The following is a 115343-nucleotide window of genomic DNA, read 5'->3' as shown; positions in this document are numbered from 1 at the left end:
CGCCAGCGCGGCGAAGAGGAAGGGATCGGCGGCGATCTGGCCGCACGCGCACGGATCACCCGGCGGTACCTCCAACCGGCGATGACCACGCCCGGTGTCGAGGTCAGGCTGCACGACACGATCCTCTACAACTCGATCTACCGGTTCGATGACGACGTACTGGTGAACCCTCACGTGCTCGGAGCCCCAGCAGGACAGAACCCGGTGCTGCACTTCCGCTACATCCCCGGGGCCCGGACCTTCCGGCACTACATGCGGAGCTTCGACTACGCATGGGAGCGCGGCCGGCCGGAGTAGGAAGGCGCGCTGCGCCGCCCGCCGACGGAGCGTGTAAGGCTTGGCTCATGGCCCGAGTCGACTACTTCAACGATCCGAACGCCCCGAAGGCGAACAGCATCGTCCCCTCGGTCACCGCAGTGGCGCTCAACGATGCCGGGGAAGTGTTGCTCATCCACAAGACGGACAACGACCTGTGGGCACTGCCGGGCGGCGGGGTCGACGTCGGCGAGTCAGCCCCTGACGCCGCGGTACGGGAGACCAAGGAAGAGACCGGCTTCGACGTCGAGGTCACGGGACTGGTCGGCATCTACACCAATCCGGCCCACGTCATGGCCTACGACGACGGTGAGGTACGCCAGCAGTTCTCGATCTGCTTCCGGGCCCGCATCATCGGCGGCGAGCTGCGCACGAGCAGCGAGAGCAAGGAGGTGGCGTTCGTCCACCCCAGTCGGCTGGACGAGCTGAACATCCACCCGTCGATGCGGATGCGGATCGATCGAGGGCTCAGCGGCCGGCCCGATCCCTACATCGGCTAACCGCCGAGGCGAGAGCGTGTCCGTTCGACAGCGGCACCCAGATACGGGCGCGCCTTGCTGATCGCGTTGTGCACTTCGCTGCCCGGCTCGTACCGCTCCAAGATCTCATCAATACGACGGTCGAAGTCGAAGGACTGCCCGGCGGGGCCGGTCGTCATGTCCGCGTAGATCAACGCATCCAGCACGGGAGAGTCCTCCCGCTCGTACACATCCAGCTCAGCAGTCAATCCGCGCTGCTCTGCCTCGTACACGGCGCCGGAGTGGTGGGCGACGAGACACACGAGCCGGGCAGGTGCCCCGAGCGCCTCAAGGTGGCGGGCACCGTCGAGCGGGTGGAACCCGGTCTGCCGCAGCTCCGGGGCGTAGCCGATGTCATGCAGCCAGGCCGCGGCGACGAGAAGATCACGGTCCTGTTCGGACACGGCCGCGGAGGCTTCACGCGCGCGAGCAGCCACCGCCTGTGTGTGCAGCCAGCGGTTCCCGAGCGGAGGCAACAGCGACTCGGCCAGTTCGGCCGCGCCGTGGGGCGTGTCCAGTCCAGAGGGCATAGATCGCACCGTAGCCCAGAGAGGGGCGTAGCCGACACCCCGAGAGTGATCAGCCGGGAGCCAGAGCGCGGTAAGACTTTCCCTACTTCATCAAGCCCGCGCACGGCGCGGGTGCGCGCCGCCTCTGCGGCGCGGCCCGCCTCCTGTCTTCGCCCCGGCTGGCCGCGCCCGGCGGCGCGCGCGTGCATGCGGGCGAAGGAGGGAAGACCCGCTGTGGCTGGGGCGGCCGGCTCCACGGCTTTAGGCAGCCACTTTGGGGCGAGCCTCTAAGATCATGGCCCCAACGTCGTGCTTTAGCGGGCAGGTCCACAGACTGCCCGACGCGCCGGAAGCTTACGGGGCCATGATCACTCGCCCCAAAGCAGCTCCAGCCCAAAGCCGTTCCGCCGACCTAGGGAACCCAGGCAACGGCAACGAGGACACGCACTCAAGCCATCCGAGCAGCGAGTTCATCCAGGCTGAGAAAGTAGCGAGCATGGGTACGGAGCAGGTCAGCGCGGCTCTTCGCGCTTAGCACCACGACCTCAACGTTCCCATGATCGCGATATCGCCTCTCAGCCTCAAAGCGTGCCGTGAACGCTTCTCGCCTGTGCTCAAACTCCTGCTCATGCAGCAAGCGACCGGCCGAGCGGTCATACACAACGAGAACGTTAGTCATGGGCCCACGGTACCAAGATCACCCCGCTCTGACACAGGTGTCATACCGCTCATACGCTCACGAAACTCGGCAAGGTCTTCACGAACGTCATCCCATAGCCCCTGTACCTCATCCTTGCCCACTCCTGAGACCTCAGCTTCCTCAAGGGCGTCGATAAGGTCACTGAGTGCTACGGCACTCTTCGCAAGAGCCTCGTGCCAGCGGTACGAGGCGTCGTAGAGCTCACGGAGGGTGGCCGCCTGCTCCAACGTCTTGCCGTCGGCCACATGCGCAACAGCATCCCACCAGTGCGCAGGGGGCTCACCGTAGCGAATGCCCCGCCCGATCAAGTCTGCGAGCTTTTCGAACATGTCAGCCCACTCATGCTGCCACTGGGTCCTGACCTGGACCTCGACAGGGATACCGTCGGGATACACGATCACATGCACTGCCCGATAGCCCTGGCTGGGCTCGGACCGACGATCGATGATTTTTGGCTCGCGCTCAGCCGAGCCGAAGGCTAGAGCGATCGCTCGCACCGCCTCGTCTTGGCTCGCCCTGTCACCGTCCAGCACGATCCGCATCCCAGCAAGATCCTGGATGCTCTTGAGCCAGGAACCGCCATGCCGCGCCAGCTTCTCCAAGATCGTTCCAGTGTTCTTCACTCGGCTCGTGGGATCAAAACCCAGGCCCCGGACAACCTCCAAGGCCGAGGCCAAGGTGTCGTCGTAGGCAAGAAGCAACTGGCTCAGCGCTGTGAGATCTTCGTCACTCGGCTCACTCGACTTGACGAGGCGCTCGCCAAGGCGGGTGATCTGCGACTTGCTGAAGGGCAGTGCCATGCTGAAGTTCTAGCATCCAGCGGAGCTGACCGCGCGTGCGCTTCGATGGATCTAGCGGATGCTCGTGCCCCTCACGTGCCCGCAGAAGCGAGGAACACCGGGGAATCACGGGGAGCAACGGCGGCCGGCCTGAGAAGCGGCAGGTCACCGAACTGCCAGCTCAGGGCGCATCCGCATACGCGATCTTCCAAACTGGCTACGCGGGTTCGATTCCCGTCGCCCGCTCTGTTCGGCCGTGGGGCCCGGTTCCGCAAGGGAGCCGGGCCCCACGCGTGTGCGGGGCCCCGTGCGCGGGCGCGGGGCCGGGGGCGGGACCGCTAGAAGCTGATCGAGTTGATCGTGTCCGCTATGGAGTCCAGGAAGCGGTTGATCGACGGCGCCATGCCGGTCGAGGCGAGGAAGAAGCCGAACAGGACGGCGACGATCGCGGGGCCGGCCTTGAGGGAGCCTCCCCTCAGGAGCACCACCAGGATGATCGCCAACAGCAGCACCACTGACAGTGAAATGGCCACAACTGATCACACCCTCGGTCGGTCCGCTCTCCCGGCCCGGGGATGCAGCCCCGCACACCCCCGCCAGAACCATCGTGCCACCAACGCGCCCGCGCCATGCGGCAGGTGACGCAACGTTTGGCCGAGTCCGTACGGCGCCGGTTCCGCATCCCCGGGCGTCCCCCTGCTCCGGCAGGAGGAAGGGAATCCGACGAGCCCGCCCCGCACAGAAATTCGACGTGCCACACGGACGGGGAATTCGATCACTTCGTTTCCATGCCCACACAACACGTTCGCAGGCATTTCGAATTGTGGGGGCAGCTACACGGGACAGCCCGCCAACGGCCACGGAAACACCAGCGAATCAGACATTTCGCCAGAGTCGCTCGCCGGGCTTATGGGGTGGCCAGTCGTGAACTGTCATGACAAGGGGGGCGCCCCGACCAGCCGATGGCGTGGGGACCGTCACATCTGCCGGCGGGTCAAGTTCCCGTAAATAGCGGGTACTCGGGAGTGATATGCAAATCGGCGCCGGGTTCGGCGCCAGGCGTTTTACGGAATAGCACGCACAACGCTAGGGTGCCTCAGATGTTCAACGCTGCCACGTCCCCCGTAAGCGCAGCGAGGTTCCGGATCTGCTCACCGCTTCCCCGGCGGGAGGGTCCATGACGAACTCGCTGCGACCGCATGGCCACCGCAGTACGCCGCTCCCCGCCGCCGAGTCCTCGGTGTCCGGGGTGCCGAGCCCGCGGCCCACGCCGCAGGAGCGGAGACACAACCCGCCGAACGGCCGGGACGCGTTCTTCGACAACGCGAAGTTCCTGGCGATCGTGCTGGTCGGCGTGGGGCACACCTGGGGGCAGCTGCTGGCCGGCAACCACACGGTGGAAGCCCTGTACCGGGTCGTGTACACGTTCCACATGCCGGCGTTCATCATCATCTCCGGCTACTTCTCGCGCAGCTTCGACCTGAGCCCCAAGCGCGTCAAGCGGCTGCTGACCGGGGTCGTCCTGCCCTACGTCGTCTTCGAGACGGCGTACACCCTGCACCGCCGCTACGGCGACGGCGACCGCGACTACGACATCAGCCTGCTGGACCCCACGTACCTCATGTGGTTCCTGGCCGCGCTGTTCGTCTGGCGGCTGACCACCCCCGTCTGGAAGACGGTCCGCTGGCCGCTGCCGATCGCGCTGGGCATCGCGGCGCTGGCCTCCATGACGCCCACGATCGGCAACGACCTGAACATGCAGCGGGTGCTTCAGTTCCTGCCGTGCTTCGTGCTGGGTCTGCTGCTGCGGCCGGAGCACTTCGAGATGGTGCGGCGCCGCTCGGTGCGGATCCTGTCCGTGCCGGTGGTCCTGGCGGCGCTGGCCGTCGCCTGGTGGTCGGTGTCCCGCATGAACATGCCCTGGTTCTGGCGCAACGCCGCCGCGCAGGACAGCGGCGCCCCCTGGTGGACCGGCCCGGTCGTGACCCTGGCCCTCTTCGGCTGCTCCGTGGTGCTCAGCGCGTGCTTCTTCGCCTGGGTCCCCAGCCGGCGGACGTGGTTCACGGCACTCGGCGCGGGCACCGTCTACGGCTACCTGCTGCACGGCTTCCTGGTGAAGGAGGCCCTGTACCTCGGCTGGTTCGAGAACCCCGCGCTGGACCAGCCGCTCGGTGAGATCGCGGTGACCGTCCTCGCCGCCGTGATCATGACCCTGTTGTGCACCAAGCCCGTCCGGTGGGCCCTGAAGGGCGTGGTCGAGCCCCGGATGGAGTGGGCCTTCCGGCGCGATCCGGGCGGGACCGGCAAGACGCCCGGGGGGCGTGAGCAGCGGGAGCGCGACGGGACCGGCACGGCGGAGAGCAGGGAGCGCGAGTCCGGCGAGAAGGTGCCGGTCTAGCCGGAGAAGGTGCCCGGTCCGGCCGGAGAGGCCGCGGCCGGGGCGCCTCGTCAGCCCTCCAGACCGAGAAGTGCGCGCATCCGGGCGTACTTCTCGGTCAGTCGTGTGCGGGTGGCCGCGTCCAGGACCGCCAGCCGGTCCGGGTCGGCGTTGTGCGCGAGGTCGGCCTCCTTCACCAGCAGCGCGCCGGGGGTGGCGAGGATGCGGGCGGCGTACGCCTCGGGGGACTCGCCCGCCCGCTTGGTGACCGCCAGCACGATGTCCTTCGTACGGCGGCTCAGGGCGGCGTCGCGCAGCCACCGCTCGCTGAGGGCGTCGTCCTCGACGGCGTCGTGCAGCCAGGCCGCCGCGATCTGCTCGGCGTCCCCGCCACGCCGGCGGACGCCCTCGGCGACGGCCGCGAGGTGCTCGGCGTACGGGCGTCCGGCCTTGTCCGTCCGGCCCGCGTGGGCGGCGCGGGCGGTGGCCGCCACTTCGGTCAGGGTCAGCAGGGGTACGTCGGTCACGCCCTCAGTGTGCCAAGGGGGCGGCTGCCTCGACCGGCCGAGGGGCGGCTGCCTCAACGGGCCGAGGAGCGGCTCGGGGACCTCTCCTGCGCGCGGGCTTCCGCCCGGGCCTGCGCCTGTGCCTGGGCCTGGGCGGTGGGGCCCTCCCGGCAGATCAGCAGCAGCGCCCGGTCGTCGTTGACGTCCTTGGCGACCGCCTCGATCAGGTGCCAGGCGGCTCCGTGGAAGCCGCCGGCGACATAGCGGTCGGCCTCGCCGGTGAGCCGGTCGATGCCCTCGACGATGTCCCGGTCGGAGGTCTCCACCAGGCCGTCGGTGAAGAGCATCAGTACGTCTCCCGGGCGCAGCGAGCCCTTGACCGGGTCGAACTGGGCGCCGTCGTACACACCCAGCAGCGGCCCCTCGGCCGCCTTCTGCTCCCAGCGTCCGCTGCCCGCGCTGAGCTGGAGGCCCGGCGGGTGCCCGGCGGAGTACAGCTCGTAGTCGCCGGAGTCGAGGTCCAGGACCAGGTGGATGGAGGTGGCGAAGCCCTCGTCCCAGTCCTGGCGGAGCAGGTAGCCGTTGGCGGCCGGGAGGAAGGCGTGCGGCGGCAGGCTGCCCAGGAGGCCGCCGAAGGCGCCGGACAGCAGCAGGGCGCGTGAGCCCGCGTCCATGCCCTTGCCGGAGACGTCGGTGAGGACCACCTCCAGCGTCCGCCCGCCGTTGGTGCGGGCCGCGACCACGAAGTCGCCGGAGAACGACTGGCCGCCGGCCGGGCGCAGTGCCATCTCCCGGTGCCAGCCGGTCGGCAGCTTGGGCAGCTTGCTCTGGACGCGGATGCGTTCGCGCAGGTCGAAGAGCATGGTGCCGCCGCGCCGCCAGGGCACGCCGACCCGGCTGCGGAACTGGGCGAGCAGCAGGCCGAAGAAGCCGCAGGCCGCGACCACCAGGACGACGCCGGGGGTGACCCGGGAGGGTCCCTCGGTGTAGGGGCCGAGTTGTATGGACTCCACGATCAGGGCCGTGGCCGCCGCCGCGTAGAGGCCGAGCAGGCTGGCGGGGCGCAGCAGCAGGCCGCCGGCGACGATCGGCAGGACCAGGGCGGACGGGGCCACCCAGACCGAGTTGGCCAGCGTGGCGGCCGCGATCAGGGGGATCATCAGCAGCAGGCCGGCCAGGGCGATCCAGTCGGAGCCGTCGCCGCGGAAGTAGTCGACGGCGGCTCGGCGCACGCCGACGCGGGCCCGGTGCCACTGCTTCTTCAACCGGGCCGGGAACGTCTCGGCCGCCGCGCGCCGCTGTCGTCCTGCTGCCATCAGTTCGGGACCCTATCCATCGGAGCAGTCGCTTGGCACGGGAGGTCCCACTTGTCCCCCGTTGGAGGCCTGACTCCGCAGTCAACTTCACGGCGGGCCGCCGCGCGGAAATTCCCTCGCTCATGCGTCCGGGCCCCTGATAGGCATGGCCCATGCGCGAAGAAGGCACGGACAGCACGGACCGCACCGCCCCCGCGACGGACCTGCGGGTGTTGCGGAAGGACGAGTGGGAGACCTGGTACGGCACGCTGATCCGTGCCTTCGGCGGGATGCCGGAGGCCGCCGAGGAGAAGGCGCTGTGGAACTCCCTGACCGAGTGCGACCGTTCCCTCGGTGCCTGGGACGGCGAGGCGTGTGTCGGCACGGCGGGTGCGTTCACCTTCCGCCTGACGGTGCCCGGCGGGGCACAGGTGCCGGCGGCGGGCGTGACCATGGTCAGTGTCGCCGCGACCCACCGGCGGCGGGGCCTGCTGACGTCGATGATGCGGCGGCAGCTGGACGACGTGCGGTCCTGGGGTGAGCCGCTGGCGGTGCTGACGGCGTCCGAGCCGGGGATCTACGGCCGGTTCGGGTACGGCGCGGCGACCTTCCAGGTGAACGGCGAGATCGACACCGGCCGGGTACGGCTGTCGGTGCCGCCCGGCACCGACGACGTGCGGCTGCGGTACGCGGCGCCCGGTGACGTGCTCGACGAGTGCGAGGCGGTGTACGCGCGGCTGGTGCCGCGGCGGCCGGGGATGCTGGCCCGGCGGCCCGGCTGGGACCGGGTGGGGCTGCTGGACCCGGAGAGCGCGCGGGACGGGGCGTCGCCGTTGCAGTGCGTGGTCGCGTCGCGGGACGGGGCGGTCACGGGGTACGCGCGGTTCCGGGTGCGGCTCGGGTGGGGGCCTGGGGGGCACGACGGGACGGTGGTGCTCCAGGACCTGGCCGGGGTGGACCCGGCGAGCGAGGCCGCGCTGTGGCGCTTCCTGTTCGGCATCGACCTGACGACGAAACTCCAGGTGCAGGGGCGGCCGGTGGACGAGGCCTGGCAGCACCAGGTGTCCGACATCCGGCGCTGTCTGCCGCGGCTGCGGGACGCGCTGTACGTGCGGCTGGTGGACGTGGGGGGAGCCCTTCAGGCGCGGACGTACCAGGCGCCGGTGGACGTGGTGTTCGAGGTGGAGGACGACTTCTGCCCCTGGAACGCGGGGCGTTGGCGGCTGTCGGGGGACGTCAAGGGGGCGTCCTGCGAGCGGACGTCCGACGCGGCGGATCTGACCCTCGGGGTACGGGAGTTGGGGGCCGCCTACCTCGGTGGTGTGACCTTGGGTTCGCTGGCCGCGGCCGGGCGGGTGCGGGAGGTGCGGCCGGGGGCGCTGGCGGAGGCGTCGGTGGGGTTCGCCTCGGACGTGGCGCCGTGGCTGCCGCACGGCTTCTGAGCGGCTCCTGAACGGCTCCTGAGCGGCTTCTGGACGGCTCTTGGAGGCTTCTGACGACCGGTGTCGTTTCGGACGGCCGGTGTCGAGTCCGGGGCGGGGCGGGGCGCCGGGGTCAGGTGCGCTGGCAGGTGGGGCACCAGAAGAGGTTGCGGGCGGCGAGGTCGGCGGTGCGGATCTCGCCGCCACAGATGTGGCAGGGCAGGTCGGCCCTGCGGTAGACGTAGACCTCGCCGCCGTGGTCGTCGACGCGCGGCGGGCGGCCCATCGCCTCCGGGGTGTGTTCGGGGCGGACGGTGTCGATGCGGTTGTTGCGGACGCCTTCGCGCATGAGGTCGACGAGGTCGGTCCACAGGGCGTCCCATTCGGCCGGGGTGATGTCCCTGCCGGGGCGGTACGGGTCGATGCCGTGCCGGAAGAGGACCTCGGCGCGGTAGACGTTGCCGACGCCGGCGACGACCTTCTGGTCCATGAGCAGGGCGGCGATCGTGGTGCGGCTGCGGCGGACGCGGGCGTAGGCGGCCCCCGGGTCGGCGTCGGGGCGCAGGGGGTCGGGGCCGAGGCGGTCGTGTATCGCCTGCTTCTCGGGGTCGGTGATCAGGGCGCAGGTGGTGGGGCCGCGCAGATCGACGTAGGCGGTGCTGTTCGCGAGGCGGAGGCGGACGGTGTCCGTGGGCGGGGGCGCGGGGGCCGGACCGAAGGTGACCTTGCCGAAGAGGCCGAGGTGGATGTGGACCCAGTCGGCGGGGCCGCCGAGGCCGAGGAAGAGGTGTTTGCCGTGGGCGTCGGTGGTGCGGAGGGGGGTGCCGTCGAGGAGGGCCGCGGCGTCGCTGAACTTGCCCTGGGGGCTGGTGATGCGCAGCGGTTCGCCCGTGAGGGTGGCTGCGTGGTCCTGGGCCAGGCGGTGGATGGTGTGCCCTTCCGGCACGGGTTCTGTTCCTTTCGTGGTTTTTTGCCCGCCCACCCACCCGTCTCGGTCGGTCGAGGGGTGGGCCTCGGTCCGGGGCTCCGCCCCGGGCCCCGGCGGGGGCTCCGCCCCCTGCACCCCCGGGGTGTTTTCCCACCCACCCACCCGAATCGGTCGGACAAGAGCCCGGCCCCGTCCCCGGGGCTCCGCCCCGGACCCCGCCGGGACCTCGCAGACCCCGCAGGCACCTCGCGGGTGCCGCCGGGGCCTCCCGGGCGGCGACGCGAACTCCCGGATGCCGACGGGCTTCCCCTGGGTGCCGGAGAGCCCCGGGTGCCCACAGGACTTCCCCGAGTCCCCGCACGGCCCCGCAGGGCTTCCGTGGGCGCGGCGCCGCCGGGGGGCGGCTACTGCTGGGGGTGGTGGGGCGGGATGGGGGGCAGGGTGGACGTCGTTTCGTAGGCCGTGAGCATGTCGATGCGGCGGACGTGGCGCTCGTCGCCGGAGAACGGGGTGTTCAGGAAGGTCTCGACGAACTTCGTCGCCTCCTCCTGCGTGTGCATGCGCGCGCCGACCGCGACGACGTTGGCGTTGTTGTGCTGGCGGCCGAGCGCGGCCGTCTCCTCGCTCCAGGCGAGGGCCGCACGGACGCCGTCGACCTTGTTCGCGGCGATCTGCTCGCCGTTGCCGGAGCCGCCGATCACGATGCCGAGGGCGTCGGTGTCCGCGGCCGTCCGCTCGGCGGCGCGGAGGCAGAAGGGCGGGTAGTCGTCCTGGGCGTCGTAGATGTGCGGGCCGCAGTCGACGGGCTCGTGCCCGGCGGCCTTGAGCCACTCCACGAGGTGGTTCTTGAGTTCAAAACCGGCATGGTCGGAGCCGAGGTACACGCGCATGGTCAGAGTCTGACACGGCCGGTTTCGGGCCGCGGCGCGGGGTGGCGATCCGGAAATCACAAGGTTCGGTAAAGAAGCTCAGGAAAACCTCAGAAACCTGTTCGCTTTCGAAGGTGTCTGGAATGGTGTTCCTCCGTTTCACTGGACCCTTCCGTACATCGCTCGTGCAGCGCACGTACATCGCCCGTACGGAGACAGTTCGACCGGCGCAAAGGAAATCCACCGCATGACCTCGCAGCCGACCCTCAGCCAGGCCCAGGAGAGTCCCGAGCCCGCCGGAAACACCGGCTCCGGGCTCCAGGCGGGGCTCAAGAACCGCCATCTGTCCATGATCGCCATCGGCGGTGTCATCGGCGCCGGCCTCTTCGTCGGCTCCAGTTCCGGCATCGCCACCGCGGGTCCCGCCATCCTGCTGTCGTACGCCCTCGTCGGCACGCTCGTGGTGCTGGTGATGCGGATGCTCGGTGAGATGTCGGCGGCCAACCCGACGTCCGGGTCGTTCTCCGCCCATGCCGACCGGGCGCTGGGGCGCTGGGCCGGCTTCTCCATCGGCTGGCTGTACTGGTTCTTCTGGGTCGTGGTGCTGGCGGTCGAGGCGACCGCCGGTGCCGTGATCCTGGAGGGCTGGATACCCGCCGTGCCGCAGTGGGCCTGGGCGCTCGTCGTGATGGTGGTGCTGACCGCCACCAACCTGGTCTCCGTCGGCTCCTACGGCGAGTTCGAGTTCTGGTTCGCCGGGATCAAGGTCGTCGCCATCGCCGCCTTCATCGTCGTCGGCGGACTGGCCGTCTTCGGGCTGCTGCCGGGCGTGGACAGCGACCAGGCGGGGCTCGCCAACCTCACCGAGCACGGCGGATTCCTGCCGAACGGGCCCGGCGCCATCCTCACCGGCATCCTGCTCGTCGTCTTCTCCTTCATGGGGAGCGAGATCGCGACACTGGCGGCGGGCGAGTCGGAGGACCCGCAGCGGGCGGTCACCAAGGCGACCAACAGCATCATCTGGCGTATCGGCGTCTTCTACCTGGGCTCCATCTTCGTCGTCGTGACGCTGCTGCCCTGGGACTCGAAGTCGATCACCGAGGACGGCTCGTACGTCGCCGCCCTGAACTCCCTCGGCATCCCGCACGCCGGTCAGATCATGAACTTCATCGTGCTGACGTCCGTGCTGTCCTGCCTCAACTCGGGCCTGTACACGGCCTCCCGGATGGCCTTCTCGCTCGGTGAGCGCGGGGACGCGCCGAAGGCGTTCGCCCGGACCACACAGCGGGGCGTGCCGCGGGCGGCGATCCTGTCCTCGGTCGTCTTCGGCTTCGTCGCCGTCTTCTTCAACTACGAGTTCCCCGACTCCGTCTTCCTCTTCCTGGTCAACTCCTCCGGCGCCGTGGCCCTGTTCGTGTGGCTGGTGATCTGCTTCTCGCAGCTGCGCATGCGCCGGATCATCCAGCGCGAGGCCCCGGAGAAGCTGGTGGTACGGATGTGGCTGTACCCGTACCTGACCTGGGCGTCGGCCGCGCTGATCGTGTTCGTGCTGGGCTACATGCTGACCGACACCGAGCACGACGGGCGCCGGACGATGCTGCTGTCGCTGCTCGTCGCGGCGATCGTGCTCGCCATCGCCTTCGTCAAGGAGCGGGTCCGGAAGCGGCGCGGTGCGGCCGAGGCCGTCGCGGGCGGGGTCCGCGAGGGCTGAGCGGACCGGCGTACGCGAGAGGCCCGGCCGGCTGTGGCGTCCCACAGCCGGCCGGGCCTGTCGTGCCGAGCCGGGCCTCTCGTGCCGGCCGCGGCTCAGCGCTTGTCGAGCAGCTTCCAGACGGCCGGCAGCAGGCCCATCGCCAGGGCGGCCTTCAGCGCGTCGCCGACCAGGAACGGAGTGAGGCCGGCCGCGACGGCGGCGGTGGCGGACATGCCGGTGGCCAGGGCGAGGTAGGGGACGCCGACGGCGTAGATGACCGCCTCGCCGAGCAGCATCGCGCCGGCCATGCGCCAGGCGGAGCGGTCGGCGCCGCGGCGGGCCAGGGCGCCCACGGCCGCGGCGGCGAGCATCATGCCGAAGACGTAGCCGAGGGACGGGGCGGCGGTGCCGGACGCGCCGCCCGCGAACCACGGCACGCCCGCCATGCCCACCAGCGCGTACAGGGCGAGGGAGAGCAGGCCGCGGCCGGCGCCGAGGGCGGTGCCGACGAGCAGCGCGGCGAAGGTCTGGCCGGTCACCGGGACCGGGGAGCCCGGCACGGGCAGCGAGATCTGGGCCGCGAGGCCGGTGAGCGCGGCGCCGCCGACCACGAGCGCGGCGTCCCGTACTCGGGAGGCCGGCAGGAGGTCGGCGAGGACCGTTCCGGGACGGGCGGGGGCTGCGGCAGCGGTGCTCATGGGGACTCCGCGGTGGGTGGTGTGGACATGTCGGACACGGTGACGCTATCCCAGCGTGCCGCAGCCGATCACCAGCAGCGCTCGACAAAGCGTCGAGCGGCGGCTTGGTGGGCTCCCGACAAAGGGGGTGCGGGTAAACGGGCCGGGCGTGACACCGGTCACTGAGGTGGGGAGGTTCCGGTCACGGAGCCCTCGAAGTGAGGGAACTGTAGGGATCCCCCAAAACAGGGGGCAGGTAATCGGATGGTCACCCTCCGTACCGCCGGAGTCCACATCGTGGGCAGCCGGTGTTCCCGGGCGGCGGGAGCACGGAGACTGGCGGGGTTTTTGCCCTCCGCATGCCATCGCACGCATTGGACGAGCCGCTCATGTCCAGCACCACCACCGGGACGCCGCCGAAGTCGGACGACGCCTCCCTCTCCCACGGCCTCAAGCAGCGCCACCTCTCCATGATCGCCCTCGGCGGCGTGATCGGGGCCGGGCTGTTCGTCGGGTCCGGGGCGGGCATCGCCGCCGCCGGCCCCTCGATCGTCCTCGCCTACACCCTCTCCGGCCTCCTCGTGATGCTGGTGATGCGGATGCTGGGCGAGATGTCGGCCGCGTACCCGTCGTCGGGTTCCTTCTCCGCGCACGCCGAGCGGGCCATCGGCCCCTGGGCCGGGTTCACCGCGGGCTGGTCGTTCTGGGTACTGCTGTGCACCGCCGTCGGCCTGGAGGGCATCGGCGCCGCGAAGATCGTCAGCGGCTGGCTGCCGGGCACGCCCGAGTGGGCGTGGGTGGCGCTGTTCATGGTGGTCTTCTGCGCCACCAACCTGGCGGCCGTGAAGAACTTCGGCGAGTTCGAGTTCTGGTTCGCCGCCCTGAAGGTCGGCGCGATCAGCCTGTTCCTGGTGCTGGGCGTGCTGGCCATCGCCGGCGTGCTGCCGGGCACCGACTCGCCGGGCGCGAGCCATCTGACCGACTTCCTGCCCAACGGCGGCGAGGGACTGGTCATCGGCCTGCTCGCCTCCGTCTTCGCGTACGGCGGCCTGGAGACGGTCACCATCGCGGCGGCCGAGTCGGAGAACCCGGTCAAGGGCGTCGCGAGCGCCGTCCGTACGGCGATGTGGCGCATCGCGCTGTTCTACATCGGCTCCATGGCCGTCATCGTCACGCTCGTGCCATGGGACTCCCCCGAAGTCGTCGAGAACGGCCCGTACGTCGCCGCCCTGGACGTGCTCGGCATCCCGGGCGCCGGCCAGCTGATGAACGTGGTGGTGCTGGTCGCGCTGCTGAGCGCGATGAACGCCAACATCTACGGCGCCTCCCGCATCGCCTACTCGCTGGTCGACCGCGGCCAGGGCCCGAAGTCGCTGGGCCGGGTCTCGGGCGGGGTGCCGCGCATCGCCGTGCTCGCCTCCTCCGTCTTCGGCTTCGTCTGCGTGCTGCTCAGCTACTGGCGGCCCGACGACATCTTCTCCTGGCTGCTCAACATGATCGGCGCGGTGATCCTGGTCGTCTGGATCTTCATCGCCGTCTCGCAGCTGAGGCTGCGCCGCCGCCTGGAGCGCGAGACGCCCGAGAAGCTGGTGGTGCGGATGTGGGCGTTCCCCGTGCTGACCTGGGTGGCGCTGGCCGGCATGGCCGCGGTGTTCGTGCTGATGGCCCGGGAGCCCGACACGCGGGTGCAGCTGTACTCGACGGGCGGCATGACGCTGGCGCTCGCCGCCGTCGGCTACGCCTGGCAGCGCACACGCGGACGCGCCCGCGACTGACGCCCGCCCGCGCCCGAGGGCCCTCGTACGACGACCGGTCGTGCGGGGGCCCTTTCGCGTGCCCCGCCCGGCGGACGCGCCGTCTTGCTGCTAGCGTGCAGTTGCAAGCCTTTTGCAATAAGAGGTCGGAGGGGATACCGCCATGCCCGTCTACACGCTTCCTGAACTGCCGTACGACTACTCCGCGCTGGCGCCCGTGATCAGCCCCGAGATCATCGAGCTGCACCACGACAAGCACCACGCGGCCTATGTGAAGGGCGCCAACGACACGCTGGAGCAGCTCGCCGAAGCGCGGGACAAGGAGTCCTGGGCCTCGATCAACGGGCTGGAGAAGAACCTGGCCTTCCACCTGTCGGGCCACATCCTGCACTCCATCTACTGGCACAACATGACCGGTGACGGCGGCGGCGAGCCGCTGGAGAAGGACGGCGTGGGCGAGCTGGCCGACGCGATCGCCGAGTCGTTCGGCTCCTTCGCGCACTTCAAGGCGCAGCTGTCCAAGGCCGCCGCGACCACGCAGGGCTCCGGCTGGGGCGTGCTGGCCTACGAGCCGCTCAGCGGGCGGCTGATCGTCGAGCAGGTCTACGACCACCAGGGCAACGTCGGCCAGGGCTCCACCCCGATCCTGGTCTTCGACGCCTGGGAGCACGCCTTCTACCTCCAGTACCGGAACCAGAAGGTGGACTTCATCGAGGCCATGTGGCAGGTCGTCAACTGGCAGGACGTGGCGAAGCGCTACGAGGCCGCCAGGTCCCGCGCCAACACCCTGCTGCTGGCGCCCTGACCGACCGGTGAGACGTCCTGCCTCGTGATCGTCTTCTCACCCTTCACGGCGGCAGGCGGAAAAGAGGGAGGCCCCCGCGAGGACGTGACTCGCGGGGGCCTTCCGCATGCCGGCCGCTCGCCGGGTCAGGGCTTGCGGGCGAGCCCGCCGTGCTGGCCGATGGGTCCCGGCGCCGGGCCGCCGGCGGTGGTGTCCGGGCGCCACAGCGGCACCGACACCACGCCGGGCTCGATCAGCTCCAGGCCCTCGAAGTAGGCCTCGATCTGCTCCACGGGCCGCAGGAAGTACGGGACCGCACCGGTCTCGTTGTAGCCGTCCTGGGCCTCCTCGTAGGCCGGGTCGGTGCCGCGCGAGCCGTCGTTGACGCACAGGTGACTGCCGGAGGGCAGGCCCGCCATCAGCCGGCGGACCAGGTCGCGGGCGACGTCGTGGTCGGCGACGTGGCCCAGGATGCCGCTGAGGATCAGGGCGGTGGGGCGGTCGAGGTCGAGGGTGCGGGAGGCCGCCTGAAGGATCTTCTCCGGCTCGTACAGGCTCATGTCCTCATAGGCGGTCGCGCCCTCGGGGGTGGAGGTGAGCAGGGCGCGGGCGTGGGCGAGGACCAGGGGGTCGTTGTCGACGTAGACGATCCTCGACTCCGGGGCGTGGCGCTGGGCGACCTCGTGGGTGTTGTCCACGGTCGGCAGTCCCGTGCCGACGTCGAGGAACTGCCGTACGCCCGCCTCCTGCACCAGGTACCGGATGCAGCGGCCGAGGAACGCGCGGCTGCTGCGGGCGATGGTGACGATACCGGGGAAGACGGCGGTGTAGGCGTCGCCGGCCGCCTCGTCCACCGGGTAGTTGTCCTTGCCGCCCAGCCAGTAGTTCCAGATCCGGGCCGAGTGCGGAACAGAGGTGTCGATCTCCGTCATGGGGTGGGGTTCGCCTCCAGTGTGTCGGCCGTGACCGGCCGGTCGGGGTCTCCCCTCCATGGTGACGTGGATTTTCCGCCCCCGCGGGGGATTGACGCACCGGTTCCGCCGCGCTCAAGTGCCCTCAAGTCCCGTGACCCCGAGGAGCGGTGCGACAACGGAGCAGCGACGAGACGGGAGAAACCCTGCGATGACCGATCCGGTACGAGTCGTGGCCGCCGGCGATCCCTTCGTTCCGCCGTCCCTGATCGCGCGGGCGGTCGGGGACGAACTGGGTGATCACCCCCTCGACGTGCGGCAGTTGGCGCTGGACGCGACGCGGAAGGACGCCGAGGAGGAGCTGATCGGAGCGCTGGCGGGGGCGCGGGTGCTGGTGACGCGGTCGGGTCCGCTCACCGAGCGGGTCCTCGACGCCTGCCCCGGCCTCCGGCTCGTCGCCCTCTGCGGCAGCTCCCCGGCCGGCGTCGACCTGGACGCGGCCAAGATCCGGGACGTCCGGGTGTGTCACGCGCCCGGCTGCGACGCCGCGGCCACCGCCGAGCACACCCTCGGTCTGATGCTGACGGTCCTGCGCCGCGTCCCCTGGGCGGGCCCGGAGCCCCCGGCCTACGAGCGGGCCGGGCTGGAGCTGGAGGACCTGCCGGTCGGGCTGGTCGGCCACGGGGCGGTCGGCGACCGGGTGGCGCGGGTGCTGTGCGCGTTCGGCGCCCAGGTGATGGTGTACGACCCGTATGTGCGCGGCGAGATCCACGGGCTGCGGGTGTCCTCGCTGGAGGACCTGCTGTCCCGTTCGCGGGTGCTCACCCTGCACGCCGGGGACGGTCCGGGCACGCGTGGACTGATCGGCGCCCGTGAGCTGGCGCTGCTGCCGCACGGGGCGGTGGTGGTGAACACCGCGCGGGGCCGGCTCCTGGACGAGGACGCGCTCTGCGACGCGCTGGAGAGCGGCCGGGTGTCGGCGGCGGCGCTGGACGTCCGGCCGGGCGGGCCGGGGTCGGACCGGGACCGGCTGCTCGCCCTGGCGGACCGGGTGGTGCTCACCCCGCGGCTGGGCGGGGCGACCCGTGCGGCGGCCGAGAAGGCGGCGCGGGCCGCCGCCGTGGAGGTCGGGCGCTGGGTGCGCGGCAAGCCGCCGGCGCACGGTCTGACCTGACCGGCGGACGACGGGCCCGGGACGGTGCGGCCGGCCCCCGGCCCCGTCGTCCGCGGGTGCGTCACAGGTTGCTGAAGTCGGGGCCCTTGGTGCGGGTGCGCTTGATCTCGTAGAAGCCCGGGACGGAGGCGACCGCGAGGGTGCCGTCCCAGAGCTTGGCCGCCTCCTCGCCCTGCGGGGCGGGGGTGACGACCGGGCCGAAGAAGGCGATCTGTGTGCCGTCCGCGCCGGGGACGGCGATGACCGGGGTGCCGACCTCCTGGCCGACCTTGTCGATGCCCTCCTTGTGGGAGGCGCGCAGCTGCGGCTCGTACGGGGTGTCGTCCCAGTGGTCCATGAGGGACTCGGGCAGGCCCACGTCCTTCAGCGCGGCGGCGACCGTCTCCTTCTCCGGGCCCTCGCCGCGGTTGTGGATGCGCGTGCCGAGCGCGGTGTACAGGTCGCCGAGGATCTGGGCGCCGTGCTCCTCCTGGGCGGCGATGACGACGCGGACCGGGCCCCAGGCCTTGGTCTCAAGCAGCTCGCGGTACTCCGCGGGCAGCTCGTCCAGCTTGTCCTCGTTGAGGACGGCGAGGCTCATCAGGTGCCAGCGGACCTCGATGTCCCGCAGCTTCTCCACCTCCAGCACCCAGCGGGAGGTCATCCAGGCCCAGGGGCACAGCGGGTCGAACCAGAAGTCGACGGGCGTCTTGTCGGACATGTCTCTCCTCGTGGGGCGGGCATCACGGCAGGCGGTCACCGGCCGTCACGGCCGGCGATCACGAGGGAAACGCCGGCGCCGGCCCCGGCAATTCCCGGGTGCCCGCCGTCAGGGGCACATGGCAGGATCGGTGCTGTCCACATCGTGAACACGAACCGAGGGAGTGCCGCCCGTGCCCGGTGAGAATCTGTCCCGCGACGAGGCCCGGGAGCGGGCCGCCCTGCTCTCCGTCGACGGGTACGAGGTGTCCCTCGACGTGCGCTCCGCGGTCGGCGAGGCGCCCGGCGAGGGTCCGCGCACCTTCCGGTCGGTCACCACGATCCGCTTCCGCTGCAACGAGCCCGGTGCGACGAGCTTCGCCGACCTGATCGCGCCGAGCGTCACCGCCGTCTCCCTCAACGGCCGCGACCTCGATCCCAGCGAGGTCTTCGACGGCTCCCGGATCGTGCTGGAGGACCTGGCCGCCGACAACGAGCTGGTCGTCGACGCCCGGTGCGCCTACTCCCGCACCGGTGAGGGCCTGCACCGCTTCGTCGACCCCGAGGACGGCGAGGTCTACCTCTACACCCAGTACGAGCCGGCCGACTCCCGCCGGGTCTTCGCCAACTTCGAGCAGCCGGACCTGAAGGCACCCTTCCGCTTCGAGGTGCGGGCGCCCGAGGAGTGGACGGTGTGGAGCAACGGCGCGGGCGAACGCGCCGACGGCGTGTGGCGGTTCGCGGAGACCAAGCCCATCTCGACGTACATCACGTGCGTGGTGGCGGGGCCGTACCACTACGTCACCGACTCCTACGAGCGCGTGTTCGCGGACGGCACCCGGCTGGAGATCCCGCTCGGCGCGATGTGCCGCAAGGGCCTCGCCCCGCACTTCGACGCCGACGACGTCTTCACGGTCACCAAGCAGGGCCTGGACTTCTTCCACGACCACTTCGACTACCCGTACCCCTTCGGCAAGTACGACCAGGCGTTCGTGCCCGAGTACAACCTCGGCGCGATGGAGAACCCGGGGCTGGTGACCTTCCGTGAGGAGTTCATCTTCCGGGGCAAGGTCACGCAGGCCTCCTACGAGAGCCGCGCCAACGTGATCCTGCACGAGATGGCGCACATGTGGTTCGGCGACCTGGTCACCATGGAGTGGTGGGACGACCTGTGGCTGAAGGAGTCCTTCGCCGACTTCATGGGCGCCTTCTCGCTGGTCGGGGCGACCCGCTTCACCGACGGCTGGATCACCTTCGCCAACCGCCGCAAGGCGTGGGCGTACCGCGCGGACCAGCTTCCCTCCACCCACCCGATCACGGCCGACATCCGCGACCTGCAGGACGCCAAGCTCAACTTCGACGGCATCACCTACGCCAAGGGTGCCTCGGTGCTCAAGCAGCTGGTGGCCTACGTCGGCCAGGACGCCTTCCTGGAGGGCGCCCGGCGCTACTTCAAGCGGCACGCCTACGGCAACACCCGCCTCGGCGACCTGCTGTCGGTGCTGGAGGAGACCAGCGGCCGGGACATGGCCGCCTGGGCGCGGTCCTGGCTCCAGACGGCCGGGGTCAACTCCCTGACCCCGCAGGTGCTGTTGAGCACCGACGGCCGGATCGACGAGCTGGCCGTGGTGCAGGAGGCCCCGGAGTCCCACCCCGAACTGCGCCCGCACCGGGTCGCGGTGGGCCTGTACCGGCGGTCCCCCGAGGGCGCGCTGGAGCGGTACGCGCGTGCCGAGGCGGACGTCGACGGGCCGCGCACGGTCGTCACCGGGCTGGCCGGGGAGCAGGCGCCGGAGCTGGTGCTGGTCAACGACGACGACCTGACGTACTGCAAGATCCGCCTCGACGAGACCTCGCTGGCCACGCTGCGGGCCGGCCTCGGTGACGTGAGCGACCCGCTGGCCCGCGCGCTGTGCTGGGGGGCGCTGTGGAACATGACCCGGGACGCGCTGCTGCCGGCCCGGGACTTCGTGGACCTGGTGCTGCGGTTCGCGGGGCGCGAGTCCGACATCGGCGTGCTCCAGATGGTGCACGCCTGGGCGAACTCGGCGCTGGTGCACTACGCCTCCCCCGGCTGGCGGGAGACCGGCGGGCGGCTGCTCGCCGAGGGCGCGCTGCGTCAGCTGCGGGAGGCGGCGCCGGGCGGCGAGCCCCAGCTGGCGTGGGCCCGCTTCTTCGCGACCGTGGCGTCGCGGGAGGACGACCTGGCGCTGCTGCGCGGGCTGCTGGAGGGCACCGAGAAGGTCGACGGGCTGGACGTGGACCAGGAGCTGCGCTGGGCGTTCCTGGAGCCGCTGGCGGCGCACGGCGCGGCGGACGAGGCCGTGCTCGCCGCCGAGCTGGCCCGCGACGACACCGCCTCCGGCAAGCGCCACCAGGTGCGCTGCCTGGCCGCCCGGCCGTCGGCGGCGGTGAAGGCGCAGGCGTGGGCGCAGGTCGTGGAGTCGGACGCGCTGTCCAACGCCCTGGTGGAGGCGACCATCGCGGGCTTCACGCAGCCCTCCCAGCGGGAGCTGCTCGCGCCGTACGCGGAGAAGTACTTCGCGGCGATCGAGCGGGTGTGGAGCGAGCGGTCGATCCAGATCGGCATGGACGTCGTGCGGGGGCTGTTCCCGGAGCTCCAGGGCTCGCCGGGCACGCTGGAGGCGACGGACGCGTGGCTGGCGGCGCACGAGGGGGCGGCGCCCGCGCTGCGGCGGCTGGTGCTGGAGGCCCGGGACGACCTGGCGCGGGCGCTGCGGGGGCAGGAGTGCGATGCGGCGGCCGGGGGCCGATGAGACCTGAGGGAGGGCCGGCCGCCGCTTCCGGACCCCGGAGCTTTGGCCATTGATTGAGCCCTCCGTCATCGTTACACGATGATTGCCCGGTGGCCGTAACCCCTGGTCCGCCCCCGAGCGGACCAGGGGTTTTCGGCATCCGAACACCCGTCCTTTAGGGCGGTCTTGTCCGTATTCGTCGACGGGCGTGTAACAGCGGTTAAGGGGCGGATCGGACGCGGGAAATCCCGGGACATGACCCACAACACCCCGCTCTCCCCCCGCCCCCTGCACCACCTGGCCGCCGGACGGCCCGGCGTCATGACCCTCGCGCAGCTGCGCGCGCACGGCGTCGCCGCGGCCGAGGCCGAGGAGCAGTGCCGTCCCGGCGGCCCCTGGCAGCGGCTGCTCCCCGGTGTCGTCCTGCTCCACCCGGGCCCGCCCACCAGCGAGGAGCGGCTGCACGCGGTGCTGCTGTACGCGGCCCGGGACCGCGCCACCGCCGTGCCGCCCCAGCCCGGCGGGGACGCGACGGCCGCCGCGGCATGCGCGGAGGCGATGATCACGGGGCTGGCCGCGCTCACCCTGCACGGTTTCGCCTCCGCTCCCCCGCTGCCGTCCCTGGACGCCTTCGACGTCCTGGTGCCGCGGCTGCGGCGGCTGAGGTCGACGGGCTGTGCGCGGATCGTCCGTACGGCCGCGCTGCCCACCGCGGAGCAGGTCACCGGGGTGCCGGTGGCACCGGTCGCGCGGGCCCTGGCCGACGCGGTGGCGCAGCTGACGGACGCGGTGGCGGTGCGCCGGCTGCTGACCGAGGCGGTGCGCGGCGGGCACTGCGAACCGGCGGCCGTGGTGCGGGAGCTGAACCGGGCCCGGCTACTGGGCCGGCCGCACGTGGTGGACGCGGTGGACACCCTGCTGGCCGAGGGGCGGGCGCTGGCGGAGAACCGGCTGTACCGGATGGTGCGCGAGCACGGGCTGCCGGAGCCGGTGTGGAACGTCGATCTGCGGCTGCCCGGCGGCCCGCACCTCGGCGGCCTGGACGCCTACTGGCCCGAGCAGGCGGTCGCCGTCGAACTGGACACCCGCGCCCACCGGCAGGGCGGGACGCAGGACGAGGACGCGCTCTGGTCGGAATACACCCGCAAGCGAGAGCACTTGGAGAAGCTGGGGATCACGGTCGTCCATCTGACGCCCAGGAAGCTCCGTGAGTCCCTGGAGCAGCAGGCGGCGGTGGTGCGTACGGCGTTGATGGCGGCGGCGGACCGGGAACCCGCCGCGTATGTCGTGGTGCTGCCCCGGTAGTGACGGACCGGGCGGGACCAGGAGGGGAGAGGAGGGGCCGCGGGGCGACCGGCGGCCCCTCCTCCTGTGCGTGACCGTGCCGTTCGGCCGTCAGCCGGCGCAGTACTCCGCCTCGATCACCGCCCCGCTGTCCCCGGCCCAGTCCCCGTTGAAGTTGAACGCCAGCGAGTGCCGGCCGTCCCTGGTCGTGACCGCCTCGGACAGGGAGCCGTGGATGCCGCCGCCATGGCCCCAGACGGTCACACCGCAGCTCAGCTCCGTCTTCGTCAGGCCCAGGCCGTAGCCGACGCCCGGGCCGGCCGGGACGGTCGTCGTCATCTCGGCCAGTTGACCGGCGGGCAGCAGCTTGCCGCGCAGCAGGGCCGAATAGAAGCGGTTCAGGTCGGCCGAGTTCGAGACCATCTCCCCGGCCGCCCCGGCGAGGGACGGGTTGAGCTCGGTGACGTCGTAGCTCGGGCCGGCCGCCGTCTCGGCCAGCTTGGAGTAGGCGCGGCTGCTGGGCTCCGGGACGGTGACGCGGGCGCCCGGGACCGAGGTGGCGCGCAGGTGCAGCGGTTCGATGATGCGCCGGCGGATCTCCGTGGCGTGACTGCGGCCCGTGGCCTGCTCGACGACCATGCCGGCGAGGACGTAGTTGGTGTTGGAGTAGCCCCACGAGGTGCCCGGCGCGAAGTCCGGTTCGTGGCGCATGGCGACCGCGACGAGGTCCTTCGCCGGCACGGTGTCGTAGCGGTGTTCGAAGAAGCCCTCCTTCAGGAAGTGCCGGCGGGCGAAGTCCTCGTCCGCCGTGTAGTTGTGGACGCCGCTGGTGTGGTTGAGGAGCCGGCGCAGGGTGATGCGGCGGCCGTCGTGGCCGTTGCCCCGCACCACTCCCGGCAGCCACTCCTCGACCGTGTCGTCCAGCGACAGCCTGCCCTCGGCCTCCAGCTGGAGCAGGACGGTGGCGACGAAGGTCTTGGTGATGCTGCCGACGCGGTAGCGGTCCCGGGCCGAACGCGGCTCGCCGGTCCGCAGGTCGCCCACGCCCGCCGTGGCCGCCCACGGCCCCCGGGTGTCGCGGGCCGCCGCGGTGACCCCGGGGACGCCGTCCCGCACGGCGTCCCGCATCGCCTCGCGGGTCGCCTCGTGCCGCTTGCCCCTGTCCTCGCCCTGCGCCGGTGCCGCCGCCACCGCCGGGCCCGCCAGGGCCAGTGACAGCGCCACGGCGGTCGCCGCCACCCACGCCGTCCGTACGCCCGTCCTCGTCCTGCGCATGGTCCGTCTCCCCCTTGCCGTCGTGGTCGTCCGTGCCGTTCGGCACGCGGACGGGGGGAGAGACTCCGGCCTGTGGTGCGGGGGTTGCCGCCGGTTGTGCTGGTTGATCGGAATCCGGCCCTTCTCGGTGTGTCAGGTGGTGAACCGTCCCGTCGCCGGCCGCTCCCGCCACAGGCGCAGCGCGATGTCGACCATGGGGACGCGGACCAGCCCGGGAACGGCGTCCAGGGGCTGCCAGGCGGCGAGGTCGGTGGATCCGTTCACCTCGTTGCTCAGTTCGCCGCCGATGACGCGCCCCTCGTAGACGAGGCGTACGCCATGATGGTCGACGGCGCGGCGCAGGCGGCGGCCGGGGAGGGTGCGGCGGGTGGAGTCCACGCCGAGCAGCCGGGTGACCTCGATCCGGTAGCCGGTCTCCTCCTCGACCTCGCGCCGCACGGTGTCGCAGGGGTCCTCGCCGTGCTCCATGCCCCCGCCGGGCATCACCCACTCCGCGACGCCGCCCGGGCCCGGGGACCGGGCGAGCAGGAGCCGGCCGTCGCGCACCACCACGGCGTAGGCCGCCACCCTCAAGGTCTGTCGCACTCCGGGACGTTAACCGAACCGGTCCGGCGACTTGGTGCCTTCGCGCGGTCCTGTCCGGATAAGCGCATCGGGGGTTTTCCCCATGCATCCATTGCGATTCGGTCAACCCTCCCCAATCGCCTGTCGCTTGCGCAAAGCTCTGCGATCGTCCGGGATCATATTCCGGATCGTCACGGCCAGGGCCGATCGGCTCCGGTCGTTTCCCGAACGCTCCTTTACTACAAGGGATGCCGATGACCCACTCCCCCCAGCGTGAGCCGATATCGGGCGCGAGACGCGTCGCCCGTGTCGCCGTGGCCGCCGGTCTCGTCGCCGCGCTGTCCGCGGCCGGACCGGTCCCCCTCGCCCTCGCCGCCGACGACCCGGCCGGGTCCGCCGCGACCGTACCGGCCGACGAGGCGGCGAAGTCCGCGCACGACAAGCTCGGTTCCCACGACGCGGACCTGCTCGCCGAGGCCAAGGCCGAGGGCGAGAAGAACGTCACGATGATGATCGCCACCGCCCCCGGCGGCACCGAGCAGGTCGCGAAGGAACTGGACGCCGTCAAGGGCGGCACCGTGGGCCGGACCTACGACAAGCTCGGCTACGTCCGGGCCACCGTCCCCACCGACCGGGCCGACGCGGCCATCGCCGCCGCCGCGAAGCTCTCCTCCGTGCACGGCATCGACCTGCGCCAGGAGATCCCGCTGGACGACCCGACGCCGAGCGCGGACCGCGCCGAGGGCGCCCCCGGCGCCGCGAAGGGCCGCTACGCCGGGCCGGACCGCCGGACCCCCGCCGAGAACCCGTACAACCCGTCCCACGAGACGGGCGCCGTCGACTTCGTGCGCAAGAACCCGAAGGCGGACGGCCGCGGCGTCACCATCGGCATCCTCGACTCGGGCGTCGACCTCGCCCACCCGGCGCTTCAGAAGACCACCACCGGCGAGCGCAAGATCGTCGACTGGGTGACCGCGACCGACCCGGTCGTGGACGGCGACCGCACCTGGCGCCCGATGACCACCTCCGTCTCCGGGCCGGTGTTCACCTACGGCGGCACGACCTGGAAGGCGCCGGAGGGCTCCTACCAGATCGACGCCTTCCGTGAGGCGTACACCGTGGGCGGCGACGCGAACGGCGACGCCAACCGGGACGGCGACACCACCGACTCCTGGGGCATGCTCTACGACGCCGCGGCCGGCACGGTCCGCGTCGACCTGAACGGCAACCACGACTTCACCGACGACACGCCCATGAAGCCGTACAAGGACCGCTTCCAGATCGGGTACTTCGGCACCGACGACCCGTCGACCGACGTGGCCGAGCGGCAGCCGTTCGTCATCGAGATCCGCAAGGACGTCGTCCTGGGCTCCGGCGCGAAGGCCGACTTCGTCAACATCGGTGTCATCGAGGGCTCGCACGGCTCCCACGTCGCCGGCATCACCGCCGCCAACGGCCTGTTCGGCGGGCGGATGGACGGTGCCGCTCCCGGCGCCAAGATCGTCTCCTCCCGCGCCTGCACCTGGAGCGGCGGCTGCACCAACGTCGCGCTCACCGAGGGCATGATCGACCTCGTCGTCAACCGGGGCGTCGACATCGTCAACATGTCGATCGGCGGTCTCCCGGCGCTGAACGACGGCAACAACGCGCGCGCCGAGCTGTACACGCGGCTCATCGACACCTACGGCGTGCAGCTGGTGATCTCCGCGGGCAACTCCGGTCCCGGCGCCAACACCATCGGCGACCCGTCCCTGGCCGACAAGGTCATCTCCGTCGGCGCGTCCGTCTCCAAGGAGACCTGGGCCGCCAACTACGGCTCCGCCGTCGAGAAGAAGTACGCGATGATGCCGTTCTCCTCGCGCGGCCCGCGTGAGGACGGCGGGTTCACCCCGACCCTGGTCGCGCCCGGCGCGGCGGTCAACACCATCCAGACCTGGTCGCCCGGCCAGCCGGTCCCGGAGGCGGGCTACGACCTGCCGGCCGGCTACGGCATGCTCCAGGGCACCTCGATGGCCTCCCCGCAGGCCGCCGGCGCCGCCGCGCTGCTGCTGTCGGCCGCGAAGCAGAAGGGTGTCGACCTCACCCCCGCGACCCTGCGCACGGCGCTGACCTCGACCGCCGACCACATCAAGGGCGTCCAGGCGTACGAGGAGGGCGCGGGCCTGATCAACGTGGTGGACGCCTGGAAGGCGATCCGCAAGGGCGCCACCGCGCACGAGTACACGGTCAAGGCACCCGTCGACACGGCGATCGAGCAGTTCCTGGAGACCCCCGGCTACGGCACGGGCCTGTACGACCGCGAGGGCGGACTGAAGGCCGGTGCGAAGAAGCGCTACGAGATCACCCTCACCCGCACCTCCGGCGCGGACCGGGCGATCCGGCACGAGCTGCACTTCGAGAACAACGCCGGGCGCACCTTCCGCATCGTCGGCTCCGACGAGGTGCGGCTGCCGCTGAACGAGCCGGTGACCGTCACGGTCGAGGCCCGCCCGCGCTCCCAGGGCCTGAAGAGCGCGATCCTGGAGGTCGACGACCCGCGCACCGTGGGCGTCGACAAGCAGGTGATGACCACGGTGGTGGCCGCGGCCCCGCTGGAGCGCGGCTTCACCGCCTCCGGCTCCGTGCAGCGCAACAGCACCGAGTCCTACTTCGTGACCGTCCCCGAGGGCGCGAAGACGCTGGAGGTGGCGATCGGCGGTCTGAAGGACAAGAGCCAGACCCGGTTCATCGCCATCCACCCGTACGGCGTCCCGGCGGACACCACGTCCACGCCGTACTGCTACAACAACTACCTCGACGGCAACGGCTGCCGGCCCGACGTGCGCTCCTACACCGACCCGCAGCCGGGCGTCTGGGAGATCGAGGTCGAGTCGCGGCGCACCTCGCCGCTGCTGGACAACCCCTACCGGCTGGACGTCACGGTCCTCGGCGCGGACTTCGAGCCGCGGGTCGTGACCGTGCCCGAGGCGAAGGCGGGCACACCGGTCGACGCCTCCTGGAAGGTGACGAACCGGTACGCCCCGATCGACGGCAAGCTGACCGGCGGCCCGCTCGGGTCGGCGAAGTCGGCCCGTCCGGTGATCGAGCCGGGCGAGACCCACACCACCACCGTGGAGGTGCCCGAGGGCGCCGCGTCGCTGGACGTGGTCATCGGAGGCGTATCGGACGCCGCCGCCGACCTCGACCTGACCGTCCTCGACCAGGACGGCAACCTGGTCGGGCAGTCCGCCGACGGTGACTCGGAGGAGTCGGTCTCGGTGCCGAAGCCGGCCGCCGGTACGTACACCGTCGAGGTCTACGGCTACGCGATTCCCTCCGGCTCCACCGAGTACGACTACCGGGACGTGTACTTCGCCGACTCCCTCGGCACGGTCGCGGTGGACGGGTCGGCGCCGGTGAAGCTCGGCACGGGCGAGTCGGCCACGGTCTCGGCGAGCGTCACCGTGCGCGCCGCCGCGCCCGAGGGCCGGGCGTTCTTCGGCCAGGTCCAGCTGGTCAACGCGCGCGGCACGGTCGCGGGCGCGGGCAGCGTGGCGATCGAGAAGGTCGTGCCGTAGTCGTCCGGTACGGCACAGGGCCGACAGGCCCCGGGGCGGGCGTCCGGTGGACGCCCGCCCCTTTCCCGTTCCGCTCCCCGGTCCCCGGGTCCGCCGCGATCAGTCGCAGGTGAGGGTGCGGGACTCGGGCAGGGCGGCGGTGATCCGGGCGCGTTCGGCGGCGATGGCACCCGGGTCGGTGATGACGGCGTCCGCCGTGCCGCCGTACGCCGGGACGCCGACCAGCACCACGTCGCCCACGCGGAGCCGTGCGGTGGTGTCGTCCAGCAGGAAGGTGACCCTCCGCTGCCCCGGGTCCGGCTTGAGGGACCGGGTCACGTCGAGGGTGATCCGGTGCCGCCCGCCGCCGGCCAGCGGCTCCACGCCGGTCACCGTGCCCTCGGCGACCAGTCGGGCGCAGACGAGGTAGCGGGGGCTGCCGAAGGCGACGCCGCCGGCGTCCCGCGCCGCCGCCCTCTCGCTCGCCGCGTCGTCGCTCCCTCCCCCGCCCTGCACCGCCAGCCATCCAAGGCCGGTCACCAGGACGCCGGCACAGGCCACGGCGACACCGCCGAGCACCCCGACGAAGCGACGCCGCCGTGGCCCGGGGCGGGGTCGAGGGCGGGGCCGGGGTCGGTGTCGGGGGCGACGATCCCGCCCCCGCGCCCCCGCCCCCGCCGCCCCGGCCCGACCGGGCCCGGGCTCCCGCCCCGCGGCAGACGCGGGTCCCGCGCCTGGTCCCCCCTGCCCGGGACCCGGTCCCGCGCCAACGGGCCCAGGCCCGGAATCCCGCTCCCGCCCCCCGTCCGACGCCGGACCCACACCCGGGCCGCCCCACCCGGAACCCGGGCCCGCGCCGACAGGCCCAGGCGCGGGCTCGCGGTCCCGTCCTGGGACCGGGGCGGGGGCCAGGTCCGCGGCGGCCGGTGTGGGCTCGGGGCGCGGGTCGGTGGCCGGGGCCGGTGCGGTGTCCGCCAGGGCGTCGCCGATGATCTTCAGCTGCTCCCGGAGCAGCGCGACGTCGGCCGCCGCCGACCGCTGGTCCGCGCAGAGAGCGGGGTCGGCGTCGGAGGACGGGTCCTGGGGCAGGGGGTCGGCCAGGATCGCGGCCAGCAGGGCGTCCCTGGCGCGGTCCTCGTGGTCGGCGGCCATCTCACACCACCTCGTCCTCGTGCAGCCGGGCGCGCAGCGCCCGCACCGCCGTGTGCAGCCTGCTCTTGACGGTGCCCTCGGGAATGCCCAGCTCCTCGGCGATGCCGCGCACCGGCAGATCGGCGTAGAAGCGGAGCACGAGGACCTGGCGCTGGGCGTCGGGCAGCTCGTCCAGGCCCCGGGCGACGGCGAGCGAGAGCAGGCTGGTCTCCTCACCGGAGGGGTGCTCGGCCTGACGCAGAGCGGCCAGCCGCTCCCCGATCCGCTCCTGGCGGCGCTTGGCCCGGTGCCAGTCCATGGCCAGGTTGGAGGCCACCACCGCGGCCCAGGCGGACACGTCGCGCGGCGCCTCCCGGCCCGTGGCCGCCCGCTCCAGCAGCCGCAGCCGGACCTGCTGCACCCCGTCCGGCAGGTCCGCCTGCGGCACACCGCCGAGGGCGAGCACCGCCCGCACCCGGCGTTCCTGGGCCGCGTCCAGCGGATCGCCCGGCGCGGCCCCGTCCCGGCCGCGGCGGGCCCTCGCGCCGTCTCCGCCGCCGTTTCCGCGCAGCACAGCCACCCCTCCCTCGCCGCGTTTCCCCTAGGACGCGGCGCGGGGCCGAAACGTTCGCCGGGCGCCGGACCGGACGGAGCGAGGCGTACGTCACACCAGGTGTGGGACGGACCGAAAGGGGCAGGGGCGAGGCAGCACAGCTTGCGGCGCGGGGCCCGTCAGGAGTGAATTCCTCCAGCTCGGCGCGGTGGGGACCGCAGGACCGCAACCGCCGTCCGGGCCATCGTGTCCCACGCCTCGGGCTCACCGGGCAAAGAAGTGGACAGGTGGGCCGGGGATGGCCGCATCATGGAAAGGTCCCGGCCACACCAGGCGGGCACACGCATGTCACGAAAGGGAGTCGTCGTGAGGATCGGAATCGTCGGAGCCACCGGTCAGGTCGGCACGGTCATGCGCAGGATTCTCACGGAGCGCAACTTCCCGGTCGACGAGCTGCGCCTGTTCGCCTCCGCCCGCAGCGCGGGCCGGGAGCTGGACGGCGTGACGGTGGAGGACGCGGCGACCGCCGACTACTCCGGCCTCGACATCGTGCTGTTCTCCGCGGGCGGCGCCACCTCCAAGGCGCTGGCCGAGAAGGTCGCCTCGCAGGGCCCGGTCGTGATCGACAACTCCTCGGCGTGGCGCCGCCACCCCGAGGTGCCGCTGGTGGTCTCCGAGGTGAACCCGCACGCGATCGCCGACCGCCCCAAGGGCATCATCGCCAACCCGAACTGCACGACCATGGCCGCCATGCCGGTGCTGCGCCCGCTGCACGCCGAGGCGGGTCTTCAGGCCCTGGTCGTCGCCACCTACCAGGCGGTCTCCGGCTCCGGCCTCGCCGGCGTCGACGAGCTGTTCGAGCAGGTGAAGAAGGTCGGCGAGGACGCCCCCAAGCTCACCCACGACGGCACCGCGGCCACCTTCCCGCAGCCGGAGAAGTACGTGGCGCCGATCGCGTACAACGTGCTGCCGCTGGCCGGCTCGATCGTCGACGACGGTCTGCACGAGACCGACGAGGAGCAGAAGCTCCGCCACGAGTCCCGCAAGATCCTGGAGATCCCCGGCCTGAAGGTCTCCGGCACCTGCGTCCGCGTGCCCGTCTTCACCGGCCACTCCCTCCAGGTCAACGCCCGCTTCGAGCGCCCGATCAGCGTGGAGCGCGCCAAGGAGCTGCTGGCCGAGGCGCCGGGCGTGGTCGTCACCGACGTGCCGACTCCCCTCCAGGCCGCCGGCCAGGACCCGTCGTACGTCGGCCGCATCCGCCAGGACGAGACCGTGGACAACGGCCTCGCCCTGTTCGTCTCCAACGACAACCTCCGCAAGGGCGCGGCCCTGAACGCCGTGCAGATCGCGGAGCTGGTGGCCGCGGAGCTGAAGGGCTAGCCGCCCCGCCCGCGGGGCCCCGCCCCGCCCGCGAGGAGCCGGCGCGCCGGCTCCGCTCAGGGCCGTGGCACCTCGTAGAGGAAACAGCCGTACTCGACGGCCCGGACGTGCACGAACGCCACGTCCGGGCCGTCGAACGCTTCGGCGAAGGCCCGCTCGAAGGCCGCCGCCGAGGGCTCCGTCACCAGCCGCCCGCCGAGGATGCGGCCCTCGGCCGAGTAGCGGCGGACCACCCGGGGGGCGTTCGTGAACGGAAGGGTGTCGGTCCGCGGCCCGGCGCACTCCCCGGCGTGGACGAAGACGGGTCCCTGCTCGTCGTAGGCCCCGGGGTCGGTGCCGGTCTCCGCCGCCCGGCGGCGCAGCGGCGCGTACGAGACGAGCGCGATCCGCTCGCCCGGCGTGCTGCGCCTGAGGCAGCAGCGCAGCGGCGCTCCGCCCTCCTCGTCCGTGAAGGGAACGGGCACTCGGCCCGCGTCGTCGGTGACGGCCAGCTCCTTCAGCGCCCGCGCCGGAACGGGGCGCGCGGTGTACGTGTGTGTCATGCCCCCAGACTGGGGCGCGCCCGCGCCGCTGACCGGCGGGAAACGGACATCGCGTTCGGCACGGTGGCCGTGGAAGGATGACGCCACCGACACATCACGAGGAGATGACCGCGTGCCTGGCACAAACCTGACTCGCGAAGAAGCGCAGCAGCGGGCGAAGCTGCTCACCGTTGACTCGTACGAGATCGATCTCGACCTCTCCGGCGCGCAGGAGGGAGACACCTTCCGGTCCGTGACCACCGTGCGCTTCGACGTGGCGGAGGACGCGGAGGCGGTCGAGTCCTTCATCGACCTGGTGGCTCCCACGGTCCACGAGGTCACCCTCAACGGGGACTCCCTGGACCCCGACGAGGTGTTCGCGGACTCCCGCATCGCCCTGCCCGGGCTGCTGCCGGGCCGCAACGTCCTCCGTGTCGTCGCCGACTGCGCCTACACCAACACCGGCGAGGGCCTGCACAAGTTCGTCGACCCGGTCGACGACCAGGCCTACCTCTACACCCAGTTCGAGGTGCCGGACGCCCGCCGGGTCTTCGCGAGCTTCGAGCAGCCCGATCTGAAGGCGACCTTCCAGTTCACCGTGAAGGCGCCCGAGGGCTGGACGGTCATCTCCAACTCGCCCACGCCCGAACCCCGGGACAACGTCTGGGTGTTCGAGCCGACCCCACGCATCTCGACGTACATCACGGCGCTGATCGTCGGCCCGTACCACTCCGTGCACAGCGTGTACGAGAAGGACGGCCAGTCGGTGCCGCTGGGCATCTACTGCCGCCCCTCGCTCGCCGAGCACCTCGACTCGGACGCCATCTTCGAGGTGACCCGGCAGGGCTTCGCGTGGTTCCAGGAGAAGTTCGACTACGCGTACCCGTTCAAGAAGTACGACCAGCTGTTCGTGCCCGAGTTCAACGCGGGCGCGATGGAGAACGCGGGCGCGGTCACCATCCGCGACCAGTACGTCTTCCGGTCGAAGGTGACGGACGCGGCGTACGAGATGCGCGCCGAGACCATCCTGCACGAGCTGGCCCACATGTGGTTCGGCGACCTCGTGACCATGGAGTGGTGGAACGACCTGTGGCTGAACGAGTCGTTCGCCACCTACACCTCCATCGCCTGCCAGGCGGCGGCGCCCGGCTCCCGCTGGCCGCACTCGTGGACGACGTTCGCCAACTCCATGAAGACCTGGGCCTACCGCCAGGACCAGCTGCCGTCCACCCACCCGATCATGGCGGACATCGGCGACCTGGACGACGTGCTCGTCAACTTCGACGGCATCACGTACGCCAAGGGCGCCTCGGTGCTCAAGCAGCTGGTCGCCTACGTCGGCGAGGACGAGTTCTTCCGGGGCGTGCAGGCCTACTTCAAGCGCCACGCGTACGGCAACACGCGGCTGTCCGACCTGCTGGGCGCCCTGGAGGAGACCTCCGGGCGGGATCTGAAGACGTGGTCGAAGGCGTGGCTGGAGACCGCCGGCATCAACGTCCTGCGCCCGGTGATCGACACCGACGCCGAGGGGAACATCACCTCCTTCGCCATCCGGCAGGAGGCCCCGGCGCTCCCGGCCGGCGCCAAGGGCGAGCCGACGCTGCGTCCGCACCGCATCGCGATCGGCTGCTACGACCTCGACCCGAGTGGCAAGCTGGTGCGCGGCGAGCGCGTGGAGCTGGACGTCGACGGCGAGCTGACGGACGTGCCGCAGCTGGTCGGCACGCGCCGCCCGGCGGTCGTGCTGCTCAACGACGACGACCTGTCCTACGCCAAGGTACGGCTGGACGAGCAGTCGCTGGCGTTCGTCACCGAGCACCTCGGCGACTTCGCGGAGTCCCTGCCCCGCGCCCTGTGCTGGGCGTCGGCCTGGGACATGACCCGGGACGCGGAACTCGCCGCCCGCGACTACCTCTCCCTGGTGCTGTCCGGCATCGGCAAGGAGTCCGACATCGGCGTGGTGCAGTCGCTGCACCGCCAGGTGAAGCTGGCCGTCGACCTGTACGCCGACCCGGCCGCCCGTGACGCGCTGCTCGCCCGCTGGACCGAGGCGACGCTGGCGCACCTGCGTGCCGCCGCGCCGGGCAGCGACCACCAGCTGGCCTGGGCGCGCGCCTTCGCGGCGACCGCGCGGACGCCGGAGCAGCTGGACCTGCTGGAGGGGCTGCTGGACGGCTCGCAGGAGATCGAGGGCCTGGCCGTCGACACCGAGCTGCGCTGGGCGCTGGTCCACCGGCTCGCGGCCGTCGGCCGGTTCGACGAGGCGGAGATCGCCGGGGAGTACGAGCGGGACCGGACGGCGGCCGGTGAGCGCCACGCCGCCTCCGCGCGGGCGGCCCGTCCGACGCCGGAGGCCAAGGCGGAGGCGTGGGCGTCGGTCGTGGAGTCCGACAAGCTGCCCAACGCGGTGCAGGAGGCGGTGATCTCGGGCTTCGTCCAGGTGGACCAGCGGGACCTGCTGGCGCCGTACGCGGAGAAGTACTTCGAGGTGCTCAAGGACGTCTGGGGGTCCCGCTCGCACGAGATGGCCCAGCAGATCGCCGTCGGTCTGTATCCGTCGGTGCAGGTGTCGCGGGAGACGCTGGAGCGGACGGACGCCTGGCTGTCGTCGGCCGAGCCGAGCGCGGCGCTGCGCCGTCTGGTCTCCGAGTCCCGCGCGGGCGTGGAGCGCGCGCTGCGGGCCCAGGCGGCGGACGCGGCGGCGGAGTAGCCGCGTCGTCGTACCCGGTCGGTGGGTGGTGAGGGGCGCCCGGCCCGTGCCGGGCGCCCCTCGCGCGTGCGGGCGGGCGGGGCGCCGGTGGGTCAGGGGTGTGCCGCCGTCCGCAGCGCGTCGAGCACTCTGCCCACCGCCCCTTTCTCCCCGGCGCCGTTGCGCACCGCGGCCACCACGTGGCGCACCGGTCGGTCCTCGGCCGGTTCCCGCATGACCACCCCGTCCCGGGGGACCGCCGCCATGCGGGGGACCAGCGCCACGCCCATCCCCGCCTCGACCATCGCCAGGATCGCCGTCCAGCCGGCCGCCGCATGGCCCTGGTGCGGGCGGAAACCCGCCGCCTCGCACGCGGCCCGCGTGATGTCGGACCAGGGTCCGCTGCCGCCGAAGATCCACGGCTCGGCGGCCAGGTCGGCCAGCCGCAACCGCTCGGCGGAGGCCAGCGGATGGCCGCGGGGCAGGGCGACGTCCAGCGGGTCGGCGAGCAGCGGCACCCGGGTGAAGCGGGGGTCCGCCGCGGTCGGCGCCTGCGCCGCGAGCGACAGCGCGAGGTCCACCTCACCGGCCGCCAGCAGCTCGTAGGCCTCCTGCGCCTCCGCCTCCCGGACCCGGACCGTCACGCCCGGGTGCGCCGACCGCAGCGCCGTCACGGCGGGCACGACCAGTGCCGGTACGGCGGTGGAGAAGGCGCCCACCCGGACCTCGCCGGCCTCGCCGTGCACGTAGGCGGCCAACTCGGCGTCGGCGCGCTCCAGTTGCTCGAAAACCGCCTCGGCGTGCCGCAGCACCAGCCGGGCCGCGTCGGTCAGCCGGACCCGCCGCCCCTGTGCCTGGAGCAGTTCGACGCCGAGCTGCCGGGAGAGGTTGGTCAGCTGCTGGGAGACCGCCGACGGCGTCATGCGCAGCGCCTCGGCCGTCGCGGTCACCGTCCCCCGCTCCCGCAGCGTCCGCAGGATGTGCAGCTTCCGGATGTCCCACTCGGCCATGGCGGCAATCTAACCGGCGGCTCACCGGCGCCGACCGGCGGCTCACTCGCGCGACGCCGCGCCCAGCATGACACCGCCCAGGATCAGGGCCATGCAGCCGGCCTGCGCCCAGCCGGTCGGCTCGGCGAGCAGCAGCCAGGACAGCAGGGCCACGCAGACGGGCTGGAGGTAGTAGACGATGCCGGCGCGGGTCGGGCCGACCAGGAGGACGGCCTTGTTCCAGGCGAAGAAGGCCAGGGCGGAGGAGGCGACACCGACGTAGAGGAGCGGCAGGACGGTGCCGGGCGTCGGCGTGAAGCCGCCCTGGACGGTGAGGCTGACGGCCTGTGCGGGCACCAGCATGAGCGTGCCGAGGAGGAACGTCGCGAACAGGAACGCGGCACCGCCCAGTTCGGCGGGCCGGCGGCGCAGCAGGGCGCTGTAGGAGCCGAAGCAGCAGGCGGCGGCGATCATCCACAGGTCCCCGGCGGCGAGCCCGGCCCCGCCCGAACCGCCGACGAGCAGCAGGACGCCCGTGCAGGCGATGAGCAGCCCGGCGACCCGGCGGGCACCGAGGCGTTCGCCGCCGGCCCGCTCGAACACGGCCATCAGCACCGGTGAGGCGGCCATGATCATGCCCATGTTGGCGGCCGGTGTGGTGACCCCGGCCTGGTTGACGAGGGTGTTGTACGCGGCCACGCCGAGCAGGGAGGCGAGCAGCACGTAGCCGAGGTGGCGGCGGATCAGCGCCCGCTGCCGCCAGGCCTGCCGGGCGCCGAACGGGGCGACGGCGGCGAGCGCCAGCACCCACCGCCAGAACGCGTGCTGGACGGGCGGCACGCTGTCGCCGAGGGCACGGGAGGTGACGAAGCTGCCGGACCACACGAGGGTGGCGAGGGCGGCGAGCGCGATGCCGAGCGCGACGGGGGCGGCGGCCTTCGGCGCGGGGGCGGTGAGGGCGGTACGGGCGGCGGAAGCGGTGACGGGGCCTTTCGCAGGAGCTGCGGGCACGGGGGCGGGGTCCTTTCGGTGGCCGGTGATCGCCGGGGAACCACCGTCGCAGCGCGCGACCCGTCACGTCCATCGAAACTTTTCGACGGTTCCTTTCAGGGCAACTGAAAGATCAAGGAGCTGAAAGGCCGGCCTTCCGGCGGGACGTCCGGGGCGTCCTGCGCCGGTGCCATGGGCGACGACACGAGGGCGCCGACCCCGTCGCACGGACGACGCATACGCGTACGTGCGGCGCGGTCGGCGCCCTCGGTGGAGTGCGCGGCTTCCGAAGCCCGGGAGGCGGAACGCCCGGTCAGGCCTTGGCGTCGGCCTTCACGGTCTCCTTGGTCTTGATGTTGCGGGTGGTCACCCGGTGCTCCTCCTTGGAGCGGTCGAGGACCATGGTGAGGCCCGCGATCACCAGGAACAGCACGATCGGGGCGAACACGAACAGGCCCAGCGTCTCGATGACGCTCAGGCCCGTGCCGGGGTCGTCACCGTCGTCGCGGGTCAGCGCGAGCGCGGGGGACGACATGAGCAGCATCATCAGCGTCGTACCGGCCGCCAGGGTGCCGGCGCGCAGGGCGTTCTTCTTGTCCACGGTGCCAAAGTTAGTTCACGGCGGTTCGGTGTGCGCGGCCGGGGTGCCATATAGGGCTCGACGGGGCCGGGCGCCGGACGGGCCGGGGCGGCCCGCGGGCCCGGGCTCACCCGCCCGGCGCTCCCCCGCTGCGCACCGCCTCGATCAGCGCCCGGACCCGCGGGGAGGCGGCCAGGTCCTCCAGCGTCACCGGGCGGCCCTCCGCGTCCGCGACCGGCAGCCGCCAGTTCGGGTACTGGTCCCAGGTGCCGGGCAGGTTCTGCGGGCGTCGGTCGCCGATCGCGTCCGGGAGCCAGATGCCGACCATCCGGGCGGGGGTGGCCAGCAGACAGCGGTACACGGCCTGGATCTCGGCCTCCTCGCCGGAGGCGTCCGCGCCGCCGGCGGTGCCGCGCAGCAGGCCGAGCCGGGCCAGCAGGGCCAGCCACTCCGCGGTGTCGGCCGCCGCCTCCGCGCGCTCCTCCTCGACCGGGCGGGTGAGCAGCCCGAGGCCGGCGCGGAGTCCGACGTGCTCGCCGGTGAGGCGGGCGGCGGTGGGCGGCAGGTCGTGGGTGGTGGCGGTGGCCAGGCAGTCGGCGCGCCAGCGCTCGGGCGGCAGCGGGCGCCCGTCGCTCTCCCAGTCCCGCTCGAACCACAGCACCGACGTGCCGAGCACCCCGCGTTCGCGCAGCGTCTCGCGGACGCCGGGCTCGACGGTGCCGAGGTCCTCGCCGATGACCACGGCCCCGGCCCGGGAGGCCTCCAGGACCAGGATCGCGAGCATGGCCTCGGCGTCGTAGCGGACGTAGGTGCCCTCGGTGGGCGGGTGGCCCAGCGGGACCCACCACAGCCGGAACAGGCCCATCACATGGTCGATGCGCAGCGCGCCCGCGTAGCGGAACAGGGCGCGCAGCAGGCCGCGGAAGGGGGCGTAGCCGGACGCGGCCAGCCGGTCGGGGCGCCAGGGCGGCAGCCCCCAGTCCTGGCCCCGGGCGTTGAAGGCGTCCGGCGGGGCGCCCACCGACATCCCGGTGGCGAAGTGGTCGCGCTGGGCCCAGGCGTCGGCACCGCCGGGGTGGACGCCGACCGCGAGGTCGTGCACGACGCCGACCGGCATGCCGGACTCGCGGGCGGTGCGCTGGGCGGCGGTGAGCTGGGACTCGGTGAGCCAGGCGAGCCAGGTGTGGAAGTCGACGCGGTCCATCAGCGCCGCGCGGGCGCGGGCGGTCCCGGCGGAGCGCGGGTCGCGGAGCTCGGCGGGCCAGCGGTGCCAGTCGGAGCCGTGCACCTCGGCGAGCGCGCACCAGGTGGCGTGGTCCTCCAGGGCCTGTCCCTGGTCGGCGAGGTAGTCGCAGTAGGCGGCGCGGCGGCCGGGTCCGAGCGGGACCTCGCGGACCAGTTCGAGCGCCTGGCGCTTCAGCTCCCACACCGCGTCGCGGTCGATCAGGGCGCCCTTGTCCAGCACCGTCCCGCGCAGCCGCCCGGCCCGCTCCAGCAGGGCGTGCACGCGGTCGCGGTCCTCGACGTGGGCGAACTCGGGGACGTCCTCGACGCGCAGGTGGACGGGGTCGGGGAAGCGGCGCGAGGAGGGCCGGTACGGGGAGGGGTCGGTGGGGGCGCCGGGCACGGCCGCGTGGAGCGGGTTGACCTGGACGAAGCCGGCGCCGAGGGCGCGGCCGGCCCAGGCGGTCAGCTCCGCGAGGTCTCCGAGGTCGCCCATGCCCCAGGAGCGGCGGGAGAGCAGGGAGTACAGCTGGACGAGCAGGCCGTAGGAGCGTCCGGCCGGGGCGGGCAGCCGGGGCGGGGCGACGACCAGGTGGGAGCGGGCCGTGCGCCCGTCGGGTGCGGTGGCGGTGAGCCGGTGCACGCCGGGCGGCAGGCCGGCGAGGTCCGTGCGGGTCCCGCCCTGTTCGGTCTCGACGCTCAGCCGGGTGCCCGCGGGCAGCGCGTCCAGGGCGGCCGGCCCGCCGGCGTCCCTCCAGCGGACCACGGTCGGCGGCAGCAGGCGCGTGCGCAGCTCCGCCTCGCGGGCGGCGAGCGCGGCGCGCACGGCCTCGGGGCTGCCGGCGTCGACGCCGAGGGCTGCCAGAGCGAGGGTGACGGCGGTGGCCGAGGCCGCGACCGTACGGTCCGGGGACGGGCTGTAGGAGGTGGCGACTCCGTGCAGTGCGGCGAGCCGGGACAGGTCCTCGGCGGGGGGCTCGGCCGGCCGGGCAGCTGTCATCCAGTACCTCGCTGTCGTCCGGGCCCTAGCTGTCGTCTAGGGCCGCGTGGGTTCCGGTACGGCGAACGACGCGGTGCCCTGTTCGGGCACGACCGCCGTCAGCTCGGGCGAGGACTCGCTGGTCAGCGGCATCGCGTCGGCGAACGGCGACTCGCTGGTGAGGGGCTCGGCGTCGGGCAGCGGCGGCTCGCTGGTGAGCGGCGCCTCGGCGCAGGTGCCCTCGGCGCTGAAGGCGCAGATGTGCGGGGTGTCGGATGCGGCGGAGGACTCCACCAAGGGAGCGATGGACGGCTCCGCCACGGGTTTGGACTGGGCGGGCAGCGAGAGGTGTGCCGGTGCGGCCACGGGATCTCCTTGTCGAGCACGGTCGGGCACGGCGTCGCGGGTTCCGCTTCGCGCGTTCCGCTTCGTGGGTTCGGCTGGACGGGTTCGGCTGGGCGGGGTTCGGTTTGCGGTTTCTCCAGCCCTACCCAGCGGACGCGAGGACAGACGTATCGGATCGGTGAACGTGGCCCTGGTCACATTCCGCCCCGGGAGGCAACCCGGAGATCGGGGCAATTCCGTCACTGGAGTCACTGTCGTTGACACGTTCGGTGCACGAGTGGTGGGCTCGTGGTCTCTGTGATGCTTCCGTGACCTGACTGCGGAGGGCAGGGGATGTCGAGCGACCAGGAGGGGGCCGTGCCGTCACGGCGCAGGAGGGGGGCGGGCGCCCTCGCATTGGCCGTGCTCGCCGGCGCGCTCGGCACGGCGCCCGCCGCGGCGGCCCCGTCGCCCGCGTCCCCGTCCACGCCGTCGTCGCCGTCCACGCCGTCGTCGCGGGGGACGGCCGAGTCCGCCGAGGCCGAGGTGGCCGTCTGGCCCCGGCCGCAGTCCCTGCGGGTGACCGGCGGCGCGGTCCCGGTTCCGGACGAGGTCGTGCTGATCACCGGCGCGGACGCCGACCCGCACGCCGTGCGCGAGCTGCGCGCGCTGTTCGACGGGGCGGGGGTACGGGTCACCACGCCGGCCGCCGGCGAACGGACGCCCGCCGGGGCGCTGGTCGTCCGGGCGCGGACGGAACCGGGCCCCAGGGCCGATGCGCGCGGCCCCGGGGGCGATGCGCGGCACGCGCTCCCCTCCGGCGGCTACCTCCTGACCGTCGAGCGCGGCGCCGTCACCCTCACCGGCGCCGGCCCGGACGGGCTGTTCCACGCCGTGCAGACGCTGCGCCAGCTGCTGCGCGGCGACCGCACGATCCCGGCCGTCACCGTCCGGGACTGGCCCGGCACCGCCGTGCGCGGCATCGCCGAGGGCTTCTACGGCACCCCCTGGACGCACCGGGAGCGCCTGGAGCAGCTGGACTTCCTGGGCCGCACCAAGCAGAACCGCTATCTGTACGCCCCCGGCGACGACCTCTACCGGCAGGCCCGCTGGCGCGAGCCCTACCCGGCCGGGCAGCGGGCGCAGTTCCGTGAGCTGGCCGAGCGGGCCCGGCGCAACCACGTGGCGCTGGGCTGGGCGGTGGCCCCGGGGCAGGCGATGTGCTTCTCGTCGGACGAGGACGTACGGGCGCTGACGCGGAAACTGGACGCGATGCGGGCGCTGGGCTTCCGGTCGTTCCAGCTCCAGTTCCAGGACGTCAGCTACAGCGAGTGGCACTGCGAGGCGGACGCGGAGCGGTTCGGTTCGGGGCCCGGGGCGGCGGCGCGGGCGCAGGCCCGGGTGGCGAACGCGGTGGCCCGGCACCTGGACGAGCGGTACCCGGAGCCCGTCGACCTGACGGTGATGCCGACGGAGTACTACCAGGACGGCTCGACCGCCTACCGCCGGGCGCTGGCCGCGGCCCTGGACGACGCCGTGCAGGTGGCGTGGACCGGGGTGGGCGTGGTGCCGCGGACCATCACCGGACGGGAACTGGCCGAGGCACGGCGGGTGTTCGGGCACCGGCTGGTGACCGTGGACAACTACCCGGTCAACGACTACGCCCCCGGCCGCCTGTTCCTCGGCCCCTACCAGGGCCGCGAACCGGCCGTGGCCGCCGGGTCGGCCGCGCTGCTCGCCAACGCGATGGAGCAGCCGGAGGCCTCCCGCATTCCGCTGTTCACCGCGGCCGACTACGCCTGGAACCCGCGCGCCTACCGGCCCGAGGAGGCCTGGCGGGCCGCGATCGACGCCCTGGCCGGCGGGGACGAGCGGCGCGAGGAGGCCCTCGCGGCCCTCGCCGGCAACGACGCGTCGTCGGTGCTGGGGTCGCGGGAGTCGGCGTATCTGCGGCCGCTGATCGAGGCGTTCTGGCGGGAGCACGCCGCCGCGAAGGCCGGGGGTGCGGCTCAGCGGCGGCTCGGCGAGGAGTTCGACGTGCTGCGCGCGCTGCCCGAGCGGCTGGCGGACGGCGGGCTCGGCGCGGAGGTCGCGCCCTGGTCCCAGAAGCTGGCCGGGTACGGGGAGGCCGGCCGGACGGCACTGCGGATGCTGCGGGCGCAGCGCGCCGGGGACGCGGCGGCGGCCTGGGCGGCGTACCGGAGCCTCGGCGAGCAGCGCGAGCGGCTGCGATCGGCCCGGGTGACGGTCGGCAAGGGCGTGCTGGACCCGTTCCTGGGGCGGGCGCAGAAGGCCTACGCGGCGTGGGCGGGCCTGGACCGCGAGCCGGCGTCGAGCGCGGGGGAGGCGGGGGACTCCCGCACGGTCCGCTTCCCGCGCGGCCGGGACGTGTCCGCGGTGACGGTGCTCGCCGAACCGGGGACGCGCGGCGAGGTCGAGGTGCACGTCCCCGGCGGGGGCTGGCGCCGGGTCGGCTCGCTCGACGCGAGCGGGGCCACGGAGGTCGCGCCGCGGGAGGACGGGGGCGGGGTGGACGCCGTCCGGGTGACCGGCACGGACGCGGCCCGGCTGCGGCACGTGGTGCCGTGGTTCGCGGACTCGGCCGACGTGTCGGTGGACCTGGCGCGCGCGGAGACGGACGCGGAGATCGGCGGCACGGAGCGGCTGTCGGTGCGGCTCGGCTCGCAGCGGCCGGGCGATGTGCGGGGCACGCTCACCGCCGAGGCGCCCGAGGGCGTCGAGGTGCGGGTGCCGAAGGGTCCGCTGACGCTGCCGCGCGGGCAGCGGGTGGACGTGCCGGTCGAGGTGTCCGTGGCGCCGGGCACGCCGTCGCGGTCGTACGAGGTCCGGCTGTCGTTCGGCGGCACGACCCGCACGCTGACCGTCCGCGCCTTCCCGCGCACCGCCGGGACCGACCTGGCGCGCGGCGGTACGGCCTCGTCCTCGGGCGACGAGACGCCCGACTTCCCGGCGTCCGCCGCCAACGACGGCGACCCCGCGACGCGCTGGTCGTCCCCGGTGGACGACGGCGCCTGGTGGCAGGTGGAACTGGACCGGCCGGTACGGCTGGGGCGGGTCGCGCTGCACTGGCAGGACGCGCACCCGTCGGCGTACCGGATCCAGGTTTCCCCCGACGGCCGCCGCTGGCGCACGGCCGCCACCGTCCGCGACTCCCGCGGCGGCCGCGAGTCGGTCCGCATGGACGCCCGGGACGTACGGTACGTGCGCGTCCAGGGCGAGAAGCGGGCGACGCAGTACGGGTATTCACTGTGGTCGGTGGAGGCTTACGCGGTCGCGGAGTGAGCCTCGGCCCGGCTCCGGGCCGAGCGACCGCCGGTTTTCGCGGCCCTGCTATTCACTCAGTACATATACTGCGTACATAATGGGCCCATGAGCACCCGTCACATCCTGCTGGGGCTGCTCGCCTCGGGGCCGAGCCACGGCTATGACCTCAAGCGGCGCCACGACGAACGCTTTCCGCAGGCCCGGCCGCTGGCCTACGGGCAGGTCTACACGACCCTGCGACGCCTGGTCCGGGACGGCCTCGTGGAGGTGGCGGGCACGGAGGCGGAGGGCGGCCCGGAGCGGACGACGTACCGCGCGACCGACGAGGGCGCGCGGGAGCTGGCCCGCTGGGCCGCGGACGTGGTCCCGCCGGCCCCGTTCGTGACGAACGAGATCTTCGCCAAGGTCGTCGTCTCGATCCTGTCCGGCGGCGACCCGGCCGCCTACCTGACCGACCAGCGGGCCGCCCACATGAGGCGGATGCGCGAACTCACGGCCGTCAAGACGGCCCCGGGAGCCGACCTGGCGACCGTGCTCTCGGCGGACTACGCCCTCAACCACCTCGACGCCGACCTCCGTTGGATGACCACGACGGCGGCCCGGCTCCTCAACCTGACCGCGGAGGTCGACGCAGCGTGACGAACGGGGAGACGACGGGACCGCTGCTCGCGGCCCATGACCTGGTCAAGGCGCACCGGAGGAACCCCGCCCTGCGCGGTGCCTCCGTCGAACTGCGCGGCGGCGAGATCCTCGCCGTGACCGGTGCCAGCGGCAGCGGGAAGTCGACGCTGCTGCACTGTCTGGCCGGGATCGTCCGGCCGGACGACGGGGAGGTGAGGTACGCCGGGGAGCGGCTGGACACCCTGCCGGAGAAGCGGCTGAGCGAGCTGCGCCGCACCGAGTTCGGGGTGGTCTTCCAGTTCGGCCAGCTCATACCCGAGCTGACCGCGCTGGACAACGTGGCGCTGCCGCTGATGCTGGCGGGCGGCGCGCGGGCCGAGGCGCGGGAGCGGGCCGGGCAGTGGCTGGAGCGGTTCGGGGTGCGCGCGCAGGGTGAGCTGCGGCCGGGTGAGATGAGCGGCGGTCAGGCGCAGCGGGCGGCGCTGGCGCGGGCCCTGGTCACCGGCCCGAAGGTGGTCTTCGCGGACGAGCCGACGGGGGCGCTGGACTCGCTGGCGAGCGAGCAGGTGATGACCGCGCTGGCGCACACCGCCCGCGAGGCGGGCACCGCCGTGCTGCTGGTCACGCACGACGCCCAGGTGGCGGCGTACGCGGACCGCGAGGTGCGGCTGCACGACGGCGTCGTGGCCGCGTCGGAGGTACGGGCGTGAGCGCGGCGATGGGCTCGGACATGCGGCTGGCCTGGCAACTGGTGCGCGGCTCCGACCGGCGCGAGTGGTGGCGGATCGGGCTCACGGCGGTGGGCGCGGGGCTGGCGACGGGCTTCGCGCTGGCGGCGGCCACGCTGGCGTCGCTGCGGGGAGGCTGGGACGTCTCCGTCGGCCACGGTCTGCTGGACGAGCCAGGTACGCGCGCGGGCGTGATCGCCGGTCTGCTGATGCTGCTGGTCCCGGTCCTCGGCTTCCTCGGCCAGTGCGCCCGGATCGGCGCCGTGCACCGCGACCGGCGGCTGGCGGGGCTGCGGCTGGCCGGGGCGTCGCCGTGGCAGGTGCGGCGGATCACCGCCCTCGAGACGGGGCTCGCCTGCCTGGCCGGCTCGGCGGTCACGACCGTCTTCTCGGTGCTGCTGCTGTTGCGTCTGTGGAGCAGGCCGACCGCGCTGACCTGGGTGGGCGTCGGGCTGGTGGCCGTGGTGGTGCCGGTGCTGGGCGCCGCGGCGGGGGCCCTCGCGCTGCGCCGGGTCGTGGCCTCGCCGCTGGGCTGGGTGCGCAGGGTGCGGCCGGGCTCGGGCCGCGGGCCGGGGTTGCTGTTCCTGGGCGGGCTGGCGCTGACCGCGGTGGTGGCGGTGCTGGCGGTGGCCGGGACCTCGGCCGGTTCCGGCGGCCGGGAACACGGGCAGGGACCGCTGACCGTCTTCGGTCTCGTCCTGGCCGTCGGCGCGGGCGCGGTGTGGCTGGCCGGGACGGTGTCCCGGGTCACCGGTCGGACGCTGGCGGCGGGGGCCGGGCGGCCGGCGACGCTGATCGCGGCGGAGCGGCTGCGCGACGACCCGTGGGCGGCCTCGCGCACCCACGCGGCGGTGCTGCTGGTGACGGTGGCGGGGACGGCGTTCCTGGGCATCCGGCACGCGATGCTGGTCGAGCTGCGAGCCCAGAAGACGACCGACTTGGACTTCTACACCACGGGCCTGGACCTGACCGGCGCCGCCCTCCTCGTCGCCCTCGCCATCGCCCTGTCCGGTCTGGCGGTCGGCACGGCGGAGTCCCTGACCACCCGCCGCCGCGCGCTGGCCGCGCAGATCGCGGCCGGGGTCCCGCGGGCGGTCCTGAACCGTGCCCTGCTGCTGGAGACGGCGCTCCCCCTCGCCCCCGCCCTGCTCCTGGCGGGCGCGGGCGGCATGGCCGTCGGCACCTGGTACTCCGGACTCTCGGGCACCGCCGCCGTCCCGGCCACGGCCCTCCTGGTCCCCCCGTCCGTCTACGCGGCCTGCCTCCTGGCGACGGCCACGGCCCTCCCCCTCCTCCGACGCTCGGTGCGCCCCGGGGAGCTGCGGTACGCGTGACGGACCGGGCCCGTCGTCCGCCGAAGCGGCCGGCCGGCGCCCACCTCGGCCGGCACACATGAAATGATCACTGAGGCAGGCGTCCGATCCGGTTCGCCCGCCGCCATGCACGTCGACCGGCGACCGGGGGGACACCGTCGCCCAGGGGGGATTCCGCCATGCCATGGACCAGCCGTGCCCGCACGCCGCTCCGGCTCCGCCTCACCCCTCGGTCGCTGGACGTACCGCGCTGAGACGCCGCCCTCCCCGCCCCGCACGGCGACGGCCGGCCGTGCCTTGCCCTCTCATCCCGTTCAGGAGCCCTGACACACGTGCGTACGCTGCTTCCCGACCACCTGCTGAGTCGTCCCGTCGTCGCCGGTATCGCCCTCGCGGGCATGGTCGCCGGCGTCCTGGTGGGCCGAGGCGGCCTGGACACCGTGGTGGGCTGCGGAATCGCCGGTGACGACCTTCCGTCCCTCACGGCGAAGGACTGGGTGGACAACGCCGACCACGTCGTCGTCGCCACCCCTACGGCGGAACAGGACACCAACCGCCGCGACTTCGACGAGGGCGCCGTCCAGTACCAGACCGACCGCACCGTGAGTTTCCGTACGGACGACGTCCTGTGGTCCTCCGAGCGGCCCCGTCGTGCGCTGGGCGAGAGCTTCGAGATGGTGGCCGCCGGCTGGCGGGCGTACCGGGACAGCGGCACGCGCGTGAAGAGAACGACGGCCGCGGCGCCCCGGCTGGAGCCGGGCCACACCTATCTTCTCGCCCTCCGCTGGGAGGCCGAGAAGTGGATCGTCCTCGGCGAGGGCGCCGCCGTCCCCTTCGACGACGGCACGGTGGGGCGGGGAGAGTGGTGCGGGCGCGTCCTGAGCGAGGACGACTTCGCACAGGGTGAGCGGTTCTCCCGCCGGGACGACAGCAGCCTCGAGGAGACTGTCCTCGGCCAGGACGCCGCGGCCGTCACCCGCGAACTGGAACAGGCCGGTTGACCCTTCACCGCAGCCACGCGGTGAGGACGGCCGGTAAGACGGTGTACGCCGAGTGGGACGTCTCCGGCCGGAACCCGGCCCCGTCCCGGCGGGCAGGGGCCGGGCAGACAAAGGGCCCGGGCCGTCAGGCGGAGATGCCGTCGATCCGGGCCAGGGCGTCGTCCGCGCCGTACGGCTGCAAGTAGGGCAGCCAGCGCGGGTCCCTATGGCCGGTGCCGATGATGCGCCAGGCCAGGCCGGTGGGCGGAGCGGGTTTGTGGCGCAGGCGCCAGCCGATCTCGCCGAGGTGGCGGTCGGCCTTCACGTGGTTGCAGCGGCGGCAGGACGCCACCACGTTGTCCCAGACGTGCTTGCCCCCGCGGCTGCGCGGGATGACGTGGTCGACGCTGGTTGCGACGCCACCGCAGTACATGCACCGGCCCCCGTCCCGGGCGAACAGCGCCCGGCGGGTGAGAGGAACGGGCCCCCGGTAGGGAACCCGCACGAATCGCTTGAGCCGGACCACGCTGGGTGCGGGGACGGTGACGGTCGCGCTGTGCAGATAGGCGCCGGACTCCTCGAGGCATACGGCCTTGTTCTCGAGGACGAGGACGAGCGCGCGGCGGAGCGGTACGACGCCGAGCGGCTCGTACGACGCGTTGAGGACCAGGACATGCGGCACGGATGCCTCCTTGTACGCCGGCGGCGCGTGGCTCGCGCCGGGACGATCCGTAGTCAGTCTCCCCTCATGCCTGGTGGAAGCGCCACCATGTCCCGGTAACGGGCTGGGAGTGTTTTCGACCACATCCGATACATCCCCCGCGCCGTGACCTGTTCAAGCGCGGGTGAGCGCCGTCTCTTCCGCACACTTCGCGCCGATCCGCACACGGTGCCCCGTTAGTGTGGTGATTCCGCCCGTCCGGTGACCGTTCCGTGACCTTGGACCGGCGCCGGCCCTGGTCCGCGCGGCCGTCGACGCCGCCGGAGGGGCCGGGTCGCTGCATCTGGAGGTATGCACCGTGTCCCTGTCCGTCGCCGTCCTGTCGGCCGTCGGTCCGTCGCCCTCGCCGTCCCCCGAGGAGACGACGACACCGGCGGTGCCCTCGCTCCAGGACGCCCAGGAGCGCGCCACCAACGCCGCCGGCTGGGTCGAGCAGAACTGGTCCACGTGGCTCGCCATCGGCCTCCAGGTCCTGCTGATCGTGGTCGTCGCCGTCGTGCTGAGGGCCGTGGTGCGGCGCGCGATCACCAAGCTGATAGAGCGCATGAACCGCACCTCCCCGGCGGCCGGCGGCGGTGCGCTGGGCGGGCTGCTGGTCAACGCCGAGCGCCGCCGTCAGCGCTCGGCGGCCATCGGATCGGTCCTGCGCTCGGTCGCCAGTTTCCTGGTGCTCGGCACCGCGGCCCTGATGATCCTGGGCACCTTCCAGATCAACCTCGCCCCGCTGCTGGCGTCCGCCGGCGTCGCCGGCGTGGCCATCGGCTTCGGCGCCCGCAACCTCGTCACCGACTTCCTCTCCGGCGTCTTCATGATCCTCGAGGACCAGTACGGCGTCGGCGACTCGATCGACGCGGGCGTGGCCTCCGGCGAGGTTATCGAGGTCGGGCTGCGCGTGACCAAGCTGCGCGGCGACAACGGCGAGATCTGGTACGTGCGCAACGGCGAGATCAAGCGGATCGGCAACCTCTCCCAGGGCTGGTCCACGGCCGGCGTCGACGTGACCGTCCGGTCCGACGAGGACCTGGACAGGATCAAGGAGACCATCGGCGCGGTCGCCGAGCGGATGGGCAAGGAGGAGCCCTGGAACGAGATGCTGTGGGGGCCGATCGAGATGCTCGGCCTGGACAGCGTGTACCTCGACTCCATGGTGGTCCGCGTCTCCGCCAAGACCATGCCGGGCAAGTCCCTCACCGTCGAGCGCGAGCTGCGCTGGCGCATCAAGCGCGCCTTCGACGCCGCCGACATCCGCATCGTCGGCCGGCCCGACGCCCAGGGCGACGAGGGACCGGGCGCCGACCCGACGGCCGGGGTGGCGGCCCCGTCGGCCTACGCCAGCTCGGTGTCCCCGCAGTCGATCGCGGCGTCCCCGCTGCCCGGGCCGTCCGGTCCCACCAGCACCACCAAGTAGCCACTCCGGCCCACGCCCCACGCCCACGCCCCCGGGTGACGGCTCCGTCGCCGCGGGGGCGTCCCCTTGACGCCTCCTTCGTCACGGGCCTACCTTCTCCCGGGAGCGACAGGAAACTTTCCTGACAGATCAGGAACCACAGAGCACCGACCAACCCGCTGTACGTCCGCCGCCGCACGACGGAAGGCTGAGCGGCCGAGAGGCAGGTGTGACCCCGCATGGCAGGAACCGCCGGTACGCCGGGCACCCCCCGCGTCCTGCGCGCCATGAACGACCGCGCCGCCCTCGATCTCCTGCTGGCACACGGCCCCCTGTCCCGGACCCGCATCGGCAAGCTCACCGGCCTGTCCAAGCCCACCGCCTCCCAGCTCCTGGTCCGCCTGGAGGCGGCGGGACTGGTGCTGGCCGGCGGCACCACCGAGGGCCGCCCGGGGCCGGGCGCACAGCTCTACGAGGTCAACCCGGCCGCCGCGTACGCCGCCGGCCTCGACGTCACCCCGGACCGCATCCTCGCCGCGGTCGCCGACGTCACGGGCCGCACCGTCGGCCGGTACGAGCTGCCCACCCCCGGCAGACGCACCGGCACCCCCGTCGTCCGGCAGGTCACCGACGCCCTCGACGGTGCGGTGAAGGCGGCCGGGCTCACCCGGGGCGACGTGCACCGCGTGGTGATCGGCACACCCGGCGCCTTCGACCCCGGCACCGGCCGGCTGCGCTACGCCTCCCACCTGCCCGGCTGGCACTCCCCCACGCTCCTGGACGACCTCGCCGCCGCACTGCCGATGCCGGTGGAGTACGAGAACGACGTCAATCTCGCCGCCGTGGCCGAGCAGCGGCTCGGCGCCGCCCGCGGCCACGACGACTTCGTCCTGCTGTGGAACCAGGAGGGCCTGGGCGCCGCCCTCGTCCTCGGCGGCCGGCTGCACCGCGGCTTCACGGGCGGCGCCGGCGAGGTCGGCTTCCTGCCGGTGCCCGGCACCCCGCTGGTCCGCCAGGTCGGCCGCGCGGGCAGCGGCGGCTTCCAGGAGCTGGCCGGCGCGCAGGCCGTTCCGAGGCTGGCCCGCGAGCTGGGCGTGCCCGACCTGCCGTCCGGCCGGTACACCGAGGCCGCCGCCGAGCTGCTCACCCGGGCCGCCCGGCCCTCGGAGGGACCGGCCTCGGAGGGACCGGCCAGGGAGGGACCGGCCTCGGGACGACCGGCCTCGACGCGACCGGCCCCGGCAGGACCCGCCACGGAGGGACCGGCCCCGGAGCGACCGGCCCCGGCAGGGACCCGGTCCGCCGACGAGCCGTACCGCCGCATGCTCCAGGAGTACGCCACCCGGCTCGCCACCGGGCTCGCCTCCCTCGTCTCCGTCCTCGACCCCGAACTCGTCGTCCTCAGCGGCACGGCCCTCACCTCCGGCGGCGAGGCTCTGCGCGCCCTCGTCCAGGCCGAGCTGGAGGAGCTGGCCGCGCCCCGCCCCCGGCTGGTGCTCGGCGGCGTGACCGAGCACCCCGTGCTGCGCGGCGCCCTGGAGACCGCGCTCGCCACCACCCGCGACGAGGTCTTCGACACCTCGCGCTGACCGCCCCCGGCCGACCCGCCGACCCCGGTGGCCTCACCCCTCCCCGGCCCCCGTCCCTCGTCCCCCCTCCGCCCCGATGCCCCCGTCCATCCCCGACCGGCTCACCCACCGGCACCCATCCCGCCCCGGTCCCGTGTCCCGGGACCGTCTCGAGTGAAGGGCTGACGTACATGAAACTCACCGTGGTCGGCGGCGGTTCGACCTACACACCCGAACTCGTCGACGGCTTCGCCCGGCTGCGGGACACGCTGCCGGTGACCGAGCTGGTCCTCGTCGACCCGGCGGCGGACCGGCTGGAGCTGGTCGGCGGCCTGGCCCGGCGCATCTTCGCCAAGCAGGACCACGACGGCCGGATCACCACCACCACCGACCTGGACGCCGCCGTGGACGGCGCCGACGCGGTCCTGCTCCAGCTCCGCGTCGGCGGTCAGGCGGCCCGCGAGCAGGACGAGACCTGGCCGCTGGAGTGCGGCTGCGTCGGCCAGGAGACCACCGGCGCGGGCGGCCTCGCCAAGGCGCTGCGCACGGTCCCGGTGGTGCTGGACATCGCCGAGCGGGTGCGGCGCGCCAACCCGGACGCCTGGATCATCGACTTCACCAACCCGGTCGGCATCGTCACCCGCGCCCTGCTCCGGGCCGGCCACCGGGCGGTCGGCCTGTGCAACGTGGCGATCGGGCTGCAACGCCGGTTCGCCCGGCTGCTCGGCGTCGCGCCCGCCGACGTCCACCTGGACCACGTGGGCCTGAACCACCTCACCTGGGAGACCGGTGTCCGCCTGGGCGGGCCCGAGGGGGAGGACGTCCTGCCCCGGCTGCTGGCGGAGCACGGCGAGGCGATCGCCGGCCAACTGCGGCTGCCCCGCCCGCTCCTGGACCGCCTGGGCGTCGTGCCGTCCTACTACCTGCGCTACTACTACGCGCACGACGAGGTGGTGGAGGAGCTGCGCGCCCAGCCCTCCCGCGCGGCGGAGGTCGCGGCGATGGAGCGCGAGCTGCTGACGCTGTACGCCGACCCGAAGCTGGACGAGAAGCCGGCGCTGCTGGGCAAGCGGGGCGGCGCCTACTACTCGGAGGCCGCGGTGGACCTCGCGGCGGCGCTCCTCGGGGCCGCCGGCGCCGCCCCCTACCAGGTGGTGAACGCCTTCAACCGGGGCACACTGCCCTTCCTGCCGGACGACGCGGTGATCGAGGTGCAGGCGGTGGTGGACCGCAAGGGCGCGACCCCGCTGCCCGTGCCCCGGGTGGACCCGCTGTACGCGGGCCTGATGGCGAGCGTGACGGCGTACGAGGACCTGGCCCTGGACGCCGCCCTGCGCGGCGGGCGCGACCGTGTCTTCCGGGCGCTGCTCGCGCACCCGCTCGTCGGCCAGTACGCCCGCGCCGACCGCCTCACCGACCGGCTGATCGCGCACAACCGGGAGCACCTCGCGTGGGCGTGAGAGCGACGGTGCTCGCCGTCGACGCGGGCAACAGCAAGACCGACGTGGCGGTGGTGACGTCCGGCGGGGAGGTGCTCGCCACGGCACGGGGCGGTGGATTCCGCCCGCCGGCGGTGGGCGTGGAGTCGGCGATGGACTCCCTCGCCGAGGCGGTCGGGCGCGCCTTCGCCGAGGCGGGGGTCACCGCCGTCGACCACGTCTCGGCGTGTCTGGCCAACGCCGACCTGCCCGTGGAGGAGGAGGGCCTCGCCGCCGCGCTGCACGCGCGCGCGTGGGGCGGCAGCGTCGACGTCCGCAACGACACCTTCGCGGTCCTGCGGGCCGGCGTCAGCGAGCCTCGGGGGGTCGCGGTGGTCTGCGGCGCCGGCATCAACTGCGTCGGCATGCTCCCCGACGGCCGCACCGCACGCTTCCCGGCGCTGGGCCGCATCTCCGGGGACTGGGGCGGCGGCTGGGGGCTGGCCGAGGAGGCGCTGTGGCACGCCGCCCGCGCCGAGGACGGGCGCGGGGAGCCGACGGAACTGGCCCGCGCGCTCCCCGCCCACTTCGGGCTGGGCTCGGTGTACGCCCTCGTCGAGGCGCTGCACCTGGGCCGGATCGCGGGCGGGCGGCGGCACGAGCTGGCGCCCGTGCTGTTCGCGACGGCGGAGCGGGGCGACCCGGTCGCCGGCGCGCTCGTCGACCGGCAGGCCGACGAGGCGGTGGCCATGGCGTCGGTGGCGCTGGCCCGGCTGGGCCTGCTGGCGGAGGAGGTGCCGGTGCTGCTGGGGGGCAGTGTGCTGGCCGCGCGCCACCCCCGGCTGGACACCCGGATCCGGGAGCTGCTCGCGCTGCGCGCCCCGAAGGCGGTGCCCCGGGTGGTGACGGCCCCTCCCGTCCTCGGGGCCGTGCTGCTGGGGCTGGACCACCTGGGGGCGGCCGCACAGGCGCACGCGAAGGTCCGCGCGCGGTACGGCGCCTGACGCCCCGGAGGCGTGCGACGCCCGGGCCGGGAGGGAACCGAACCGATTCCGGCGGCGTATTCATGGACAGGGGGTGGTGCGGGGCCCGGGATCGGATCAAGATCGGGTGAAGGCCGATGCGGATGTCGGTGCCGCGGGCGATACTTGCGGCAGGGATGACCATGGGGGAGGTCAGCAGTGACACGACCGTCGAAGGGGACAGCGGCACCACCGACGCGGTCCGGCGCGCCCACCCTGTCCGCCGTGCCCCGCCAACCGGGCCCCGCGTCGCCGGGCGCCCCGCCCGACGGCCGGCTCCAGCCGCGCCGCACGGCGTTCGCCGAGGGCGTGGACCGCCTGCGGGCCGCGGCCACCACCGAGCCCGGCCGGCTGCGGGCCATCGGCGCCGTCCTCGCCGTCCTCGTCCTCGCCTTCGGCGCCGTCACCGCCTGGCAGACCACCGACCGCGCCTCCGCGGCCGACGACGTCCTCACCCGCAGCCAGCCCCTCACCTCCGACGCGGCCGACATCTACCGCTCGCTCGCCGACGCCAACACCGCGGCCTCCAGCGGCTTCCTGGCCGGCGGCCAGGAGACCAGGGCCTCCCGCGAGCGGTACGAGAAGGACATCCGCACCGCGGCGGCGGGACTGGTGAACGCCGCCGCCCACTCCGACCCCGACTCCCCGACGGGCACGGCCATCGCCAGGCTGAACCGCCTGCTGCCCGAGTACAAGGGCCTGGTGGAGCGCGCCCGCACCTACAACCGCCAGGGCTTCCCGGTCGGCGGCGCCTATCTGCGCTACGCCAACGAGAAGATGCAGAAGGAGATGCTCCCGGCGGCCGAGGAGCTCTACGCCACGGAGAACCGGCGGCTGAGCGCGGACTACGAGGACGCCACGCCCTACCCGTGGGCGGCCATCGCCCTCGGCGTCGCGGCGCTCGCCGCCCTGGCCTGGGCGCAGCACCGCACCTACCGGCGCACCAACCGCGTCCTCAACCCCGGCCTGGTCGCCGCCACCGCCGCCTCCACGGCCGTCCTGCTGTGGCTGGTGATCGGGCACGGCGTGGCCCGCGCGAACCTGCACGAGTCCCGCACCCACGGCGTCAGTTCGCTCAACGCGCTGCACGAGGCCCGCATCGCCTCCCTCAAGGCCCGCGGCAACGAGAACCTCACCCTGGTCTCCCGGGGCGCGGAGACCAGGAAGGTGGGCAAGAAGACGTACGACGCCTACGACTACGACTTCCAGCAGAACATGAAGGCCCTCGACGCCGGCCTGGACGCGGCCGGGCGGCTCGCCGACGACGAGGCCGGCAAGCGGCCGGTGGCCGAGGCCGCCGGCAACATGGCGGAGTGGAACAAGCGCCACGACGCCGCCCGTGAGCAGGACGAGTTCGGCAACTACCAGGAGGCGCTGGACCGGGTGATCGGCGGCGGCCCGGGCGTCCCCGCCACGGTCGAGTGCTTCGACAACGTCGACGCCAACCTCGCCGACGCACTCGCCCACGAGAAGCGGGAGTTCGAGCGGGCGGCCGGTGACGGCCGGGACGCGATGACCGGTCTGCCGGTGGGTGCCGCGGTCCTCGCCGTCCTGGGCGCGGCGGGCGCGGTGCTGGGCATCGGCCGCAGGCTGTCGGAGTACCGATGAGGCAGTACCGGTGAAGCAGTAGCGGTGAAGCAGGGCCGGTGAACGACTGCCGGTGAACGACTGCCGGTGAACGAGTATTGAGGGAAGCGACGGGAGAGATGAAGGGGACGGAAGGGGGCGCGATGAGCAGTGCACGACGTCTGCGGGCCGGCCTGAAGGGCTGGGGCGGCGTGGGCGCGATGGCGGTCGTCTGCGCCCTGGCCGTGGCCCTGGCGCTCCTGCTGCCGCTGACCCAGTCGCGCGGCGCCGGCGACGGGACGCCGCCGGGCGGCCACGGCGTGGCCCACGGCAGCCAGGCCCGCGCCGAGGAGGAGTGCACGGACCCGGAGAAGCAGACGCTGCCCCCGGACACCGCGGACGGCCCCACCATCGACGCCATCAAGCGCCGTCAGGGCGAGAAGCGCAAGCTGATCGTCGGCATCGACCAGAACAGCTACCGCTGGGGCTACCGCGACCCGAACAGCGGCGAGGGCGCCAAGCTGGAGGGCTTCGACATCGACCTGGCGCGCCGCATCGCCGAGGAGATCCTCGGCGACCGGGACGCGGTCCAGTTCAAGGCGATCCCCACCAACGAGCGCGAGGCCGCGGTGAACGACGGCCGGGTCGACATGGTGGTGCGCACCATGACCATCAGCTGCGACCGCATCGAGAACGTCGACTTCTCCGCCCCGTACTTCAGGACCGGGCAGCAGCTACTGGCCCCCAAGTCCTCCCCGATCACGGGCTACGACGAGACGCTGGCCGGCAAGAAGATCTGCACGGCGAAGGGCTCGACAGCCCTGAGCACGCTGCAGCAGGACCAGCGGGACGGTGAACTGGTCGCCTCCGCAGACCTGTCCACCACCGTCCCCAATCAGCTCGACTGCCTGGTCAGGCTCCAGCTCGGCGAGGTCGACGCGGTGGTCACCGACGGCGCGCTCGCCGCGAGCCAGGCGGCGCAGGACCCGACGGTCGAACTGAAAGGCGACGCGTTCACCACCGAGTACTACGGCGTGGCGATGAAGAAGGGCGCCGACGATCTGGTACGCCGGGTCAACCGGATCCTGGAGGACTACCGCGACGACACCGAGAACGGCTGGCAGGACTCGTACGACACGTGGCTGTCGGCCACGATGGGCGAGGACTCGGCGGAGTCGGAACCCCCCGCGCCCCGCTACGAACGCCGGAGCTGAACGGGCCGGCACCCGGGCGAACCGCACGGGACCGCACAGGCAGGCAAGAGCACACGTCCGACACAGCGAGAGGTGATCGATGGGCGGCGCGGGACCCACCGGGCCGGTGATGGACCGGGACGAGGTGGACCGTGCGCTGGCGCGGCTCGGTGCGGAGCACGAGGCGATCGAGACCTCACTGCTCGCCCTCCAGGACCACGCGGGCCGCAGACTCCTCGAGGGCGCCGAACTCACCGGCCTGACCGCCGAGCGCTGGACGGCCACGGAGGCGTCGATCACGCTGCTGTGGACCTGCTTCGACGCCTACTCCGGCGCGCTGCGCACCGCCCGGGAGATCCGCGCCCGGCGGCGCTGGTCCAGCCGGGAGGACCTGGCGGAGCTGACCGAGCTGCTGCGCGGCGAGTCGGTCACGGTGGCCGGCGGCGCCACCGCCACCGCCAACGCGCCCACACTGGCCGGCACTCCGGGCGGCCCCCGGCTCAGCGAGCGGTTCTCGCTAGGCACGCTGGTGGACCGGATGAACGAGCTGTACGCGACCTCCCTGGACGTGGTGGTCGCCGCCGACGCGGTGTGGTCGGCGCTGCCCGCCCGGATCGATTTACTCGCCGCCGAGCTCCAGCGCACCCGGCAGCTCGCCCACTCCGTCGGCGTCCGCCCCGGCGAGCACCCGGCCGGCGACGACCTGGAGCGGATCACCCGCACCCTGACGAGGCTGCGCGAGCAGGTCGTGTCGGACCCGCTGGCGTTCTGGGTGCCGGCCGAGGGCAGTGCGGCGCCCGGCGGCGGCCGGCCGGACACCACGGTGTACGACCGTCAGGCGCGCGCCCTGGAGGACGTGCGCCGGGAGATCGACGCGGTGTTGACGGTCCGTCAGGACGCGGAGCAGCGGATCGTGCGGCTGCGGGACGTGCTCTCGCGCGCCGACCGCACCCTGGCCGAGGCCCGCACCGCGCGCGGCGAGGTGCTGGCGAAGATCGCCGCGACGGAGGTGCCGGTCGTCAGCGGACCGCCGACCGTCTTGCAGGAGCAGCTGGCGACGGCCGCCGAGTACCGCAGACAGGCCCAGTGGCACCGGCTGTCGCCGCTGCTGGAGTCACTGGAGCAGAAGGCGGAGGACGAGCTGCTGCGCGCCCGCGAGTCGCTGACCGCGGTCACCGCGCCGCTCGCGGTCCGCGCCGAGCTGCGCGGCCGGCTGGACGCGTACAAGGCCAAGGTCGCCCGGCACGGGCTGGCGGAGGACCCCGAGCTGGCCGAGAAGTACGAGAGGGCCCGCCGCATGCTGTGGAGCGCGCCCTGCGACCTGCGCGTCGCCGAGCAGGCCGTGCTGCGCTACCAGCGGGCGGCGGCGGAGCTGCTCGGCAGCACCAGGCCCGGCGCCTGAGGGACGAGGGGGAGGCAACGCCATGAGTCAGGCACAGGGATCCTGCCACCGGCCGGACTGCGACGGCACGTACGAGGACATGGGCGGCGGCGCGGTCTACTGCGACACCTGCGGCACGGCGCCCGCCGGGACCGCCTCCGCTCCGGCCGGTCCGGCGTCCGCGGGGAGCGCCTCCGCTCCGGCCGGCCCGGCGTCCGCGGGGAGCGCCGCGGGTTCGCGGAGCAGCGGCGCACAGCACCCCCTGGGGGCCGGCCCGCGGACGGCCGCGCCGGCCCCGCCGGCTCCCGGCCGCTGCCAGCGCCCCGGCTGTGACGGCGGCTATGAGGACGTGGGCGGCGGCGAGCTGTACTGCGACACCTGCGGGCTGGCGCCGGTGGTGTCCGCCTCCGGCGTGGTCGGCTCGGCGCCGACCGGTGTCACCGGCGGCGGCCGGGGCTCGCGCGGCTCGCAGGGCAGCACCGGCTCCCGCGCCGGCAGCCGCAGTTCGCGCACGTCGTCGCAGTCGTCGAAGTCGCGCCGCTCGGTGTCGGGGCGCCTGTCGCGCTCGGTGTCGGGCAGGTCGACCGGCCGCTCGGTGTCGGTGCGCAGCTCGGGCTCGGGCGCCGGGTCCTCCTCGCGCGGCCGGCTCGGAGTGGGCCTGGTCCAGGTGCCGTCGATCCCCCGGCCCGACCCGCGCTCGATGGTGCTGGCCGACCCGGAGGTCCCGGAGCGCAAGCGGTTCTGCTCGCGGTCGGACTGCGGGGCGCCGGTCGGCCGGGCCCGCGGCGACCGGCCGGGGCGGACGGAGGGGTTCTGCACCAAGTGCGGGCACCCGTACTCGTTCGTGCCGAAGCTGCGGGCCGGGGACGTGGTGCACGGCCAGTACGAGGTCGTGGGCTGTCTGGCGCACGGCGGGCTCGGCTGGATCTACCTCGCCGTGGACCGGGCGGTCTCCGACCGGTGGGTGGTGCTCAAGGGCCTGCTGGACACCGGCGACCAGGACGCGATGGCCGCCGCGATCTCCGAGCGGCGCTTCCTCGCGGAGATCGAGCACGCCAACATCGTGCGGATCTACAACTTCGTCGAGCACCTCGACCAGCGCACCGGCTCCCTCGACGGCTACATCGTCATGGAGTACGTCGGCGGCAAGTCCCTGAAGGAGATCGCCAACGCCCGGCGCACCCCGGAGGGCCGGCGGGACCCGCTGCCGGTGGAACAGGCGTGCGCGTACGGCATAGAGGCGCTGGAGGCGCTCGGCCATCTGCACAGCCGCAACCTGCTGTACTGCGACTTCAAGGTCGACAACGCGATCCAGACCGAGGACCAGCTCAAGCTGATCGACATGGGCGCGGTGCGCCGCATGGACGACGACGAGTCGGCGATCTACGGCACGGTGGGCTACCAGGCGCCGGAGGTCGCCGACGTCGGCCCGTCGGTCGCCTCCGACCTGTACACGGTCGGCCGGACCCTCGCGGTGCTGACGTTCGACTTCCAGGGCTACACCAGCGTCTACGCCGACTCCCTGCCCGACCCGGACACCATCGAGGTGTTCCGGCGCTACGAGTCGTTCTACCGCCTGCTGGTGCGGGCCACCGACCCGGACCCGGACCGCAGGTTCGCCTCGGCGCAGGAGATGGCGGAGCAGCTGACGGGCGTGCTGCGGGAGGTGGTCTCGCTCCAGACGGGACGCGCCCGGCCCGCCCTGTCGACGCTGTTCGGCCCGGAATCGCGGGTCACGGACACGGAGTTGTTCCCGAAGCTGGACGGGGAGGTGTCGCGGCTGGGGGCGCGCAAGGTGCCGGTGCGCAGGCGTCCGGCCGCCCGGATCGCGCCCGCCGGACGCCCGGTCACCGCCCAGGCGGGGCCCGCGGCCGTGTCCGGCGGCGCCGGTACGGCAGGGGCGGCCCTGCCGGGCACGGCCGGCCCGGCGGGCCCCGCGCTGCCGGCCGGCGCCTTTGCACCGGCCGTCCCCGGAGGCGGGACGGCCACCTCGGCGCCCCACGCCGCCGTCCCCGCGGCGCCCCACGCGACCGTCCCCGCCACGGCCAACGTCACCGTCCCCGCGACGGCCAACGGCACGGCCCCCGCGGCCCCCGCCCCGGGCATCCCCGCGCCCCCGCCCGGCGCCACCGCCCTGGTCAAGCCGGTCGACGCCCCGCGCGCCTGTCTCGCCCTGCCGGTGCCCCGGGTCGATCCCGGCGACCCCAACGCCGGTTTCCTGGCGGGCCTCATGGCCTCCGCACCGGGTGAACTGCTCACGGCGCTGGCCGCCGCACCGGCCCCGTCGGTCGAGACCCGGCTCCGGCAGATCCGCGCCTGGCTGGAGCACGGCGACGCGTCGGCCGCGCTGAACGCCCTGGCGGAGCTGGAGGGCGAGCGGCCCGACGACTGGCGGGTGGTGTGGTACCGGGGCGTGGTCGCGCAGGTGACCGGCGACCACGAGAGTGCCGCCCTCGCCTTCGACGCGATCTACGACGCCTTCCCCGGTGAGATCGCGCCCAAGCTGGCGCTCGGGCTGTGCGCGGAGGTGCTGGGTCAACTGGACAACGCCGCCGAGTACTACCGGCTGGTGTGGTCCACCGACCCGAGCCATGTCAGCGCCGCGTTCGGCCTGGCCCGGGTCCAGCTGGCCGCCGGCGACCGGCGCGGCGCCGTCCGCACGCTGGAGTCGGTGCCGGAGTCGTCCATCCACTACACGGCCGCCCGCGTGGCTGCGGTGCGGGCGCGGCTGCGGCAGCGCACGGCCACCGGGTCGGACGTGCCCTTCCTCGAGGATCTGACGGCCGCCGCCGGGCAGGTCGAGACGCTGGACGCGTACGGTCTGGACCCGGCGCGCCGCGAGCAGTTGGCGGCCGAGGTCCTCGGCTGCGCCTTGGACTGGGTACTCTCCGGTGGCCAGGGTTCCGCTCCTCCCGCCGCCGGGGGGCGGACGCTGCTCGGCAGCGGCCTGGACGAACGGGGCCTCAGGTTCGGCCTGGAGCGTTCGTACCGCACGCTGGCCCGGCTGGCGCGGGGCGGCGAGGAGAGGATCGACCTGGTGGAACGAGCCAACCGTTACCGCCCCCGGACGTGGGTGTAGTTGATGTCGCAGATGCCCCAGTTGTCCGCCTGCCCGAGCTGCGAGGAACCCCTCGAGTCGGGTGACCGTTTCTGCGGAGCGTGCGGATACGACCTGTCCGCCGTTCCCGAACGACCTCAGGACGACCCGACGATCGCCCTGGACGGCCCGGTGCCCCGCCCCGGCCCGCCCGGCGGCGGACCGCCCGGCGGCGGACCCGGCGTCCCCCAGACGCCACCAGGCGGTGCGGCCTGGCCGGCGGCGCCCGCACCCGAGGGCCCGGGCCGGTCCGCGCCGGTGCACCTGCCGACGGACCTGCCCGGCACCGACTCGGGCGGCGGCCCGCTGCCGCAGCAGTCGCCCGCGCCGCCCACCCAGGAGCCCGCGCCCGGCGTGCGGTTGGACCGTCCGCGGGAGCCCGAGGAGTACCCGCTCCAGGCGCCCGACCCGCGTCTGGCCGCCGACCTGGCCGGGCCCCCGCCGGCCCAGCCCCCCGCCCCGGCGCCCGGCGAACCGGTCTGCGTGGCCTGCCGGGCCGGCCGGGTCGACGACGACGGCTACTGCGAGAACTGCGGCCACGCCCAGCCCCGCGAACGCGACCACCTGGAGCAGGAGTCCGGCCCGGTCGCCGCCGTCAGCGACCGCGGCCTGCGCCACCACCGCAACGAGGACGCGTTCGCCGTCGGCCACACCGCGCTGCCCGACGGCACGCCCGCGGCCGTGGCCGTCGTCTGCGACGGCGTCTCCTCGGCGACCCGCCCCGACGACGCGTCCCTGGCCGCGTCCCGGGCGGCGAGCGAGTCGCTGCTGGCCGCCCTGCCGCGCGGCACGCACCCGCAGCAGGCCATGCACGACGCGATCGTCGCCGCCTCGCACGCCGTCAACGCGCTGGCCGACGAGCCCGCCACGCCCCGCGAGCACGCCGCGCACCAGAACGCCCCGGCCTGCACCCTGGTCGGCGCCGTGGTGACCTCCGGGCTGCTGGTCGTCGGCTGGGTCGGCGACAGCCGGGTCTACTGGGTGCCGGTGGACCGCTCCGCGCCGGCCGCCCGGCTCACCGAGGACGACTCCTGGGCCGCGCAGATGGTCGCCGCCGGCCTGATGACCGAGGCCGAGGCCTACGCCGACGAGCGGGCCCACGCCATCACCGGCTGGCTCGGCGCGGACGCCTACGAACTCGAGCCGCACACCGCCGCGTTCAAACCGGACCGGCCCGGTGTGGTCGTGGTGTGCACCGACGGCCTGTGGAACTACGCCGAGGCGGCGGAGGAGATGGCCCGGGCCGTCCCGCCGGACGCCGCCGACCGGCCGCTGCACAGCGCCCGGGTGCTCGTCGGCCACGCCCTCGACGGCGGGGGCCACGACAACGTAACAGTGGCCGTCGTGCCGTTCCCGGTCACGCCGCAGGGGTAGGTATCGGCGTGAGGCCGGGGGCCGCGCACGCCTGCGCGGGCCGGACTCGCGGACCGCAGGGGGCGGTCCGCTCCAGCCGTCACCCCACCGTCGTGGGGGAGCCGAGGGGGATGCGATCGGGCATGGCCAATTTCTCGAAGTCGAACGTGCCGCAGTTCTCGGTGGACGTGTACCAGAACGAGTACCTGCCGGAGGGCGCCGGCGAGGTCAACGCGATCGTGACGGTCACCGCCACCGGCGGCGGCACGGTCGGCGGCGCGGTCACCGCGCCGCACCTGTACTCGCCCGGCCAGGGGCCGTCCGCGGCCGTCGCGGTCATGGTCGACTGCTCGGGGTCCATGGACTACCCGCCCAGCAAGATGCGCAACGCCCGCGACGCGACGGCCGCCGCCATCGGCACCCTGCGCGACGGCGTGCACTTCGCGGTGGTCGGCGGCACCCACGTGGCCAAGGAGGTCTACCCCGGCGGCGGCCGGCTCGCGGTCGCCGACCCCACCACCCGGGAGCAGGCCAAGCAGGCCCTGCGCAAGCTCACCGCCGGCGGCGGCACCGCCATCGGCACCTGGCTGCGCCTCGCCGACCGGCTGCTCGCCTCGGCGGACGTCGCCATCCGGCACGGCATCCTGCTCACCGACGGCCGCAACGAGCACGAGTCGCCCGAGGAGCTGAAGGCGGCCCTGGAGGCCTGCGCCGGACGGTTCACCTGCGACGCACGGGGCGTGGGCACCGACTGGGAGGTGAAAGAAGTCACAGGCATCGCCTCCGCCCTGCTCGGCACGGCCGACATCGTCGCGGACCCGGCGGGCCTGGCCGACGACTTCACCCGGATGATGGAGACGGCCATGGGCAAGGAGGTCGCGGACGTCGCGCTGCGGCTGTGGACCCCGGTCGGCACCACGGTGAAGTTCGTCAAACAGGTCGCGCCGACGGTCGAGGAGCTGACCGACCGCCGCACGGAGGCGGGTCCGCGGGCCGGGGACTACCCCACCGGCTCCTGGGGCGACGAGTCGCGCGACTACCACGTCTGTGTGGAGGTCCCGCCCGCCGCGATCGGCCAGGAGATGCTGGCCGCCCGGGTGTCGCTGGTCATCCCGCAGCCCGACGGCGGTGCCGAGAACCTGGGCGCCCAGGGTCTGGTCCGGGCGGTGTGGACGGACGACATGGTCGCCTCCACGTCCATCAACCCCCAGGTCGCCCACTACACCGGGCAGGCCGAACTGGCACAAGCCATCCAACAGGGGCTCGAACTTCGCAAAGCTGGCGATATCGATGGAGCAACGGCCAAACTGGGCCGCGCGGTTCAGCTCGCCGGGGCCTCCGGAAACGCGGATACCGCGAAACTGCTCGCGAAGGTGGTGGACGTGGTCGACGCCGCGGCAGGTACTGTGCGACTGAAGGCGAAGGTCGAGGACGCCGACGAGATGACTCTCGAGACCCGGTCGACCAAGACCGTTCGCGTCAAGAAGTAACGCAGGACATCACGCGAGAAGCTCCGCAAGAGGGGGAAGCACCGACATGCCGACCTGCCCGAACGGACACCAGTCGGGTTCCGACGACTGGTGCGAGGTCTGCGGTCACCGCATGGCCGGTGCCGTGCCGCCGCCTCCCCCGCCGCCGCCCCCGGCCGGCGGCTACGGCTTCCCGCCGCCCGGCGGTCCCGGCGGCGGCCCCGGCCCGGCGGGCCCCGGCGGGCCGGCCCGGCCCGGGGGCCCCGAGCCGGAGCTGTGCCCGCAGTGCCGTACGCCCCGCGAGGGCGGTGCGCCCTTCTGCGAGGAGTGCCGGTGGAACTTCCTGACCAACACCGCCACGTCGTACACCCCGGCCGCCCCGCGCCCGCCGGCGCCCGGCCCGGGGGCCCGCTTCCCGCAGCCGCCCGGCCCCGGACCGTCGTACGGCGGTGGTGACGGGTACGACTACCAGAGCTCGCGCCCGTCGCAGATGAACCGTCCCGCCGAGCCGATCCCGCCGGGCCCGCCGGGCTTCGGCGGCGACCCGTCCCGCCCGGTCCCGCCCCCGCCCGGCCCCGGCGGACACGGCGGTCCCGGCGGCCCCGGAGGTCCTGGGAGTCACAGCGGTCCCGGTGGACCCGGGGGCCACAGTGGTCCCGGTGGTCCTGGCGGCCCGGGTGGTCCTGGAGGTCCCCACGGCCCCGGCGGCCACGGTGACGGGCCGAACGGTCCCGGTGGTCCGGGAGGCGCCCCGCAGGGGTTCCAGCAGTCCGGCCCGCCGGCCCCGCCCGCCTTCCCGCAGGAGACCGGGCGACCGGGGCAGGGCGGTCCGTCCTTCGGAGAGGACGACTGGCTGCTCTCCCCGCCGTCGACCGGCCCCGGTGGCGGCCCGGGCGGCCCCGGCGGCCCCGGCGGCCCGAGCGGCCCGGGTGGCCCGGGTGGTCAGAACGGCGCCGGCCAGGGCGGTGGCTACGGCTACCCGCAGCCCGGCGCCACCCACGCCCCGCCCCCGCCGCCGCCCGGACCGGGCTTCCCGCCGCCGCAGCAGCACCAGGCGCCCCAGCAGCCCCAGCAGGTGACCTGGACGGCGACCATCGGCCCGGACCGCGAGTACTTCATGGCGATGATGCAGCGCTCCGGCCCGGAGGCCGCGGGCCTGAACCTGCCCGCGTACTCGCCCGAGCAGCAGCGCACGCTCACCGGCAACCAGATCACCATCGGCCGGCGCCGGCACTCCACCGGCGACACCCCGGACATCGACCTGTCGGTGCCGCCGGAGGACCCGGGCGTCTCGCACCAGCACGCGGTGCTGGTGCAGCAGCCCGACGGCGGCTGGGCGATCGTCGACCAGAACTCGACCAACGGCACCACGGTCAACGGCGCGGAGGAGCCCATCCAGCCCTTCGTCCCGGTCCCTTTGCAGGACGGCGACCGGGTGCACGTCGGCGCCTGGACGACGATCACGATCCGCCGGGGCTGACCCCGGCCGGCCCCCGGACCGGGGCGGTCACGGCGGCAGGTCCCCCCGGGGCCTGCCGCGGTCAGTCGTGGAGGGGCCACACGTACGGCCCCTCCGGCTCGTCCAGCCACGCCCAGGTCCCGCCGGCGCCGACGGTGAGGCCGTAGCGCTCGCGCCCCGGTGCGCGCTCGCGCTCCCACAGGGCGTAGGCCTCCTGCGGATCGAGGCTGCCGCGGGTCAGCGCGAGCAGGAACCGGAACAGGTCGTCCTCCCTCGCCCGGCGCGGCACCGCGGCCGCGTCCGGCACCTCCGTCCGGTGCTGCCCGGCGCCGCGCAGCGGCACGAAGTAGGCCGGCGTGTGCAGGAAACGTCCCTCGGCGTGTGCGGCGTCCCGGACGGTGAGCGCGAGCAGGCCGGTGGCGTACGGCGTGAGGACCCTGCCGCCCGGGCGGCACTGGGCGAGCCAGGCGCGCGGGACGGAGGGCAGCGCACAGGTGGCGATGATCCGGTCGTATGGGGCGCGTTCGGGTACGCCGCGCGCCCCGTCGCCGGTGACCACGGCCGGGTGGTGGCCGGCGGCGGCCAGGTGGCGGCGCGCGGACTCGGTGATCTCCGGGTCGAGGTCGACGGTGGTGACCAGGTCGTCGTCGCCCAGCCGGTGCGCGAGCAGGGCCGCGTTGTAGCCGGAGCCGGCGCCGATCTCCAGGACCCGGTCGCCGTCCCGCACCTCCAGCGCGGCCAGCATCATCGCCATCAGCGAGGGCTGGCTGCTGGAGGACAGCAGCTCCCCGTCGCGCAGCCGGGTGGCCAGCGGAGCGTCGGCGTAGGCGCCGCGCACCCAGCGCTCGCGTGCCGCGGGATCGGGGTGCTCGCCCCAGCGGCGTTCGTAGCCGCCGGCGACGCCGACGTAGTAGTACGGCACGAACAGGTGCCGCGGGACCGCCTCGAACGCCTCCCGCCACACCGGGTCGTCCGCCCAGGCGCCGCTCAGCTCGATCTCCCGCACCAGCGCGGCCCGCGCGGCGGCGGCGAGTCGGTCCAGCCGGTCGTCCGGCGCATGCCCGCCCATGCCCCCACAGTAGGGCCCCGGACCCGGCGAAGGGCCCCGAGCGGCGGAGGTCCTAAGCCTTGAGACCTATGCCGGCCCGTCTGAGACCATGGAGGACGTACTGCAATCCCGGGGGCCTCCCCCTGGGCCCCCGGCCGAACAGCCTCGGGGCGGACCGGCACGAGATTGGTGAGGCACACACGTGACGGAGATTCGGCGCGGCACGCTTCAGGAACAGACGTTCTACGAGCAGGTCGGCGGGGAGGAGACCTTCCGCCGGCTCGTCCACCGCTTCTACCAGGGTGTGGCCGAGGACCCGCTGCTGCGGCCCATGTACCCCGAGGAGGACCTGGGCCCGGCCGAGGAGCGGCTGCGGCTGTTCCTGATCCAGTACTGGGGCGGCCCGACGACCTACAGCGACAACCGCGGCCACCCGCGGCTGCGCATGCGCCACGCCCCCTTCACGGTCGACCGCGCGGCGCACGACGCCTGGCTGAAGCACATGCGGGTGGCCGTCGACGAGCTGGGCCTGTCCGAGGAGCACGAGCGCACGCTGTGGAACTACCTGACGTACGCGGCGGCGTCGATGGTCAACACCCCGGGCTGACGAGGCCCCGGCGCTCCGGGGCCACCGGCGCGCGTCGGCGCGTGACCGCCGCGCGGATTCCGGTCGCCCGTCGCCGGAATCCGGTCGCCCGTCGTCGGATTCCGGTCACGATCCGGTCAAGTCCCCCTCTCAAGCGCTTACCCCCCGTGCGGCTCCTCTGACAACATCGCCGGAAGTCTGTACGACAGCGGCGGGGGGCCGGGTTGACGGGGTTCGGGGGACCGGTGGGATTCGTGCTGCTGCGCGCCCGCGCGCACCGGCTGCTGCTCGCCGCCACCGTGCTCACCGTCCTGCTGACCACGGCCGTCCTGGCCACCCTGACCGCGTACACCGGCACCGTCGGCGACGCCGCCCTGCGGCACGCGCTGCGCGATCCCCGCAGCGCCGCCGACGCCGCGCTGGTCGTCAAGGCGGACGTGCCCGAGGACCGGCGCGAGGAGGCCGACGCGGCCGTACGGGAAGGCGCGGAGCGGGCCTTCGGCGGGCTGCCGGTGACCGTGCGGACGCTCGAGCGCTCGGGCCCGTACGCGCTCCCCGCCGAGTCGCGGCCCGGCACCGCCCGGCCGTCCGACGAGCCCGACCTGACGTTCTTCGCCGAGCTGGACGCCACGCAGGTGCGCCTCACCGAGGGGCGGATGCCGCGGAAGGCGACGGACGGCACGGCGGGCGCAGGGGACGTCGAGGTGGCCCTTCCGGCCGGTGCCGCCGAGCGGCTGGGCCTGCGCACCGGGGCCCGCCTCACCCTCGCCGACCGGCTCGACGGCCCGGCGGTACGGGTGACGGTCACCGGCCTGTACCGGCCCGCCGAGACCACGGCGGCGTACTGGCGGCTGGACGACCTCCGGGGCCGCGGCGTCAAGCACGGCGGCTTCACCACCTACGGGCCGCTGCTGGCCGCGCCGGGTGTGGTCACCGGCGGTGCGGTGAGCACCGGGGCCTCCGGATGGGTGGCCTCGGCGGACTACTCCTCGCTGACGGCCGGCCGGACGGCGGCACTGCGCGAGTCGGCCCGCGCGGGGACGGCCTGGCTGCGCGACCGGCCGGTGCTCGCCGGGGCGACCGCCGTGGACACCGGGCTGCCCGGGATTCTCGAACGCCTCGACCGGTCCCTGGCCGTCTCGCGCTCCACCGTGCTCGTCATCGCCGTGCAGCTGGCCCTGCTGGCGGGCTGCGCGCTGCTGCTGGTCGCCCGGCTGCTGAGCGCCGAACGCGCCGGCGAGCTGCGGCTGCTGCGGGCGCGCGGCGCCTCCCGGGCCCGGCTCGCGGGGCTGTCCGCGCTGGAGGCGCTGCTGCCGGCGGTGCCCGCCGTGGTCTGCGCGCCGCTGCTCGCCGGGCCGCTGACCCGCCTGCTGGCCGGGCAGGGGCCGCTGGAGCGGATCGGGCTGCGCTGGGAGGTCCCGGACGGCGGCGGCCCGGACGTGTGGCTGGCGGCGGCGGTCGCCGCGCTCGGCTGCACCGTCGCGGTGACGCTGCCGGCGCTGGCCTCCTCCTTCGCGGCCGGGCGCAGGTCCCGGCCGCTGCCCGCGCCGCTGCGCGCGGGAGCCGACGTCGGGCTGCTGGCGGTGGCGGGCGTCGCCTGCTGGCAGCTGGACCGGCAGACCGCCGGCACGGCCGGGGACGGCGGCCCGGACACCGGCCCCCTCGGCGTCGATCCGCTGCTCGTCGCGGCGCCCGCGCTGGCGCTGCTGGCGGGGACGGTGCTGGCGCTGCGGCTGCTGCCGCCGGTGGCCCGGCTGGCCGAGCGCCGGGCGGCCGGGGGACGCGGGCTGACCGCGGCGCTGGCCGGCTGGCAGCTGAGCCGCCGCCCGATGCGCGGGGCGGGCCCGGTGCTGCTGCTGGTGCTCGCCGTGGCGCTGGGCATGCTGGCGATCGGGCAGGGCGCCTCGTGGGAGCGCTCGCAGGACGACCAGGCCGACTTCCGCGCCGGGGCGCCGGTGCGCCTGCTCTCCGGCGGGGAGGCGGAGCTGGGCCGCACCGAGACGTACGCGGCCGTGCCGGGCGTCCGGGAGATCGCCCCCGCGGCCCGCGCCGAGCTGACGCTGTCCGGCGACCGGACGGCGACGGTCCTGGCACTGGACACCGCGCACGCGGAACGGACACTGCTGATGCGCCCCGACCTGGCGGACGGGCCGGTCCGCCCGCTGCTGCCCGGTCCGGGCCCCGGGGACACGGCGGGGGCCGGGGGCGGGGCGGCCGGAGACCCGCCGGGCGGGGACGCCACGAGCGACGCCGCCGCGGACGGGGACACGGAGGCCGGGGAGCCGGGCGGTCGCGCGGCGGGCGGGAACTCGCCGGGAGGTGGCACGACGCCCGGGAACTCGCCGGGCGGGGACGCGGCCGGCGGCGGTGCTGCGGCCGGCGTGAAGGTGCCCGAGGGCACGGCGCGGCTGGGGCTGACGGCGGCGCTGCGCAGCTCGCGGTCCGGCTCCGGCCTGACCGCGACGGTGACGATCACCGTCGAGGACCGCTACGGCACCCCCTACCGGCTGCCGGCCGGCGAACTGGCCGCCGACGGCCGCGCCCACACCCTGGGTGCCGAGGTGACGCCCGGCCCGCTGACCCTGACCGGCGTGGAGCTGGTCATGGTGCAGCCGCAGGACCGCGCCGAGCGGCACCGCCTCACCGTGACCGGGGTGACGGCCACGGCCGCCGACGGCACGGTACGGCCGCTGCCGCTGCCCGGGGCCTGGACGGCGGCCGGGGAGAGCGACGGCCAGGAGTCCGGGCCGGGCACGGACGACGCCCCGACGCCGCCGCGCATCCGGTCGTCGGCGCCGCCGTCGGTCGAGTACGGCACCGGGCACACCCCCGCCGACGCCTGGCTGCGGTCGACGCTGACGGTACGGCTGCGGGTCGCCCGGCCCGCGCCGCCCCCGGTCACGGCCGTCGCCACCGACCGTTTCCTGGCCTCGGCCGGGGCCCGCGTCGGGCAGCGGCTGGACGTGACGCTGGGCGGCGAGACTGTCCGGGTGCGGATCGCGCGCGCGGTGCGGGAGCTGCCGACCACGGCACCCGAGACGCCGTCGGCGAAGGACGGCGGGGCCCTGCTGGTCGATCTGCGGACGGTGAACCGGGTGTTGCAGGACCGGTACGGCACGGCGGTCACGCCCACCGAGTGGTGGCTGCGGCCGGCGCCGGGGAAGGCGGACGAGGTCGCGAAGGCGCTGCGTGCCTTCCCGGACGTCGGTCCGGCGCAGGTGGTGGCGCGCGGCGAACTCGCCGAGCGGCTGCGCGACGACCCGTTCGGCGCGGGACCGCAGGCGGCGTTCGCGGCGGCGGCCGGGGTGGCCGCGGCACTGGCCGCGGTCGGATTCGCGGTGAGCGCGGCCGGTTCGCTGCGCGAGCGGGGCGCGGAGTTCGCGGTGCTGCGCGCGCTGGGCGCCCCGCGGCGCCGGCTGGCCCGCGCGGTCGCCGTGGAACAGGGCGTGCTGATCGGGCTGGCCCTGCTGGTGGGCACGGTTCTGGGGGCGGTGCTGACCCGGGCGGTGGTTCCGCTGGTCGTCCTCACCCCGCAGGCCACCCGGCCGGTCCCCGACGTGCACGTCGCCCTGCCGCCGGGGCAGGTCGCCGTACTCCTGGCCGCCGTGGCCCTCGCCCCGCTGCTGGTGACGGCGGCCCTGTCGGCACGCCGCCCCGACCCGGCGACGACGCTCCGCGAACGGGGAGGCGAGCCGGCATGACCCTCGTGACCACCCTCCCGCGCACCGACGAGCCCCCGACGCCGTCCACCCGCCGGAGCCGCCCGCGGGCGTACGGCCGCGACCCGCACGCGGTCCGCCGCGCGCCCCGCTCGCTCCGCAACGCGCCGCAGGCGCTCCGCCACGACCCGCGTGCGGTCCGCCGCCAGCCGCACGCGGTCCGTCACGAGCCCCGCGCGCTCCGCCGCCGGCCGCACGCGCCCCACCACGAGCCCCGCACGCCCCACCACGAGCCCCGCGCGCTCCCGCACGCGCCGCACGCGGTCCGCCGCGAGCCCCGAGCGCTCCGCCGCGACCCGCACGCGGTCCGCCGCGCGCGGCCCGCGTGCCGTCTCAGGTGCGGCGGTGGGGGCGAGGCACCCGCTGCGTGCCGTGGCCGGGCGGGAGGTGACGGCCGGTGAAGCGGGCTGCCGTGCCCTGGGTGCGTACGCGGCTGCGGGCCGCCCCCGGCGCCGCGCTGGCGCTGGCGCTGCTGGTCGCGCTGACCGCGGCTCTGGCCGCCGCGTTCCCGCGCGCCCTGGACCGGTACGAGGACGCGGGACTGAGCCGGGCCGTCGCCGCGGCGCATCCCGACCGGACCAGCGTCCTGGTGACCGGCCCGGAACCCGACCTCGGGCTCGACGCGCACGAGCGCGAGGCCGAGCTGACCCCCGAGGCGCTCGGCGGCCACTACCGCGACATCGTCGGCGCCGTGCCGGACCCGCTGGTCCTCGACCGGTCGCGGTCCACGTACGGCGTGCGCACCTTCGAGGGCCTGGAGGCGGCGGAGCCCTGGCTGCCCCGGCCCGGCGGGCTGGCCACGCGGATGGTCCTCACCGCCCCGCACGGCCTCGGCGACCACGCCCGGCCGCGCACCGGCCGCCTGCCCCGGGTGACCGGCGCCCCGGTGACCGCCGGGACCAGGTCCGTGGAGGCCGCGGTCACCGCGCAGACGGCGAAGACCCTGCACATCGAGGTGGGTTCGGTCCTGCACGTCCCCGCCGTGAACGGCCCGCTCGCCGTCCGGATCACCGGCGTCGTCGAGCCCCGCGAGCCCGACGGCGCCTACTGGTCGACCGAGCCCGTGCTGCGCACCCCGTCCCTGATGCGCGTACCGGGCACGGAGGGCCCGGACGCCCCGACGTACTGGCTCGGCGCCCTGCTGCTCGCCCCCGAGGCGGCCCCGGTGCTGCTGGGCACCGCCGGAGGGGCCCAGCGCTACTGGCACCTGGTCCCGGACGGCGACGCGCTGCACGGCCGCGAACTGCGCCGGCTCGAGTCCGCCGTGGCCGCACTGGAGTCCGGACCCGGCCTGCAACGGATCCGCTCGGCCGTCAGCCCGTTCACCGACGTCGCCACCGGCCTCGACGAGGTGCTCGCCTCCTACGAACGGGTGCGCGCCGGCATCGGCCCGCTCGTCGCGGTGGCCGCGGCCGGCACCGGCACGGTCACCGCCGTCGTCCTGCTGATGGCGGGCGGCCTCGCCGCCGACCGCCGCCGAGCCGAACTGGCGCTGCTGCGCGCCCGCGGCGCGTCCCTGGCCGGGGTGGCCGCGCGGCTGCTGGCGGAGACGGCGGTCGTGGCCCTGCCCGCGGGCGCCCTCGGCCTGGCCGCCGCCGTGCTCGCCCTGCCCGGCGCGCGGCTCGCCCCGTCGGTGTGGGCCGCCGCCGCGGTCACCGCCCTGGCCTGTGCCGCGCTGCCCGCGCGGGCCGTCGTCACGCACCGGGCGGCGCGGGTGCACGGCGGCCGGCAGGACGTGGCGGCGGTACGGCCCTCCCGGCGCCGTACGGTCGCGGAGGCGACGCTGGTGGCCCTCGCCCTCGGCGCGGTCGAACTGCTGCGCAGACGCGGCGCGTCGGGCACCGGGGGCGGCCTGGTCTCGCTGGCGCCGGTGCTGGTGGGCGTGGTCGCGGCGCTGGTGCTGGTCCGCGTCTACCCGCTGCCGCTGCGCCGGCTGGCCCGGCCCGCGGGACGGCTGCGCGGTGCGGTGGCCCCGCTGTCGCTGGCCCGCGCCGGCCGTACGTCGGCGTCGGCGGTGCTGCCCCTGCTGGCGCTGCTGACCGCGCTCACCACGGCGGCCTTCGGCGGCTCGGTGCTGGCCGGCGTGGACGATGCCCGGGAGCGTGCGGCGCTGCTCGCCCTCGGCGCCGACGCCCGGGTGGAGACGGTGGGACCGCTGCCCTCCGGCCTGCCCGGCCGGCTGCGCGACACCCCCGGCGCCGAGGGACTGGCCGCGGTGAGCATCGCCCAGCAGGCCAAGCTCGACCACGACCGGCAGTCGGTACCGGTGGCCGGCGTGGACCCCGCCGCCTACGCCGCGCTGGCGGCCCGCACCGGTCTGGGGGCCTTCGACGCGAACGAGCTGAGGCGCTCCGGCAGGACGGCGCAGGAGCCGCTGCCGGCGCTGGCCTCCCCCGAGGTCGCCGAGCGGTACGGCACCGGTCCGTTCCCGGTGCGCTGGGACGACGGTACGACGGTCAGCGTGCGGATCGTGCTGCTCCGGGAGCGCACCCCGGCCGTGCCGGGTACCGAGTTCCTGGTCGTGGACCGCGCGGGGCTGTCGGCCGAGGCGGCCCGGCCGACCGCGCTGCTGCTGTCCGGCGCGGACCTGGACGGCGCTGCCCTGCGCCGGGCCGCGGGCGACGCGGCGCCGGTGCAGCTGCGGGCGGAGGAGCGGGCCCGGTACGTCGACTCCCCCCTCCAGTCCGGCGCCGAGCGCGTCTACGCGGCGGCGGTGGCGGCCGGCGCCGGTTACGCCGTCCTGGCCCTGCTGCTGTCCTTCCTGCGCGCCGCCCCGGAACGCGCCGCCCTCCTCGCCCGTCTGCGCACCATGGGCCTGACCCGCGCCCAGGGCCGCCGCCTGCTCGTCCTGGAGTCCCTCCCCCAGGCCTTCCTGGCCGCCGCGGGTGGTGCCCTGACCGGCTGGGCGACCGTCCGGCTGCTCTCCCCCGGCATCGACCTGACGGCCATCGCCCTGGCGGCGACGGTCTCCCCCGCCGGCGAGACGGCCCGGCTCCGGGCCGACCCGTGGTCCCTGGCGGTCCCGGCGGCCGCGGTGCTGCTGCTGGCGGTCGGCGTCGCGGGGGCCCAGGCGTGGTGGTCGGGCCGCCGGGGTTCGGTGGTGGAGCTACGGGCGGGAGACACCGGATGAACCACCCCGCCACCGCAGGCCCGGCCCGCCCCGGGACACCTCTCAGGAGATCCGGATGACCAGCGAACCCACCCTCACCGACCTCGCCGACCGCGCCACCGCCGCCCGCAACCGCCCCGCCTACGGCCACGACGCGCTGATCACCTGCGACCGGCTGGTCCGCATCTTCCGTGCGGACGGCGTCGAGGTGCAGGCCCTCCAGGGTCTGGACCTGCTGGTCCGCGAGGGCGAGCTGATGGCCCTGGTCGGCGCGTCCGGCAGCGGCAAGTCGACGCTGATGAACATCCTCGCCGGCCTGGACACCCCCACCGCCGGTGCGGCCCGCGTCGCCGGCCGCGACCTGCTGACGATGTCCGCCAAGGACCGCCTGGCCTACCGCCGCGAGGTCGTCGGCTTCGTCTGGCAGCAGACCGCCCGCAATCTGCTGCCGTACCTGACCGCCGCCCAGAACGTCGTCCTGCCCATGCGGCTCGCCGGCGGGCGCGGCCGGTCCGCGCGCCGCGCCCGGGCCGACCGGGCCCTGGAACTCCTGGAGCTGCTGGACGTCGCCGACTGCCGCGACCGGCGCCCGGCACAGCTGTCCGGCGGCCAGCAGCAGCGCGTGGCGATCGCCGTCGCCCTGGCCAACGAGCCTTCGGTGCTGCTCGCCGACGAACCCACCGGTGAACTCGACTCGCACACCGCGGAGCAGATCTTCGCCGCCTTCCGCACCGCCAACGAACGGCTCGGCACCACCATCGTGATCGTCACCCATGACCAGGCGGTGGCCGCCGAGGTCCGCCGCACGGTCGCCATCCGGGACGGCCGTACGTCGACGGAGGTGCTGCGGCACAGCGAGGTGGACGCCGCGACGGGCGACGAGACGGTGGTGGCCCGCGAGTACGCCATGCTGGACCGCGCGGGCCGGCTCCAGCTGCCCGCGGAGTACACCAGTGCCCTGGGCATGCGCGACCGCGTGGCACTGGAACTGGAACCGGACCACATCGCCGTCCGCCCGGACGACACCGACCGCACGTGACGACGGCAGCCGTCGGGGTGCCCTGACGCCCGGCGGTCAGTTGACGCTGATGCCCAGCGCGCTGCTCCCGGTCCGGCGCACCACGACCGACCCGTACGCCGTGCGCAGCCGCAGCCAGGCACCGGAGGAGAAGAGCACCGGCGCCCCCTCGGGCCCGGTCGGGCGCAGGAACCCCAGCGACTGGGCCGCGTGCACGGCCCGCACCGGCAGCCCGGTGCCGCCGACCGTGCGGGACCAGATGTCCCGGCCGATCCGGTCGAGTTCGGCCCTGGTCCGCGCCTCGGGCGCCAGTTCCCGCGTACGGCGCCGGAACTCGGCGACGCCCGCGGCCACCAGCGCGCGCAGCGCGTCCGGGGACGGCAGGCCGGGCTCCGGCCGCCAGCCGCCGCGCGGCGGGAGGACACCCGCCCACGGCGGACCGGTCACCGCCGCGGGCACGGCCGCCGTGGCGCCCGCCTCGTCCACCGACTCCAGCAGCTCACCGGCGGACACCGTCACGTCGAGGGTGACGTCGAGCCCGTTCTCGTAGGGCTTGGCCAGCCGTACCGCGCGGACGGCCAGCACCTCGAAGGAGGGCGGCCGGCCGAAGACGGCCAGCGCGGTCCCGGCGGCCTGGAGGCGGACCGCCGCCGACCGGTCGTAGTGGAGCAGCCGGGAGAGGAAGGCCGCGAGATCCGCCGCCTCCCCCTCGTCGGCGAGGTGGAGCACCGTCATGCGGCGACGGCCTCCTCCTCGTCCTCGCTGCCGCCGTCGTCGCCCGCCCCCGCGTCCTCCGGGGAATCCCGGTACTCCTCCAGGAACTCCCGCTCCTCGGCGGTGATCCGGCGGGGCCGCTGCGCCTCGAAGTCGAAGGGCACGATGACGGTCGAGGCCCGGACGTAGACCTGGTCGCCGTCCTTCACCTCGTAGGACAGGGTGAAGGAGGCGGCCCTGATCTCGGTGACCCACAGCTCGATGTCGACCGGGGTGTGCCGGTGGACGAGCTGCCGCTTGTAGTCGATCTCGTGGCGCGCCACCACCGACCCCTGCTGGAAGTCCTTGTCCGGGCGGAACAGGAAGTCAATACGGGCCTCCTCCAGGTAGCGGAGGAAGACCACGTTGTTGACGTGGCCGTACGCGTCCATGTCCGCCCAGCGCAGCGGGCAGCGGTAGAGATGCCGCAAGATCGATCAGCCCCGGGTCAGCTTCTTGTAGGTGGCGCGGTGCGGACGCGCGGCGTCCGGACCCAGCCGCTCGATCTTGTTCTTCTCGTACGACTCGAAGTTGCCCTCGAACCAGAACCACTTGGACTCGCCCTCGTAGGCGAGGATGTGCGTGGCGACGCGGTCCAGGAACCACCGGTCGTGGGAGACGACCACGGCGCACCCGGGGAACTCCAGCAGCGCGTTCTCCAGGCTGCTGAGGGTCTCGACGTCGAGGTCGTTGGTGGGCTCGTCGAGGAGCAGCAGGTTGCCGCCCTGCTTGAGGGTGAGCGCCAGGTTGAGCCGGTTGCGCTCACCGCCGGAGAGCACCCCGGCCGGCTTCTGCTGGTCCGGGCCCTTGAAGCCGAAGGCGGAGACGTACGCCCGGCTGGGCATCTCGACCTGTCCGACGTTGATGTAGTCCAGCTCGTCGGAGACGACGGCCCACAGCGTCTTCTTCGGGTCGATGTTCTCGCGGCTCTGGTCGACGTAGGAGATCTTGACGGTGTCGCCGACCTTGATGGTGCCGGAGTCCGGCTCCTCGAGCCCCTGGATCATCTTGAACAGGGTCGTCTTGCCCGCGCCGTTCGGCCCGATGACACCGACGATGCCGTTGCGCGGCAGCGTGAAGCTGAGGTCGTCGATGAGGACCTTCTCACCGAAGGCCTTGTGGAGGTTGCTGACCTCCACGACGACGTTGCCCAGGCGCGGGCCCGGCGGGATCTGGATCTCCTCGAAGTCCAGCTTCCGCATCTTCTCGGCCTCGGCGGCCATCTCCTCGTACCGGGCCAGACGCGCCTTGGACTTGGCCTGCCGCCCCTTGGCGTTGGAGCGGACCCACTCCAGCTCGTCCTTGAGCCGCTTGGCGCGCTTGGCGTCCTTCTGGCCCTCGACCTTCAGACGGGTCTGCTTGGTCTCCAGGTACTTGGAGTAGTTGCCCTCGTAGCCGTGCAGCCGGCCGCGGTCGACCTCGCAGATCCACCCGGCGACGTTGTCCAGGAAGTACCGGTCGTGGGTCACGGCCACGACGGTGCCCTCGTACTTGGCGAGGTGCTGCTCCAGCCAGTTCACCGACTCGGCGTCGAGGTGGTTGGTGGGCTCGTCGAGCAGCAGCAGGTCGGGCTGCTCCAGCAGCAGCTTGCAGAGCGCGACGCGGCGCTTCTCACCGCCGGAGAGGTTGCTCACGGGCCAGTCGCCGGGCGGGCAGCCGAGCGCGTCCATGGCCTGCTCGAGCTGGGCGTCGAGGTCCCATGCGTTGGCGTGGTCGAGCTGCTCCTGCAGCTTGCCCATCTCGTCCATGAGCTCGTCGGTGTAGTCGGTCGCCATCTGCTCGGCGATCTCGTTGAACCGGTCGAGCTTGCCCTTGATCTCGGCGACACCCTCCTGGACGTTCTCCAGGACGGTCTTCTCCTCGTTCAGCGGGGGCTCCTGCAACAGGATGCCCACGGTGTAACCGGGAGTGAGGAAGGCCTCACCGTTCGACGGCTGCTCCAGCCCCGCCATGATCTTGAGAACGGTCGACTTACCGGCACCGTTCGGGCCGACGACGCCGATCTTCGCCCCGGGGAGGAAGTTCAGGGTGACGTCGTCGAGGATCACCTTGTCGCCGTGCGCCTTGCGCGCCTTGCGCATGGTGTAAATGAACTCAGCCAAGAGAAACCGTCCGGCAGCTTGAATCTGGCAGTGGGCAGATACACCCCATCTTGCCGTACCGCCACCCCTGGGAGGAAACGCGTTCCCCGCGGGGGCTCTGACCTGCTGTTTCAGGGGCAGGTGCCGGCTTCCGGTCTCGTGGACGGCACGGTAGTGGGGCGGGTGCGGCGGCCGGCTCGTGGGTGGGGCCGGCCGCCGGCGGGGGGCGTTCTCCGGCGCCCCGGTCAGGCGTCCGGAGTCGTGTTCTTCCTGCGGACCACCAGCAGGGTCGCGCCGCCGAGGACCAGCAGGGTCAGGGCGATGCCGCCGATCAGCGGGGTCACGCCCGAGCTGCCGGTCTCGGCGAGGTTGGTGTCCGAAGCCGGGTCGCCCCCGGCCGCGGGGGTCGGCTCGCCCAGGGTCTGGGTCGCCTCGCCCGCCGTCGTCACTCCCTTCGTCCGGCAGTCGAGGACGCCGGTGAAGCGCTGCTCGAAGCCGCCCGGTCCGTGGATCGTGAAGTCGTAGGCGCGGTCCTCCTGGAGCGGCACCGGCACCGTGCGGGTCTCGCCGGCGGCGATGGTGTGCTCCGTGCCCATCAGCTCGAACGTGAACGGCTCGTCGCCCGTGTTGACCGCCGTGATGTCCACGCCCCCCTCGGCGCAGTTCTTCGCCACGGACAGTGCCGGTATCGGGCCGTTCTCCGCCCAGGTCGCGGACGCCGTCGCCGAGACCGTCGACTGGCTGGAGCCGGCGAGGATCTGGGTCTGGCTGCGGCTCTCGGAGGCGAAGGCCCGGCCGACGGGCACGGACGTGGAGGCCTGCACGGTCAGCGTCGCGGTGCCGGCCGGGGCGTCCTCGGGGACGTCGACGTAGATCTGGCTGCCGTCGGTGGCGGAGGTGACGGGCCTGCCGTCCTTGTCGACGATCCGCACGCCGCTCTTGGCGGCGTCCGCCGGGGGTGCCACCGTCACGCCGGCCGCATTGGTGTGCACCGTGATCGGGCCGAGCGGCTCTCCGGGGCGGCCGGAGACCGCGGGCGGGTCGAGGGTCAGCGACGCCTTTGGCTCGCCCAGGTGCCGGGCCTTCTTCTCCAGGTAGTCCGCGAGCCGCTCCGCCTGGGGGTCGACGGCCTCGACGTCCGCGTCGTCCGAGTAGCGCCAGATGGCCACCTGGGTGCCGGCCGCCGCGTCCTGCTCGGTGAGCCCGCCGCGCACGCCGGCCTTCTTGGCGAGCGCCGCGAGATCGTTGACCTGCGGGTAGGAGTTCTGGAGGATCCAGCGGATCCGGCCCGCGTCCTCGTTGACGCCCAGGGAGGTGCCGCTCCACGGGGTCTCGTGGTACTTGGCGTCCGTCTGCGTGGGGTTGTGGACGTCCACGCAGTACGTCTGGAGGGTGCCGCCGCCCTCGACGGACATCTCGAACAGGCCCGCCGACAGCTGCTGGTCGCCGGCGTCGCCGTGTATCACCGCGGCGCCGAACGTCTTCAGGCCGCCTATCGTCGCCGTCGCCCCGCCCCGGCCCGGCGCCGTGTCGTCCGCCGCGGCGCGGCCGGCGCCGGCCACCACGGCGGTGGCGGCGAGTGCCGACACCGCCGTAGCGGCGGCGACCCGCACCGCTCCTCGCCCGGTCGCGGAACGCACTGAGAACGAAGCAAGCACCAAATTCCCCTTCGAGCAGGACCCGTTGACGTGGGCGGCACGGTCCCACCAGCAGAATCAGCAGCCCCAGAAGGCCTGTTCGGCATCCTAAGGATCTCCGGCACCACCCTTCGCGGGGATGCCGTCCGATCACCGATCCGACTCGTAATCGTTATCGCCACGGCCGTCGTGAGCAGGGCTTATCGACAAATCCATGCGGGGACCGACCGGCATCGATGCGCCGATAAGCCGCGGTTCGGTCAGGGCGTGGAGGCACGGCCGGGTGGCGTCAGGTCACGGCCGCGGGCTCCGGCCGGGCCTCCGCCTCCCGGTCCTGCGCCGCTTCGGGGGCCGGGTTCTCCCATTCGGGTTCGGGCCGCGGCGGGGACGACGCGGACGACTGCGTCTCGGGCCGGTTCGCCCGCCGGAAGGCCGAGGTCCCCCGCGCGAGATCGTGGCCGATCGCCACGGCGTCGATGTCCGCCGACGTCCAGTTCTGCCCCTCGCGCACATCGCTGCGCACCTTCAGCCGGCCCTGCACGACGACCGGGTCGCCCACTCCCAGCGAGGACGCCGCGTTCGTGGCGAGCTGCCGGTTGGCCCACACCGTGAAGAAGTTGGTGTGGCCGTCCGTCCAGGCGTTCTTCTCCCGGTCCCAGTACCGCGCGGTCACCGCGAGCCGGAACCGCGCCGAGGGGCCGTTGACCAGTTCCCGGTACACCGGCTGGGTCGCCACGTTGCCCACCGCGCAGATCATCGTCTCGTTCATCGTCTTCCACCCCTTGTGCCCAAACGCCCGGCGGGCCCGTCCCGCGGGGCTGCGTCTGCCGCGCCGGCCGCTGCGATCGCGGTCGGCACACGGCCAGACTGCCGCCCCGGGAACGGGCCCGCCGGGCGCTGTGGACCGCCCTCGTGCCTGTGGAAAACCTCGTCACCCGGGTGAGTGACTCCCGATCGTCCCCGCCCGCCGCCGACAGGCGCCCGGGCGTCGGGCGAGCAGGCCTACCGCGCCCCCACCCCCGTGACCCTCCCGTACTGCTCCCGCACCTCCCGGTACCGCAGCAGCTCCGCCGCCACCGGGTCCAGCACCCTGGCCCGGCCGCAGCCCGCCGCCGCCTCCCGCAATCGGCGTTCCGCCTCCAGCCCGTACCGCCGGGCCGGGCCGCGGGCCGCCATCCGGCAGCTCCACTCGATGACGGGCCCGCCGACGATGCCGCACACCATGAGCAGCACCGGCACGCCCAGGTTCGGCGACATCACCCCGATGATCTGGCCCAGCAGCCACAGGCCGCCCACCACCTGAAGCAGCGTCATCGAGGCCTGCGCCAGCACCGCCATCGGCCACCACCCCGGCCGCGGCGGGCGCCCCGGCGGCAGCCCGGCGCGCGAGGCCAGCTCGTCGAGCGCCTCGGGCAGCCCCTGGGAGCCGCGGACGGCGGCCTCGCGCACCGCCTGCGCCCACGGCGCCGGCAGCCCGGCCGAGGCGCGGTCGGCGACCGTGCGCACCGCCTGCTCGACGCGCTGGCGGGCCGTCGCCTCCTCGTCGGCCTGGGCGCGCAGCGGGAGCCGCCCGGTGGGGGGTTCACGCCGGTCGTGGTACCAGCGCCACAGCCGCAGCCAGGGTGTGCCGCACGCGCGGTTGGCGTTGCGCAGCCAGGCGCGCTCGGCCGCGTCACCCGCCGCCGTGGCGCCGACGGCGTCCGCGAGCCGCGCCGCGAACTCCTCCCGCGCCTCCTCGCTGAGCCCGGTCCGCCGCCCGGTGACGTAGACGGGCCGCAGCCGCCACGCGGCGGCGTCCACGTCGGCGGAGATGCGCCGCGCGGGCGCGGTGCGCTCCGCGACGAACTGGCCGAGCAGCTCCTTCAGTTCGGCGACGCCGTCACCGGTGAGCGCGGACAGCGACAGCACGGTGGCGCCCGGCTCGCCGTACTCCCCGAGGGCGATCCCGTCCTCGTCGAGCAGCCGCCGCAGGTCGTCGAGGACCTGCTCGGCGGCCTCCCCGGGCAGCCGGTCGATCTGGTTGAGCACGACGAAGGTGACCTCGGCGTGCCCGGCCATGGGCCGCAGATACCGCTCGTGGAGTACGGCATCGGCGTACTTCTCCGGGTCGACGACCCAGATGACGGCGTCGACGAGCGCCAGGATGCGGTCCACCTGCTCGCGGTGCTGTACGGCCGCCGAGTCGTGGTCGGGCAGGTCGACCAGGACCAGTCCGCGCAGCTCTCCGTCGGCGTCCTGGTGCTGCACGGGGCGGCGCCGCAGCCGGCCGGGGATGCCGAGCCGGTCCAGCAGCGCGGCGGCGCCGTCGCTCCAGCTGCACGCGATGGGTGCCGCGGTGGTCGGCCGGCGCACCCCCGTCTCCGAGATGGTCACTCCGGCGAGTGCGTTGAACAGCTGGGACTTGCCGCTGCCGGTGGCGCCCGCGATGGCGACGACGGTGTGCTGTCCGGAGAGCCTGCGCCGCGCGGCGGCCTCGTCGAGCACCCGGCCGGCCTCGGCCAGCGTCCTGCTGTCGAGCCGGGTGCGGGAGAGGCCGACGAGTTCCCGCAGGGCGTCCAGGCGCGCCCTGAGCGGCCCGTCGTACGCCAGGGGCATCACGTTGGCCGCGCCGTGCGGCCTGGCGCGCTCGGCGGGCACGTACCGCTCGACGGGGGTGTACTGCTCGGCCCCTCCGGTCTCGTTCATCCGGCGCGCGATGAGACCGTCGTCCCAGGCGCCCTCCTCGTCCCCGGGGAAGGAGTCCCCGGCGGGCCCCCTGGACGCGTCCCGTGCGGAGTCCCCCCGCGCGCGGGCGTCGTGTTCCCGTTCGGCGTAACGATCCCGCTCGTCCATGCGTCCGCGCCCGTCCCCGCGTCCCCGCCCGCCCTCGCGCTCCCGACCCCCGCGGACCCGTTCCCGTTCCCGTTCCCGTTCCCGTCCCCGGTCCCGCCCCCAGTCCCGCTCCGGTTCCCGGTCCCGGTCCGCCTCTCGGCCCCGGACACTGCCCCGCTCCATATCGCCTTCCCGTTCCCGGTCCCGGTCGCGCTCCCGGTCCCGTCCCCGTTCCCGGTCGCGGCCACGGTCCAGCAGCCGCCAGCGCTCGCGCGGCCGCCGGCTGCGTCCCGCGCCCTCCCCGGCCCCGCCCTCGGTCTCGGTCTCGGTCTCGGCCTCGGCCGCGGTCCCGTCCTCGCTCCGGTCCCGCTCCGGCCGCTCGACGGCGGGGGAGGCCCGCCGGGCCCGGTCCTCGTCGGGGCGCCCGTCCCCGGAGTCCTGGCCCCGGGCGTCCGCCTCTCCCGTGTGGTCGGTGTGCTCGGTGGGGTCCTGGTCAGTGACGGCGGTCACCGGTCACCTCTCCTTCTGCAGTACGGACAGGGCGGCGATGAGTTCGGCCTGTGGCTCGGGATGGACGTCCAGGGCGTCGAGCGGGGCGAGCCGGCGCTCGCGTTCGATGTGCAGGATCCGGTCCACGTGCTCGGTGAGCAGCCGCCCGCCCCGGTCCCGCAGCCGCAGCGCGCCGTGGGCGCCGAGCCGCTCGGCGAGCCGCTCCCCGGCGGCCCGGCCCCGGCGCCCGCCCAGCAGCGCGGTGGCGACCAGCGCGGCGACCACCTCCGGGTCCGGCGCGAGGTTCCTCTCCAGCTCGCGCACCTCGTCCTCGGCGTACTCCTCCAGCTCCCGCCGCCACCGCCGTACGGCCATCCCGATGCGGTGCTCGGCGTTCTCCGGCAGCCCGTCGCGGTCCGTCAGCCCCGGGGCGCCCGCGGCCGGCTCGCGGCGCCAGGCGTCGTGGACGCGTTCGTCGGCGGCGGTGACGGCGCACAACAGCAGCGCGCTGAGGCTCTCCACCAGCGAGTCGAGGAGTTCCCCGGCGGTGCAGTCCAGCGGGAACGCCCGCCACCGCTTCAGGGCGTCCCCGGCCAGCACCGCCCCCGCCTGAAGCCTCCCGCGCACGCGCGCGTACTCGCTGTCGTACGCGCCGTCCACGGCGGCGGTGAGCCGCAGCGCGGCGGCGTACTGCGCGGCGGTGGCGCTGGCCAGTTCGGGCAGCCGGGCCTTGAGGGAGTTCAGGACGCCGTGGGCCGTGCGGGCCATGGCGTGTTCGCGGGCGGCGGGGTCCTGCGCCCGGTGCACGAGCCAGGTGCGCAGCGGGGCCACGGCGGTGGCCGGCAGCAGTCCGCCGCCCCAGGCCGACTCGGGCAGCTCCGGCACCGTGAACCGGGGTACGTCGCCCAGTCCCGCCTTGGTGAGCAGGGCGCCGTACTGCCGGGAGACCTCGGAGACGACCTGGTGGGGTACCCGGTCGAGGACGGTGATGAGGGTGGCGTCGTACTCCTTGGCGGTGCGCAGCAGATGCCAGGGCACGGCGTCGGCGTACCGGGCGGCCGTGGTGACCATCACCCAGATGTCGGCGGCGCAGATCAGCTCGGCGGCCAGGACCCGGTTCTCGGCGACCAGGGAGTCGATGTCGGGCGCGTCGAGCAGGGCCAGGCCGGGCGGCAGGGTGTCGGCGGTCTCGATGCGCAGCACGCGCGTGGGGTTCTGGCCGGGGAGCAGCAGGTCGTCCGCGGGGTCCTGGTGCGGCACCCACACGCGCGTGAGATCGGGCAGCACGCGCATGCCGCTGAACCAGTGATGATCCTCCGGATGGCAGACCAGGACCGGTGTGCGTGTGGTCGGCCTGAGCACGCCCGCCTCGCTGACCCGGCGCCCGACGAGCGAGTTCACCAGGGTGGACTTGCCGGCGCCGGTGGAGCCGCCGATGACGGCCAGAAGCGGCGCTTCGGGTTCTCTCAGCCGGGGCACCAAGTAGTCGTCGAGCTGCGCGAGCAGTTCGTCGCGGTTGGCACGCGCGCGTGGGGCCCCCGCCAGGGGCAGCGGGAAGCGTGCGGCCGCGACACGGTCGCGCAGCGCGGAGAGTGCGTCGAGCAGCTGAGGCCGTACGTCCAAGGTCACCACATGCGAAGAATGCCCAATTTCAGGGGAATTCTGAAGCATATGTGCATGTCTGCGCGCCGATCGGACACAAGGGGCACAAGGGATGAGTGGGGTGGGATCACAGCCCAGGCATAACGAGTGCACAACACCCGATGCGCCAGGCGCCAAAAGCGATGCACGATTCGTACCTGCCTGCGATTATCAGTACCGCTTCACCGAACCTCCACATCGAGCCACGGAGGCGAGGCAACTGGGACAAGGAGCCGGGAGCCCTATCCTTGTCCCCGGCAAACGTCAGGGAACGGCCCACACCCGGGCACCACGACAGAGGCCACCACACCAGGCCCCCGTAGCTCAGTGGATAGAGCAGGCGCCTTCTAAGCGCTTGGCCGCAGGTTCGAGTCCTGCCGGGGGCGCAAGTCTCCGCCCTCCCCCTTGGGAGGGCTGTCGGCTGGTCAGAGCCGGCGCCGGCCGACACGGCGAAGCTCCCGCCGCCCTCGTGGCGATCAAGAGTGAATGGCGGAATGCCGCCCCCGCGGGCCTGTGCTCCACCGGAGCCCCCGCGGCCCGGCTGCCCGGCCAGACCGCCCGGCCGGGATGCCGGGGTGCACGGCCGGGCAGCCGGCCCGTCCGGTCACGCCGTCCTGATGTACTCCAGGAGGCGGAACTTCGGCGCACTGCTGTTGCCGGCGAACTCCACGACGCCGACCTCGGTGCGCGTCAGCCCGGCCTCCTGCTCGAGTTCGGCCAGCCCGTCCCAGTCGCCGTGGTCGTTGAAGCCGAGGAAGAGGCGCCCGCCGTCGGCCAGGTACCGGGGGCCGTCCAGGAGGAAGGAGCGGTGCGAGACGTACCCGGGGTCCAGGATGGCTCGCGCCATGTAGTGGGTGTTGGCGAAGTCGTCCGGCGCCCGCAGCGCGTTGGAGTTCCAGTAGATGACGTCGAAGCGGTCCTCGGGGTCGAGCGCGGCGAACATGTCGCTGCGCAGGGCGCGGACACGGTCGGCCACCCCGTGCCGGGCGGCGTTCAGCAGGGTGTTGTCCACCGCTTCCTGAGTGATGTCCAGGGCGGTGACCCGCGCCACCCCCTTGAGGGCCGCGATCACGGAGGTGATGCCGCTGCCGCTGCCGACCTCCAGGAGCGAACCGCCCTGCGGGTAGGGCAGCAGCTCGGTGAAGCCGGCGGTGTCGGGTGAGATGTAGGGCGGCCACACGCCCGGCAGCAGGGTCCAGGCGCGGTCCAGGAGGTCGAAGTCGAGGGGTTCGGTCTGCCGGGCGTTGGCGTGGAACTCCGGTGGGAGTTCGGCGGGCAGCTCCGACACCGGAGTCCTGCCCGTGTCCGTGCCCGCAGCGTCGGCGGTGGTCATGCTGGTCGGCTCCTTGCCGTTCGGGGGTCGAATGGGCGGGCGCACCGAAGGCCGGGAGGCCCGGTGGTCGGGAGGGCCGATGGCCGGGAGGCCCGGAAGGGTCACTTCTCCAGCTGGGCGGCGAGCCACTGGGTGTTGCTCTCGTACACCTCGCGCACCGACTCCGGGCGGTCGATGCCCGGCCGGTCGGGGTGGTTTCCCCAGCCGGCCCGGTTCGACCAGTACTGGGTATAGCGGTAGGACCGCCGGCAGGAGTTGAGCAGTTCGGTGTCCAGGGACATGCGGTCTCCCACGTGCTCGGGGGCCAGGAGGTCCTTGAGGTACACCGCCCGGAACTCCGCGATGCGCCAGTCGTCCTGCCGCTTCTCGACCCGGAAACACATCCGTTCCCAGACGAAGATGGTCCCTTCCTGGTTGTCGATCTCGACCGGCATGACGATCTGCGCCGGCAATTCGGCGAACGCGCGGCGGCCGTTCAGCTGGACCTGAATGGGCCCCAGCTGGTGCAACCCCTGACCGCGGGAGGTCGCTGCCAGTTTCTGCGTGTTGGCGATGAAAGTGTCGCCGCTGCACGAGGCCCATCCGACAGCGATGCGGGTGTCCGGGTAATAGCTCGCCGCCATTTCGTCCCACTGCCCGGTGTCACGCGCCCAGCGTTCGCGAATCACGCACTCGCGGACGGCCTCGGCGGCAAGCAGCTCTGCCGTGTCGTTCCGCTCTTTAGCGCCCACTGTTCCGCTCCTTGCGATTCATTTGAGGGATGCCCTGCCGATCCTCGCCAGGCGTACGACGGCGTCAGTTGAGGTACATGTCCACTTCCTCGCCCTGGAAGGTCTCGACGGCCTTCGGTGCGCGCTCGACCTCGATTCCCAGATGCGTCCGGTAGGCGGCCACCAGCGCCTCGTCGGTGGTCAGTTCCTCGGTGTGGCGCCGGCCGTTCTCCGTCACCGTGAGAGTGGATTCCTTGATGCTCACGCGTCCCTGGGGGGTCACCCGGGCGGCGAACACGTACTGGAGGAAGGGCGAGTCGGGAGCCGTGCGGTACCACCACAGGGTGGGCAGGAAGGCGTCCAGTCCGGTCGCGCGGTCGTCGATCCGGTACTGCGGCTTCCCCTTGAGGAAGACGTCCGTCTCGCCGTTTCCGACGGGCTTCAGTTCGTACGTGCCGTGCGCGTCGGGCTGTTCGCCGCGGGTGCGGAAGCGCAGGGGCCCACGGGGGCATTTTCCGAACCCGACGTCGACCAGCAGGGGTTCGCCGTCCAGCGTCACCCGCAGCGCCAGGTGGCACATGGGCGGGCCGAGCTTTTCCCCGCTGTAGGTCCGGGCCGGCAGGATCTCCACCTGGTAGCCGAGCGCCTGGAGCAGAAACCCGAATGCCGGGTTGAGCTCGTAGCAACCGCCACCGCGCCCCCGGTGCACGATCTTGTCCACGACGCTCTCGTCCAGCTTGATCGGCGTCCCGTCGTGGTAGTCCAGATTCTCGAACGGGACCGAGAGGACATGGCGTTCGTGCAAATGCCGCAGCGCGTCGAGATCGGCGGTCTTCGGCCGCTCCGCACCGATGCGCTTCAAGTACAGATCGACAGTGGCGTCGCTTAACACTGTGGCCCCCTGTGGGATGGAGAATGGGCAGGCCCGTCCTGCTGCCATCTCTGCGTCGGTGGCCGAAACTCAAGCGCGCAACCGAGTCGAGGGACAAGAACCGGTCCCGAGATGTGTCAGGTCACGGACCGGCCGAAGGGACGGGCAACAGCGCGCGAGGGCCGGGGCCGGCTGCCGAAGTTGACATATTGCCCCGCACGACGTTGCCGCCGGCGCCGCCTCCCCCCACTCTGGCCAGGCACGTTGCCGGTGGCCCGCCGCCGGCTCGCCCGGCCTCCCGCCGCAGAGCCGCAGCACCCCGCGCCGCAGCACCCCAGCGCCGCAGAGCCACACGGCACCGCCTGTCCGAACCGCACGCACAGGGAGCATCCAGGCATGACGAATCTCGCGATCGTGTACTACTCCGCCACCGGACACGTCCATCAGATGGCCCACGCCGCGGCGCAGGCCGCCGAGAAGGCCGGTGCCCAGGTGCGGCTGCGCAAGATCGGCGAAGTGGTGCCCGGGCAGGATGTCGCCGACCGGCTCTGGATCAACCGTGCCGCGTGGACCGAGCACGTCGACGCCACCGCGGAGATCCCCCAGGCCGAGCTCGCCGACCTGGAGTGGGCCGACGCCATCATGATCGGGACCCCGGTCCGCTACGGCCTGCCGGCCCCCAAGCTCATGGAGTGGATCGACACCACCACCGACATCGCCCTCGCCGGCAAGCTCCACAACAAGCCGGTGACCGCGTTCACGTCGGGCGACGGGGCCCACGCGGGCCAGGAGACGACGCTGCTCGGCCTCTACAACACCTTCTGCCACTGGGGCGGGCTCATCGTGCCCCACGGCATCTCCAACGAGCTGATCAGCAAGCGCCGCGCCAACGGCTGTCCGTACGGGACCGCCAACCACTCGCACTTCAACGAGCAGCGCGACGTCCCGGCCGACAACATCGCCGCCGTCGAGTACCAGGCCCGCCACGTCATCGAGATCGCCGAAACCCTGAGCCGGGGTTCCGCCGCGGCCTGAGCGCCGCCCGGTCCGCCCTCTCAGCTCAGCCGTTCGCCCACAGGGAGACACCATGTCCATCCGGTCCGAGCGACCGAACCCGCCCCGCGCTGCGACGACGCCGGGTATGGACCGGAGCGACTCCGGAACTCCACGGGTCGCGGGGGTCTGGCTGGCCCTGATCGCGGCGCCGGCGACCTTCGGCGTCGCCGCGCCGGTCATCGTGATGCCCAAGATCGCCGACGGCTACGGCCTCACCGAGGACGTCGCCAGCTGGCTGGTGACCATCGCGGCCCTGGCGATTGCCGTCGGCACTCCGCTCGCCGGCGGACTGATCAGCCGACGCGGATTACGCACCGCACTGGTCACCAGCACTCTCCTGCTGGTCCTGGGCACCGTCGTGGTGGCCGCGACGCCCTGGCTGCCGGTGATCCTGGCGGGCCGGGCCGCACAAGCCCTGGGCAGCACCGGCCTGATCGCCGTCGCCATGAACCTGGCGGGAACCGCGGGCCGCATGGGCCTGATCACCTCCACCATCGCCGCGTGCGCGAGCGTCGGCCCCTGGGTCGGCTCACTGGTCACCGACTGGACCTCCTGGCGGGTCGTGCTGCTCCTGCCGGTGGTGGCCGCGCTGTTCGTGCCCCCCGTCCTGCGGCACGCGCCCACCGCCCCGGCCGACGACAGCCGCTTCGACGGACGAGGGGCCGTCCTGCTCACCGCGCTGGCCACCGCCCTGGTCGTGATCCCCTACTTCCCGCTGCCCGCGGCGATCTGCTCGGCGGTGGCCGCACTGCTGCTCGCCTGGCACATCAAGACACGCCCCGACGGGTTCGTCCCCGTCGCCCTCCTGCGCTCCCCCCTCTTCATGGGCGTCAGCGTGCTCGCCCTGCTCCTGGCCACCTCCTTCTTCCGGCTGCTGTTCGCCATCCCCGGACAGCTCTCCGACGAGGCCGGATGGAGCGAGGACGCGATCGGCATGGGGACGCTCATCGCCCAGGTGGCCGGCTCCGTCCCGGCCTTCGTCATCGCGGCCGTCGCCGTCCGCATGGGCCGCACGTCCGTCGCGGCGGTCCTGACCGCCTCGGGCGTCCTGGCCGTCGTCCTGCCGGCCGTCTCCTCCTCGGCCGTCCTCGTCCTGACGGCCCTGACCATCGCCCTCTTCGCCGCGGCAGGCGGCCAGGGCGCCCTCATGGCCTACGCCACCCAGGCGGTCGACAGCAGCAAGCAACCGGTGGCCATCGGTCTGTTCAACCTCTGCTACCAACTGGGCGGAGCGTTCGGTCCCGCCATCGCCGCCATGTCCATGACCACCTAGCCTCCCGCCCGCCCCTGCGCAGTTCGAAAAGGGTGATCCTCACATTCCCGCCGTGACCGCCTCTGACCGGCCGCGTTGAACGAACAGTGCGGCGGCGTCCCGTGCTGCCGCGGTTCCCCCGAGTCAGAAGGAGAACGTGATGTCTCGCATCGCGAAGGCAGCAGGTGTCGCCCTCGGCACCGGCGCCGTCATGATCAGCGGCGCCGGTCTGGCCGTGGCCGACGCGGGCGCGCAGGGCGCGGCCGTCCACTCGCCCGGTGTCCTGTCCGGCAATGTCCTCCAGGTCCCGGTCCACGTGCCGGTCAACGTCTGCGGCAACACCGTCAACGTGATCGCCCTGCTGAACCCGGCGTTCGGCAACGCCTGCGAGAACGGCGACGACGAGCACAAGGGCGGCAACGGCTACGGCAGCTGACGCCCGTCATCCCCCCGGCAGAGCCCCGGCGCCCCCGGCCCGGGGCTCTGCCCATGCGCCCGTACGCGGCACCGCCCCGGACGCCCGCACCCAGCACCGCCGGCCGCGTCACGCGTACCGGTAGATGCCGCTGACGTCCTCCAGGTCGTCCGGTGTCACGTCCCACGGCGGCATCCGCTGGTGCCGGGCGACGACCCGCCGGTACTGCTCGCTGCCCCGCCCCGGCGGCTCGGCGGGCAGATAGCGGGCGCCGCCGTGCCGGCGCTGCCAGCGGGTCCACTGGAGGTCGATGAAGGCGTGGACCAGCCAGAACACCGGGTCGTTGACGGACGCGCCACCGACCATGGCGCCGCCGACCCAGCGGTGCACCCGGTTGTGGTTCCGCCAGGAGGTGCTGCCGCGCCCGCTGCCCCACCCCTCCAGCTTGTTGCGGAACCCCTTGCCGACGGTGGAGTCCCAGGGCGCGGTGTCGTACACGGGGTCCTTCAGGGCCCACTCCAGGTCGCCGCGGGTCGGCAGCTGGATCGGGGCGCGGGAGCGGCCGAGGTCCCGGGTGAGGAACTCGGTGTCGGTGACGTTCTCCCGGAGCGTCCAGTTGCCCTCGGCGTGGGCGAAGGGGCCGGTCGTCACGCGCTGGTCGGAGGCCCGTCCGGTGCCGCCGAGCAGGTCATCGGTCCAGGGCACGGACGTGGTGGTGCGGTCCTTGGTCCAGTCCCAGTACGGCACCGTGACCGAGTCGTCGACCCGTTGCAGCGCCCGCTCCAGGTCCAGCAGGAACTGCCGGTGCCAGGGCAGGAAGGACGGCGCCATGTGGGCGACGCGCAGCTCGTCCTCGCCGTCGGAGACGTAGTACTCGATGTGGGTGCGGACGAACTCGTCGTACTCGCCGCGGCGTTTGACCTCCAGCAGCGCCCGGACGAAGCGGCGCCGCTCGGTGCGGGTCAGGGCGCCGACGTCCTTACGCGTGTACGCCATGTGCCCCTCCCGCCTCCCGCAGATGCCGCCCGGGGCCCAGCTCGTCGACGGCCGCGCGGGCCGCGTCCAGCGGGGTGGGGTACGAGCGGTAGTGGTCGACCATGGTCAGCCACGTGCCGTCGGCCCGGCGCATCAGGTGCAGGGGCCGGCCGTCCACGGTCACCCGCCAGGTCCCGGCGCCCACGGCCCGGCCGGCCGCGGTGCGGATGCCGCGGATGCGGCGGCCCCGGTAGACCTCCTCGAAGACGACGCCCTCGAGGTCGTCGTGGGCGCCCGCGGCGTGGTCGTCGGGGTGCGGGGCGGCCCGGAAGGGCCGGCAGGCGGCGACCGCGGGCGCGAGCGCCGCGGCGAGGGCCGGGACGAACAGCCCCCGCACCATCTCCCGCCGGGTGCGGGCCGCGGCGCCGTCTCTCGCCGGTCCCGCGGGGTCCGCCGGCCTGTGCTCGCCCTGCTCGCGGGTCCTCGTCGCTCCGTCCACGGTGACGGCCATGGCTCACTCCTCGTCCGGTCCGGTGATCCGTACCGGGCTAACCGGCCGACGGGCCCGGCGGTCACCTTCGCAGGGCCGGACGGGGGCGGCGCGTCCGGCCCCGTCCGGTCTACAGGCCCGGGCCGACGCCCAGGTCCGCGGTGGGCACCGTCTGCACCGCGGGGGCCAGCACGCCGGCCTGCGGCAGCTTGGTCGCGGGCAGCCCGAAGCTCTCGGCGCGGGGCGCGGTGAGCGGGGCGTCCACGGCCAGGCCGGGGGCGAGGGTGCGCAGGCCGGAGGAGGGGGCGTCGACGGCGAGGTGGTCGAAGTCGTCGCCGAGGACGTGCGGCAGCGGCTGGCGCACGTCGGCGCCGGGGAGCCCGGTGTGCAGCGGAAGCTGCGGAAGCGCCCGCTCCGGCAGCAGGCGGCCCTCGGCGTACCGGGGCCCTTCGGGCGCGCCCGGCTTCGGCAGGGGCAGCTCGCCGCCGACCTCGGGCAGCTCCATGCCGAGCGCCTTCTCGGCGCCGCCCAGCGGCACCGGCACGGGAATCGCGCCGGCCGCGGCGGCGGGGGTCGCGGTGACGCCGACGGCGGCTGCGACGCCCGTGACGACGGCGGCCAGGGTTCCTCGGGTCGACTTCATGTCAGGCACGGTCCCTTCGGGATTGCGGGAGGAATCGGTGGGGGTGTCCGGGCTCGGGGCCCCCACCGCGTAACGATCCTGAGAACGCGATCAGCGCGGGATTCCCCCGACTGCCGCAGTAGTACGACGGTCGGCCGGCCCGTTGATGCGGCCGGGCCGGGCGCCGCGAACGGAATCCCGGCGGCCCGGCCCGGTGTGTGCGCCCCGTGACGAAGAGAACGGGTCAGCCGCCCAGCGGCAGGCCGCCGAGCAGGCCGCGAGCGGAGTTCAGCTGCTCGGTCGCGCCCTTGACCGTGTGCAGCGCGGAGTCCTTGTTCTCGGTGTCGAGCGCGCGCGACTGCTGCTTGAGGGGCATGGGGTCGATGGGGCCCTTGGTGAGCGTGTTCACGGCGCCGTTGAGGCTGGTGGGCGTGAGGTCGGCGGTGTCGTGGGCGAACGCGGGCGCGGCGGCACCGGCGAGGGCCACGGAACCGGCAACGACAGCGGCAGCCTTCAGGGACTTCATCGTGTTCCTTTCTTCGGCAACTCATGTCGCCTGTCCGGCAACTGTGGTCACCGCGGGAAATGCTGACGCCGTGCCTAACGAACCGCTGTCGGTGCGGAAACCCCGACCGCGGAAGATTTCGCTCCTCATATGAGATCGCCGAGAATATGAGAGCGCCTGCATATGAAATGCCCGACGAGTCGGTGTCCTGGCATGGAAAAGACCGTCGTACGAGCCCGTGCGGGTCCGTACGACGGTCTTTCCGCCTGGCGTCAGGAGGCGGGGGCGAGGGCGTTCCCCGTCGACTGCGAGGCGGCGTCCGGAGCACTCGGCAGCGCCGGCAGGCCGGCCAGGTCCGGAGCGGGCAGACCGCTGCCGACGAGGGTGGCGGCGACGACGTTGACCACGCCGGTCACGACCTGCTCGGCGGCCGGGTTCACCTGCTCCGGGGTGCCGGTCGTGGAGGCCTTGACCAGCGCGTCGATCTGCTGGCGCAGTCCGGCGAGCGCCTTGGCGGTCAGGCCGGTGCCGGGCGCCGCGGCGGCCTGCTCGACCGGGGCCGGCAGGGTGACCGGGGCGGGCAGCGTGACGGGCGCGGCGTCGTTCGACGCGTTCCCGGCCGGGGGCTGGGCCGGGGTGTTCGCCGCCGGGGGCTGGGCCGGAGTGTCCGCGGCCGGCGGCTGCGCGGGAGCGTTCTCGGCCGGGGGCCGGGCCGGGCTGGTGTCCGGCTGGGCCGTGCCCGGAGCGGTGGCCGCGCCGGCCGCCTCCGCCTTGGCCAGGGCCTCCTTGGCGGCGGCGGCGAGCTTGTCCGCCTCGGCGGCGGAGAGCCGGCCGTCGTCGGCCTTCAGCACGGCGTCGAGCAGGTCGGTGACGGGGGTGAGGACGATGCCGAGCTGGGCCAGCACGGCGACCTGGGAGTTCAGTTCGTCCGTGTTGGGCAGCGGCGCCTGGGACGCCGCGTGGGTGCGCTCCCGGACCGATTCGCCGTCGGCCGCCAGTGCCGCCGGCCCGGAGATGCCGAGCAGGAGGCCGGCGCAGAGTACGGAGGTGGCGATTCGCCGTGCGGGCAGACGCATGGGGTGTCCTTTCGGTGGTGCGTCGGGTCTGTGCTGCCCACCGTGGAATCGCCCGTGGCGCTCTGCAACCGAGCCAGCACCCACCGCGTCCGACGCCTGTCGCCGACGCGGACGTCCTCGCTGGTGAGACGGCATGTCAAGGCCCGGGCTCCGTGTCGGGTCCCGCACCCCCCATTCGGGGCAGGGTGCCCCGGGTGCCCGAACGCGAACCGGCCGCCCGCTCGCGGAGGAACCGCGGTGCGGACGGCCGGCGCAGCTTTCGAGCCGACGTCGGTCGCGCAGACGTCAGTCGTTCTCGCACTCGTTGCCGAACGCCGGGTTCAGCAGGCCGATGATGTCGACGGTGTTGCCGCAGACGTTGACCGGAACGTGGACCGGGACCTGGAGAACGTTGCCGGACAGCACGCCCGGGGAGTGGGCGGCGGCCGCCTGCGCGCCGGCGTCGGCAGCGGCGACGCCGGCGGTGCCCGCCACCGTGGCGGCGGCGACGGAGGTCAGGACCAGGCCCTTCGCGATACGCGACATGGAGAGGTGCTCCTTGGGGTTGACACAAACATCCGGGCGGGTGCCCGGCGCAGTGTCAACGCGTGACGCCCGCGGGAGTTGTGCCGCCAATGGAGTGATCTCGGCTCCAGGAGCGCCCGGGAAGCTCCCGCGAAGTCACGTACACGGGGCCGCTCTTCACGAATCCGACACACTTACCCGCTTTCAACGGATTAGTACGGATAGCGGCTAGAGTCCATGCCATCCGACGCACGCCCGTGCACCCTCCTGGGACCTCGCCGGTGACCAGTCGGCCGCTCGGCTCGTTCCCCCCGTGGGAAGCGGTGTGCGCCGGCGTGCGCCTCGTCGCCGCCGAGCCCCGAAGTGAGGCGCGTTCCCGCCCGTCCGAGCGACACCCGTGAGCGAGGAAGCCGCGCATGCACCAGCCACCCACCGCCCCTCGTCCGCGGGTTCTGCACATCGCCCAACCGGTGGACGGCGGAGTCGCCCGCGTCGTCGCGGATCTGACGCGGGCCCAGCTCGCGGCGGGGCTGGCCGTCACGGTCGCGTGCCCGGACGGCGCTCTCGCGGACCTGCTGCGCTCGCTGGGCGCGGACGTTCGGCACTGGCGGGCGACGCGCGCCCCCGGTCCGTCGCTCGCCTCCGAGGTGCGGCGCCTCGCGCGCGTGGTCGCCGAGGTGCGGCCCGACCTGGTGCACGCGCACAGCGCGAAGGCCGGGCTCGCCGGCCGGCTGGCCGTACGGGGCCGGGTGCCGACCGTGTTCCAGCCCCACGCCTGGTCCTTCGAGGCGGTCGACGGGGCCGCGGCGGCCCTCGCTCTCGGCTGGGAGCGCCTGGGGGCCCGGTGGGCCGGGCGCGTGGTGTGCGTCAGCGAGGCGGAACGGCTCCGGGGGGTGCGGGCCGGCGTCCGGGCGCACTGGTCGGTGATCCCCAACGGCGTCGACACGACCCGGTTCCGCCCGGCCGACGGCACGGGCACCGACGAGAGCGCCGGCACGGAGGCGGACGTGGGCGCCGGCACGGACCCGGCCGCCGGCGCGGGCACAAGAACCGGCACCGGCGACTGTGCCGGCACCGGCGCCGACGCGCTCCCCGGCGACCCGGCGCACGGCGGCGTACGGTCACGGCTCCTGGCCGGCGTCGGTCTCGATCCGCGGGCGCCGCTGGTCGTGTGCGTGGGACGGCTGTGCCGGCAGAAGGGGCAGGACGTCCTGCTCACCGCCTGGGAGCGGGTCCTGGACCGGGTGCCCGCGGCCCGGCTCGTGCTGGTCGGCGACGGTCCGGACCTGGCGCGGCTGCGCGAACGGGCCCCGGCGTCCGTGCGGTTCGCGGGCGGTGTCGCGGACACCGCCCCCTGGTACCGGGCCGCCGACCTGGTCGTCCTGCCGTCCCGTTGGGAGGGCATGGCGCTGGCCCCGCTGGAAGCCATGGCGTGCGGGCGGCCGGTGGTGGTGACGGAGGTGGACGGCGCCCGGGAGTGTCTGCCGCCCGCGCTCGCGCCGGACTGCCTGGTGCCGCCGGAGGACCCGGCGGCGCTCGCCGAGCGCGTCGCCGCCCTGCTGCTCGACGCGCCGTCGCGCCGGGCGATGGGCCGCCGGGGCCGGGCGCACGTCCTGTCCGCGCACGACGTACGGCACACGGCCGCGGCCGTCGCGGCGGTGTACCGCGAGCTGCTCGACGGCAGCCCGGCCGTGGAACAGCTGTCCGACGTGCCCACCGAGTACAGGGAGTCCGTCCACTCGTGACCGCGGAAGGCACCGCCCCCAGCTCCACCGGACAGCACCGGAACCTCGGCCCCGCCCCGACGGACCGGCGCCGACACCGCGCGCCCTCCCCCACAGGCCAAGCCCAGAACCTCGCCGCCTCCCCCACAGGCCAAGCCCAGAACCTCACCGCCTCCCCCACAGCCCGGGCCCAGAGCCTCACCACGTCCCCGGCGGGCCAGGCCCGGGCGTCGGCGCACTCCCCCGCGGCGCCGGCCCCCAGGGCCCGCGGCTCCGCCACCGCGTCGGTGCTGACGCCGCGTACGGGCGGCACCCGGGTGCGGCTTCCGGCCGGGCGCCCGGCGGAGCGGCCCGGGCCGTCCCCGCTGCCGCTGCTCGTGGCGGACGGCACGGCCGCGCTGACGGGGGCGCTCGCGCTCACCGGCACCCCGCACCCGCCGCAGCTCGCGCTGCTCCTGGTGGGCGCCTCCCTGCTGCTGCGCCCTCCCGCGCGGACCGAGCGGCTGCCGGGCCTGCTCGACGAACTTCCCGCCGTGCTGGGCCGCATCGCGGTGGTCTGGCTGGCGCTGGCGGCGCTCGCGGCGGCGTACGACCCGCGGCACGCGCTGTCGGCCGGCACGTTGCTGCCGGGCCTCCTGCTGCACGCGGCGGCGAGCTGCGCGGCGCGCGGCGCCGTGCACGGGCAGCGGCGCGCCGCGGCGGTGCGCCGCCCGCGGGCCGCCCTCGTCGTCGGGCCCGCCGCGACCGCGCAGCGCGTGGCCGCCGCGGTGCTGCGCCACCCGCGGTGCGGGATGCGGCCGGTCGGTGTCGTGGCCGACGCCCCCGACGGCGCCGGCGGGCTGCCCGTGCTGACCACGGGCGAGGAGGTGCGGCGGGCCATCGTCCAGAACGGCGTACAGGACCTGCTGGTGCTGCGTACCGCCGCACGGCCCGGCCACGCGCCGTTGCCGCGGGTGGCGGCCGAGTCCGGCTGCGCCGTCTGGGAGATCACCGCGGACCGCACCCCGGCCCGCCCGGGATCCGCCGCGGTGCGCCCGGCGGGTGACCGGCTCGCCGGTTTCCCCTGCCGGCCGCTGGCGCCCGCGTCACGGGGCCGTGGGGGCGCCGGCAAGCGGGTGCTGGACGTGGTGGTGTCCGGGGTCCTGCTCGTGCTGGTCAGCCCGCTGCTGCTGGTGTGCGCGGTGGTGCTGCGGGTCAGCGGCGGTCCGGGCGTGGTGTTCCGGCAGGAGCGGATCGGTCTGGGCGGGCGCCCGTTCACGCTGCTGAAGTTCCGCACCCACCGACCGGCCGACGAGCACGAGTCGGCGACCCGGTGGAGCGTGGCGGACGAGCACCGGATGCCGTGGTTCTGCCGCTTCCTGCGCCGGACCTCGCTGGACGAGCTGCTTCAGCTGTGGAACGTCTTCCGGGGCGACATGAGCCTGGTCGGGCCGCGTCCGGAACGCCCGTACTTCGTGGGGCAGTTCAGCCGCGCCCACCCCGGTTACGCCGCCCGCCACCGGATGCCGGCCGGCATCACCGGTCTGGCGCAGATCCACGGGCTGCGCGGGGACACCTCGATCGAGGACCGGGCGCGCTTCGACAACGCCTACATCGACGACTGGTCGCTGTGGCAGGACGTCTGCATCCTGCTGCGCACGGCCGTGTCGCTGGTGCGTCCGACGGGGAGCTGAGCCGTGAGCCTCGCCCTGCCCCGGTCCGCGGTGAGCGTGCGGAGCCTGCCGCCGGCGACCGCCGTGGTCGCCGTGGTGGCGCTGCTGGCCGTGCCGCTCGGGCCGGGCGGCGAGGGCGGGGCGCACCCGGCCGACGCCGTCTCCGCGCTGGCGGTGCTCTACTGCGCCCTGCGCCTGCTGCGGGACCGGCGGCGCCCCCTGACGCCTGCCGCCGCCGTGGTGCTCGGGCTGCCCGTGGCCGGGCTCGCGCTCGCCGCCATGGGCGCCGCCCCGGGGGCCGGGCTCACCGGGCTCGGCCGGTACCTCCAGGTCTTCGTGCTCGTCCCCGCCGCCGTGGTGCTGCTGGTCCGCGACCGTCGGGACGTACGGCTGATCGCCTGGTCGACGGTGGGGCTGGCGCTGTGGCAGGGGGCGTTCGGCGTGCACCAGTACCTCACCGGGACCGGCGCCTCGTACCAGGGTGAACGCGTCCGGGCGGTGGGCACCTTCGGGGCGCAGGACGTGATGGGGATGGCCACGGTCGTCTCCCTCGGCGTGGTGTGCGCGCTGGGCCTGGCCCTGGGCCGGTCCGGCCCGCGGCACCGGGTGGCCGCCGCCGGGTGCGCGCTGGCGCTGCTGCTGCCGCTGGCGGTGTCCTTCAGCCGCGGGGCGTGGATCGCCACGGCGGTGACCTGCGCGGCGCAACTGCTGCTGGCCGGGGTGCGGCGGGCGGTGACGGTGGGGGCGGCGGCCCTCGCGGCGGGCGTGGTGCTGATCGGCGGGTTCGGGCTGGGCACGGCGATGCTGGAGGAGCGCGTCGACAGCATCACCCGGGTCACCGACGCCCCCGACCGGTCGGTGACCGACCGCTACACGATGTGGGCGGCGGCCGTCGGCATGTGGCGCGAGCAGCCGCTGACCGGCGTGGGCCTCAAGGGCTTCCCCGAGCACCGCGACTCGCACGCCTCCCTGGCGCTCAGCTCCGGCAGCGAGACCGACGGCGCGGGCGCGGGGTACGTGAAGCAGCCGCTGCTGTCGCCGCACAACATGTACCTGCTCGTCCTCGCCGAGCAGGGGCTGCTGGGACTGCTCGCCCTCGCCGGGAGCTGGTCGGCCCTGCTCGTCCTGGGCCTGCGCCGGCTGCGGCACCCCGGGGGCCCGGACGCGCGCCCGTGCGGCCAGCGGGGCCGCCCCGGGCCCACGCGCGAGCGACCCGACGCCGAGCGGGGCCGCCGCGGGCCCGATGACTGCGGGCTGATCGCCTGCGGGCTGCTGCTGTGGCAGCTGACGAACTTCGCGTACGCCGACATCGGCGGCCCCACCACCGTGCTGACCGCCGTCTGTCTCGGCCTGGCGGCCTGGTGGGCGCTCGCGTCCGGCCGGGAGGAGGTCCCGGCACGGTGAAGGCGACCACGCGGGCCGACGGCGCGGCGACCGTGCCGCCCGCCCGGACCGCCACCGCCCCGGCCGAGGGCACCCGCCCGACCCGCGGCTTCCTCGCCAAGGCCACCGCGATCACGGCCGCGCTGTCCGTCGCCGGGTCCGTGCTCGGGCTGGCGCGGGACCAGTCGCTGGCCCGGCTGTTCGGGGCCGGCGGCGAGACGGACGCGTTCCTGGTGGCGTGGACGGTGCCCGAGTTCGCGGCGACGCTGCTCATCGAGGACGGGCTGGCGTTCGCCCTGGTCCCGATGTTCAGCCTGGCCCTGGCCCACCGCGCGCAGGGCGCCGCCGGGGACCCGGTCCGCGCCCTGGTCGCCGGCACCCTGCCCCGGCTGCTGCTCGCCTTCGCCGCGGTCGCCGCGCTGGTCGTCCTCGGCGCCGACCCGCTGGTGCGGGCCCTCGCGCCCGGCCTGCCCGAGCACGCGCTCGCCGTGGACTGCACCCGGATCACCGCGACCTGCGTGGTGAGTTTCGGGCTCGCCGGGTACTTCAGCGCGGCCCTGCGCGCGCACCGCCGGTTCCTGGCACCCGCCGCGATCTACGTCGCCTACAACGCCGGCATCATCGCCGCGATGGTCCTGCTGGGCGGGCGGCTCGGCGTCCGGGCGGCGGCGGTCGGTGTCGCGGCGGGCGGCTGTCTGATGGTGGCGACCCAACTGCCTTCGCTGCTCGGGCGGTTGCGCAGTCCGGCGGATGGCGCCGGGCGGTCGTCCGGGGCCGGGAGCGGCGCCGCGAGCCAGGCCGGGAACGGCGCCGGCGGCGGGGCGCCGGCGCCGGGGTCCCCCGCGGCCGGCGACGCGACGCGCCCGCTGGCCCTCGCCCTGTTCACGACCGTGCTGCTGTTCGCGCTGTGCCGGCAGTCCCAGGTCCTCATCGAGCGCTTCCTCGCCTCGAACCTCCCCTCCGGGGCCATCTCGCACCTCAACTACGCGCAGAAGGTCGCGCAGATCCCGATGACGCTGTCGCTGATGCTGTGCACGGTCACCTTCCCGGTGGTCGCGCGGGCGCTGGCCGACGGCGACACCGGGCGGGCCCGCGACCGCGTGGAACGGGACGTGGCGCTGGCGGCCTGCCTGGTGCTGCTGGGCGCGGCCACGGTGATCGCCTGCGCCCCCGAGATCATCGAACTGCTCTTCCAGCGGGGCGCGTTCACGGCCCGCGACACGGCGGCGACGGCGGCCGTGATGCGGGTGTACGCCCTCGGACTGCTCGGCCAGACGGTGGTGGGCGCGCTCGCCCGCTCCTACTTCTCCGCGGGCCGGGCCAGCTGGTACCCGCTCGGCGCGATGGCCGTCGGCATCGCCGTCACCGCCGTGACCGGCGCGTCGGCGGTCGGCCCCTGGGGCGTGACCGGCATCGCCGCCGCCAACGCCGCCGGGATCACCGTCACCGCCGGGCTGCTGCTGGCCGGCATGGGGCCGCGCAGCGTCCCGGTCCGCGTCCGGCGGATGCTGGGCGGCCTCGGCCGCGCGTCCCTCGCGGCGGCCGGTGCCACGGCCGCGGGCGCGGTGACCGCGGCCCGGCTCGACGCTCCCGTCCTCGCCCTCGCCGCCGGCACCGCGACCGTCACCGGCGTCTTCGCCCTCCTCGGCCTGGCCCTGGGCGCGCCGGGCGTCGCCCGTGCACTCCGCTTCCTCCGGTCCGTCCGCACCCTCACACGAAGGCTCCCGCATGGCCGCTTCCGCAAGCTTCGTTGAGCCCCGTACCCGCCCCCGCACCGAAGGCACCCGGGCCCGCGCGCCCTGGGTGGCGATGTACCACTCCGTCGGCGACCGCTCGGACGACCCCTACCGGATCACCGTCACCCCCGAACGGCTCGACGCCCAGCTCGGCTGGCTGCGGCGGCACGGGCTGCGCGGCGTGTCCATGGCCACGCTGCTCAGGGCCCGCGCCCGCGGTGAGGGCCGGGGCCTGGTCGGCCTGACCTTCGACGACGGGTACGCCGACTTCGTCGAGCACGCCCTGCCCCGGCTGCGCCGCTGGGCCTGCGGCGCCACCCTGTTCGTGCTGCCCGGCCGGCTCGGCGGCTTCAACGCCTGGGACCCGCTGGGCCCGCGCAAGCCGCTGCTGACCGCCGACGGCATCCGCCGCGCCGCCGCCGAGGGCGTCGAGATCGGCTCCCACGGGCTCACCCACGTCGACCTGACGCAGGCCGACGACGCGACGCTGAAGGCGGAGACCGCCGGGAGCCGCGAGCTGCTCGCGGAGCTGACGGGCACCGAGGCCGCCGGGTTCTGCTACCCGTACGGCACCGTCGACGCCCGCGCCGTGCAGGCGGTGAGCGACGCCGGCTACTCGTACGCCTGCGCCATCGACCCCGGCCCGCTGACCGGCCGGCACGCCCTGCCGCGGGTGCACGTCGGGCAACAGGACACGGCCGTACGGCTGCTGCTGAAGACCCGGCTGCACCGGCTGCGCCGGCGCCCGGCGGAAGGGGTGTGATCCGGTGACCGCCGTCAAGATCCTGCACGTCATCACCGGCCTCGGCGTCGGCGGCGCCGAGCAGCAACTGCGGCTGCTGCTGCGCCACCTCCCCCTGCGCTGCGACGTCGTCACGCTCACCAACCCGGGCCCGGTCGCCGACGGGCTGATGGCCGACGGGGTGCCGGTGGTCCACCTCGGCATGAACGGCAACCGGGACCTGGCCGCCCTGCCCCGCCTGGTCCGGCTCATCCGGGCCGGCGGCTACGACCTGGTGCACACCCACCTGTACCGCGCCTGCGTCTACGGCCGGATCGCCGCACGCCTCGCGGGCGTCCGCGCGATCGTGGCCACCGAGCACTCCCTCGGCGACTCCCAGATGGAGGGCCGCCCGCTCACCGCCGGGGTCCGCGCCCTGTACCGGGCCGGGGAGCGGCTGGGCAGCGCCACCGTCGCAGTCTCCCCCACGGTCGCCGACCGCCTCGCCCGCTGGGGCGTGCCCGGGTCGCGCATCGAGGTCGTTCCCAACGGCATCGACCTGGCCCGCTTCGGCTTCGACCCGGTCGCCCGCCACCGCACCCGCCGCCGCCTCGGCCTGCCGGAGGGGGCGTACGTCGTCGGCGGCATCGGCCGGCTGACGGCGGGCAAGCGGTTCGACGTCCTGGTCCGCGCCCTGGCCCGGCTGCCGGAGGACTGCTGGCTGCTGCTGGTCGGCGGCGGCCCGGAGGAGCACCTGCTGCGCCGCACCGCCCACGAGGCGGGCGTCGCCGACCGGGTGCTGCTCGCCGGGGAGCGCCCCTACCTGCCCGACGGCTCCCCCGGCCCCGACCTGCCGTCGCTGGCCTCGGCGATGGACGTGCTCGCCTCGCCGTCCCCCGAGGAGGCGTTCGGCCTGGCGATCGTGGAGGGCCTCGCCTGCGGGCTGCCGGTGGTGTACGCCTCGTGCCCCGCGATCGAGGACCTGCCCCCGCAGGCCGCGCCGGCCGCCCGCCGGGTGCCCTGCGACGACGCCGAGTTCGCCCGTGCCCTGGCCGGTGTCCGCGCCGCGGGACCCGGTCCGCGCACCGCGCCGGAGGCCGCCCGGCACTACTGCATCACCCGCAGCGCCGCCCAGCTGATGGACGTGTACGCCGCCGCCCTCACGCAACCGTTGTCCCCGGTACCCCAGGGAGTCAGTTCCGTATGACCGACAACCCCGCCCCCACCGCACGACGCAGGGCCGCCCTGGCCGCCCGTGTCCGCGCCCTGCCGCCCTGGTCCCTGGTGGTGTCCTGCGCCCTGGCCGGGGGACTGCTGGGCGGCGGCTACGGCCTGGCCCGCACGCCCCAGTACACGGCCACGAGCTATGTCGTCGCCGTCCCCACCGAGAAGTCCGACCCTGCGGCGGCGCTGGGCTTCGCGCAGGCCTACGGGCGCGTCGCCACCCAGCTCGCGGTGCTCGGGGACGCGCAGGTGTGGGCCGGGGTGCCGGTGCGCACGCTGCGCGAGAGCGTGCGGGCTCAGACCTCACCGGACGCGCCGATGGTGTCCGTGACGGCCACCTCCGCCCGCCCCGGCCCGGCCGCCGACATGGCCAACGCCGTCGCCCGCGCGCTGACCCGGCACGCGGACGCCTCGGCCGACGACACCAACGTGGAGCTGCGGCAGTTCGCCCGGGCCACCGAACCGGCCGAGCCCTCCTCGGCCCCGGCCGCGGTGACCGGCCTGGTCGGGGCGAGCGCGGGCGGCCTGCTCGGCGGTCTCGCCCTGCTGGTGCGGCCCCGCCGGCCCGACGGCCGCACGGCTCGGGCCGGCCACGCCGCCGCGGCCGTACCGGGCCCCGCCTCCGCGCCGGCGCCGGCCCCGGCCGCCGCCTCCGCCGCCTCCGACGCGCACGGGCCGTCGTGACGTACACGACCGAACTGGTCACCGACGCGCGCCGCTTCGCCGAGCTGGCGGCGGACTGGGGGCGGCTGTACCGGCGGTGCGCGACGGCCACCCCCTTCCAGAGCCACGCCTGGCTGCACTCCTGGTGGCTGTCGTACGGCCGGCCCGGACGGCTGCGGCTGGTGCTGGCCCGCGACGGCCGGGAGCTGGTCGGCGCCGCCCCGCTGATGCGCGGACACGGCCCGGTGCCCGCGCTGGTCCCGCTGGGCGGGGCGATCTCGGACCACGGCGACGTCCTGCTGGACGACGCACGCGGCCCGGAGGCGGTGGCCGCGCTCAGCCGGGCGCTGTCCTCGGCCGCCCGCACCGCGCTGGTCGACCTGCGCGAGGTCCGGCCGGGCGCCGCCGCCGAACGGGTCTACGACCACTGGCGGGGGCCCCGGCGCCGGGTCGACGACTCCGTCTGCCTGGAGCTGCCCGCCGTACCGCTGGCGGAACTCACCGCCCGGCTGCCCTCGGCCAAGGCCCGGCAGCGGGTGCGAGCCAAGCTGCGCAAGCTGGCCGCCCTCGGCGTCAAGAGCCGGACGGTCCTCCCGGAGGAGGTGGAGCCGGCCCTGCACCGGCTGCTGGAGCTGCACCGGTTGCAGTGGGCGGGCCGGAAGGTGACGAGCGAGCACCTGCGGCCCCGGTTCCGCGCGCACCTGGTGCGGTCGGTGGGGCCGATGGTCCGTGCCGGGGACGCGGTGGTGACCGAGTTCCGGCTGGCCGACGAGGTCGTCGCCGTCGACGTGACGCTGCTGTCCCGGCGGCTGGCGGGCGGCTATCTGTACGGTGCCCATCCCGGGCTGCGCGAACGCGGGGCCGACGTGGCGGTGATGCTGCTGGACGCCTGCGCCGAGCACGCGTGCGACGGGGGCCGCGAGACGCTGAGCCTGCTGCGCGGCGACGAGCCGTACAAGCACCACTGGCGCCCGCGGCCGGTGGTCAACCAGCGGCTGCTGCTCGCCCGGCGGCACACGGCCCCGCTCCTGACCGCCGCCCTCGGTGGTGCCGCCGCGCGCCGCCGGGCGAGGGAACTGCTGCGCCGGAGGGAGGGCGAGGGTGGCGGCGGGTCCTGAGCGGGCCCGCCGCCGGGTGCCGCTAGCGGGTGCGCGACCACCAGTCCAGGCGCATGCACAGCTTGCCGCCCAGCCAGTACTCGACCCAGTCGCCGAGGTCCAGCGGCGAGCAGTCGGCCGGGGGCCGCTGCCCGGTGGGCGCCGACGGCTGCGGGGTCGGCACCGGGCTGGGCTCCGGGGCCGGCGGTGTGCTGGGCCCGGGGTCCGGTCCGTCGGTGCGGCCGGACAGGACGGAGCGGTAGACGGCGGAGGCCCGCGGGTTGTCGTCGCACTGCCACACGCCGTGCGGGCAGTAGTCGGTGAGGGTGTGGTACAGCGGCTTGTACTCGTCCATCCAGGCGAGCATGCCCTTCATGTACGCCGGGTTGTCGCCGTTGCGGAACAGTCCCCACTCGGGGTACGAGACGGGCTTGCCGTGCCGCGCGGCGAACTCCACGTGCGCCCTGAGGCCGTAGGGCTCCTCGACCTGTTCCTCGAACGACATGCCGCGCGGCTGGTCGTAGGCGTCCATGCCGATGATGTCGACGGTGTCGTCGCCCGGGTAGCACTCCGTCCACGGAACGGCGTCCCGGCCGCGGCTCGGCGTGAAGTCGAACCGGAACTTCTGGCCGGGCACCGCGCGCATGGCGGTGACGATCCGGTTCCAGTACGTCTTCCAGGCCTGCGGGTCCGGCCCGCAGCGGTGGGTGTACGTGGTGCCGTTCATCTCCCAGCCGAGCACGATGACGGTGTCCGGCACGTCCAGCGCCACCAGCCGTTCGGCCAGCGCCCGGAAGTGGTGGTCGAACCGTCCGGCCGCCCCCTGGCGGAGCAGCGCGCGGACCTCGTCGTCGTCGAGGCCCTCCTCGTTGCGCTCCAGCATGGGCACGTTGAGGACGAGCATCCGGTCGGCCTCGTGCCGGCGCCAGTCCGCCCACACGTCCAGGAAGCCGGGGGCGCCCTCGATGTTGCTCCAGCGGTCGCCGGGCAGGTAGGTGTGACCGACCTTCAGTTCGGCGCCGCCCAGCCAGTGGCTGAGCTCGGCCATCCGGGCCACGCCGCGGGGGCCGTAGTCCAGGTAGGCGCCGAAGGCGGGCGCCGCGGCGGCCGGCGGCTTGGGCTGCGCGGACGCCGGGGGCGCGGTGGGGGGCGGCGCCGGTGCCGTGCTGCCGTGCGGTGCCGGTGGCGGGGTGGAGGGGACGGGCGGTGCCGTGGGGGCCGGGGCGGGCGGCTGCTCGGCGGCGACCTGCGGGGCCGCCGCCAGGACCGCGGACGCCGCGACCGCCGCCGCGACGCACGCCAGCCCCCGGGACCGGGCCCGAGGCCGCGCTGGCGGCTGAGGCCGCTGTGGTGCCATGCCGGCTCCTTACTCCGCGCTTCGTTTCGTTACTGACACCCAGTCATATGAATGGCGATCACGCCACCGCCGCTACGGCTTTCGAGTGCGTCGATCGCCCGCACCGGTGAACCGACCCCATCCTCCCGACCCGAAGGAACACACTCCCGTGCCGCTGCTCGACACCCGCGTCCCCGCCGTCCTGCTGCGGATCGACCGCAACCCCTTCCACCACGGAACACTCGGCGCCGTGCGCTCGCTGGGCCGCGCGGGCGTGGCGGTGCACCTGGTCGCCGACTGTGCGAACAGTCCCGTCGGCGCGTCCCGCTACGTGGAACGGCTGCACACCCCGCCGCCGCCCGGCGCGTCCCCGGCGGAGATCGCGGCCGTGCTGCGCCGGGTGGCCGCGCGGGTGGCGCGTCCCGCCGTGCTGGTCCCGATGGACGACGCGTGCGCGGTGGCGGTGGGGCGGACGCGGGCGGAGCTGGCGCCCGCCTATCTGCTGCCCGACCTGGCCGGCTCGCTGCCGGAGCGGGTGGCCGACAAGGCGGAACTGGCCGCCGTGTGCGCGTCGCTCGGTGTCGACCACCCGGAGACGGTGGTGCCGGACGGTCCCGACGACGCCGCGTCGGCCGCCCGGCGGCTGGGGCTGCCGGTGGTGGCCAAGTGGAGCCGGCCGTGGCTGCTGCCGGCGGGCAGCGGGCTGCGCAGCACGGTGCTGGTGCGGGAGCCCCGGGAGGCGCGGGAGCTGTGCCGGCGGGCGGAGGAGGCGGGGAGTCGTCTGCTGTTGCAGGAGTTCCTGCCGCCGGGGGCGGGCCGGGACTGGTTCTTCCACGGGTACGCCGACCGGTCGGGGACCGTGCGGGCGGGCGGGACCGGCCGCAAGACGCGGTCACGGCCGCGCGGGGCCGGGCTGACGGCGATGGGGCGCTGGGTGCCGAACCCCGAGGTGCGGGCGCTGGCCGAGCGGGTCGCCGGGGAGCTGGGCTACCGGGGCATCTTCGACCTGGACTTCCGCCGCTGCGCCGCGGGGCGCTACCACCTGCTGGACTTCAATCCGCGTCCGGGAGCGCAGTTCCGGCTCTTCGCCGACGCCGCGGGGGTGGACGTCGTGCGGGCCCTGCATCTGGATCTGACCCATCGTCCGGTGCCGGACCAGGTGGCGGTGCCGGGGCGGGCGTTCGTGGTGGAGAACTACGCGCCGCTCGGTGCGCTGCGGCCGGTACGGGGAGGGGGGCCGGGGCGGGAGCTGGCCTGGCATGCGCGGGACGACCGGGGGCCGGGGCGGGCGCTGTGGGGGCTGTGGGGGCGGCACGTGGTGGGGCGGCTGGGGCAGCGGATGCGGAGGAAGGCGGGGGCCGGGCGGGCCCCGGCTCCCCGCGAGGTGCCGCGCGGCGTGGCACGCGTGCCGGGGCAGGCGACGCCTGCGGAGCCGACGGAGCGGCCCGACGAGCGGGCGGGCAGCCGCTGAGGGGGCGCCGGGTGCGTGGGGCGCCCGGCGCTGCGACCGGCGTCGGGGCGTTGCGCAGCCCGGCGGAACGGGGTGCCGCCCGCGCCCACCCGTGCCGCCCCAGCGGCACGACTGCCCGCGGCTGGGCGGCAGCCTGCCCGCGGATGGGCGCCTGCCCGCGGGTGGGCGGCGGGAATGCGCGCGGATGGGCGGCAGCCTGCCCGCGGGTGGGCGGCGGGACTGCGCGCGGATTGCGGCAGTCGGGCCGTGGGCTGCGGCAGCCGGGGTGCGGGCGCCGGCTCGGCGGCCTGGCTGCTCGCGGGGCAGTCGGTCGCCGGGCCGGCGTTCTTGGGCGGGTCAGCGGCGGGCTGTCGCCCGGGCTCGGCGGTAGAGGACGGCGCCGGTTGCGAGCAGGGCGGTGCTGGCGGCTGCGGCGCCGGTCAGGGGCAGGTCGCTGCCGGTCTCGGGGAGCGACGGCGGCTGCTGCTCGCCTCCCGGCGGCGGGACCTCCTCGGCCGGCGGCGGGGGCTCCTCCTCACCGGACGGCGGGGGCGTGTGCTCGCCCTCGGGCGGCGTGGGGGGCGGCGTGTGCTCCGTGGGCGGAGGAGACGTCGGAGGCGTCGTGGGCGGGGACGGCGGAGGCGTGTCGTCGTCGCCGTAGCCGGGCGGGGTCTCCTTCCCCCCCGTCTCGCACGAGTTGCCGAACACCGGGTTCAGCAGCCCGATGAGGTTCGCCGTGTTGCCGCAGACGTTCACCGGCACGCCGATCGGCACCTGGGCGTCGTTGCCCGAGCCGACGCCGGGCGAGCCCCCGGTGTGGCCGCGCGCGGAGGAGCCGGACGGCGTGTGAACCTGGTCGCCGTGACCGGGGCCGCCGTGGCCCGGACCGCCGTGGCCGGGGCCACCGTGGCCGGGACCGCCGTGGCCCTTGTCGCCGTGGCCCGGACCACCGTGACCGGGGCTGCCGTGACCGGGACCCCCGTGGCCGTCGGTGGAGGTGTTCGCGCAGGCGTTGCCGAACGCCGGGTTCAGGGCGGCGATCACGTCCACGGTGTTGCCGCAGGCGTTCACCGGCACGTCGACCGGCACCTGGGCCGCGTTGCCGGACACGGCGCCCGGCGAGTTCTTGGCGGCCCCGTCCGCCTCGGAGTCGGCCAGGGAGGGGCTGCCGCACAGGGAAAGGACACCGGTCGCGGCGGCTGCCACGACCACTCCCCTGCTCAGGGTCTGTCGCACTCTCGTTGTCTTCCTGCTTGAAGAAGTGGGAAAAGGCCGGCCCCGGTACCAAACGAGTTGGCCAGGGCCGGCCGTTACGCAGCCGGACGGCTGGTGCGGGAGCGACGTCAGTCGTTCTCGCACTCGTTGCCGAACGCCGGGTTCAGGGCGGCGATGACGTTCACCGTGTTGCCGCACACGTTCACCGGAACGTGGACGGGAACCTGGACGACGTTGCCGGACAGGACGCCCGGGGAGTGCACGGCGGCACCCTCGGCGCCCGCGTCGGCGATGGCCGGGGACGCCATGCCCAGGACCATGATCGCGCCCGCGACGACAGCAGCGCTCTTCTTCATGAACTTTCCCTTCTCTGCGGTCATGCCTGAGTGACGGCCGAAACCGAGCGAGCACAGCATTCACGGCTCGCACCATGACCTGCAGCCTGCAAACGAGGAATTGACGGCCGGAGAAACTGCGGAACGTGTGACCCCGGGAAATTCACTCGAATGACCCGGAAGGCAGCACGGCCGTACGCCCGGAAGAGCGATGACGTCGTTCCAGGTGCCCGCCGAATACGGGCTGAGCACGACCGGGCGGCCCGCACCGAATCCGCGGGCCGCCCGATACGGGCGGGATACGACTCAGTTGTTGGTCTCGCCGTTCGCCGACAGAACCGCCAGGTCCTCCAGGACGTGCGAGATCGCGCCGTCCCGCTTGGCCTGAGTGGAGTTGTCGTCACACTGCTGGGCCAGGTCGTCCGACAGGATCGGCACGTCCTGGATGGGCACGATGTTGATGACGGCGACGTTGATGTCCTCCAGCGCGGCGCACGGCTTGTTCAGCGTGCCGTCGACGAGCGAGAGCTGCGGGCTCATGTCGCCGTCGGTCGACGAGTTGCCGAACGCCGACTTGGCACCGTTGCCGTTGGCCACCGTCGGGCCCTGGTCGTCCCCGATGGCAAGCGCCGACGGAGCAGCCGCCACCGACATACCGACGACAGAAGCTGCGGCCGCCGCGGCGACCATTGCCTTCTTGAGCACTTCGCGTTCCTTTCCTCGTAGCGACGCTCTGTCCTACGGCCTCATCAACCCGGTGCCGTCGGAATGGTTGCGGGCGTTCACCCGGTTGGCCCCCTGCGAGTTCGGAGACCGGCGAAAGCAACCGGTTCGGAGACGCTCGCACAAACACCCCGGTATCGGCCGACGGAGTGAACGGGAGAAACCCGGAAGGGGGCGTGGAGTTGACCAGTGCGCTCCGGTGGACGGGGTTTCCTCAGAAAGGACTGGCGAATGATCAAGAAGGTTGTTGCCTACGCGGCGATCGCCGCTTCCGTCGTGGGTGCCTCCGCTGCCGCGGCCCCGCAGGCGATGGCGCTCGGTGACGACAGCGGGCCGGTCGGCGCCAACGGCAATGGCGCTGCGCAGTACTACGGCAACTCGGCGACCTACGGGAACATGAGCCCGCAGATGGCGCTGATCCAGGGCTCCTTCAACAAGCCCTGCCTCGCCCTTGAGGACATCAACGTCCCGGTCGTCAACCTCGTGCCGATCCAGGACATCCCGATCCTGTCGGACGACATGAACCAGCAGTGCGCGGAGAACTCCACGCAGACCAAGCGCGACGGTGCGCTGGCCCACCTGCTGGAGGACGTGTCGATCCTGTCGGCCAACAGCGAGGACTGACGAGCGCGACGAGCGCGCGAGGGGCGGGCGGTCCGGGACTCCGGGCCGCCCGCCCCTGTGCCGTGTGCGCGCCCGTGGCGTCAGCGGCCCTGTGCGTACAGGGCTTCGATCTCCGCCGCGTACGCCGTCACCGCGGCCTGCCGTTTGACCTTCAGCGACGGGGTGAGCAGGCCGTTCTCCTCGGTGAACTCGCCGTCGACGATGCGGAAGGCGCGGATGGACTCGGCGCGGGAGACGGCCCGGTTGGCGTGGTCGACGGCCTTCTGCACGTCGGCGACCATCCGCGGGTCGCGGGCCAGCTCGGACAGCGGGGTGCCGGCGGGCAGCTTGCGGACCGCCAGCCAGTGGGCGACGGCGTCCGGGTCGAGGGTGATCAGGGCGCCGACGTAGGGCCGGTTGTCGCCGACGACGAGGCACTGGCCGACCGGCGGACGGCTGCGCAGCCGGTCCTCCAGGACGGCCGGGGAGACGTTCTTGCCGCCGGAGGTGACCAGCAGGTCCTTCTTGCGGCCGGTGATGGTCAGATAGCCGTCGGCGTCCAGGGAGCCGAGGTCGCCGGTGGCGAACCAGCCGTCGTCGAGGGCCGCTTCGGTGGCGGCCGGGTTGTTCCAGTACGAGCCGAAGACGATGCCGCCCTTGATGTGCACCTCGCCGTCGTCGGCGATGCGGACCGCGGTGCCGGGGACGGGCCGGCCGACGGTGCCGGGGCGGGGGCCCAGCGGCGGTACGACGGTGGCGGCGGCGGTGGTCTCGGTCAGGCCGTAGCCCTCGTAGACCATGATCCCGGCGGCGTAGAAGAAGAGGTTGAGGTCCCGCTCCAGCGGGGAGCCGCCGCTGATGGCGTAGCGCATCCGGCCGCCCAGTTCCTTGCGGACCCGGCGGTAGACCAGCAGGTCGTACAGCGCCCACGCCGCTCGCAGTCCGGGGCCGGGGCCCTTGCCTCGGCCGAGGAAGCGGTTCAGGTGGGCCTCGCCGAAGCGGACGGCGATGCGGTGGGCGCGGTCGAAGGACGCGCCGCGGCCGAGTTTCTCGGCGGTCGCCCGGCCCGTGTCGTGGATCTTCTCGAAGAGGTAGGGGACGCCGACGAGGAAGGTGGGGCGGAACGCCTTGAGCGCGGGGCGGAGTTCGTCCGGTTTGATGCTGGGGAAGTGGCCGACCTCGATGCGGGCCATCAGGCAGGCGATCTGGATGGTGCGGCCGAGGATGTGGGCCAGGGGCAGGAACAGCAGCGTCGAGGCGGTCTGGCCGGTGACCTCCTTGAAGATCGGGTGCAGCAGTTCCACCGTGTTGGCGGCCTCGGCGTGCAGGTTGGCGTGGGTGAGGACGCAGCCCTTGGGGCGGCCGGTGGTGCCGGAGGTGTAGCAGATCGTCGCGACCGTGTCGGGGGTCAGCGCGGTGCGGCGCTTGGTGACCTCCTCGTCGGGGACGTCCCGGCCGAGGGTGACGAGGTCGTCCAGTGCCCCGGCGTCCAGTTCCCAGGTGCGGGGGCGTTCGGGGTGGTCCGCCGTGCCGGTGAGGACGGCGGCGGTGTTGCCGGCGGTCTCGGTGACGACGTGCCGGGCGCCGGAGTCGCGGACGATCCACTCGACCTGGTCGGCCGAGGAGGTCGGGTAGACGGGGACGGTCTGGCCGCCGGCGGACCAGATCGCGAAGTCCAGGACCGTCCACTCGTAGCGGGTGCGGGACATGACGGCGACCCGGCCGCCGGGCTCCAGGCCGGCGGCGATCAGTCCCTTGGCCACGGCGGTGACCTCGCGGGCGAAGTCCGCCGCGGTCACGGGACGCCAGGTGCCGGCCGTCTCCCGGCGCAGCAGCACCGCGTCGGGGGCCTCGGTGGCGTTGGTGAACGGAATGTCGGCGGTGCTGCCGGTGGCGGGGCGGGGCGCCAGCGGCGGGGTGCGGGCCTCGCGGACCGTGCCGTCGGCGTCCCTGACGGTCTCGGTTCTGCCGCGGGACGCCAGGTCGCTGTGGCGCTTGGCCCGTTTCAGATCCTTGCGTACGCCCATGGCGGCTCCCGGTCGCGGACGGTGGCTGACGTTCCGGCTGGCTTACTTACTCCAGAGTCAACTTACTCATGCGTAAGAAAGTCAAGCGTTCGGAAAGACACCGGTCCCGGGCGGCGCCGCGTTCCCGCTCACATCAGGCGGTTCGCGGTCTCGATCGCCTCGGCCAGTCCGCGGACGTCCCGGTCCCGGGTGCGGTCCGCCAGGTCGTCCGCCCGCTCGGCGAGTTCACCGAGGCCGGGCGCGCCGGGCAGGGTGCCGCCGCGGCCGTCGGCGGAGCGGAGGGCGTCGGCGAACCAGGCGGCGGTGGCGGTGACCCGCAGGCCGCGGCCGGCGCTCCAGACGGAGGCGTCGAGGGCGTCGGTCTCCACGTCGCCGGACTCCTCGTGCGGGGCGCGGGTGGCGGGGTCGAGCCAGCGGACGGTGGCGGTGGCCAGGTGGCCGTCGGCGCCCGGCCGGGTGCGCACGGCGTAGAGGGCGGTGACCGTGTGGCCGGGGCCGATCTCGCCGCCGTCCACCCGGTCGTCGCGGAAGTCCTCGTCGGCGACGCGCCGGTTGTCGTAGCCGACGAGCCGGAACTCGGCGACCGTCTGCGGGTCGAAGGCCACCTGGGCCTTGGCATCGCGGGCGGTCAGCTCGATGTGCCGGGGCAGTTGCTCGCTGAAGACCTCGTGGGCCTCGTCGCGGTCCGAGACGTAGGTGGTGTGGCCGTCGCCCCGGTCGGCGAGGCGTTCCATCAGGGCGTCGCCGTAGTCGCTGCCGACGCCGACGCCGAAGAGGGTGATGCCGTGCTCGCGGCGCTCGTCCGCGATGCGTTCGAGGATGGTGTCGGGGTCGGTGTCACCGGTGTTGGCGAGGGCGTCGGAGACCAGGACGACCCGGTTGGTGGCGCCCTCGCGCAGGCCCTCGACGGCCGTGTCGTAGCCGGTCTCCACGCCCGCGCCCAGGTTGGTGGAGTCGGTGGGCTCCAGGCCGTCGACGGCGTCGTGGATCTCGTCGCGGTTGCCGTCGAGGCGGGTCATGGGCAGGACGGTCTCCGCCTCGTCGCTGAAGGTGACGACGGCCACCGAGTCGTCGTCGCGCAGCCGGTCGGTCATCACGCCGAGGGCGTCCTGGGCGAGGTCGAGACGGCCGGGCTCGGCCATGGAGCCGGAGATGTCGATGACGAACGTCAGGGCGGCGGGCGGACGTTCGTCCTGGGCCCCGGCGTCCCGGGTGGCCAGCCCCACGCGGACCAGGGACCAGTCGTCCTCGCTGGTGCGGGCGCCGTCGACGGTCACCGTGAAGCCGTTGCCGCCGGGGCGTTCGTAGTCCTGCCGGAAGCTGTTGACGAACTCCTCGGGGCGGACCGTCGCCGGGTCGGGGAGCCGGCCCTCGGACAGGGTGCGGCGGGCGTAGCCGTAGGAGGCGGTGTCGACGTCGAGGGCGAAGGTGGACAGCAGGTCCCGGTCCCGCTTCTCGTCGTACCGGTCGTCGCCGTGTCCGCCGGTGCCGCGGTCGCGGTCGGCGGGCGGCCCCGGAAGGGCGGGGGCCGGACCGCCGCCGCCCCCGCGCTGCGCGCCGTCGGCCCTGCTGCCCCGGTCCTCGCCGCCGCCCCCGCTGCATCCGGTGAGCAGCAGTGCCCCCGCCGTCGAGAGGGCGAGCAGTGCCCCGCGCGTCCGCCGTGTCCCGTGCCGCCTCACCATGCGTGCCCCCTCGGTCCGTTGACGCCGACGTACGTGACTGTGACGGGGCGGGGGGACGGATCGTGCGGCACGGGGCGTCACGGGTGCGTCTCGAAGTGGGCACGGCGGGGGCCGGCCGAGACCGGTAGGTGATCCTCCGTTGACCTAGGAGACCACGTCCTTGCGGGCGAAACCCCGGAAGGCCAGGGCGAACAGCACGAGCGCGTACGTTATCGACAGCGACGTGCCCTGGATCATGCGCGTGAGGTCCAGTTCGGGCCGGACGGCGTCGAGCCACGCGTACTGCCAGTGCGCGGGCAGGAGGGAGCGCCACTCGCCGAGCGCCGTCACCTCGTCCAGGACGTTGCCGATGATGGTCAGGCCGACGGCGCCGCCGACCGCGCCGAGGGGGGCGTCCGTCTTCGTGGAGAGCCAGAACGCCAGGGCGGCGGTGACCAGTTGGGACACGAAGACGTAGGCCACCGTCAGCGCCAGGCGTTCGGCCGCGGTGCCGGTGGACAGGGCGCCGCCGGTGGGCAGCTGCAACGGGCCCCAGCCGTAGGCGACGGTGCCGACGGCGAGCGCCACGGCGGGCAGCAGCACGATCGCCGCCAGGCTGAGGGCGAGGCCGACGACCAGCTTGGACAGCAGCAGGCGGGCGCGCGGCACCGGCGCGGCCAGCAGGTAGCGCAGCGACGACCAGCTCGCCTCCGAGGCGACGGTGTCCCCGCAGAACAGGGCGACGGGCACGACGAGCAGGAATCCGGCGGAGGCGAAGAGGGTGACGGCGGCGAAGTTGGCGCCGGAGGCCGTGGCCGAGTCCATCAGGGTGATGCGTCCGGGCTGGCCCTCCGGTTCGCCGCCGACCGCGAAGGCGATCAGCAGGACGAAGGGCAGGGCGAACAGGATGGCGCCCATGACCAGGGTGCGGCGCCGCTTGAGCTGCCGGACCAGCTCGACCCGCACGGGCAGCGTACGGCTCGCGCGGTAGCCGTGGGCCACGTCGGCGCGGTCGGCCAGCGTGCTCATGCGTCAGTCTCCGATCAGGGTGAGGAAGGCGTCTTCGAGCCGGTGATGCGGGCCGACCGACTCCACGGGCACGTCCATGCGGACCAGTTCGGCGATCAGCCGCCGCGGGGTGCCGTCCCGGTCGAGGCGGACCAGCAGCCCGTCGTCGGTGCGCGCGGCGGAGGCCACCCCCGGCAGCGCGGCGACCTTGTCCACCACGGGGGCGTCCACCGGCTCGGCGGTGCCCACCAGCAGCGTGTCGCCGGAGCCGACGATGTCGCGGACCGGTCCGGCCTGGACGAGCCGGCCGTGGTCCATCACCACCAGGTGGGTGCAGGTCTGTTCGACCTCGGCCAGCAGATGGCTGGAGACGATCACCGTGCGGCCGGCGGCCGCGTAGCGGATCATCACCTCGCGCATCTCGCGGATCTGCGGCGGGTCCAGGCCGTTGGTCGGCTCGTCCAGGATCAGAAGGTCGGGCAGGCCGAGCATGGCCTGGGCGATGGCGAGGCGCTGGCGCATGCCCTGGGAGTAGGTGCGCACCGCGCGGGCCAGCGCGTCGCCGAGGCCGGCGATCTCCAGGGCCTCCTCGATGTGGGCGTCCTGCGGCGGGCGGCCGGTCGCCCGCCAGTACAGGTCGAGGTTCTCCCGTCCGGACAGGTGGGGCAGGAAGCCGGCGCCCTCGACGAAGGCGCCGACCCGGGAGAGGACGGGGGCGCCCGGCGCGATGGCGTGCCCGAAGACGCGGATCTCGCCGCCGTCCGGGGTGATCAGGCCCATCAGCATGCGCAGGGTGGTGGTCTTCCCGGCGCCGTTCGGCCCGAGCAGGCCCAGCACCTGGCCCTGCTCCACGCGGAAGGACAGGTCGCGGACCGCGTACCGGTCGGTGGACTTGGCGTACCGCTTGGTCAGGCCGGTGATCTGGAGCGGGACCTCGGCGAGGGCGGGGTCGGGCGGGGGCGCCGTTGTGCGGCGGCGGGCCGTCAGCAGCAGGGCCGCGGCGAGGGCGGCACCGGCGAGCGGCGCCCACCAGACCCACGCCGGGAGCTGTGCCGCCCGGTCGGTGGCGCCGAGGGCGGTCGGCACCTTCAGGGGGCCGGTGGCGGAGACCGTGTACGTCGCCGGTGAGGCCGGTGAGGCGTAGCCGAGGTCGGTGGAGGACAGGACCAGGCGGAGCCGGTGGCCGTCCTGCACCTCGTGGTCGATGGCGGGCAGGGTGAGCGTCACGTCCTTGCCCGCCTCGGCGCCCTCGACCCGGACCGGGGCGACGAGCTGGGCGGGGAGCACCTGCCCGGCTCCGTCGGGGCCGACGTCGTAGACCTTGGCGAACAGGACGGCGTCCTCGCTGGTGGACTTCACGTGCACGGTGGCCGTGGGGGAACCGGTGATCTGGAGGTCGCCGCGGACGGGCGCGGTCTCGAAGGCGGCGAACTGGCCCGGGAAGTCCAGGGAGACGCCGAGGCCGAGGGAGGACAGCTGGGCCAGGCCGCCGGAGGCGCCGAGGCCGGGCAGGCCGGAGACGGCGGGCGGGCCGGCGCCGGCCGGGTTGTCGAAGCTCTGCTCCCGGCCGCGCAGTTCGAGGGAGCGGGGTTCGCCGCCGAGGCCGGGGTAGGCGTCGGCGGAGACGCCTTCGAGGCGGGGCTCGCCGTCGCCGCTGCCGGTGCCGAGGGTGCGGGTGACCCGGAAGGCGGGGCCGGTGCCGGCCGACTCCTCGCCCTTGAGGTAGCGGTCGAACCAGGCCGTGACGCGGGCCTGGACGCGGCCGGTCTCGGGGTCGCCGCCGTCGTGGCCGCCGGCGATCCAGTCGACGGCGACCGGGGCGCCGTTGGCCCGGATCGCCCGGGCGGCGGCGTCGGCCTGGCCGAGCGGGAAGAGGGAGTCCTGCTGGCCCTGGAGCAGCAGCGCGGGGACGTCGATGCGGTCACCGACGGCGGACGGTGAGCGCTTCTCCAGCAGCTCGCGCGCCTCGGCGTCCGGGGTGCCGGACTCGGCGACGCGCTGGTACATCCGGCACAGCCGCTCCTCGAACTTCTCGCAGCCGCCGCCCATGGTGACGAAGACGCCCGCCCACAGCTTCTTGAGCACGCCGTCGGGGAAGAGGGCGTCCGCGAGGTTCCAGTACGTGATCGCCGGGGCGATGGCGTCGACCCGGTCGTCGTGCCCGGCGGCCAGCAGGGCGATCGCGCCGCCGTAGGAACCGCCGGCCATGCCCACCCGGGGGTCGCCGTCGCCGTCCAGTTCGACCTGCGGCTGCTTCGCCAGCCAGTCGATCAGCCGGGAGACGTCGGCGACCTCGTCGTCCGGGGCGTTGAGGCCGATCTTCCCGGTGGACCTGCCGAATCCGCGGGCCGACCAGGTCAGCACCGCGTACCCGTCGCGGGCCAGGCGCTCGGCCTGCTCGCGGGCGTCGGCCTTGCTGCCGCCGAAGCCGTGCGCCAGCAGGACGGCCGGGCGGCGGCCGGCGGGGCCCGCCGTGAAGTACGAGGTGTCCAGGCGCACTCCGTCGCCGACGGTCACGACCCGGTCGGTGCGCTGCACCGGGGGCGCGTCGTCGGAGGCGGCGACGGCCGTCCACGTACCGGCACCGGCGAGTACGGCGACGGCGGCCCCGGCGGCGAGCAGCCGCCGGGGCCGCCGCAGCAGCCCTCGCAGTCCGGGCAGTCGAAGATCCATGCGTCCACGGTACGGGGCGCCACCGACAGGCGACGGCGCCCCGGGGCTGAACTCCCCGGCCTCCCCTGGGCGTACGGCGCCGGGGGGGGGGGGGGGGGGGGGGGGGGGGGGGGGGGGGGGGGGGGGGGGGGGGGGGGGGGGGGGGGGGGGGAGGGGAGGGGAGGGGGGGGGAGGGGGAGGGGTG

93 protein-coding genes and 1 tRNA gene (1 of these 94 only partly in view) are annotated in these 115343 nt (G+C 74.2%); 47 read left to right on the top strand and 47 right to left on the bottom strand.

Annotation, left to right across the window (positions count from 1 at the left end):
- Together ACZ45Q_RS05420 and ACZ45Q_RS05415 are read left to right on the top strand one after the other, a co-directional pair.
- Window positions 1-297, top strand: the 3' end of a protein-coding gene (locus ACZ45Q_RS05420; protein ID WP_468255215.1) for an XRE family transcriptional regulator. The gene continues 435 nt to the left of window position 1, outside the view; the window shows 297 of its 732 coding nt (coding positions 436-732); the start codon falls outside the window, past its left edge; the stop codon is at window positions 295-297.
- Between the two features lie 47 nt (window positions 298-344).
- Entirely contained in the window at window positions 345-815 is a 471-nt protein-coding gene (locus ACZ45Q_RS05415) for an NUDIX hydrolase (RefSeq protein ID WP_468255212.1), read from the top strand.
- Here the strand turns inward: ACZ45Q_RS05415 and ACZ45Q_RS05410 are convergent.
- The 4 genes from ACZ45Q_RS05410 to ACZ45Q_RS05395 form a co-directional block, all read right to left on the bottom strand.
- Entirely contained in the window at window positions 812-1363 is a 552-nt protein-coding gene (locus ACZ45Q_RS05410; protein WP_468255209.1) for an HD domain-containing protein, read from the bottom strand. The genes ACZ45Q_RS05415 and ACZ45Q_RS05410 overlap by 4 nt on opposite strands.
- A 427-nt stretch (window positions 1364-1790) precedes the next feature.
- Window positions 1791-2021 carry a hypothetical protein gene (locus tag ACZ45Q_RS05405; protein ID WP_468255206.1) on the bottom strand — a complete coding sequence of 77 codons (231 nt, stop codon included), beginning with the start codon at window positions 2019-2021 and terminating at the stop codon, window positions 1791-1793.
- Complete coding sequence (locus ACZ45Q_RS05400; RefSeq protein ID WP_468255203.1) at window positions 2018-2842, bottom strand: hypothetical protein; 825 nt, start codon at window positions 2840-2842, stop codon at window positions 2018-2020. Before ACZ45Q_RS05400 ends, ACZ45Q_RS05405 begins: the two co-directional genes overlap by 4 nt.
- A 317-nt stretch (window positions 2843-3159) precedes the next feature.
- On the bottom strand, window positions 3160-3354 hold the full coding sequence (locus ACZ45Q_RS05395; protein ID WP_468255200.1) for a hypothetical protein: 195 nt from the start codon (window positions 3352-3354) through the stop codon (window positions 3160-3162).
- 644 nt (window positions 3355-3998) lie between these two features.
- Here ACZ45Q_RS05395 and ACZ45Q_RS05390 point away from each other — a divergent pair.
- A complete protein-coding gene (locus ACZ45Q_RS05390) occupies window positions 3999-5219 on the top strand; it encodes an acyltransferase family protein (RefSeq protein ID WP_468255198.1) in 1221 nt (406 codons plus the stop codon).
- A 50-nt stretch (window positions 5220-5269) separates the two neighbouring features.
- Here the strand turns inward: ACZ45Q_RS05390 and ACZ45Q_RS05385 are convergent, their stop codons facing one another.
- Both ACZ45Q_RS05385 and ACZ45Q_RS05380 read right to left on the bottom strand, forming a co-directional pair.
- Window positions 5270-5725: an HD domain-containing protein gene (locus ACZ45Q_RS05385; protein ID WP_468255195.1), complete on the bottom strand. Its 456-nt coding sequence runs from the start codon at window positions 5723-5725 to the stop codon at window positions 5270-5272.
- 53 nt (window positions 5726-5778) lie between these two features.
- Window positions 5779-7020 carry a PP2C family protein-serine/threonine phosphatase gene (locus ACZ45Q_RS05380; protein ID WP_468255192.1) on the bottom strand — a complete coding sequence of 414 codons (1242 nt, stop codon included), beginning with the start codon at window positions 7018-7020 and terminating at the stop codon, window positions 5779-5781.
- Window positions 7021-7172: 152 nt separating this feature from the next.
- On the opposite strand from ACZ45Q_RS05380, the gene ACZ45Q_RS05375 reads away from it, so the two are divergent.
- A complete protein-coding gene (locus ACZ45Q_RS05375) occupies window positions 7173-8441 on the top strand; it encodes a GNAT family N-acetyltransferase (protein ID WP_468255189.1) in 1269 nt (422 codons plus the stop codon).
- A gap of 112 nt (window positions 8442-8553) precedes the next feature.
- Here ACZ45Q_RS05375 and ACZ45Q_RS05370 read toward each other — a convergent pair whose 3' ends face one another.
- Both ACZ45Q_RS05370 and ACZ45Q_RS05365 read right to left on the bottom strand, forming a co-directional pair.
- Window positions 8554-9366, bottom strand: coding sequence for an Fpg/Nei family DNA glycosylase (locus ACZ45Q_RS05370; RefSeq protein WP_468255186.1), 813 nt, complete (start codon window positions 9364-9366; stop codon window positions 8554-8556).
- A gap of 386 nt (window positions 9367-9752) precedes the next feature.
- Window positions 9753-10238 (bottom strand): ribose-5-phosphate isomerase, encoded by a 486-nt coding sequence (locus ACZ45Q_RS05365; protein WP_468255183.1) that lies wholly within the window; start codon window positions 10236-10238, stop codon window positions 9753-9755.
- A gap of 226 nt (window positions 10239-10464) precedes the next feature.
- Here ACZ45Q_RS05365 and ACZ45Q_RS05360 point away from each other — a divergent pair, with 226 nt between their 5' ends.
- Window positions 10465-11928 (top strand): amino acid permease, encoded by a 1464-nt coding sequence (locus ACZ45Q_RS05360; RefSeq protein WP_468255180.1) that lies wholly within the window; start codon window positions 10465-10467, stop codon window positions 11926-11928.
- A 95-nt stretch (window positions 11929-12023) separates the two neighbouring features.
- Here ACZ45Q_RS05360 and ACZ45Q_RS05355 read toward each other — a convergent pair whose 3' ends face one another.
- A complete protein-coding gene (locus tag ACZ45Q_RS05355) occupies window positions 12024-12608 on the bottom strand; it encodes a biotin transporter BioY (RefSeq protein WP_468255177.1) in 585 nt (194 codons plus the stop codon).
- A gap of 368 nt (window positions 12609-12976) precedes the next feature.
- Between ACZ45Q_RS05355 and ACZ45Q_RS05350 the strand changes: the two genes are divergently transcribed.
- Window positions 12977-14362, top strand: coding sequence for an amino acid permease (locus ACZ45Q_RS05350; RefSeq protein ID WP_468255174.1), 1386 nt, complete (start codon window positions 12977-12979; stop codon window positions 14360-14362).
- 142 nt (window positions 14363-14504) lie between these two features.
- Window positions 14505-15146, top strand: coding sequence for a superoxide dismutase (locus tag ACZ45Q_RS05345; protein ID WP_468255172.1), 642 nt, complete (start codon window positions 14505-14507; stop codon window positions 15144-15146).
- A gap of 125 nt (window positions 15147-15271) precedes the next feature.
- On the opposite strand, the gene ACZ45Q_RS05340 is transcribed toward ACZ45Q_RS05345, so the two are convergent.
- Window positions 15272-16057 carry an SAM-dependent methyltransferase gene (locus ACZ45Q_RS05340; RefSeq protein WP_468255169.1) on the bottom strand — a complete coding sequence of 262 codons (786 nt, stop codon included), beginning with the start codon at window positions 16055-16057 and terminating at the stop codon, window positions 15272-15274.
- Between the two features lie 190 nt (window positions 16058-16247).
- On the opposite strand from ACZ45Q_RS05340, the gene ACZ45Q_RS05335 reads away from it, so the two are divergent.
- A complete protein-coding gene (locus tag ACZ45Q_RS05335; RefSeq protein ID WP_468255167.1) occupies window positions 16248-17210 on the top strand; it encodes an NAD(P)-dependent oxidoreductase in 963 nt (320 codons plus the stop codon).
- 61 nt (window positions 17211-17271) lie between these two features.
- Here the strand turns inward: ACZ45Q_RS05335 and ACZ45Q_RS05330 are convergent, their stop codons facing one another.
- On the bottom strand, window positions 17272-17910 hold the full coding sequence (locus ACZ45Q_RS05330) for a mycothiol-dependent nitroreductase Rv2466c family protein (RefSeq protein ID WP_468255164.1): 639 nt from the start codon (window positions 17908-17910) through the stop codon (window positions 17272-17274).
- A 172-nt stretch (window positions 17911-18082) separates the two neighbouring features.
- Here ACZ45Q_RS05330 and pepN (ACZ45Q_RS05325) point away from each other — a divergent pair, with 172 nt between their 5' ends.
- Both pepN (ACZ45Q_RS05325) and ACZ45Q_RS05320 read left to right on the top strand, forming a co-directional pair.
- The gene (gene pepN, locus ACZ45Q_RS05325; protein ID WP_468255161.1) at window positions 18083-20665 is read left to right on the top strand and encodes an aminopeptidase N; all 2583 of its coding nucleotides are present in this window, start codon (window positions 18083-18085) and stop codon (window positions 20663-20665) included.
- Between the two features lie 234 nt (window positions 20666-20899).
- Window positions 20900-21949 carry a hypothetical protein gene (locus ACZ45Q_RS05320; protein WP_468255158.1) on the top strand — a complete coding sequence of 350 codons (1050 nt, stop codon included), beginning with the start codon at window positions 20900-20902 and terminating at the stop codon, window positions 21947-21949.
- A 90-nt stretch (window positions 21950-22039) separates the two neighbouring features.
- Here the strand turns inward: ACZ45Q_RS05320 and ACZ45Q_RS05315 are convergent, their stop codons facing one another.
- Window positions 22040-23203 carry a serine hydrolase domain-containing protein gene (locus tag ACZ45Q_RS05315; protein WP_468255155.1) on the bottom strand — a complete coding sequence of 388 codons (1164 nt, stop codon included), beginning with the start codon at window positions 23201-23203 and terminating at the stop codon, window positions 22040-22042.
- Window positions 23204-23335: 132 nt separating this feature from the next.
- Window positions 23336-23770, bottom strand: coding sequence for an NUDIX hydrolase (locus ACZ45Q_RS05310; RefSeq protein ID WP_468255351.1), 435 nt, complete (start codon window positions 23768-23770; stop codon window positions 23336-23338).
- Between the two features lie 251 nt (window positions 23771-24021).
- On the opposite strand from ACZ45Q_RS05310, the gene ACZ45Q_RS05305 reads away from it, so the two are divergent.
- Window positions 24022-27324: a S8 family serine peptidase gene (locus tag ACZ45Q_RS05305; RefSeq protein WP_468255153.1), complete on the top strand. Its 3303-nt coding sequence runs from the start codon at window positions 24022-24024 to the stop codon at window positions 27322-27324.
- A 99-nt stretch (window positions 27325-27423) separates the two neighbouring features.
- Here ACZ45Q_RS05305 and ACZ45Q_RS05300 read toward each other — a convergent pair whose 3' ends face one another.
- Window positions 27424-27864, bottom strand: a complete 441-nt coding sequence (locus ACZ45Q_RS05300) for a hypothetical protein (protein WP_468255150.1) — start codon at window positions 27862-27864, stop codon at window positions 27424-27426.
- A gap of 592 nt (window positions 27865-28456) precedes the next feature.
- Window positions 28457-29014 (bottom strand): RNA polymerase sigma factor, encoded by a 558-nt coding sequence (locus ACZ45Q_RS05295; RefSeq protein ID WP_468255148.1) that lies wholly within the window; start codon window positions 29012-29014, stop codon window positions 28457-28459.
- A 339-nt stretch (window positions 29015-29353) separates the two neighbouring features.
- Here ACZ45Q_RS05295 and ACZ45Q_RS05290 point away from each other — a divergent pair, with 339 nt between their 5' ends.
- Entirely contained in the window at window positions 29354-30370 is a 1017-nt protein-coding gene (locus ACZ45Q_RS05290; RefSeq protein ID WP_468255145.1) for an aspartate-semialdehyde dehydrogenase, read from the top strand.
- A 56-nt stretch (window positions 30371-30426) separates the two neighbouring features.
- On the opposite strand, the gene ACZ45Q_RS05285 is transcribed toward ACZ45Q_RS05290, so the two are convergent.
- Complete coding sequence (locus ACZ45Q_RS05285; protein WP_468255142.1) at window positions 30427-30912, bottom strand: DUF1203 domain-containing protein; 486 nt, start codon at window positions 30910-30912, stop codon at window positions 30427-30429.
- Between the two features lie 112 nt (window positions 30913-31024).
- Between ACZ45Q_RS05285 and pepN (ACZ45Q_RS05280) the strand changes: the two genes are divergently transcribed.
- Window positions 31025-33601: an aminopeptidase N gene (gene pepN / locus ACZ45Q_RS05280; RefSeq protein WP_468255139.1), complete on the top strand. Its 2577-nt coding sequence runs from the start codon at window positions 31025-31027 to the stop codon at window positions 33599-33601.
- Window positions 33602-33693: 92 nt separating this feature from the next.
- Here pepN (ACZ45Q_RS05280) and ACZ45Q_RS05275 read toward each other — a convergent pair whose 3' ends face one another.
- The 5 genes from ACZ45Q_RS05275 to ACZ45Q_RS05255 form a co-directional block, all read right to left on the bottom strand.
- Window positions 33694-34590 carry a LysR family transcriptional regulator gene (locus ACZ45Q_RS05275; RefSeq protein ID WP_468255137.1) on the bottom strand — a complete coding sequence of 299 codons (897 nt, stop codon included), beginning with the start codon at window positions 34588-34590 and terminating at the stop codon, window positions 33694-33696.
- Window positions 34591-34632: 42 nt separating this feature from the next.
- The gene (locus ACZ45Q_RS05270; protein ID WP_468255348.1) at window positions 34633-35481 is read right to left on the bottom strand and encodes a DMT family transporter; all 849 of its coding nucleotides are present in this window, start codon (window positions 35479-35481) and stop codon (window positions 34633-34635) included.
- Window positions 35482-35872: 391 nt separating this feature from the next.
- Complete coding sequence (locus ACZ45Q_RS05265; protein WP_468255134.1) at window positions 35873-36160, bottom strand: hypothetical protein; 288 nt, start codon at window positions 36158-36160, stop codon at window positions 35873-35875.
- 106 nt (window positions 36161-36266) lie between these two features.
- Complete coding sequence (gene malQ, locus ACZ45Q_RS05260; RefSeq protein WP_468255131.1) at window positions 36267-38363, bottom strand: 4-alpha-glucanotransferase; 2097 nt, start codon at window positions 38361-38363, stop codon at window positions 36267-36269.
- Between the two features lie 36 nt (window positions 38364-38399).
- Window positions 38400-38708, bottom strand: coding sequence for a hypothetical protein (locus ACZ45Q_RS05255; RefSeq protein WP_468255128.1), 309 nt, complete (start codon window positions 38706-38708; stop codon window positions 38400-38402).
- Window positions 38709-39020: 312 nt separating this feature from the next.
- Here ACZ45Q_RS05255 and ACZ45Q_RS05250 point away from each other — a divergent pair, with 312 nt between their 5' ends.
- The 5 genes from ACZ45Q_RS05250 (at window position 39021) to ACZ45Q_RS05230 (ending at window position 45614) form a co-directional block, all read left to right on the top strand.
- Window positions 39021-41969, top strand: coding sequence for a beta-N-acetylglucosaminidase domain-containing protein (locus ACZ45Q_RS05250; RefSeq protein ID WP_468255125.1), 2949 nt, complete (start codon window positions 39021-39023; stop codon window positions 41967-41969).
- 87 nt (window positions 41970-42056) lie between these two features.
- Window positions 42057-42590 carry a PadR family transcriptional regulator gene (locus ACZ45Q_RS05245; RefSeq protein ID WP_468255122.1) on the top strand — a complete coding sequence of 178 codons (534 nt, stop codon included), beginning with the start codon at window positions 42057-42059 and terminating at the stop codon, window positions 42588-42590.
- Window positions 42587-43282 (top strand): ABC transporter ATP-binding protein, encoded by a 696-nt coding sequence (locus ACZ45Q_RS05240; protein WP_468255119.1) that lies wholly within the window; start codon window positions 42587-42589, stop codon window positions 43280-43282. The genes ACZ45Q_RS05245 and ACZ45Q_RS05240 overlap by 4 nt, the downstream gene beginning before the upstream one ends.
- Window positions 43283-43290: 8 nt before the next feature.
- Complete coding sequence (locus ACZ45Q_RS05235) at window positions 43291-44634, top strand: FtsX-like permease family protein (protein WP_468255346.1); 1344 nt, start codon at window positions 43291-43293, stop codon at window positions 44632-44634.
- Between the two features lie 311 nt (window positions 44635-44945).
- Window positions 44946-45614, top strand: coding sequence for a hypothetical protein (locus tag ACZ45Q_RS05230; RefSeq protein WP_468255116.1), 669 nt, complete (start codon window positions 44946-44948; stop codon window positions 45612-45614).
- A 124-nt stretch (window positions 45615-45738) separates the two neighbouring features.
- Here ACZ45Q_RS05230 and ACZ45Q_RS05225 read toward each other — a convergent pair whose 3' ends face one another.
- Window positions 45739-46275: an HNH endonuclease gene (locus ACZ45Q_RS05225; RefSeq protein WP_053763139.1), complete on the bottom strand. Its 537-nt coding sequence runs from the start codon at window positions 46273-46275 to the stop codon at window positions 45739-45741.
- Window positions 46276-46612: 337 nt separating this feature from the next.
- Here ACZ45Q_RS05225 and ACZ45Q_RS05220 point away from each other — a divergent pair, with 337 nt between their 5' ends.
- The 11 genes from ACZ45Q_RS05220 (at window position 46613) to ACZ45Q_RS05170 (ending at window position 63248) form a co-directional block, all read left to right on the top strand.
- Window positions 46613-47722 (top strand): mechanosensitive ion channel family protein, encoded by a 1110-nt coding sequence (locus ACZ45Q_RS05220; protein WP_468255113.1) that lies wholly within the window; start codon window positions 46613-46615, stop codon window positions 47720-47722.
- 218 nt (window positions 47723-47940) lie between these two features.
- Window positions 47941-49290, top strand: coding sequence for an ROK family transcriptional regulator (locus tag ACZ45Q_RS05215; RefSeq protein WP_468255110.1), 1350 nt, complete (start codon window positions 47941-47943; stop codon window positions 49288-49290).
- A gap of 170 nt (window positions 49291-49460) precedes the next feature.
- Window positions 49461-50729, top strand: a complete 1269-nt coding sequence (locus ACZ45Q_RS05210; protein WP_468255107.1) for a 6-phospho-beta-glucosidase — start codon at window positions 49461-49463, stop codon at window positions 50727-50729.
- A complete protein-coding gene (locus ACZ45Q_RS05205; RefSeq protein ID WP_468255104.1) occupies window positions 50720-51691 on the top strand; it encodes an N-acetylglucosamine kinase in 972 nt (323 codons plus the stop codon). The genes ACZ45Q_RS05210 and ACZ45Q_RS05205 overlap by 10 nt, the downstream gene beginning before the upstream one ends.
- A 243-nt stretch (window positions 51692-51934) precedes the next feature.
- Window positions 51935-53317 carry a hypothetical protein gene (locus tag ACZ45Q_RS05200; RefSeq protein WP_468255101.1) on the top strand — a complete coding sequence of 461 codons (1383 nt, stop codon included), beginning with the start codon at window positions 51935-51937 and terminating at the stop codon, window positions 53315-53317.
- Between the two features lie 122 nt (window positions 53318-53439).
- Window positions 53440-54489, top strand: a complete 1050-nt coding sequence (locus ACZ45Q_RS05195) for a glutamate ABC transporter substrate-binding protein (RefSeq protein ID WP_468255099.1) — start codon at window positions 53440-53442, stop codon at window positions 54487-54489.
- A gap of 79 nt (window positions 54490-54568) precedes the next feature.
- Window positions 54569-55870, top strand: coding sequence for a coiled-coil domain-containing protein (locus tag ACZ45Q_RS05190; RefSeq protein ID WP_468255097.1), 1302 nt, complete (start codon window positions 54569-54571; stop codon window positions 55868-55870).
- 22 nt (window positions 55871-55892) lie between these two features.
- Window positions 55893-58928: a serine/threonine-protein kinase gene (locus ACZ45Q_RS05185; RefSeq protein ID WP_468255094.1), complete on the top strand. Its 3036-nt coding sequence runs from the start codon at window positions 55893-55895 to the stop codon at window positions 58926-58928.
- A 3-nt stretch (window positions 58929-58931) separates the two neighbouring features.
- Window positions 58932-60320: a PP2C family serine/threonine-protein phosphatase gene (locus ACZ45Q_RS05180; protein ID WP_468255091.1), complete on the top strand. Its 1389-nt coding sequence runs from the start codon at window positions 58932-58934 to the stop codon at window positions 60318-60320.
- Between the two features lie 122 nt (window positions 60321-60442).
- Window positions 60443-61789 (top strand): vWA domain-containing protein, encoded by a 1347-nt coding sequence (locus ACZ45Q_RS05175; protein WP_468255088.1) that lies wholly within the window; start codon window positions 60443-60445, stop codon window positions 61787-61789.
- A 46-nt stretch (window positions 61790-61835) separates the two neighbouring features.
- Window positions 61836-63248: an FHA domain-containing protein gene (locus ACZ45Q_RS05170; protein ID WP_468255084.1), complete on the top strand. Its 1413-nt coding sequence runs from the start codon at window positions 61836-61838 to the stop codon at window positions 63246-63248.
- A 61-nt stretch (window positions 63249-63309) separates the two neighbouring features.
- Here the strand turns inward: ACZ45Q_RS05170 and ACZ45Q_RS05165 are convergent, their stop codons facing one another.
- Window positions 63310-64296: a methyltransferase domain-containing protein gene (locus tag ACZ45Q_RS05165; RefSeq protein WP_468255082.1), complete on the bottom strand. Its 987-nt coding sequence runs from the start codon at window positions 64294-64296 to the stop codon at window positions 63310-63312.
- A gap of 181 nt (window positions 64297-64477) precedes the next feature.
- Here ACZ45Q_RS05165 and ACZ45Q_RS05160 point away from each other — a divergent pair, with 181 nt between their 5' ends.
- The 4 genes from ACZ45Q_RS05160 to ACZ45Q_RS05145 all read left to right on the top strand — a co-directional run bounded on the left by ACZ45Q_RS05160 (window position 64478) and on the right by ACZ45Q_RS05145 (window position 72728).
- Window positions 64478-64882, top strand: coding sequence for a globin (locus ACZ45Q_RS05160; protein WP_468255079.1), 405 nt, complete (start codon window positions 64478-64480; stop codon window positions 64880-64882).
- Between the two features lie 233 nt (window positions 64883-65115).
- Entirely contained in the window at window positions 65116-68562 is a 3447-nt protein-coding gene (locus ACZ45Q_RS05155) for an FtsX-like permease family protein (protein WP_468255343.1), read from the top strand.
- Window positions 68563-68977: 415 nt separating this feature from the next.
- Window positions 68978-71710, top strand: a complete 2733-nt coding sequence (locus ACZ45Q_RS05150) for an FtsX-like permease family protein (protein ID WP_468255076.1) — start codon at window positions 68978-68980, stop codon at window positions 71708-71710.
- Window positions 71711-71765: 55 nt separating this feature from the next.
- Window positions 71766-72728, top strand: a complete 963-nt coding sequence (locus ACZ45Q_RS05145; RefSeq protein ID WP_468255073.1) for an ABC transporter ATP-binding protein — start codon at window positions 71766-71768, stop codon at window positions 72726-72728.
- Window positions 72729-72764: 36 nt separating this feature from the next.
- Here the strand turns inward: ACZ45Q_RS05145 and ACZ45Q_RS05140 are convergent, their stop codons facing one another.
- The 7 genes from ACZ45Q_RS05140 to ACZ45Q_RS05110 all read right to left on the bottom strand — a co-directional run bounded on the left by ACZ45Q_RS05140 (window position 72765) and on the right by ACZ45Q_RS05110 (window position 82110).
- The gene (locus tag ACZ45Q_RS05140) at window positions 72765-73442 is read right to left on the bottom strand and encodes a DUF8185 domain-containing protein (protein WP_468255070.1); all 678 of its coding nucleotides are present in this window, start codon (window positions 73440-73442) and stop codon (window positions 72765-72767) included.
- Complete coding sequence (locus ACZ45Q_RS05135; protein WP_468255067.1) at window positions 73439-73891, bottom strand: acyl-CoA thioesterase; 453 nt, start codon at window positions 73889-73891, stop codon at window positions 73439-73441. The genes ACZ45Q_RS05140 and ACZ45Q_RS05135 overlap by 4 nt, the downstream gene beginning before the upstream one ends.
- A gap of 6 nt (window positions 73892-73897) precedes the next feature.
- Window positions 73898-75562: an energy-dependent translational throttle protein EttA gene (gene ettA / locus ACZ45Q_RS05130; protein ID WP_468255064.1), complete on the bottom strand. Its 1665-nt coding sequence runs from the start codon at window positions 75560-75562 to the stop codon at window positions 73898-73900.
- A 224-nt stretch (window positions 75563-75786) separates the two neighbouring features.
- The gene (locus ACZ45Q_RS05125) at window positions 75787-77199 is read right to left on the bottom strand and encodes a Cys-Gln thioester bond-forming surface protein (RefSeq protein ID WP_468255061.1); all 1413 of its coding nucleotides are present in this window, start codon (window positions 77197-77199) and stop codon (window positions 75787-75789) included.
- Window positions 77200-77467: 268 nt separating this feature from the next.
- A complete protein-coding gene (locus ACZ45Q_RS05120; protein WP_468255058.1) occupies window positions 77468-77947 on the bottom strand; it encodes a single-stranded DNA-binding protein in 480 nt (159 codons plus the stop codon).
- Between the two features lie 233 nt (window positions 77948-78180).
- Complete coding sequence (locus ACZ45Q_RS05115) at window positions 78181-80010, bottom strand: YfjP family GTPase (protein WP_468255340.1); 1830 nt, start codon at window positions 80008-80010, stop codon at window positions 78181-78183.
- A 492-nt stretch (window positions 80011-80502) separates the two neighbouring features.
- Window positions 80503-82110 carry a dynamin family protein gene (locus ACZ45Q_RS05110; protein ID WP_468255055.1) on the bottom strand — a complete coding sequence of 536 codons (1608 nt, stop codon included), beginning with the start codon at window positions 82108-82110 and terminating at the stop codon, window positions 80503-80505.
- Between the two features lie 322 nt (window positions 82111-82432).
- On the opposite strand from ACZ45Q_RS05110, the gene ACZ45Q_RS05105 reads away from it, so the two are divergent.
- Window positions 82433-82505: transfer RNA gene (locus tag ACZ45Q_RS05105), tRNA-Arg, on the top strand.
- Window positions 82506-82723: 218 nt separating this feature from the next.
- On the opposite strand, the gene ACZ45Q_RS05100 is transcribed toward ACZ45Q_RS05105, so the two are convergent.
- The 3 genes from ACZ45Q_RS05100 to ACZ45Q_RS05090 form a co-directional block, all read right to left on the bottom strand.
- Entirely contained in the window at window positions 82724-83452 is a 729-nt protein-coding gene (locus ACZ45Q_RS05100) for a methyltransferase domain-containing protein (RefSeq protein ID WP_468255052.1), read from the bottom strand.
- 101 nt (window positions 83453-83553) lie between these two features.
- Complete coding sequence (locus tag ACZ45Q_RS05095; protein ID WP_468255049.1) at window positions 83554-84183, bottom strand: nuclear transport factor 2 family protein; 630 nt, start codon at window positions 84181-84183, stop codon at window positions 83554-83556.
- Window positions 84184-84247: 64 nt separating this feature from the next.
- Entirely contained in the window at window positions 84248-85024 is a 777-nt protein-coding gene (locus ACZ45Q_RS05090) for an arylamine N-acetyltransferase family protein (RefSeq protein ID WP_468255046.1), read from the bottom strand.
- 405 nt (window positions 85025-85429) lie between these two features.
- On the opposite strand from ACZ45Q_RS05090, the gene ACZ45Q_RS05085 reads away from it, so the two are divergent.
- The 3 genes from ACZ45Q_RS05085 (at window position 85430) to ACZ45Q_RS05075 (ending at window position 87777) form a co-directional block, all read left to right on the top strand.
- The gene (locus ACZ45Q_RS05085; RefSeq protein ID WP_468255043.1) at window positions 85430-86068 is read left to right on the top strand and encodes an NAD(P)H-dependent oxidoreductase; all 639 of its coding nucleotides are present in this window, start codon (window positions 85430-85432) and stop codon (window positions 86066-86068) included.
- Window positions 86069-86120: 52 nt separating this feature from the next.
- The gene (locus tag ACZ45Q_RS05080; RefSeq protein ID WP_468255040.1) at window positions 86121-87362 is read left to right on the top strand and encodes an MFS transporter; all 1242 of its coding nucleotides are present in this window, start codon (window positions 86121-86123) and stop codon (window positions 87360-87362) included.
- Window positions 87363-87501: 139 nt separating this feature from the next.
- The gene (locus ACZ45Q_RS05075; RefSeq protein WP_468255037.1) at window positions 87502-87777 is read left to right on the top strand and encodes a chaplin; all 276 of its coding nucleotides are present in this window, start codon (window positions 87502-87504) and stop codon (window positions 87775-87777) included.
- A gap of 108 nt (window positions 87778-87885) precedes the next feature.
- On the opposite strand, the gene ACZ45Q_RS05070 is transcribed toward ACZ45Q_RS05075, so the two are convergent.
- The 6 genes from ACZ45Q_RS05070 to chpG all read right to left on the bottom strand — a co-directional run bounded on the left by ACZ45Q_RS05070 (window position 87886) and on the right by chpG (window position 91949).
- The gene (locus ACZ45Q_RS05070; RefSeq protein WP_468255034.1) at window positions 87886-88752 is read right to left on the bottom strand and encodes a tyrosinase family protein; all 867 of its coding nucleotides are present in this window, start codon (window positions 88750-88752) and stop codon (window positions 87886-87888) included.
- Window positions 88736-89242, bottom strand: a complete 507-nt coding sequence (locus tag ACZ45Q_RS05065) for a tyrosinase family oxidase copper chaperone (RefSeq protein WP_468255032.1) — start codon at window positions 89240-89242, stop codon at window positions 88736-88738. Before ACZ45Q_RS05065 ends, ACZ45Q_RS05070 begins: the two co-directional genes overlap by 17 nt.
- A gap of 109 nt (window positions 89243-89351) precedes the next feature.
- Entirely contained in the window at window positions 89352-89864 is a 513-nt protein-coding gene (locus ACZ45Q_RS05060) for a hypothetical protein (protein WP_468255029.1), read from the bottom strand.
- 223 nt (window positions 89865-90087) lie between these two features.
- Window positions 90088-90369 carry a hypothetical protein gene (locus ACZ45Q_RS05055; RefSeq protein ID WP_468255026.1) on the bottom strand — a complete coding sequence of 94 codons (282 nt, stop codon included), beginning with the start codon at window positions 90367-90369 and terminating at the stop codon, window positions 90088-90090.
- A gap of 251 nt (window positions 90370-90620) precedes the next feature.
- Window positions 90621-91424: a hypothetical protein gene (locus ACZ45Q_RS05050; protein ID WP_468255024.1), complete on the bottom strand. Its 804-nt coding sequence runs from the start codon at window positions 91422-91424 to the stop codon at window positions 90621-90623.
- Between the two features lie 285 nt (window positions 91425-91709).
- Window positions 91710-91949, bottom strand: a complete 240-nt coding sequence (gene chpG, locus ACZ45Q_RS05045) for a chaplin ChpG (RefSeq protein ID WP_468255021.1) — start codon at window positions 91947-91949, stop codon at window positions 91710-91712.
- A 395-nt stretch (window positions 91950-92344) separates the two neighbouring features.
- Here chpG and ACZ45Q_RS05040 point away from each other — a divergent pair, with 395 nt between their 5' ends.
- From ACZ45Q_RS05040 to ACZ45Q_RS05005, 8 genes are all read left to right on the top strand, one after another.
- Window positions 92345-93673 carry a glycosyltransferase gene (locus ACZ45Q_RS05040; protein ID WP_468255019.1) on the top strand — a complete coding sequence of 443 codons (1329 nt, stop codon included), beginning with the start codon at window positions 92345-92347 and terminating at the stop codon, window positions 93671-93673.
- A gap of 269 nt (window positions 93674-93942) precedes the next feature.
- Window positions 93943-95325, top strand: a complete 1383-nt coding sequence (locus tag ACZ45Q_RS05035) for an exopolysaccharide biosynthesis polyprenyl glycosylphosphotransferase (RefSeq protein WP_468255337.1) — start codon at window positions 93943-93945, stop codon at window positions 95323-95325.
- A 3-nt stretch (window positions 95326-95328) separates the two neighbouring features.
- A complete protein-coding gene (locus ACZ45Q_RS05030; protein ID WP_468255017.1) occupies window positions 95329-96708 on the top strand; it encodes an O-antigen ligase family protein in 1380 nt (459 codons plus the stop codon).
- Window positions 96666-98441 carry a murein biosynthesis integral membrane protein MurJ gene (gene murJ, locus ACZ45Q_RS05025; RefSeq protein ID WP_468255014.1) on the top strand — a complete coding sequence of 592 codons (1776 nt, stop codon included), beginning with the start codon at window positions 96666-96668 and terminating at the stop codon, window positions 98439-98441. The genes ACZ45Q_RS05030 and murJ overlap by 43 nt, the downstream gene beginning before the upstream one ends.
- Before the next feature lie 55 nt (window positions 98442-98496).
- Window positions 98497-99186, top strand: coding sequence for a polysaccharide deacetylase family protein (locus ACZ45Q_RS05020; protein WP_468255335.1), 690 nt, complete (start codon window positions 98497-98499; stop codon window positions 99184-99186).
- 4 nt (window positions 99187-99190) lie between these two features.
- The gene (locus ACZ45Q_RS05015) at window positions 99191-100351 is read left to right on the top strand and encodes a glycosyltransferase (protein ID WP_468255012.1); all 1161 of its coding nucleotides are present in this window, start codon (window positions 99191-99193) and stop codon (window positions 100349-100351) included.
- Window positions 100348-101052 carry a YveK family protein gene (locus ACZ45Q_RS05010; RefSeq protein ID WP_468255009.1) on the top strand — a complete coding sequence of 235 codons (705 nt, stop codon included), beginning with the start codon at window positions 100348-100350 and terminating at the stop codon, window positions 101050-101052. Before ACZ45Q_RS05015 ends, ACZ45Q_RS05010 begins: the two co-directional genes overlap by 4 nt.
- On the top strand, window positions 101049-102149 hold the full coding sequence (locus tag ACZ45Q_RS05005; RefSeq protein WP_468255007.1) for a GNAT family N-acetyltransferase: 1101 nt from the start codon (window positions 101049-101051) through the stop codon (window positions 102147-102149). Before ACZ45Q_RS05010 ends, ACZ45Q_RS05005 begins: the two co-directional genes overlap by 4 nt.
- A gap of 22 nt (window positions 102150-102171) precedes the next feature.
- Here the strand turns inward: ACZ45Q_RS05005 and ACZ45Q_RS05000 are convergent, their stop codons facing one another.
- Window positions 102172-103485, bottom strand: coding sequence for a glycoside hydrolase family 26 protein (locus tag ACZ45Q_RS05000; RefSeq protein ID WP_468255004.1), 1314 nt, complete (start codon window positions 103483-103485; stop codon window positions 102172-102174).
- A gap of 148 nt (window positions 103486-103633) precedes the next feature.
- On the opposite strand from ACZ45Q_RS05000, the gene ACZ45Q_RS04995 reads away from it, so the two are divergent.
- A complete protein-coding gene (locus tag ACZ45Q_RS04995; protein WP_468255002.1) occupies window positions 103634-104935 on the top strand; it encodes a carboxylate--amine ligase in 1302 nt (433 codons plus the stop codon).
- Between the two features lie 336 nt (window positions 104936-105271).
- On the opposite strand, the gene ACZ45Q_RS04990 is transcribed toward ACZ45Q_RS04995, so the two are convergent.
- The 3 genes from ACZ45Q_RS04990 to ACZ45Q_RS04980 form a co-directional block, all read right to left on the bottom strand.
- Window positions 105272-106150, bottom strand: coding sequence for a chaplin (locus ACZ45Q_RS04990; protein ID WP_468254999.1), 879 nt, complete (start codon window positions 106148-106150; stop codon window positions 105272-105274).
- A 107-nt stretch (window positions 106151-106257) separates the two neighbouring features.
- Window positions 106258-106485 (bottom strand): chaplin ChpD, encoded by a 228-nt coding sequence (gene chpD / locus ACZ45Q_RS04985; protein WP_468254996.1) that lies wholly within the window; start codon window positions 106483-106485, stop codon window positions 106258-106260.
- Window positions 106486-106770: 285 nt separating this feature from the next.
- A complete protein-coding gene (locus ACZ45Q_RS04980) occupies window positions 106771-107169 on the bottom strand; it encodes a rodlin (protein ID WP_468254993.1) in 399 nt (132 codons plus the stop codon).
- A gap of 249 nt (window positions 107170-107418) precedes the next feature.
- Here ACZ45Q_RS04980 and ACZ45Q_RS04975 point away from each other — a divergent pair, with 249 nt between their 5' ends.
- Complete coding sequence (locus ACZ45Q_RS04975) at window positions 107419-107811, top strand: rodlin (protein ID WP_468254990.1); 393 nt, start codon at window positions 107419-107421, stop codon at window positions 107809-107811.
- 80 nt (window positions 107812-107891) lie between these two features.
- Here the strand turns inward: ACZ45Q_RS04975 and ACZ45Q_RS04970 are convergent, their stop codons facing one another.
- From ACZ45Q_RS04970 to ACZ45Q_RS04955, 4 genes are all read right to left on the bottom strand, one after another.
- On the bottom strand, window positions 107892-109817 hold the full coding sequence (locus ACZ45Q_RS04970) for an AMP-dependent synthetase/ligase (protein ID WP_468254987.1): 1926 nt from the start codon (window positions 109815-109817) through the stop codon (window positions 107892-107894).
- A 128-nt stretch (window positions 109818-109945) separates the two neighbouring features.
- Window positions 109946-111499 carry a vWA domain-containing protein gene (locus ACZ45Q_RS04965; protein WP_468254984.1) on the bottom strand — a complete coding sequence of 518 codons (1554 nt, stop codon included), beginning with the start codon at window positions 111497-111499 and terminating at the stop codon, window positions 109946-109948.
- 144 nt (window positions 111500-111643) lie between these two features.
- The gene (locus ACZ45Q_RS04960) at window positions 111644-112507 is read right to left on the bottom strand and encodes an ABC transporter permease (RefSeq protein ID WP_468254981.1); all 864 of its coding nucleotides are present in this window, start codon (window positions 112505-112507) and stop codon (window positions 111644-111646) included.
- A gap of 3 nt (window positions 112508-112510) precedes the next feature.
- A complete protein-coding gene (locus ACZ45Q_RS04955) occupies window positions 112511-115159 on the bottom strand; it encodes a CocE/NonD family hydrolase (RefSeq protein ID WP_468254978.1) in 2649 nt (882 codons plus the stop codon).
- Window positions 115160-115343 lie beyond the last annotated feature (184 nt).

It is taken from the genome of Streptomyces sp. NPDC031049, assembly GCF_055571015.1.
The sequence above is the reverse complement of the archived record's forward strand: the minus strand, read 5'-3'. Positions and strand labels throughout refer to the sequence as shown.

Bases quoted from the DNA above. Each gene is read 5' to 3' on its own strand.
- ACZ45Q_RS05315 (WP_468255155.1), bottom strand. From the start codon at position 23,203: ATGCGCAGGACGAGGACGGGCGTACGGACGGCGTGGGTGGCGGCGACC.
- ACZ45Q_RS05140 (WP_468255070.1), bottom strand. From the start codon at position 73,442: ATGACGGTGCTCCACCTCGCCGACGAGGGGGAGGCGGCGGATCTCGCG.
- ACZ45Q_RS05040 (WP_468255019.1), top strand. From the start codon at position 92,345: ATGCACCAGCCACCCACCGCCCCTCGTCCGCGGGTTCTGCACATCGCC.
- ACZ45Q_RS04960 (WP_468254981.1), bottom strand. From the start codon at position 112,507: ATGAGCACGCTGGCCGACCGCGCCGACGTGGCCCACGGCTACCGCGCG.
- ACZ45Q_RS05190 (WP_468255097.1), top strand. From the start codon at position 54,569: ATGGGCGGCGCGGGACCCACCGGGCCGGTGATGGACCGGGACGAGGTG.
- ACZ45Q_RS05075 (WP_468255037.1), top strand. From the start codon at position 87,502: ATGTCTCGCATCGCGAAGGCAGCAGGTGTCGCCCTCGGCACCGGCGCC.
- ACZ45Q_RS05245 (WP_468255122.1), top strand. From the start codon at position 42,057: ATGAGCACCCGTCACATCCTGCTGGGGCTGCTCGCCTCGGGGCCGAGC.
- ACZ45Q_RS05080 (WP_468255040.1), top strand. From the start codon at position 86,121: ATGTCCATCCGGTCCGAGCGACCGAACCCGCCCCGCGCTGCGACGACG.
- ACZ45Q_RS05330 (WP_468255164.1), bottom strand. From the start codon at position 17,910: ATGTCCGACAAGACGCCCGTCGACTTCTGGTTCGACCCGCTGTGCCCC.
- ACZ45Q_RS05115 (WP_468255340.1), bottom strand. From the start codon at position 80,010: ATGGACGAGCGGGATCGTTACGCCGAACGGGAACACGACGCCCGCGCG.
- ACZ45Q_RS05415 (WP_468255212.1), top strand. From the start codon at position 345: ATGGCCCGAGTCGACTACTTCAACGATCCGAACGCCCCGAAGGCGAAC.
- ACZ45Q_RS05400 (WP_468255203.1), bottom strand. From the start codon at position 2,842: ATGGCACTGCCCTTCAGCAAGTCGCAGATCACCCGCCTTGGCGAGCGC.
- ACZ45Q_RS05235 (WP_468255346.1), top strand. From the start codon at position 43,291: ATGGGCTCGGACATGCGGCTGGCCTGGCAACTGGTGCGCGGCTCCGAC.
- ACZ45Q_RS05180 (WP_468255091.1), top strand. From the start codon at position 58,932: ATGTCGCAGATGCCCCAGTTGTCCGCCTGCCCGAGCTGCGAGGAACCC.
- ACZ45Q_RS05320 (WP_468255158.1), top strand. From the start codon at position 20,900: ATGACCCACAACACCCCGCTCTCCCCCCGCCCCCTGCACCACCTGGCC.
- ACZ45Q_RS05345 (WP_468255172.1), top strand. From the start codon at position 14,505: ATGCCCGTCTACACGCTTCCTGAACTGCCGTACGACTACTCCGCGCTG.
- ACZ45Q_RS05285 (WP_468255142.1), bottom strand. From the start codon at position 30,912: ATGACACACACGTACACCGCGCGCCCCGTTCCGGCGCGGGCGCTGAAG.
- ACZ45Q_RS05055 (WP_468255026.1), bottom strand. From the start codon at position 90,369: ATGAAGTCCCTGAAGGCTGCCGCTGTCGTTGCCGGTTCCGTGGCCCTC.
- ACZ45Q_RS05085 (WP_468255043.1), top strand. From the start codon at position 85,430: ATGACGAATCTCGCGATCGTGTACTACTCCGCCACCGGACACGTCCAT.
- ACZ45Q_RS05340 (WP_468255169.1), bottom strand. From the start codon at position 16,057: ATGACGGAGATCGACACCTCTGTTCCGCACTCGGCCCGGATCTGGAAC.
- ACZ45Q_RS05065 (WP_468255032.1), bottom strand. From the start codon at position 89,242: ATGGCCGTCACCGTGGACGGAGCGACGAGGACCCGCGAGCAGGGCGAG.
- ACZ45Q_RS05405 (WP_468255206.1), bottom strand. From the start codon at position 2,021: ATGACTAACGTTCTCGTTGTGTATGACCGCTCGGCCGGTCGCTTGCTG.
- ACZ45Q_RS05070 (WP_468255034.1), bottom strand. From the start codon at position 88,752: ATGGCGTACACGCGTAAGGACGTCGGCGCCCTGACCCGCACCGAGCGG.
- ACZ45Q_RS05145 (WP_468255073.1), top strand. From the start codon at position 71,766: ATGACCAGCGAACCCACCCTCACCGACCTCGCCGACCGCGCCACCGCC.
- ACZ45Q_RS05170 (WP_468255084.1), top strand. From the start codon at position 61,836: ATGCCGACCTGCCCGAACGGACACCAGTCGGGTTCCGACGACTGGTGC.
- ACZ45Q_RS05120 (WP_468255058.1), bottom strand. From the start codon at position 77,947: ATGAACGAGACGATGATCTGCGCGGTGGGCAACGTGGCGACCCAGCCG.
- chpG (WP_468255021.1), bottom strand. From the start codon at position 91,949: ATGTCGCGTATCGCGAAGGGCCTGGTCCTGACCTCCGTCGCCGCCGCC.
- ACZ45Q_RS05355 (WP_468255177.1), bottom strand. From the start codon at position 12,608: ATGAGCACCGCTGCCGCAGCCCCCGCCCGTCCCGGAACGGTCCTCGCC.
- ACZ45Q_RS05210 (WP_468255107.1), top strand. From the start codon at position 49,461: ATGAAACTCACCGTGGTCGGCGGCGGTTCGACCTACACACCCGAACTC.
- ACZ45Q_RS05165 (WP_468255082.1), bottom strand. From the start codon at position 64,296: ATGGGCGGGCATGCGCCGGACGACCGGCTGGACCGACTCGCCGCCGCC.
- ACZ45Q_RS05010 (WP_468255009.1), top strand. From the start codon at position 100,348: ATGACCGACAACCCCGCCCCCACCGCACGACGCAGGGCCGCCCTGGCC.
- ACZ45Q_RS04965 (WP_468254984.1), bottom strand. From the start codon at position 111,499: ATGGTGAGGCGGCACGGGACACGGCGGACGCGCGGGGCACTGCTCGCC.
- ACZ45Q_RS05100 (WP_468255052.1), bottom strand. From the start codon at position 83,452: ATGACCACCGCCGACGCTGCGGGCACGGACACGGGCAGGACTCCGGTG.
- ACZ45Q_RS04955 (WP_468254978.1), bottom strand. From the start codon at position 115,159: ATGGATCTTCGACTGCCCGGACTGCGAGGGCTGCTGCGGCGGCCCCGG.
- ACZ45Q_RS05275 (WP_468255137.1), bottom strand. From the start codon at position 34,590: ATGGCCGAGTGGGACATCCGGAAGCTGCACATCCTGCGGACGCTGCGG.
- ACZ45Q_RS05305 (WP_468255153.1), top strand. From the start codon at position 24,022: ATGACCCACTCCCCCCAGCGTGAGCCGATATCGGGCGCGAGACGCGTC.
- ACZ45Q_RS05175 (WP_468255088.1), top strand. From the start codon at position 60,443: ATGGCCAATTTCTCGAAGTCGAACGTGCCGCAGTTCTCGGTGGACGTG.
- ACZ45Q_RS05195 (WP_468255099.1), top strand. From the start codon at position 53,440: ATGAGCAGTGCACGACGTCTGCGGGCCGGCCTGAAGGGCTGGGGCGGC.
- malQ (WP_468255131.1), bottom strand. From the start codon at position 38,363: ATGACAGCTGCCCGGCCGGCCGAGCCCCCCGCCGAGGACCTGTCCCGG.
- ACZ45Q_RS05390 (WP_468255198.1), top strand. From the start codon at position 3,999: ATGACGAACTCGCTGCGACCGCATGGCCACCGCAGTACGCCGCTCCCC.
- ACZ45Q_RS05350 (WP_468255174.1), top strand. From the start codon at position 12,977: ATGTCCAGCACCACCACCGGGACGCCGCCGAAGTCGGACGACGCCTCC.
- ACZ45Q_RS05360 (WP_468255180.1), top strand. From the start codon at position 10,465: ATGACCTCGCAGCCGACCCTCAGCCAGGCCCAGGAGAGTCCCGAGCCC.
- chpD (WP_468254996.1), bottom strand. From the start codon at position 106,485: ATGAAGAAGAGCGCTGCTGTCGTCGCGGGCGCGATCATGGTCCTGGGC.
- ACZ45Q_RS04970 (WP_468254987.1), bottom strand. From the start codon at position 109,817: ATGGGCGTACGCAAGGATCTGAAACGGGCCAAGCGCCACAGCGACCTG.
- ACZ45Q_RS05020 (WP_468255335.1), top strand. From the start codon at position 98,497: ATGTACCACTCCGTCGGCGACCGCTCGGACGACCCCTACCGGATCACC.
- ACZ45Q_RS05375 (WP_468255189.1), top strand. From the start codon at position 7,173: ATGCGCGAAGAAGGCACGGACAGCACGGACCGCACCGCCCCCGCGACG.
- ACZ45Q_RS05185 (WP_468255094.1), top strand. From the start codon at position 55,893: ATGAGTCAGGCACAGGGATCCTGCCACCGGCCGGACTGCGACGGCACG.
- ACZ45Q_RS05050 (WP_468255024.1), bottom strand. From the start codon at position 91,424: ATGCGTCTGCCCGCACGGCGAATCGCCACCTCCGTACTCTGCGCCGGC.
- ACZ45Q_RS05335 (WP_468255167.1), top strand. From the start codon at position 16,248: ATGACCGATCCGGTACGAGTCGTGGCCGCCGGCGATCCCTTCGTTCCG.
- ACZ45Q_RS04975 (WP_468254990.1), top strand. From the start codon at position 107,419: ATGATCAAGAAGGTTGTTGCCTACGCGGCGATCGCCGCTTCCGTCGTG.
- ACZ45Q_RS05380 (WP_468255192.1), bottom strand. From the start codon at position 7,020: ATGGCAGCAGGACGACAGCGGCGCGCGGCGGCCGAGACGTTCCCGGCC.
- ACZ45Q_RS05215 (WP_468255110.1), top strand. From the start codon at position 47,941: ATGGCAGGAACCGCCGGTACGCCGGGCACCCCCCGCGTCCTGCGCGCC.
- ACZ45Q_RS05365 (WP_468255183.1), bottom strand. From the start codon at position 10,238: ATGCGCGTGTACCTCGGCTCCGACCATGCCGGTTTTGAACTCAAGAAC.
- ACZ45Q_RS05000 (WP_468255004.1), bottom strand. From the start codon at position 103,485: ATGGCACCACAGCGGCCTCAGCCGCCAGCGCGGCCTCGGGCCCGGTCC.
- ACZ45Q_RS05250 (WP_468255125.1), top strand. From the start codon at position 39,021: ATGTCGAGCGACCAGGAGGGGGCCGTGCCGTCACGGCGCAGGAGGGGG.
- ACZ45Q_RS05410 (WP_468255209.1), bottom strand. From the start codon at position 1,363: ATGCCCTCTGGACTGGACACGCCCCACGGCGCGGCCGAACTGGCCGAG.
- ACZ45Q_RS05060 (WP_468255029.1), bottom strand. From the start codon at position 89,864: ATGAAGTCGACCCGAGGAACCCTGGCCGCCGTCGTCACGGGCGTCGCA.